Below are 115,343 nucleotides of genomic sequence, written 5' to 3'. Positions count from 1 at the left end.
ATTTTGCCGCTCCAAAAATTTCTGTGGTAAGGTAACGTCCTGCAAAAATTAAAAGTAAACTAATTATAATTGAAGACGACAAAAGCAGTAAGCCAAAAGTAGCTAAAACCGAATTTAATTTCGATTTATCGTTCTGATATTCTGCGACATATTTCACAATTGCATTCTGAATTCCAAGTAAAGAGAAATTTTCAATTACATTTAAAAAAGCTCTGAAATTACCAACATAAGCCATTCCATTAGGACCAACAAAAATTGCAATCGCTTTCGAAGTAATCAATCCAAAAACCAATTTCAATAAAATATGAATGCTATTCAAAGAAGTAATTTTGAATAAAGGTTGTTGTATTATTTTCTTAATTTCTAACAATTAATAGTTATTTAAAGTAGCAATAATATGAGAAACTTCGGTATGTGACAAAACAGAACTAATAGGTAAACTCAACACTTCACGATGAATTTTTTCTGTAATTGGTAAATTTATTGTGTTAAAATCTTGTAACGCTTTTTGTTTGTGCGGTGGAATGGGATAATGAATTATGGTTTCAATTCCATTTTTTAGCAAATACTCTTTTAATTCGTCTCTATTTTCAGTACGAATTACAAACAAGTGAAATACATGATTATCCATTTTTTCGCAAGTGGGTAAAACAATTTTACTGTTGCTGATTTCCGCTAAATAACGTTTGGCTATTTTTTGTCGCGCTATATTTTCGGCATCTAAATAAGGCAATTTGATACTCAAAAAAGCAGCTTGTAATTCGTCTAAACGAGAATTTATTCCAACATAATCATTATGATATTTTTTATCTGAACCATAATTTCTTAATGAATATAATAGTTCCGCAAGTTTATCATCGTCAGTTGTAATTGCGCCACCATCGCCTAAAGCGCCTAAATTTTTTCCAGGATAAAAACTAAAAGCACGTGTATACTTTCCTACGAATGACAAGCCATGTGCTTGAGCAGCATCTTCAATAATTAGTAAATTATACTTTTCACTGATTGCTGTAATTTCTTCCATTTTTACCAGCTGCCCATATAAATGCACTAATAAAATAGCCTTTGTTTTAGAAGTTATTTTTTCAGCAATTAAGTTTGGATTAATGTTATAAGTTTCGATATCTGGTTCTACAAAAACAGGTACTAAATCGGCTTGTAAAATGGCTAAAACAGTAGCAATATAGGTATTTGCTGGCACAATAACTTCATCGCCTTTTTGCAAATTTCCCAGTTGAATGTTCGCTTTTAAAATTAGAATTAGTGCATCTAACCCATTTCCTACTCCAATACAATATTTGGCATTTGAATAGCTAGCAAAACTTTTTTCAAATTGTCGTACTTCATTTCCTAAAATATACCAACCTGTATCTAAAAATTCTTTTGTTTTAGATAAAAATTGCGCTTCAAAAGGCTGATTGAGTTGTTGTAAATCGAGAAATTTTATCATATTAAAACTGATTTTAATTGATCGAAATTCTTAGTTTCAATTTCATAAAAATTCTGAACTATGGTTCTTGCTCCAAAAGATTCTTTCCAATAATGCAGACTTTCATTAACATTTCTTCCCTTATTTTCATTAGAAATTCCGAAATCAAAATACTTTTCATTAGGAAAAACAGTTGTTATCAAATGCTGATATAAAAAATCTAAACCGCCATACAATGTATTAAATGCTGCATTTCCGGCAATATATTGAGGATGAATTACATTTTTAGTAATAAAAACGGTTACTCCACCTACTAATTTGTCTTCAAAATATACATTGAACTGTTTGATTAAATTAGGAAATTTCGATTTCAAATAGGTTATTTCTTTTAAAGAATGCACCGGATTTGTGTTGTATTTTGACTTTAAATTTGGAAGTAACAATTCGTTCCAAAATGCCTCAAAAGTAGCTTCTTCTTTAATTTTTAATTGGTGCTTTTTTCCCGTTTCTATACCGCGCTTTCTTACTCTTGAAATTTCTATTTTGTTTGATAAATCTAAAATAGCAATTGCATCTCTTCTAATTAAATTAGCATCCAACAAAAAACAAACATATTCCATTTCATCGGAAGGCAAATTATTGTAAATCGTTGGAATAATTTTTAGTTGTAATTTTTCAATTCCTTTTTCAGATAAATGCTTTAAAAGTTGATAATTTATTTGAAGCACATCTGAAAGTTTACAATTTTCATCCAAAACCAAACCTCCATAAGTTAATCCTTGATGAGAATATAAATTATTTTCAAAAATATTGGCAGGAAGAAGCGCTCTTAACTTCTCTTTATGATCAAAAATAAGTAAGGAAAAATCTTCAAACTTATGAGAATGATATTCCATAAAATCCCTGTGAAATAAAAAAGTAGCATTTTTGGCTTTGGCTACAAATTCATTCCAGATTACATAATGTTCAGAAGCGTATTTTACTATTTTATAAGAGTTCATAAGATAAATCTTTGGGGAAATTAGTAAATTTTATTACTTTGGTAAAATTATTATCCATAAATATTAAAATTAGTTCCATTTGATGAAAAAAATACTTCTAATTATAATACTATTTCAGCAATCGTATGCTCAAAATATTGGTTTGTATAGTCAATTTAATGGACGATATGATTTTACATTTGTGGGAAATACACTAAACCCTATTGAAAACTCATTTCAAACTTTTCCGCCAATAGTTTTTACAAGTTCAGATGCTACACTTGCTTTAAACACGGGAGATACGATTGAAAGTGCTTACTTATATTGGGCAGGTTGTGGAACGGGCGATTTTAACGTAAAATTAAACGGTACCGATGTTACAGCATCTAGAACGTTTTCTAATTTATTAGCACAAGGATCAGGATTTAATTTTTTTAGTGCTTTTGCAGATGTTACCACACAAGTGCAAACTACCGGAAATGGCATTTATACACTTTCCGACTTAGATGTGAGCAGTTTTATAAATTATCATGCGCTAAACAGTACTAATTTTGCAGGTTGGGCATTAATTGTTGTTTACAAAAATCCAAGTTTACCTTTAAATCAGTTAAACGTTTACGATGGAATGCAAGTCGTTTCTTCTACTCAAAATTTTTTAAACGTACCCTTAAATGCTTTAAATGTTATAGATAATGTAGATGCCAAAATTGGTTTTTTAGCTTGGGAAGGCGATTCTGGAATTGCAAACGGAGAAACTCTAAGAATAAACGGAAATATTTTAAGTAATCCGCCTTTAAACCCTTCCAATAACGCTTTCAACAGTACAAATTCTGAAACAAACTCCAATCAGTTGTTCAATATGGATTTGGATATTTATAACATTCAAAATAATATTAATATTGGTGATACTTCGGCATTAATTCAACTTACTTCACTTCAAGATTATGTGATGGTAAATGCTATAGTTACCAAATTAAACAGTCAGTTACCAGATGCAAGAATTAATTTTATCGCTCCAAGTGTAAGCTGTAATGTTAGAGAATTAGTACTAAATTACACTGTAACCAATTTTAATGCAACGGCAGATTTACCAGCCAACACGCCGATAACCTTTTATGCTGATGATGTTGTAATAGGTTCGGCATTTACACAAAATACTATTCCGATGGATGGTTTAGAAAATGGAAGTATCACATTGACGATTCCAACTTCTATTCCTTTACAATTTAATTTAGTTGCACGAGTTGACGATACTGGAAATGGGACTGGAAATATAAATGAAATTTCCGAAAGTAATAATTCGTTTACACTTCCAATTCGACTTTTAGTTTCTCCAAACTTTAATATTCCGGCTAATATCACAAACTGTAATTTAGGATTAACTCGAGGGATTTTCGATTTTGCAACTTATGAAAACTCAATTAAAACAAATGTTACAGATGTGGTTACTTTTTACGAAACTGAAAACGATGCCCTTTCTTCAAACAACCCTATTAGTAATATCTCCAACTATGAGGCGATAACTACTCCAAAAATAATTTGGGTTAGAATTGAAAATACGGATGGTTGCTTTTCAATTAGATCTTTTCAATTAATTACCCGAAATTGCGAACCGATAATTTATAATGCCGTGTCGCCAAACAACGATGGATTAAACGATTTTTTTTACATTGAAGGCTTACGAGATATATTTTTAAATTTCAAACTAGAAATCTATAACCGCTGGGGCAGATTAATTTGGACAGGTAATAACCAAAAACCAGATTGGAACGGAAAAGCTGAAAATGCTGTTGGCAATGATCTTTCACCAGGTGGCACATACTATTATATTTTATATTTAAACGACAAAGATTATCCCAATCCGATAACGGGTTATTTATTTTTAAAACGCTAGAAACTACATGTTTCTGGTATAAAAATTATAATCTTTAAGTACCGTTCGCACAAATTCTACATCTGTATTTGAATCGTATTTTAAACCTGTTACATCAATTATTTTCTTTCTCATTTTAGAAATCGTAACATAATCTTTAGATTTCAAGCAACTTTCGAAAGTATCTTTGATGATGCGCATGTCGTTATCCGAAAGCTTAATCACTTCTGGATATACTGGTACATAATCCTCTTGAAGTTCTTGTAATATTGTATGATTTATATTTATTTTATTTTTCAAGGAAATGACTGCAGTTCCAGCTGCTATATCTCCTAAACGTTGACTTTTTTTGTTCGTTGCTATAAAAATGATACCTATAATGCCACTACCAATTAAAACATCAATAGTTCGGAACAACCATCTAATTAAATAATCTCCAAAACCGGCCTGATAACCGTCTATCTTTATCACTTTCATTTTCATTAACTTTTTGCCTATCGTTTGTCCTTCCCATAAACTTTCTTGAACAAGACTATATACAATTGCTGGAGAAAATATCAAGATCATAATGGCAACTGTAGACCAAGTGTCTTCAAAATTCAAATATTTATTCGCACCAGTAAAATCCAAAACATAAGAAATAGAAATCATATAGGCTATTTTCACCAGAGTATCAAGCAGTTGACCAATAATTCTATCTCCAACACTTGCTGCAGTAAAATTTATATTAACATTTTGCGTAGTTGTTATGGATAATTGATTCATAATTTATATTTTAGCACTTCATGAGAGAAGTAGCATTTATTAAACAAAATAAACCAAAATGGCTTGACTTTGAACAAGCAATTTTTGGTAAAACTAAAAAAAATCCTGATGATTTAGCTAATTTGTACATACATTTAGTTAACGATTTGTCGTACGCACAAACGTATTATCCAAAAAGTAAAACCGTTGTGTACTTAAATCACTTGGCGTCACAAACGTATCAAAAAATTTATAAAACTAAAAGACAAGATACAAATAGATTGGCTTTTTTCTTTAAAGAAGAAGTTCCCATGCTTGTTTATGAATACAGAAGATACGTTTTATATGCTTTTATCTTGTTTTTTTTATTAACAGGAATTGGGGTAATCTCTGCACATTATGATGATGCATTTGTAAGATTAATTCTTTCTGATGGCTATGTTAATGAAACTTTAGAAAATATTAAAAAAGGAAATCCGGTCGCTATTTACAAATCGGGAAGCAATTGGGGAAGTTTTATTGGGATCACCTTTAACAATTTAATGGTTGGAATTAAATCGTACTTCTATGGAATTTTTGCTGGAATTGGTACGTTTTCTATTTTTATGTATAATTGCATTATGATAGGATCTTTTCAATATTTCTTTTATCAACAAGGAGTTTTATGGCAAAGTGTTAGAGGAATTTGGATTCACGGTTCTATGGAAATTTTTGCCATTGTAATAGAAGCTGCATGCGGTTTTGCGCTTGGCGCAAGTATTTTATTTCCAAAAACTTTTTCTCGATTAAATTCATTCAAAATAGGATTCAAAAATACATTCAAAATCTTTTTAAGTACTTTTCCTTTTACAATAGCTGCTGGCTTTTTAGAAGGTTACATTACCCGATATTCTATTGAAATGCCAATTTGGCTTAGCGTAGGAATTATTTTACTCACGCTATCTTTAATCAGTTTTTACTATTTAATTTATCCTTTTATAGTTAATAAAAAAATCAAATCTCATGTTTCAACTTTATAAAAAAAGAACTTTTAACGAATTAATTAGTGATACTTTTACGTTTTTTAAAATTCACGGAAAAAATTACTTTGCGAATTATATTGCCATTAACGGCGCAATTATATTGATTCTAATCGTTCTTTTGTACTTCTTTTTTAAAGTATTTTATGACGGTTTATTTCAAAACGGCACACCAAACTCAGGAGTTGGTTTTGAAAATTATCTTGTAGAAAATTTAAACTTATTTATAGGATACGGAATCGTAGCATTGGTTTTAATCTTAATTTTAATGTTTATAAATAGCTTATTTCCAATTGCTTACTTAAAACTTGTAGAGAAAAAAGAAGAAACAAACGCAGCCAACCTATGGAAATTTATAAAATCTAAAATTGGAAAATCTATTGTATTCTTCTTGATATCTTTAGTAATAATTTTCCCTTTAGCAGGACTTATAGCCTTTGTCTGTTTTGCATTGGTATTTATTTTAATTGGTATTCCTCTTATTATAATTGTTATTCCGGCGCTATTTACTTGTATTTCATTTGCTTATTACAATTACATTAGCACAAATGATGGTTATTTTGACTCTATTTCTAAAGGCTATCGATTATTTATTAAAAAACCTTGGCCACTAATTGGATCGACTATAATTATTTATATGATTGTGAATACAGTGGTTTCTTTTATTTCGTTTATTCCTTATTTTATTGGAATTTTTGGTGTGTTTTTTAATATTGAAACTCAAAATTTAGACAATCAGCAAGAAAACATTTCATTTATGATGATTATGATAGGAATTACATTTATGTTATCTATCACTTTAAATTATCTACTTCAAAACATCATCTCTGTAAATCAAGGAATTATGTATTATTCGATGATAGATGAAACAGAAAAAACAAGTAATCTTTCTGAAATTGACTTAATCGGAAGCAATGAAGAATAAATTTTTATATAGCTTCTTTATATTTTTTATCACTTTTTCAAATGCGCAAGAAGAAGTGGATTCTTTGGCAATTAGTACTAAAGAAAACACAGCATTTTATAGTACTACTCCACCAAAAGAAAAAAAATTTGAAAGTAATTTCCAATCCAAATATAAAGGAGACGAGTATAATTATCAACCAAAATTAGAGAACAAACAACTAACAGAATGGCAAAAATTTAAGAAAAAAATTTCCGATTTTTTTAGTCGATTGTTTAGTTTTTCAGATGATGGGAAAGCTTTTTCGAACTTAGAAATAATAATGAAATTTTTAGGATTTGCCATCATTGGATTTGTAATTTTTATGATTGTAAAACTTCTATTAAACAAAGAAGGTAGCTGGGTTTTTAGTAGAAATACAAAAAAAATAAAAGTAGGAACATTAGACCAAGAAAACATTCATTTTATTAATTTTCAAGAAGTTATTGCAACCGCAAAATCGAATAATGATTTCCGAATTGCTACAAGATATTATTATTTATGGTTGTTAAAATCGTTTTCGGATAGAGCCATTATAGAATGGGATATTGAAAAAACAAATTCCGATTATTTACTAGAAATTAAAAATGAAACTTTAAAAAAAGAATTCGAATTTTTATCGTACATATACGACTATTGCTGGTATGGTGAATTTGAATTGACACAAGAAGATTTTACCAAAGCAGAAAGTCATTTTATTAACGCCATTCAGAACAAATAATCATGAGTAAAAATAGCAAATTTCTTATTTTCTTTTTGGTGCTAGTTTTAGTTCTAATTGTTTTTGCAGATTCTACCAAAACAAAACCAATTAATTGGCGACAAACGTATGGTGTTAATGATAAAATACCATTTGGTTTAAAAATATTTAACGAAGAAAGTCGCGAGTTATTCAAAAATCAAAATCTGGAAAAATTTTCAGAAACGCCTTACGAATTTTTTTATGATACTAACACATACGATAACGGTACAAATTATGAAAGCAATTTACCACCAGTTGTTGTAGATACCATATCGTATGAAAATACAGACACTGTTACTTATACTCAAATTGATACACTTTCTATTAATTCAAATTCATATGAATCTACGGTTGATACGAATTTTTATGAAGACCAAAATACAATTGAAAGTGTTACCGTAACAAATCAAAAAAAAGGAACCATTTTTTCAGTTTCCGATTTTTGTAAATTCGATGAAAGATCATCGGAAGAATTGTTATATTTTGTAGAAGATGGAAACACCGTATTTATAAGTGCAACAACTTTACCTGACATTATTAAAGATTCTTTACATATTGAAATTATGTTAAGAAATCATATCCAAAATAAATTGAAAAGTAAATTAGTTACTTCCCGTATCAATTTTGAATTTGATAAAGGCGCTTCCGATTACTATTTCAGCAAATTCGATAAAAAATCGACTAAAATTTTAGGTTTTTTTGAAGACGGAAAATACGTTTTACCTAATTTTGTTGAAATAAAATATGGCGATGGGAAGTTTTTATTACATCTTCAACCCATTGCTTTTACAAACTATTATTTATTAAAAGACAACTATAAATATGTTGAGTTAGTTTGTTCCCATATCGATTCTAAAACTATTTATTGGAATGTTGAAGGCGAACAAGCTAAATCTATAACCGATAGTCCGTTACGTTTTATCTTCAGCCAACCATCCTTAAAATGGGCTTGGTATTTAGGACTATTCGGCATACTTATTTTCATTTTATTTAACGCCAAAAGAAGACAGCGAGTAATTCCAATTATAGAACCCGTAAAAAATACAACTGTTGAATTTGCTAAAACCATAGGAAATTTATATTTCATTGAAAAAAATCATAGTGACATTGCAGAAAAGAAAATTGTATATTTTCTAGAAAAAATTAGAAAAGAATACTATCTGGAAACAACTGTTTTAGATGATACCTTTATCAATAGGCTTCATTTAAAAACCTCCAAAAATAAAACTGATATTATAAAAGCGATTGCTAAAATAAATTTTATCAAAAATAGCTCTTCTATTTCTGAGAAAGACTTGGTAGAACTAAACACACTAATAGAAAAACTTAATTTATAGTTATAAAATATGGAAACATTTGAAACAAACGAAAATCAGGAAGCTATTGAAAATAACGAAAATGTAAATTTTCAATCCCGATTAAATTTAGAACCACTGAAAACAAGTGTCGATAAAATTAGACAAGAATTAGGAAAAGTTATTGTTGGTCAGCACAAAATGATAGACCAATTGATTGTTTCTATTTTAGCTAACGGACATATTTTACTTGAAGGAGTTCCTGGAGTTGCAAAAACATTAACGGCTAAATTATTATCTAAATCGATGGCTTTAGATTTTAGCAGAATTCAATTTACTCCAGATTTAATGCCTTCTGATATTATTGGAACATCGGTTTTCGATTTATCAAAATCGAGCTTCGAATTTAAAAAAGGACCTGTTTTTTCTAATTTCATTTTAATTGATGAAATTAACCGTGCGCCTGCTAAAACGCAAGCCGCTTTGTTTGAAGTGATGGAAGAAAGACAAATTACAGTTGATGGAAAAACGTACACCATGGACGAACCTTTTTTGGTAATTGCCACGCAAAACCCAATTGAGCAAGAAGGAACATACCGTTTACCAGAAGCGCAATTAGACCGTTTTTTATTCAAGATAACAATTGGATATCCAGATTTATCAGAAGAAATTACAATTCTTCAAAAAGAAAATGACTTGCAAAACAGAAATAAAATGGCTGATGTTGCCACAATTGTTTCTAAAAGTGAAATCAAAGAATTTCAAGGTTTATTAAAGCAAATTATTATTGAACCTAATTTAATTGAATACATCGCTAAAGTTGTTTTAAACACACGTGAAAATCCGTTTTTATATTTAGGAGCTTCACCAAGAGCTTCAATTGCTATTTTAAATGCTTCAAAAGGTTTCGCTGCCATAAAAGGAAGAGATTTCGTAACTCCAGAAGATATTAAAGAAGCTGCCATACCTGTTTTACAACACCGTGTTGTGGTTACACCAGAAAGAGAAATGGAAGGAATTAGCGCTTCAGAAATCATCAAACAAATTGTAGATTCTGTAGAAATTCCAAGATAAAAACTAACTATAAAGTAGTCAAAATGAAAGTATACAAACAATTATTTATCAATAACTTTTTCTTCTATTGTTTAATGGGAGTTATGACTTGTTTTATATTTTCATTCTTTTTTCCTGCGCTTTATTCGGCAAGTTGGTATTTACTTTTTATTTTGTTAGCATTTACTAGTATCGATTTCATACTACTTTTTGCTTCGGGTCAAAAAATTAAAGCCAACAGAAATACACCTGAAAAACTATCTAATGGTGATGAAAATGAAATTATCATAAAAATTTCAAATTTGTACACATTTCCTATCGAAGTGCATGTTGTTGACGAAATTCCATTTCAATTTCAGGTCCGAAATTTTACCATAAAAAAGAAAATAAAACTGCAAGAAAATAAAGACATCAACTATTTTCTTCGACCAACTGAAAGAGGTGAATATTCGTTCGGAAACTTGAATATTTATGCGATTTCACCATTAAAAATTCTTTCAAGAAGGTATACTTTTGATAAAGGACAAATGGTGCCTACTTATCCGTCTTACATCCAATTAAGAAAATACGATTTGATAGCTTTTTCCAATAAATTATTCCAACACGGACTAAAAAAAATCAGAAGAATCGGACATACCATGGAGTTTGAACAAATTAAAGAATATGTTCAAGGAGACGACATGCGAACCATTAACTGGAAAGCAACTGCCAAGAAAAACGCTTTGATGATTAATCAGTTTCAAGACGAAAAATCACAAAATGTATATATGGTTATTGACAAAGGTCGAGTTATGAAAATGCCTTTCAACGGTTTAAGTTTACTAGATTATGCTATAAATGCCACATTAGTTTTATCTAATGTAATTTTAAAGAAAAACGATAAAGCTGGAATGTTTACCTTTTCTAAAAAAGTAGAAAACAGAATTGTAGCTGAAAGAAGAAGCAGCCAAATGAATCTGATTTTAGAAAATTTATACAACATAAAAACCAACTATTTTGAAAGTGATTTCAGCCGTTTATATGTAGATGTAAAAAAACATATTAATCAAAGAAGTTTAATCGTTCTTTATACCAATTTTGAAACCTTAGATGGCTTAAATCGTCAGTTACCTTATTTAAAAGGAATTGCTAAAAACCATTTGTTAATGGTAGTTTTCTTTAAAAATACTGAACTTAATGATTTGATCAATAAAAAAGCTGAAACTATTCAGGAAGTATATGATAAAGTAATCGCCGAAAAATTCGATTTCGAAAAGCGTTTAATCGTAAATGAATTAAGAAAATATGGAATTTATGCTTTATTAACACAACCAGAAAGTTTAACCATTGATACCATAAATCAATATTTAGAAATTAAAGCACGAGGAATTTTATAATGCCAAAAATAAATATTGACATACTCAATATTTTTCTAATTCTATTTTCAGGAATTTTTGCATTTGTTTTCCCTTTTCAAACTTTTCTTTTTGTTTATGCAGTTTTAGGTCCATTGCATTATCTTACAGAATTAAATTGGTTACAACAACGCAATTATTTTTTAAAAGATATTACAAATGTTTATTATCTGTTAGCTCCAATAGTCATAATAGGAAGTATTGTTTATATCCCAACTTTATATATTTATAAACCTTTACTCCCATTTCTCATATTTTTCACATTTTTAGTTTCTATTTTCAACACGTCAGAGAACCAAAAATTTTATAAAAATTGGAGATTTTTTTTCATATTATTTGTCGGATTTTTAACTTCCTTATACTTTAACAATTACTTTCACTCTGTTTTTTCCATATTCATTCCTACCTTAATTCACGTTTTTATTTTTACGGGAATTTTCATTTTATCCGGATTTTTAAAAACAAAAAATAAATGGTCTTTAGCAACTTTGATCATATTTATTAGTACAAGTTTGTGTTTAATGATATTTAATTTGAAAAGTCCTTTTATGATGGAAAACATTCAAAACATCTATCATTCTTTTGAAAAATTAAATGCTGCACTATTTTCAATTTTTAATAAAGATGTATTGGCAAGTCAAGACATTTATTTTTCAAGTTTTGGAATCAAAATCATGCAGTTTATTTCATTTGCTTACACCTATCATTATTTGAATTGGTTTTCAAAAACAGCTGTAATCCAATGGCATAAAACCACAAAAATTAAAATCGTAGCTATTATTCTAATATGGTTAGCCTCTATTTTATTATACCTATATAATTATAAAACTGGATTATATTGGTTGTATTTATTAAGTTTAACTCACGTTATATTAGAGTTTCCTTTAAACATAACATCTGTTAAAAATCTATTCAAATAACCATCTTATCAATAATTTTCCTATTTTTAGCGTTCAAAAAATCAATACTATGCGAATATTTAAACTCTTGATAGTTTTACTGACTATTAATTTAAGTTTTAGCCAAGATTATTTCCCTAAAAATGATGGCGTAAAACAAACGTTCAAAAACATTGTAGCAGTAACAAACGCTACGGTTTACACTTCATCAAATGTAAAAATTGAAAAAGCAACAATTTTAATCAAAGATGATAAAATTTTAGAAATAGGAACGCAAATTTCTATTCCTAAAGAAGCTACAATAATCGATGCTACTGGTAAAACAATTTACCCATCATTTATCGATTTGTATACCGAATTTGGTATTCAAAAACAACAAGCAAAGCCAAGAAATTCAAGATCACCACAATATGATTCTGAGAGAAATGGTTATTATTGGAACGATCACATTCGTGCAGATTTTAATGCTTCAGAAAACTTAAATTATGATGAAAAAGCCGCAAAAGATTTAAGAGACACAGGTTTTGGAACCGTTTTAAGTTTTAATAACGACGGAATTGTAGCTGGAACAGGCTTACTTTGGACATTAAATGATGGAGAAAGCAATGGAAATCGTATTTTAAATAAAAAAATATCACAACACATAACTTTTAAAAGAAGTTCGTTATCGAATCAATCTTACCCATCTTCATTAATGGGAAGTATGGCGTTAATTCGTCAGTTTTATCACGATGCGAAATGGTATGCTGCTGGAAATTCTAAAACTAAAGATGTTTCGTTAGAAGTTTTCAACCAAAATAAAAATTTACTTCAATTTTTTAATGCTGGAGATAAATTAAATATTTTAAGAGCAGACAAAATTGGCGATGAATTTGGAATCAATTATATCATTAAAGGTAGCGGAAATGAATTAGAAAAAATTGATGAGATAAAAAAAACAAATGCAACCTTATTAATTCCTGTAAATTTTCCAGATGCTTACGATGTTTCGGATGCTTTTTTAGCCGAGCAAGTGGTTTTAGCAGATATGAAATTTTGGAATCAAGCGCCTTACAATTTAAAAATCTTAGCTGAAAATAATATCAATTTTGCGCTTACAACAGCCGATTTAAAAAATCCAAAAGACTTCTTAACAAACTTAAGAAAAGCTGTAGAATTAGGTTTTCCAAAAGAAAAAGCACTTGCTGCATTAACAGAAATTCCTGCAAAAATTGCGAATCAAACTAATATTGGTTCACTTAAAAAAGGAAACTTAGCCAATTTTATTATCGCAAGTGGCGATATTTTCGAGACAAAAAATACGATTCAAGAAAACTGGGTTCAAGGAAATCGATTTGTAATTGAAAAAATACAACCTTCAGACATTAGAGGAAAATATGAATTAAGTCTTGATAACAAAAAATACGACTTAAATATTGAAGGTGAAATTTCAAAATTAGATGCAAAATTAACTCAAGACAAATTAGAATACGGAACAAAACTAACATATAACGAGCCGTGGATTACAATGGTTGTTAAAAGTAAAGATTCACTGGCTTCTAAATTCATCAGAATTTCTGGTTTAAAATCGGAAACGGGCTTGTCCGGTAAAGCTGTTTTAGAAAATGGAAAAGAAGTGTCTTGGATGGCTACTAAAAAAATCGAAACAACAGAAGCGAAAAAAGAAACTGTTGCCACTGATAAAAAAGAAGACAAAAAAGCACCAGTATATTATCCGGTAACATTCCCAAACATGGCTTTCGGGAATGCTACTAAACCAAAACAAGAAACGATTTTGTTTAAAAACGCAACAGTTTGGACAGGTGAAAAAGAAGGAATATTAAAAGAAACTGACGTTTTAATTGAAAACGGAAAAATTATAAAAATTGGCAAAAACTTACCTCAAAAAGGGAAAGTTATCGATGCGACTGGAAAACATTTAACTGCCGGAATTATCGATGAACATTCGCATATTGCAATTTCGAATGGTGTAAATGAAGGCGGTCAAAACTCTTCTGCAGAGGTAACCATTGAAGATGTAGTAAATTCTGACGATATTAATATTTACAGAAACCTTGCTGGTGGTGTAACTGCTGCAAATTTATTACATGGTTCTGCTAATCCAATCGGTGGTCGTGCCGCATTCATCAAATTAAAATGGGGTTATAATCCAGACGAAATGTTAGTAAAAGACGCTCCAAAATACATCAAATTTGCCTTAGGTGAAAACGTAAAACAATCGAATTGGGGTGATACAGAAAGATTACGCTTTCCTCAATCTCGTATGGGAGTAGAACAAGTTTATGAAGATTATTTTTCTCGCGCTATTGCTTACAAAAATGAATGGGACGCTTTCAAAGCTGGAAAAACTAAAAACGCACCACGTTTTGATATCGAGTTAGAAACGTTAAGTGAAATTCTAAACAAAAAACGTTTCATTACTTGTCACTCTTATGTACAATCTGAAATCAATATGTTATTAAAAGTTGCAGAAAAATACAATTTCAAAATTCAAACGTTTACACATATTTTAGAAGGTTATAAAGTAGCAGATAAAATGGCCAAACACGGTGTTGGAGGTTCAACATTTGCAGATTGGTGGGGATATAAATATGAAGTAAACGATGCGATTCCTTACAATGCAGCTTTAATGAATAATGTAGGAGTAACGGTTTCGATTAATTCTGATGATGCAGAAATGTCAAGAAGATTAAATCATGAAGCGGCAAAAACATTAAAATATGGAGGAGTTACTGAAGAACAAGCATGGAATTTTGTGACTTTAAACCCTGCCAAATTGCTACAAGTGGATGATAAAGTAGGAAGTATTAAAGTAGGAAAAGATGCAGATGTTGTGTTATGGTCAGATAACCCATTAAGCATTTATGCAAGAGCAGAAAAAACAGTTGTTGAAGGAATTATTTTCTTCGATATCGATCAGGAAAATGCTAAAAACGAGTTGGTTCAAAAAGAAAGAAATGAATTAATTAATTTGTTATTAGATGCTAAAAACAAGGGGTTAAAAACGCAAGAACCAAAGAAAAAATCTACAGGTCATTACCACTGTGATACACTAGGTGAAAAATGTAGAGAATTTCATGCAAAATATAGCAATTAATAACCCTTACACTAATTTTCTAAACAGATTTTACAAACTCCATAAATGTTAAAAATCTGTATGATAAAAAATTAAAAAGATGAAAAAATTAACATACATACTAGCCTTCACTTCATTAGTAAGTTTTGCGCAACAAACACCAGCCTCTAAGCAAACAAAATCCGTTTTAATTATGGGTGGAACAGCGCATTTAGGTAATGGTAAAATTCAAGAAAACTGTTTAATTTCTATTGTCGATGGAAAAATTGTTTCTATATCAGATGCAACTGTTACTAAAATCGGCAAACATGATGTGGTAATTCAAGCAGATGGAAAACACATTTATCCGGGATTTATAGCTCCAAATTCAACGTTAGGACTAGTAGAAATTGACGCGGTTAGAGCTTCTGATGACGAAAGTGAAATTGGAGAATTTAACCCACATATTAGAAGTGTTATTGCTTACAATGCAGAATCTAAATTAACAGAAGCTGCAAGACCAAATGGCGTTTTATTAGCACAAATTACACCACGTGGTGGAAGAATATCTGGAACTTCTTCAGTGGTACAATTAGACGCTTGGAATTGGGAAGATGCCATTGTTAGAGAAAATGATGGAATCCATATGCGTTGGCCAAATAGCTATGCGCGTTCAGGTTGGTGGGCAGAACCAGGTGGCATTGAACCAAATAAAAGATATGACGAGCAAGTAAAAGCTGTCCAATTATTTTTTGATAATGCTTTTGGTTATTTAAAATCAGACAAAAAAGAAAAAGACATTCCATATGATGCTATGAATGGTATACAAAATGGTCAAAAAACCGTTTATGTTAATGCAAATGGAGAAAAAGAAATTAATGATATTATTATATTTAAAAAGAAAAATAACATTAAAAACTTAGTAATCATTGGCGGATATAATGCACATAAAGTTGCCGATTTATTAAAAGAAAACAATGTTTCTGTTTTATTAAGAAGAATTCATGATGTTCCTAACTCTGAAGATGAAGACGTGAATTTACCTTACAAAATTGCTAAAATTTTAACAGATAAAGGAATTGTTGTAGGTTTAGAAAATTCAGGAGATATGGAACGTATGCAAACTAGAAACATTCCTTTTTATGCAGGAACATGTGCCGCTTGGGGAATGAATAAAGAAGACGCCTTAAAATTAATTACCTCAAATACTGCAAAAATTTTAGGAATTGATGCCATGTACGGAACCCTTGAAAATGGTAAAAGTGCTACATTATTTATTTCAGAAGGTGATGCCTTAAATATGAAAACAAATAAATTAGTTTATGCTTTTATAGATGGAAGACAAATTAGTTTAGAAAGTCATCAAACGGAATTATACGAAAGATATAAAGAGAAGTTTGAAGAACAAAACACGAAGTCTGAAGTAAAACAATAAAATCAACATTTTAAATAAAGTCGCAAAGCCACACGTTTTGCGACTTTGTTTTTTTACTTAAAAAAGATACCTTTGTGTTTTACTGCCCTTGTGGCTAATCTAGCGTCTTAATTCTATGAAGCAAATTACCTCCATTCAAAATCCGTTTGTAAAAAACTTAGTTTTATTGCAAGACAAAGCCAAAGCACGAAAACAATCAGGTACATTTATTATTGAAGGGCAACGCGAAATAGAATTAGCCATAAAAGGCGGTTACGAATTAGAAACAATTTTGTTTTTACCTGAAATCATCTCCGAAAACCAAATCAAAAAAGTAACTGCTCAACAAGTTGAACTAATAGAAATTTCTAAAGAAGTCTATCAAAAGTTAGCGTATCGCGATACTACTGAAGGAATTATTGCAATTGCTAAATCAAAACCTTTACGATTATCCGATTTAAAACTATCTAAAAACCCATTAATCTTAGTTGCTGAAGGATTAGAAAAGCCCGGAAATTTAGGCGCATTATTAAGAACCGCTGATGCCGCTAATATTGATGCTGTAATTATTGCCAATCCAAAATCGGACCTGTACAATCCGAATATTGTGCGTTCAAGTGTTGGTTGTTTATTCACCAGACAGATTGCTGTGGCAACTTCAGAGGAAGCCATCGCTTTTTTAAAAGAGAACTCTATCCATATTTATTGTGCAACTTTACAAGATTCCGCCACGTATCACACCCAAAATTATACCGAACCAACAGCCTTAGTTGTAGGAACTGAAGCGACAGGAATTACTGAGGTTTGGAGAAACCATTCTACTAAAAACATCAACATTCCAATGCAAGGCATCATCGACTCAATGAATGTTTCGGTAGCTGCTGCCATTTTATTATTCGAAGCGAAAAGACAAAGAGGGTTTTAATGAGTCAATTATCCATGTGTCGATATGCCAATAAAAACAACACTAATTAAAGAAATTATGTAAATTTTACAAATTTCTACAATCTGTGTTCTAAAAAAAACTTCAAATCAAAAACAATATAAAAATGAAAAAAACACTTTTAATAACCCTATTAACCTCATGCACTGCTTTTTCTCAAATCACAGAAAAACAAATTGATGAAGTAGCAGAAAACACATTAAAAGCTTTCAATGTTCCTGGAGTTGCTGTGGCCGTTGTAAAAGATGGAAAAATAATTCACAGTAAAGGTTATGGCGTTAAATCGATAGTAAAAAAAGATAAAGTTGATGGCAATACACTTTTCGGAGTGGCTTCAAATAGTAAGGCATTTACAACTGCAGCTATTGCAATGTTAGTAGACGCAGGAAAAATGAGCTGGGACGATAAAGTAATCAAACATTTACCAAATTTTAAAATGTATAATGATTACGTAACCAATGAATTCACCGTTCGCGATTTAGTAACTCACAGAAGTGGTTTAGGTTTAGGTGCTGGAGATTTAATGATTTGGCCTGATGGAAGTAATTTTAAACCCAAAGATATCATTGAAAATTTACAACATTTAAAACCTGTTTCGGCTTTCAGAACCAAATACGATTATGATAATTTATTGTACATCGTGGCTGGTGAAGTTATTGAAAAAGTAAGTGGCTTATCATGGTGCGATTTTATAGAAAACAAAATGATGAAACCTCTAGAGATGAACAATAGTGCAGGTTCGTTTTTACGTTTGAAAGACACAACAAATATTATTGATCCACACGTGCCAACCGATGGAAAACTGAAAGTAATTTCAAGATATAAAAACCAAACTTTTGATGCGGCTGCCGGAATTTATTCATCTGTAAACGACATGAGCAAATGGATGATCATGCAATTACAAAACGGAAAATATGGAGTAAATAAACAAAACACACTTTTTTCTGAAGCTCAACATAACGAAATGTGGCAATTGCAAACAATTATTCCAGCAAAAACTAGAGAACCTTATTTCACTCATTTTTCTGGTTATGGTTTAGGTTGGTTTTTAAGTGATGTGAAAGGCTATAAACAAGTAACTCATACTGGCGGTTTAGAAGGAATTGTAACACAAGTAACGCTACTTCCAGAACTAAATTTAGGAATTGTGGTTTTAACTAATCAACAATCTGGTGCGGCATTTAATGCCATTACTAACACGATTAAAGATGCTTATTTAAATATCGAATACAAAGATTATGTAAAAATTTTAAGTGAAAGAGAAAAAAACAATGTCGCTGAAGCAGATAAAGTAACTACAGAAGTTTGGACAAAAATCGCAGAGAACCAAAAGAATAAAGTTAAAATCGACACTAAAAAATATATTGGAACCTATAAAGACAACTGGTTTGGAAACATTATAATTTCTGAGAAAAAAGGAAAACTGTATTTCAATTCGGTGCGTTCTCCTCAATTGGCTGGCGAAATTTTCTATTACAAAGACAATACTTTTGCTGTAAAATGGTTCAACAGAAGTTTCAATGCCGATGCTTTGCTTACTTTTTCAACCGATACTACTAATATTAAAATGGCCGCTATCTCTGAATTAACAGATTTCAGTTACGATTTTCAGGATTTAGATTTTAATAAACAATAGCAAATTTTAAATTCAAGAAGTAGAAGAAACAACACAGATTGAAGAAATTATATAAATTTAAAAATTTCTCTAATCTGTGTTTTATTTATTTTATCTCTGTTTTTACCATAATATTTCTTTAAACTTTTTTTGATTTCTAACTTATAAACACTATTTTTATGTTCCTCAAATTCCGAATATGATAGAGATAGATTTAGAAGCCGAAAAGAAAGCCATCGCCCAAGAATATAAAGAGTTATTGCGAATTAGTTATCAAAGTCTAACCGACGATGATAAAAAACTAATCCGTAAAGCATTTGATGTTGCTGTTGAAGCCCACAAAGAACAAAGAAGAAAATCTGGAGAAGCTTATATTTTTCATCCTATTGCAGTGGCAAAAATTGTAGCCTCTCAAATTGGTTTGGGTTCTACTGGTATCGCTTCTGCTCTGTTACATGATGTTGTAGAAGATACTGATATTACCATTGCTGACATTGAAAAAATGTTCAATCCTAAAATTGCTAAAATTGTTGAAGGATTAACAAAAATTCCGAAAGTAAAAAACGAACAAGAAATTTCTCTTCAAGCGGAAAATTTCCGTAAAATGTTGTTAACATTAAACGATGATGTTCGTGTAATCTTAATAAAAATTGCCGATAGGTTGCACAACATGCAAACTATGGACGGAATGGCCGATTATAAACAAGCCAAAATTGCATCCGAAACCTTATATATTTATGCACCACTCGCCCACCGTTTAGGCTTATATAACATTAAAACCCAGTTAGAAGATTTGGGTTTGAAATATACCGAACCTGATGTTTACGCGGATATTGTTAGTAAAATCAAAGAAACTAAAGAAGAACAAGATGCTTACATCAAATCTATTTCAGATGTTTTAGGTAAATCCATGTTAGAAGAAGGCATCGATTTTATCATTAAAGGACGACCAAAATCCATTTACTCGATTCGTCGAAAAATGAAAGCTCAGGGTGTTACTTTTGATGAAGTGTATGATAAATTTGCTTTGAGAATAATTTACAAATCGAATCTTCACGATGAAAAATTCTTAGCTTGGAAAATCTATTCTGTAGTTACTGATCATTATCGTCCAAGTCCGAGTCGTTTACGAGATTGGATTTCTTCCCCAAAATCGACAGGTTACGAAGCCTTACACATTACTGTTATGGGACCAATGGGTAGATGGGTTGAAATTCAGGTTCGCAGTGAACGAATGGATGAAATTGCTGAAAAAGGCTACGCAGCTCATTACAAATATAAAAATGGTGCTAATGAAGAAAACAGTCTTGAAATTTGGTTGAATCAATTAAAAGAAGCACTTGAAAATTCAAACAATAACGCAGTTGATTTTGTGGAAGATTTCAAACTGAATTTATATGCTAAAGAAATTTATATTTTCACACCTAAAGGAGAAATCAAATCGCTTCCAAAAGGTGCTACTTCTCTAGATTTTGCTTTTAGTATTCACTCCGAAATTGGCGTAAAAACTAGAGGTACCAAAGTCAACGGAAAATTAGTTCCTCTAAATTATATTTTAAATAGTGGCGATCAGGTTGAAATTATTACTTCACAAAATCAAAAACCCACTATTCAATGGTTAGATTATGTTACAACGGCACGAGCTAAAAACAAAATCAAGAATGTTTTAAATGAAAACATTAAAAAAATTGGTGAAGACGGAAGAGAAATTCTTACCCGAAAATTACGCCATTTAAAAATCACACTTAACGAAACAACTATTAATGAATTGGTTAATTATTTCAAATTACAAACCAGTTTAGATTTGTTTTATCGTGTTGGAATTGGTGCGATTGAAAACCAGCAATTAAGAGATTATGCCGCTCAGAAAAGCAATACTTTAGTCAACTTTTTCAAAAAAACCATTAAAAGAAACCCAAGCACTACTGAAGAAAAAGTTACAAAAAACGATAGCAATAAAAAGTTTGATTTATTAGTTTTTGGAACAGAACAAAGTAAATTGGAATATAAATTATCACCATGTTGCAATCCAATTCCTGGCGATCATGTATTCGGATTTGTAACCATTAATGAAGGAATCAAAGTACATAAAACAGATTGTCCGAACGCCATTAGCCTGCAATCTAATTTTGCGTATAGAATTGTTCAAGCCAAATGGATAGATTCGACTCAAGAAGAATTCAATGCCATTTTAAGAATAACTGGAATGGATGTGATGGGATTAACCAATGAATTAACCAAAGTAATTTCAAATCAAATGCATGTTAACATTCAAAGTATCAGTCTAAATACCGATGCTGGAATTTTTAACGGTCAAATTACAGTCGTGGTACAAAACAATATGATTCTAAAAAAATTAATTGAAAACATCAAAACAGTAGATGGAATTGATAAAGTAACACGAGTTTATAACACATAAAAAATGAATAAATTACTTTTTTTTATTATATTTTTGAGCTTTAGCACAAAGGCACAAAACAAAGAATATGTTTTAGACCCTAGTGGAAATAAATGTTCCTTTCAATATCTTTTTAAAAAATATCCAGACCAAGCTATAGCTTTTAGAATGACTAAAGATAGTGGAAGAGTTTTTCAAGCTTCAGCTCCTAAATATGAAGTGTTTTACTCAAACTATGATTCTTTAAAAAAATATTTCCCAATAAATACAAATAAAAACTCTAAGGATTCCATTACATACTTAATTCAATTTTTTTATAAAAACGACTACACCTTTACTGATGAAAAAAATAATTTTATAGATAAAAGTGATTCTTTTGTACTTTTTTTGAAAGATGTAAAGCAAAAAGTTGAAAAAAAACATAAAAATACTAAAGTTTTATATGTCTTTGAAAAAGGTATTTCTATTTCAAATATTAATCACAATAAAGATTTTGTTATAGATGAAGATAAAATATTAAAAACTTACTTTTTTACGCAATCAATCCTTTGTGGGTCGTTTCTCATAGTTAAACCGAACGGACAATCTTTGATAAGAAATGGAGAATATCGTTTAGATTTTATGGCAGAGCATTTAAAACCAGAAATATGGAATACAATGTTTTTAACAACAAATGTTAATGAAAAAACTAGTGAAAAAGAATAAAGTGTAAAATTTAAATTATCTTTGTAAATCTTTTCATTTAAACATAAAATGGACATCAACCAAAATCAAGAAACGGTTAAAAACGTTTTCACCAAATACCTTGAAGAAAAAGGACATCGTAAAACGCCTGAACGCTATGCTATACTTCAAGAAATATACGAAAATCAAGAGCATTTTGATATCGAATCTTTGTACATCAAAATGAAAAACAAAAATTATCGTGTTTCTCGTGCTACCTTATACAACACCATCGAATTATTATTAGATTGTAAATTAGTGCGACGTCATCAATTTGGCCAAAATCAGGCACATTACGAAAAATCTTATTTTGACAAACAACACGACCATATAATTTTAACAGATACTGGTGAAGTAATAGAATTTTGCGATCCACGCATTCAGCAAATCAAACAAACCATGGAAGAAATGTTCGGAATTACTATTGAAACACATTCCTTATATTTTTACGGAACAAAAAATAAATAACAACTAAATTAACCCTGAATGCAACGATTTCAGGACAACACAAACAACAACACAATGAATGTAGACTTACTACTTGGATTACAATGGGGTGACGAAGGAAAAGGAAAAATCGTCGATGTATTAACTTCAAAATACGACATTATTGCGCGCTTTCAAGGTGGACCAAATGCCGGTCACACACTTGAGTTTGACGGAATTAAGCATGTTTTAAGAACCATTCCATCTGGAATTTTTCACAAAAATAATGTAAATATTATCGGAAACGGTGTGGTAATGGATCCTGTTGTGTTTCAAAAAGAACTTGAAGGACTAGAAAAATTCAATTTAGACATCAAATCAAAATTACTACTTTCTAGAAAAGCACATTTAATTTTGCCAACACACCGTTTATTAGATGCCGCTTCTGAGGCTTCAAAAGGAAAAGCAAAAATTGGTTCTACTTTAAAAGGAATTGGTCCTACGTATATGGACAAAACCGGTAGAAATGGTTTAAGAATAGGCGATTTAGAAATGGCTGATTTTCAAGAAAAATATCGAGCTTTAGCTGATAAACACGAAGAAATGATTAAGTTCTACAATGTAGAATTGCAATACAATCTTCCAGAAATGGAAGCAGAATTTTTTGCAGCAGTAGAAGAATTAAAAACCTTAACTTTCATTGATTCTGAAGAATATTTAAACAAAGCCTTAAAAGCAGGAAAAACAATTTTAGCTGAAGGGGCTCAAGGTTCCTTATTAGATGTAGATTTTGGAACTTATCCTTTCGTAACATCTTCAAACACAACTGCAGCTGGAGCTTGTACTGGTTTAGGTATCGCGCCAAATAAAGTAAAAGAAGTTTTCGGAATTTTCAAAGCGTATACAACTCGCGTAGGAAGCGGACCATTTCCAACTGAACTTTTTGATGAAGTGGGTGCCAACATGGCAAAAATTGGTAACGAATTCGGTTCGGTTACTGGTCGTGCGCGTCGTTGTGGTTGGTTAGATTTAGTTGCTTTAAAATATGCAGTTGAAGTTAATGGTGTAACCGAATTATACATGATGAAAGGTGACGTGTTATCCGGTTTCGAAACCTTAAAAGTTTGTACAGCTTACCAATACAAAGGTGAAACATTAAAACATTTCCCATACAACATTGAACCAGAAAACGTACAACCAATCTATACAGAAATGAAAGGTTGGCAAGCCGATTTAACTGGAATGACCACTTATGAAGAATTACCAACAGAATTAAAAACCTACATCGAATTCATAGAAAAAGAATTAGAAGTGCCAATTAAGGTAGTTTCAGTTGGACCAGACAGAACACAAACCATCACAAGATAAATTTATACTAAACTTTTTTTAGTAACTAAAATCCCGAGCCATCGGGATTTTTTATACCTAAAAACGACCATAATCATATATTATTTCGTCGCGCCTTCGTGTCTTTGTGGCAAAAGCTGTGTCTTTTAAAAAAAACCATAAAAAATTCTTAAACCGTATTCGTATTTCTACATTTTACTTAAATTTGACAAAAATTAGAACCTTGAAAAAATATATATATTCTTGTCTTTTGTTATTTGCAGTTGTATTGGCAAAAGCTCAGACTACAGTTCAACCCGTTCCTTCAACAAATCCGAATGCTATAAGAATATTGCATTCCGATTTTATTGATAAAAATCAATTAGAAATTCCTGGAGCCATTATATTTACAGGAAATGTTCAAGTACAACACAATGGCGTACTAATCAATTGCAACAAAGCTTATCATTATACCGATGAAGATTACATTAAGGCATTTGGAAATGTACAATTAAACCAAGGTGATACCATTGTGATGAACAGCCGCTATGCAGAATACGATGGAAAAACATTACAAGCCTTCGCAACTGGAAATGTAAATTTACGTTCGCCTGATTCTAATTTAACAACGGATACCATTCATTTTAACAGAAAAACCCAAGAAGCTTATTACACGAGCTGGGGAACAATTATTAACAAAGAGAATACTTTAAGAAGTAAATCAGGAAGATACTATTTGAATAGCAAAAAATATTCATTCAAAACAGCAGTAACTGTTGTAAATCCACAAGTAACTATCAAAACTAATAATTTAGATTTTTACGACAACTCTGGACATGCTTATGTTTACGGACCCAGCACGATAACTAGTAAAGAAAATGTAATTAATACCACAAAAGGATTTTACGACACCAAAAATGATGTGGGAAAATTATTAAATAAATCGAATATCGTATACAATAATCGGAAAGTAGAAGGCGACATTATTAATTACGACCGGAAGAAAAATTTTGCAAAAGCCACAAATAATGTCAAAATTACAGATACAATTAATAACATGATTGCGACCGGACATTATGCAGAGGTATTCAGAAATATTGGCGGAACAAAAAAAGACTCCATGTTTATTACCAAAAAAGCGTTAGTAAAAACGTTAGTGGAAAAAGACACGATGTTTTTACATGGTAAGAAAATATTAGTAACTGGTCCGCAAGAGGATAGAACCATTAGGGCTTTCAATAATGTGCGATTCTTCAAAACTGATATGAGTGGAAAATGTGACTCTATTCATTCGAATAATAAAACACAACTTACCAAACTAATTGGAAGACCCGTAATTTGGAACAATGACAATCAAATGACAGGTGATGAAATTCATTTAGTTGGAAATAATAAAACTGAAAAACTCGATTCTTTAAAAATTTTAAACAATGCCTTTTTAATTCAAAAAGACACCATTGGTGAAGACAATTTTAATCAAGTTAAAGGACAATTCTTGTACGGAAAATTTAGAGATAATAAACTTTACGAAGTCGATTTAATTAAAAATACCGAGAAAATTTATTTCATGTATAACGATGACAATGAACTAGTTGGAATAGACAAAGGTGCTTCTAGTAGTATTAATATGCAATTGGAAGATAATAAAATCATCGAATTAACGTCTTTCAATAAAACAGAAAGCGACACGTATCCTGATGAAGATTTTCCAAAAAACTCAAGGCGCTTTAGAGGATTTGTCTGGCGAATTGAAGAGAAAATAACTTCTTTAGAAAATATTTTTCCAGAAGAAGAAAAAGCCATCGATGATAAAATTAAAATCGAAACCAAAAAGAAAGAAAAAGAAGAAAAGAAACCCATGGAAGTTATGAAAGAAACTACGGATTATGGGAAGAAAGAAGGTAAAAAAGAGCCAAGTAAAAAGAACCAAGTAAAAAGAGCCAAGTAAAAAGGCAAAAGTGAAAAGTAAGAAATGAAAATAAACGTTAATCTTTTTAATTCTATTAGTACATTTTCATTATTATTTGGTATAGTTTTTTGTACTATCATTTTTTTTAATCTTCATGAAAGTATAGCTTTAAATTTTAAAAGTAATTATTTTGTAATTTCAAAAACACTAATTCTTACTGTTTCAATTATATATTTTTCAATTATAACATTAGGATATTTTATTAGAACCAAACAATTAAATCCAAATCTAAATAAAACACACAATTTAATATCTATATTTTCTTTAGTTTCTATGCTAATCTTAATATTGTTTTTACAAGAGAGTCCGGAACCTCATGATATAATAAGCTTGATTAAATCTTCTGATTCTAATTCAAAAATTGAAAAAGCAATTTGGGTTTTATTACCTATATTTCTTCTAAGTCAATTATTATTTATTATTAATTTTATAATGAGTTTTTTACGCAAACCCTTTTAAACTTTTAACCTCATAAACTTTTAAACTAACCATGTTACAAGATTTCTTTAAATATCAAGCGCAAACCTCTCCTCACCCATTAGCTATGGAAATTTCTCATGCTAAAGGATCTTATATTTACGACACTTCTGGAAATAAATATTTAGATTTCGTAGCTGGAGTTTCGGCTTGTAGTTTAGGACATCAAAATGAGCGCGTAAATAATGCCATAAAAAACCAATTAGACAAATATTCTCACGTAATGGTGTATGGCGAATATGCACAACATCCTGCCACTGAATATTGTAAATTATTAGCCCAACATCTTCCCCATCCTCTTAATAAAATCTATTTAGTAAATTCTGGAACTGAGGCTACAGAAGGCGCTTTAAAATTAGCTAGAAGAGTAACTGGAAGAAGTCAGCTTATTTCTTGTCATAATGCTTATCATGGTAATACAATGGGAAGTTTAAGCGTGATGGGTTTCGAAGAACGCAAACAAGTATTTCGACCTTTAATTCCAGATGTAGATTTTATTACGTTTAATAACGAAGAAGACATTCAAAAAATCACCACAAAAACGGCTGGAATTATCTTAGAATCTATTCAAGGTGGTGCCGGATTTATTCAACCACAAAACGATTTTCTAAAAAAAGTTCGTGCTCGTTGTACAGAAGTTGGTGCGATGTTAATTATAGATGAAATTCAACCCGGATTTGGTCGAACCGGAAAATTATTCGGATTTGAAAATTACGATTGCGTTCCAGACATTTTAGTCATCGGAAAAGGAATGGGTGGCGGAATGCCTGTTGGAGCATTTGTGGCTTCCGAAGCGCATATGGATTTATTATACGACAATCCGAAATTAGGACATATTACTACTTTTGGTGGTCATCCCGTAATTGCAGCCGCCTGTTTAGCAACTTTACAAGAAATTACCGAAACCAACATCATGGCGGAAACCTTAGAAAAGGAAAAGCTGTTTAGAAAATTATTAGTGCATCCCTTAATCAAAGAAGTAAGAGGAAAAGGCTTAATGTTAGCTGCTATGACAGAAAGTCCGAATATTACCAACGAGGTTATTTTAAGATGCCACAAACGCGGATTGATTTTATTTTGGCTTTTATTCGAAGGAACTGCAATCCGAATTACCCCGCCATTAACTATTTCAAATGAAGAAATTGAAGAAGGCTGCAAGTTATTATTGGAAGTTATGAATGAAGTTCAGGCTTTACATCTTTAATACTTCATTTTTGCTTGAAACACAGATTATTGAAATTGTATTAATTTTTCTAATTTATCTTCCTATTTTGTTGATTTTGAGCTCGAATTTTGTTAATTAAATTGTTCAAAACATAGACTTGGCAAGAAAATTGCGAGCATTTAATTACGTAATTTTATTACAGAAACTTTAAATAGTTATTGCTATGAATATGAGTCATAATGAAGAAGAAGAAGAAAACAATTTATCGCTTTCTAAATTTGAGTCGATGCTGAAAACCAACAAGGTCTTTTTCTTTGATTCAGAAGAATTCGAAGACATTGTTTTACACTATATGGATACGGGAAGAATCAATCTAGCTAAAAAAGCATTACGATTGGGCTTGGAACAACATCCGAAATCTACAGGTTTAAAGCTAGTTCATGTTGAAATATTAATTTATGATGACAAAGTTGAACAAGCTGAAAAAATTCTGAATGAAATTGCTTTATTAGAACCTACCAATGAAGAAGTTTTTATTCAACGTGCGAACATTTGCTCTAAAAGAGATCAACACGAAAAAGCAATTGAGTATTTAAGAGAAGCTTTACGATACACAGATGACGAAGCAGATATTTATTCTATGATTGGAATGGAATATTTGTTTATGGACAACTTAGAATTGGCAAAAGACAACTTCATTTTATGTTTAGAAAATGATGATGAAGATTATTCTGCTTTATACAACGTGGTTTATTGTTTCGATTTTTTAGATCAGAATGAAGAAGCTATTGTGTATTTAGAAAATTTCATCGATAAAAATCCATATAGTGAAGTAGCTTGGCATCAGTTAGGGCGTCAATTTTATGCATTAAAAAATTATGAAAAAGCAGTTTGGGCTTTCGATTATGCATGTTTAATTGACGAAGGATTTTTAGGCGCTTTTTTAGAAAAAGCCAAATCGTTAGAAAAACTTAAACGCTACCATGAAGCCATTGATTGTTACAACATTACAATTGAATTAGACGACCCAACTTCGTTTGCTTATTTACGAATTGGTAAATGCTATGAAAAACTTGGAAATAATGAACAAGCCTTAAATTTTTATTTAAAAACCGTTCACGAAGACCCTTTATTAGATAAAGCTTGGTTAGCCATTACCGATTTTTATATCAAACAAAAAAACTACCAAAAATCGTTATATTACATCAATAAAGCAATTGGAATTGATGGCGAAAACTCGCTATATTGGAGAAGATATGCCAATATCAACCAATATTTAAATTTCTTTGAGGAAGCAGAAGAAGGCTACAGAAAAGCATTTGAAAATGGCGATATAGAATTAGACAATTTCCTTTGCTGGAGCGATGTTTTATATGTTTTAGGAGAAGTTTCTGCAGCCTTAGAAATCTTAATTCAAGCTCAAGAATTGTATCCGAACGAATCTGAAATTCAATACCGAATGGTAGGTTTATATTATAACATAGAGGAAGAATTTAATGCCCTTGAAGCTCTAAATTTAGCTTTAACAACGGATTATAACAAAAACTATATTTTAAAAGATTTATTTCCTCATGTTTGGGAATCAGAAAACGTACAAAAAACAATTAAAAATCATACAATTTAAGCCTTATTAATGGAATTTATCGACTTCTTATTACACTTTTTAAAAGATCCTTTAACCGTAATCACACAACTAATTGACCAATACGACACCTTAATATATTTCATTTTATTCTTAGTAGTTTTTGTAGAAACTGGCTTTGTAATTATGCCGCTTCTACCAGGCGATTCAATGCTTTTTGCCATTGGAGTGATTGCAGCAACAACAGGAAAATTAAGCTTAGCCATCATCATACCTTTATTAATTTTAGCCGCACTTTTAGGAGACAACTTAAATTATTTTGTGGGACAAAAATTTGGAGAACTTATTAAAGAAAAGAAGAAAATTTTGTTTTTAAAAAGAGAATACATTGAAAAAACAGAAGATTTCTTCGAAAAAAATGGAGGAAAAGCAGTAATTATGGCACGCTTCGTTCCTATCGTTAGAACCATTGCTCCTTTTGTTGCAGGTGCTGGAAGCATGAAATATAAAACATATATTATCAATTGTATTTTAGGTGCAATACTTTGGGTAGCGGGTATCACATTCATAGGCTATTTCTTGGGCCAATTTGAAATTGTAAAAAATAATTTTGAAAAAGTTGTTTTAGGTATTGTTATCCTATCAATTTTACCTATTTTTATTAAAATTTTAAAATCAAAATTGAAAAAATGAAAAATATACTATTTCTTTTCGTACTAATTGTTTCAAATTTATCTTTTGGTCAATGTCAGAAATGTGCCTCAATTACTGAAGCATCTAAAGAACCTGAAAAAGTAAATTATTTAATTCTTAATGAATATGCAAATCCAAATGTTGTTTTAACTAGTTTTCCTAAGGAAATTGAAACGTATAAAAATCTTGAAATTTTATATGTAATCAATCAAAAAATTAAAGAAATTCCTGAATTTATAGGTAATTTTTCTAAATTGTATGAAATAAATTTTTCTGGCAACCAATTAGAAAAACTTCCTAATACGCTTTTTGAATTAAAGAACTTAAAAAAAATTACTTTAAGAAATAATAACTTTTCCAGCGAATATTTAATTGAGTTAAAGAAAAAATTTTCGAATAAACTTCCAAATACAACCGTTATTTTAGAATAATTTTCTTGATTAAAGTTGGTGTTATGAAAAAGAAATCTCTTAAAAAGCAGCGAAAGTTTGGACTTATTGGGAAAAACATTAGTTACTCCTTTTCTAAAAAATACTTTACAGAAAAGTTTGAAAACAATCACTTTCACAATTGTGAATACACCAACTACGACATTCAAAATCTTAAAGAAATTTCCGAGATTATTAAAAACACAAAAGGCTTGGTAGGCTTAAATGTAACAATACCTTATAAAGAAGTTGTGATACCTTTTTTAGATAAAATTTCTAAAAACGCAAAAAAAATTGGAGCGGTTAACTGCATTTCCATTTCAAAAAATAAAAAAATAAAAGGATACAATACCGATTATTACGGTTTTAAAAAAGCCTTAACGCCTTTACTTAAAAAACATCATAAAAAAGCCTTAATTTTAGGAACAGGTGGCGCTAGTAAAGCTGTAGCATTCGCCTTAAAAAAATTAAAAATTGAATATGATTTTGTATCAAGAAACCCTTCAGAATACGAAATAGGTTACAACGAAATTAACGCAGCTGTTTTTAACGAATATCAAATAATAATAAATACCACACCACTCGGAACTTTTCCAAATGTAACTGATTTACCAAAGTTAGACTACTCTTTATTTACAAACAAGCACATTGCTTTCGATTTAGTGTACAATCCTGAAGAAACCGCCTTTTTAAAAAAAGCCAGAAAAGCAGGAGCAACAACTAAAAACGGGCAAGAGATGCTTATTTATCAAGCAGAAAAGGCTTGGTTAATCTGGAATAAGTAACAATTCATGATATAATGGAAATATTTCTTTGAATTTTCCACGTGTTTTGGTATCTTCGAACCCTAAACTTAAGCATTATAACATGTTAGAAGAATTGAATGATAGCCTGCAACAAGCAGATGGACAAGAGCAAAACGCTTCAATAGAAAACAGCACAATGGAATCTGCAACAAATGAAATTGAAATTCAGGAAACCGAAGTAACTGAAAAACAATCTTTTACTGAAGAAACAGCCACGAAAGCTGTTGTTTCTGCACAAGAAGAAATAGACAATCATTTAGCGGAAGCTAATGAAGAAGGTGCGATTCCTGCCGATTTAGAAATTGCGTCAAAAGAGTATGAAACGCTTACAATGGAAGAATTAGTAGACGAATTGTCAACACTTGTTGGACATGAAAAAGCACTACTTTTCAAAAACCAAATTGAAGATGTAAAAAAAGCGTTTTTAAACCAATATCATCACATGATTGAGGAAAAACGCAAAGCTTTTTATGCTGAAAATGAAGCAGATGCAGAATTTGAATATCATTCTCCTCTTAAAGTAAAATTCGATCAATTTCTTACTACATATCGAAACAAAAAAAATAGTAATTTTAAGAATATTGAAAATCAGTTAAAACAAAATTTAACCGAAAGAACGAACTTAATTGAGGAATTAAAAGCTTTAATTGCAAGTACTGATTCTAATATATCAGACATGTTTAAAAAATTCAACGAAATCAGAGAACGTTGGAAAAATACTGGAGCAATACCTAAAGACAAATATAATTTAGTGTGGAATAATTTCCATTTTCATGTTGATAGATTTTACGAAATTGTACATTTAGATAGAGAAATTAGAGATGCCGATTTTAAGAATAATTTAGAACAAAAACTAGAAATCATTGCTAAAGCCAAACTATTAGTTGATCAACCAGATATTAACAAATCGTTCCGAGAATTACAATTATTACATCGTGTTTGGAAAGAAGAAATCGGACCAGTTGATAAAGAAAATAGAGAAAAAATTTGGTTAGAATTTAGCGAAATTACAAAGTTACTTCATGACAAACGTGAGGCAATAACTTCACAATTTAAAGAAAAAGAACAAGAGAATTTAACCCATAAAAATGAAATTATTGCACAAATAAATGCATTAAGCAACGAAAAAGTAGCAAATCATGCAGAATGGCAAAATCAAATTGTTAAATTAGAAGCTTTACGAGACGTTTTCTTTAAAACAGGTCGAGTTCCAGCTGAAGCAACAGAAGAAACTTGGAGTAATTTCAAAAATGCAGTTCGCAATTTCAATGCGACCAAAAATGCTTTTTATAAAGATATTAAAAACGAACAACACCACAATTTAGAGTTGAAATTAGCCTTAATTGAAAAGGCAAAAGCAAATGTAGATACCGAAGATTTCGAATCAACAACTCCAATTATGAAGCAAATTCAAGAAGATTGGAAAAAAATTGGACACGTGCCAAGAAAACAATCTGATGAAATTTGGGAAACTTTCAGAAAAACCTGCAATGCATATTTTGATAGACTTCACGATTCTAGAAAAGAAGAAATTGCAATTGAAGTTGAAGCCTTCGAAAAGAAAAAAGAATATTTAGAAACCCTACGAACTTTTGAATTAGTAGGAGAACACAAAACAGATTTAGAAGCCATAAAAGCTCATATTGCCACTTGGAAAGAGTTTGGAAAAGTGCCTCAAAATCGTCGTCATATTGAAGGAAAATTCAATAAAATTTTAGATGCTTTGTTTGAAAAATTAAGTTTATCTAAAAAAGATTCGGAAATGATGAAATTTAGTAACCGTTTAGATCAACTTTCGGAAGGAAACGACCAGAGAGCCATTATAAACGAACAAATTTTCATAAAAAGAAAAATTGATGAATTAAAAAACGAAATCAATCAATTAGAAAACAATATCGGTTTCTTTAGTAACGCAAAAGGAAACAATCCGTTTGTAAAAGAAGTTCAAAAGAATATTGAAAAACATAAAGAAGAATTACAACTTTGGAAAGACAAATTAAAAAAGTTAAACGATATTTAATGTAAGAAAGACTGTGAAAGCAGTCTTTTTTTATTTTACTAAATAATATATTTGATTCCATCTTTAAAAATTATTACACTACTTAAAACAAAAAACTCATAAACCATGAAACTAGAACTATATCAAATAGATGCTTTTACCAATAAAATCTTCGGAGGAAATCCAGCCTGTGTTGTACCTTTAACGGAATGGTTACCCGACGAATTACTTCTACAAATTGCAAAAGAAAATGCAGTAGCAGAAACTGCTTTTTTTGTAAAAAAAGGAGAAAAATTTCATTTGCGTTGGTTTACGCCAGATATTGAAATGGATTTGTGCGGACATGCTACTCTTGCTACTGCACATTGCATAAAAAGTATCTTAAATTATCCGAACTCAACAATATTTTTTGAAACGCTCAGCGGCGACTTAACAGTTGAAGTTGAAAATGATTATTATTTTTTAGATTTTCCTTCTAGAATGCCAATTGCAAGTGAATTGCCTGAAACCATATCTAAAGCCTTAAATATTCAACCTAAAGAAATTTATAAATCTAGAGATTATGTTTTAGTATACGACAACCAAGAAGCTATCGAACACATACAAATAAATAGACATTTTTTCGATCAAATTAATTTAGGACATGGTGGAGTTATTGTTACTGCAAAAGGAAATACCTGCGATTTTGTATCCAGATTTTTCACACCACAAGCTACAATTTTGGAAGATCCTGTAACCGGTTCGGCACATTGTTCTTTAATTCCCTTTTGGGCTACACGTTTACAAAAAAACGAACTTAAAGCTATGCAATTATCTAACAGGATTGGAAAATTAAATTGTACAAACAAGGAAAATAGAGTCGTAATTAGCGGTCAAGCAAGAACCTATTCTGTTGGACATTTTTGGATTGATTAAAATAATTTAACTAAAATATTATCAAATATGAAATAAATAGATTAAGAACTCTTAAAAGTTAAAATAAATACTTACATTTATACAATTATGTTACATCAAGTAAATAATCCTTAAATCAATCGTATTAAAAACTATCCATTTTATTAACAATAATTAATTTGAAAGTAAAAACACAATACCATCAAGACGAGTTAGTGGTTTTAATTAAGAATCGAGACCAAAAAGCATTTTCCTACTTATATGATAATTATTCAAAGGCCTTATTTGGTATAGTTTTTGGTATAATTAAAAACTATGAAGAAACAGAAGATTTAATTCAAAACACCTTCATTAAAATTTGGAATAATTTTGAAAATTATGATTGTGATAAAGCACGACTTTATACTTGGATGATTAACATTGCACGTAATGTGGCTATCGATCATTTAAGATCCAAAAAAAATAAAAATCAAAACCAAAATATTTCAAATAATGGAAAAGAAATTAATCGCATCTTTACAGAAGATCTATCTTCTGAAACGATTGGATTAAAAGAAGTCGTTGACAAATTAAAAAATGAAGATCTACAATTAATTGATCTTGCTTATTACAGGGGATTTACACAGCTAGAAATAAGTGAAAAACTAGCTATTCCTTTAGGAACGGTAAAAACAAAAATGAGAAAAGCCTTACTCGTTTTAAGAGACCAATTAAAAGAAAAGACAGAAGAAAAATAAAATGGATACAATAGAAAATTACATAAATTCAGGAATCTTAGAATTATACGTTTTAGGTTTAACTTCTGAAGAAGAAAATACTGAAATTAGTGAATTAGTTGCAATTCATGTTGAACTTAAAAGAGAAATCGAAGCGATTGAACAGGCATTAAATGTTTATGCTGAAAAAATAGCTCCTGAAATTTCTGAAGCTACCAAAGAATGGATTATGACTACCATAAATTATACAGAAAGACTACAAAATGGTGAAGAAGTTGCTAATCCTCCAAGGCTGAATAAAAATAGTAAAATTGAAGATTTTGATACTTGGTTAAAAAGAGACAATATGCAAGCTCCTGATGATTTCGATGCACTTCATGCTAAAATTATTGCAGCCACACCAGAAGCAAAAACACTAATTGTATGGTTAAGATACGGTGCACCACCAGAAGAACACACCAACGAAATGGAACACTTTTTAATAGTTGAAGGAACCTGTGACATAACAATTGGAGAACAAGTACATCATCTTATTCCAGGTGATTATTTATCCATCCCTTTATATGTAGATCATGATGTTAAAGTTACTTCTTCCTCACCATGCAAGGTCATTCTACAACGTGTAGCCGCTTAAAATGTAAATAGAAACGCTCAAAGTCAACCGATTTTGAGCGTTTTTTTTAAGAATTGATTGCTAAAAAGTACCATTTCAATTTTAAAATTTAAAATTGCATCTTCACTTTCGTTTCCCCTTTTCTTTATCTCCCAATTTCTCCATCACCTTATCTCACTATCTACCTACTTCCTGCTCCAATTACAATTCATCCTTAAAAAATTACAGTTCGGTAGTTTTAAATTTCGTATTTGAATATTCTGGTGCAACTTTGCTTCATCAAAAAACAAGAACTAGTAAAAAGGCATTTTCAACATAAATGTCAATTTCAAAAAAAAATTAAGAATTAACTAAACAATTAAAATTTAGAAATCATGGTAAAATTTATTACAACATTAGCATTAGTATTGGTAAGTTTTGTAGCAAGTGCACAAACACAATTTGAAAAAGGAATGGGAAGCGCTTTAAAATTATGGGGCGAAGGAAAAAACACAGAAGCAATTGCTCAATTTGAAAGAATTGCCTCTGTAGAAAAAACAAACTGGTTACCTAAATATTACATTGCTGCAATTAACACTTTTCAATCATTTCAAGAAAAAGACAAAGTAAAAATCAAAACGTTATTAGAAGCAGCTCAAAAAGCACAAGATGAAATTAATACATTAGCACCAGAAAACGCAGAAGTTATTGTTATGCAAGCTATGATTCATACGGGTTGGATTATGTATGATCCTATGATAAATGGACAAAAGTTATACCCAGATGTGTTATTTTTATATGGAAAAGCAGAAAAAATAGCACCTCAAAATCCAAGAGTAGTTTTTAATAAAGCAAGTTTTGAAAAAGGTGGTGCCGAATATTTTGGTGAAGATACTAAGCCTATGTGTGAAAAAATAAAAGCTTCTATTGAATTATTTGCTACTTTTAAACCAGAAACACCATTTCACCCAACATGGGGTTTAGAAAGAGCGAAAGAAGCAGCAGCAAAATGTAATTAATACAAAATTTGAAAAGATGATAAAGAATAAGTATATAAGAGAATTTCCAAGAGCAATTGTGATAGGATTTAGCGTTTTTAGTGTAATCGTTTTAATTAATTTTTTAAACGGAGATGACGTTTCATTTGATCATAAATTGAAATTAACTCTCTTATATACTTTACTTTACAGTGTTTCATTACACCTAGCAAATACCACTTTATTTATATTTTTAGACGGTTTTTTTAAGGAAGAACGTTTTTCAAAAAAGAGAATTTTTATCGGATTTATTTCTTCATTTTTTCTTTCAACACTGGTAATATTTTTATTGCGTGTTTTTGAAAATGTACTAATAGAAGGAAAAACATTATCTGAATTTTTAGCTAAAGAGACGCCATCAAATTATATTGTTTCGTCGATTTTTACGTTCATTATTTTACTAATTGTTCATTTTATATATCTATACAAATGGTATCAAGAAAACAAATTAAAAGAACAAAAAATCATCGCAGGTTCTGCTTCTGCTCAGTTTGAAAGTTTAAAAAATCAAATTGATCCGCATTTCTTATTTAATAGTTTAAATGTATTGAGTTCGTTAATAGAGGAAAATCCAGATGCAGCACAAAAGTTCACCACTTCATTGTCAAAAGTATACCGTTATGTATTAGAGCAAAAAGATAAAGAACTGGTTTCTGTTGAAGAAGAATTAAAGTTTGCCAAAACGTACATGAATCTTTTGAAAATGCGTTTTGAAAACAGTATCACTTTCGAATTACCTGAATTTGAAAATGACGAAGCAAAAGTGGTTCCGCTTTCGTTACAGTTATTGTTAGAAAATTGTATTAAGCATAATATAGTAAGTGAAAAAAAACCACTACATATTAAAATATACATTGATAAAAACGAACTTATCATTGAAAATAATAAACAAATTAAAGAAGTTTTGCAAGACAGAAAAGGCGTTGGATTGCAAAATATTGTGAGTCGATATGCCATTTTAACTAAAAGAAAAGTAATCATACAAGAATCGGAAACCATTTTTAAAGTGAAATTACCAATTCTTACCAAACAAATAATATCTATGGAAACAAAAGTTATAGCTTCAGAAAACATGTCTTATATAAGAGCAAAAGAACGTGTAGAAAAATTAAAAGGATTTTATGGAAATTTAATTTCTTACTGTACAGTGATTCCTATTTTAATTCTTATCAATATGAACACCTCAAACTTTCAATGGTTTTGGTTTCCTATGTTAGGTTGGGGATTCGGATTAACCATGCATGCCATTGAAACATTCGGATACGGAAAAGCTTGGGAAGAAAAGAAAATTAGAGAAATTTTGAATAAAGAAAAACAGGATAATAAAAATTGGAACTAATGATGGAAAATAATAATAATAATAATAATAATAATAATCAAGAATACGAAAGATATCAAGCAGCTAAAAAAAGAGTTGCTGAAATTAAAGGTTGGTATGCCAATTTAATTTCTTTTGTTTTAGTAATTTCATTTTTGGCATTTATAAATTTAAAATATTCACCTAATCATTTATGGTTTTATTGGCCCATGTTAGGTTGGGGAATTGGGGTTGTTTTTCATGCCATTGGTGTATTTAAAATTGTTCCTTTTTTCGGAAAAGATTGGGAAGAAAAAAAGATTCAAGAATTTATGAATCAAGAAAAAAAACAAAATGAAGATCGAATTTCAAATCTCTAAAACAGATAAAATGAATAATAGTAATCAGTGGTCAAAAAAAATACTTTCAAACTAACTAATGGCTAAAAAAATTAAATAATATGACAACTCAAGAAGAAATAAAATATCTAGAAGCACAAAAACAAGTTCAAAAAATTAAAAGTTTCTATACACACTTAATTATTTTCATTATTGTAAACGCTTTTATTATCATTAAAAAAACCCAAAACATAGACGAAGGTGAAAGCATTTGGCATGCCTTTAAACTTGCTTTTTTCTGGGGAATTGGTTTAGTTTTTCATGGACTAAAAACATTTGATGTAATGCCTATTTTTGGAAAAAATTGGGAAGAAAGAAAAATCAAAGAAATGATGGATAAAGAAAAAAATCAAGAACGTAAATTTCAATAAGATCAATTCAAACACGGATCGGAGAAACTATAGAAATTGATAAATGCGGTTTAATCTGTATTGCATTAAAAAACATAAAAAAAATTAAAACTAAAAATTATGACAACTCAAGAAGAAATCAAATACCAAGAAGCACTTAGTAGAGTAAAAAAAATCAAAGGGTTTTATTCTCATGCAGCTGTTTATGTAGTAATTAATATTGCAATCATTTATTTTAACATTAGTAATTTAAAAGAAGGTGAAAGTTATTTTCAATATAAAAATTTCTTGACAGCATTCTTTTGGGGAATTGGATTACTTTCTCACGGATTATCAGTATTTATGCCGAATTGGATTATGGGTGAAAATTGGGAAGAACGAAAAATAAAAGAATTTATGGAAAAAGAAAAACAAAATAAAGAAATGTGGCAATAATTTAATTTGTTAATTTGCCGAAAATTTTAAATAAAAAAGCATGAATATTATCATAATAGAAGACGAAAAACCAGCTGCAAGATTATTACAACGTAAAGTAGAAAAATTAGGTTTAGAAGTAATGTTGATGTTACATTCTGTTGAAGAAGCTATTTCATGGTTTCAAAATAATTCACATCCCGATTTAATTTTTTTAGACATACAATTATCTGATGGCTTATCGTTTGAAATTTTTGAAGCTATTGATATTAAAAGTGCTGTGATTTTTACAACAGCTTATGATGAATATGCATTACGCGCCTTTAAATTAAACAGTATTGACTATTTACTAAAACCAATAGACGAAGAAGATTTAGAAATTGCTGTGAATAAATTTAAAGCCAGAACTTCTACGCAAAGCATTTCTTTAGATTTTGAAGCGATAAAACGAATGTTAGTCAATCCGGCAGAAAAAGAATACAAAAAACGCTTTTCAGTAAAAATTGGCACTCAGTTAAAAGTAATTACGATTGATGAAATTGAATGCATATATAGTGAAAACAAAGGCACTTACATTCATACGTTAGAAAATAGAAACTATTTAATTGATACATCTTTAGAAGTCATAGAAAAAGAATTAAATCCGCATCAGTTTTTCAGAATAAGTCGAAAATTTATCATCCCGTTACAATCTGTTAAAGAAATTCAAATGTATTCGAATTCGCGATTAAAAATTATTCTACCAACTTATAAAGATGATGAAGTAATTGTAGCCAGAGAAAAAGTAAGCGATTTTAAAACTTGGATCAATTAATTATTTACCAAAACATATTTCCTAATTCCAATAATTAAGACAATTGGAAGCGTAAATAAAATAAAGAATGGAACAATATATTGCAAAAATCCTAATGGCAACATAACAGCAATTATTAACAACTGAAAACCTAATCCGTAAACAGAAACTAGTGTCATAAACCAATTAGGCAATGATTTTACTTTGTAAGCATCTTGATCTAAAAAATGTATAATTCTATCAAAAACACCATATACGATGGTGTAAATTTTAAAAAGAATATTCACTGATTTTTGACTTTCACCAGGTAGTGCTTTCGGAGTTTTATATTCGAAAACTTTACTGGTTGTATCGCCACCAACTGATTTATTTCTTAAAATTACATAATAGTAATTGTATAAAGTTCCTTGTAGCTGAATGCCAAAAAATGCCAGAAGTGCATACCAAATTGTACTTTCAGAAACGTAACAAATGGTCATGAAAATGAAAAAATTCAAAATAATATCGAAAACACTATCTAAATATCTTCCTACATAAGAAGGTGTATTTTTTAAACGAGCTAATTCGCCATCAGCTGCATCAATCCCAGATTTTAAAACGATAAAAAATCCTGCCCAAAAATAATTTCCATTCAAAATACAACCGATAGCAATTAAACCAGATATTCCAAATAATAAAGTAACGTGTATCGGTGTAAAACGAGTATTTTTTAAACTATTGGCTAAAAACTTTCCAAAAGATCTTCCATAATCTGATAAATCTAAAAATTTATCCTGCGCTGCGAGTTTTGACATTAAAAAAAGTAATCACTAAAATGCGACAATATAGTCAGACGACAAATATAGTTTATTTTTAAAGCTTTTTTATTATAATTTTATGTTAATCTGATAGAAACTTGCAAACTAAGTTACTAAATTCGTAACAAGAATTAATCATTATGAGAAAAGGGGTATTTTTATTTTTTTTATTTAGTTTTTTATTTTGTCTTACTGCAAAAGGTCAAGACTTAATTTCATTTAAAACGTATGATGAATTAGAAACTTATATCAAAGAAAATACATCTAAACCGTTGGTCATTAATTTTTGGGCAACGTGGTGTGCGCCTTGTGTTAAAGAGCTACCATATTTTGAAAAATTAAATACCGAAAATGATAAGGTAAAAGTCATTATGGTAAGTTTAGACTTTGAAAAACAATTGGATAGTAAACTCAAACCGTTCTTAGCGAAAAAGAAATTCACTTTTACTTCCCTTTATTTAGCTGACAAAAACTATAACAATTGGCTACCAAAAGTGGATAAAAATTGGTCTGGATCAATTCCTGCCACTTTGATTATTAATCAAGATAAAAAATTTTTTGTAGAGCAAGACTTTTCTGACTATGAAGAATTAAACGCATTTGTAAATCAAATAGTAACTAAATAAAAACAACATGAAAAAAATTGGAATGATTACCTTTATTATGGTAATGTTAATGAGTTTCACAACCCTTTCGGGTTACCAACCAGGTGACAAAGCAACAGATTTCAAACTAAAATCGGTAGATGGAAAAATGTACAGCATGTCTGATTACAAAGAAGCTAAAGGTTTCATTGTAGTTTTTACGTGTAATCATTGTCCGTTTGCAGTAAAGTATGAAGATCGAGTTATAGAATTAGCTAAGAAATATCAATCGAAAGGTTATGTTTTACTAGCGATTAATCCCAATGATCCAACAGTAGTTCCTGATGATAGTTTTGAAAAAATGAAAGAAAGAGCTAAAGAAAAAGGATTTACCTTTCCTTATTTAATGGATGAAGGTCAGAAAATATTTCCTCAATATGGCGCTACAAAAACACCACATGTATTTTTATTAGACAAAAATTTAATTGTTAAATACATTGGAGCGATTGATGATAATGTAGATGATGCTGCTGCAGTTAAAGTAAAATATTTAGAAAACGCAATTGCCGATTTAGAAAAAGGAAAAGATCCAACAGTAGCCACAACTAAAGCAATTGGTTGCTCAATTAAAGTAAAAAAATAATTACTTATATTTGAATCCAGTATTACTTATAATACTGGATTTTTTTTAATTAGTATGATGAAGTACATTTTTAAAACACTGTTAATCTTTTTTAGTTTCGTAGGTATAGGTTTTTCACAAAGCACTCCCGTAGATGAAACAACTATCACGAAAATAATTTTAGTTAGACATGCTGAAAAAGCAGATGATGGTACGAAAAACCCACCTTTATCTGAAATAGGAATTTTAAGAGCTGAGAAATTAAACACGCTTTTGGCAGATATAAAAATCGATTCTTTATATGCTACTCCGTATAAACGAACGGAACAAACTTTAGAAATAGTTTCTAAAAAAAGAAACCTAAAAATTTCTAATTATAATCCTTCAGACAAATTATTTTCGGAAAATTTATTAAAAAACAAAGGTAAAACGATGTTAGTCGCCGGACATTCAAATACGATTCCAGCATTGGTAAACACTTTGATAAAAAGCAATAAATTCGAGCAATTAGCAGAAACCGAATTCGGAAAAATTTGGATTCTTACCTTTAAAAACAATGAATTTATAGATTGTAGTTTGATCACTTACTAGGTTTAGTTTTACTCTCCAAAAACAAGTAAAACTGAACGCTAAATAAGAAAGTTGCCAAAACCAAGTGTAAGGTCTGACTACCGAAAGGAAAATCGACATACACCATTATTACACCAGAAATGATTTCGAAAAGTAAAATTCTTACGATCCAATTTACTTTTTCAAAACCTAATTGTAAATTTTTATTTCTTAGTAATAAATACAAATTAGCTAAAAACACAACTATCGAAAAACTTCTGTGGAAATAAAACGTAAGCTCTGGTTTTAATAACCAAAGTTCTTTTGGAGCACCTGATTTTTCAACCGTATCAATAAACTCACGAACATAGGTTCCTAAAACCACCTGAACAACAGTAAGTAATAAAACTACAACAATAGTTAGATTGAATTTCTTGTCGTATTTTCTAATAGTATTTTTAACAGAAACTACATAAATCACATACAATTGTAAAGCTACAATTAAAAAAGCAGCTAACATATGTGTAGTAATTTTTACAGGATTTAAAACCGAATCAACCACCGTTTTTCCTAACCAAGCTTGAAATCCCATTAAAACACAAACTAAAAACGAATAGATTACAATTTTTTTATTCTCTTTCCAATATCCGAAAGCTAATATAAATGTCACTACACAAGCAAGTCCTGCTAAAGCACCAAATAACCTGTTAATATATTCTATCCAAGTGTGAGCCGCATTAAAAATGGCATAATCGTGTTTGGTATAAGGTTCCCAATCACTTTCAGAAAAAGTAGTTGTAGAAATAAAATCAGATTTCGCTACTAATAAACCTTCATTCTTAATTATAACCTGACCTTCATCGTAAGATTTATTAGGAGTAAATTCTAACTCTTTTTGTTCTGTTGGTGGAATGTAATATCCAAAACATTTAGGCCAATCCGGACAACCCATTCCCGAGCCAGTCATACGAACTAAAGCACCCGCTAATATTACTAAATACACTAAAACTAAAGCTGTTTTCGCAGCTGTAAGGAAATATTTTTTCATTTAAATTTACCGCAGATTCGCAGATTATTTTTTTGTTAATACTATTCTTTTATGTTCCAATGAAACTTTATTAAAATTTACTAATAATGCTAGTTCATTTCCAGATACTTTTAAATAATTCATACATTGACTAATATGAGCATTGTCAAAAACACTAACTGTTTTTATCTCTAAAATTATTTTTCCAAACACAACAAAATCAGCATAAAATTTATGTTTTAAAGTAGTTTCTTTATAATTTACAAGATATTCCTTTTCTCTTTCGTACGAAATTCCAATTGTTGAAATTCATATTCAATTGCATCTTTATAAACAATTTCAGCAAAACCTTTTCCTAAGTTTTTATGAACTTCAAACAGAACTCCAATTATTTTAAATGTTTCGTTTTTGAATAAATATTCTTCCATGATTAGGCGTGTATTTTGTGTATATGGCTAAAATTAAAAAAATCTGTGAATCTGCGGTAAACTTATATTTTCTTTAAACCCAATTTTGCTGCTCTTTTCATTACAAAATCTAAAGCGGGTTGGTATTCATTTGGAATTTCGCCTTCTAAAATAGCTTCTTTCACAGCTTCTTTTAACACTCCAATTTCTCTACAAGGCTTTAAATTGAAAATTTCCATAATTTCTTCTCCAGAAATAGGCGGTTGAAATATTCGAACTCGGTCCTTCTCTTCTACTTCTACAATTTTTTTACGAACAATTTTAAAGTTATTGTGGTATTTCTGAAATTTCTTACTGTTTTTCGTAGTGATATCAGCTTCGCACAATGTCATTAAATTTTCAACATCTTCACCCGCATCAAAAACCAAACGTCGTACCGCTGAATCTGTGACGATATCTTCAGCTAATACAATTGGTCTTGAACTCATCATGACCATTTTCTGTACGAATTTCATTTTCTGATTTAAAGGCATGTGTAATCTTTCGAAGATTTTTTTCACCATTTTTCCACCTAAAAATTCATGTCCATGAAACGTCCAACCTTGTTTTTTGTTGAATTTTTTCGTTGGTGCTTTTCCGATATCATGCAATAAAGCACTCCAACGTAACCAAACGTCGTCTGTATTCGGACAAATATTATCCACTACTTCTAATGTATGATAAAAATTATTTTTGTGTGTGTGCCCTTCAACTTCTTCTACATTATTCAAAGCCGTTAATTCTGGCAAAATAATATCTAACAATCCTGTTTGAAACAAATGTAAAAAACCAATAGAGGGTTTATCGGATGACAAAATTTTATTCAACTCGTCTACAATTCTTTCTCCAGAAATAATGGCAATTCTATCTTTATTTTTGGTGATTGAAGCTAAAGATTCACTTTCAATTTCGAAATGCAATTGGGTGGCAAAACGAATCGCTCGCATCATTCGTAATGGGTCATCAGAATAAGTGACATCTGGATTCAAAGGTGTTTTTAAAACTTTATTTTCCAAATCTGAAACTCCATTAAACGGATCTACTAAATCTCCAAAATTATTAGCATTTAATGAAAAAGCCATCGCATTAATAGTGAAATCACGGCGTTCTTGGTCGTCTTTTAACGTTCCGTTTTCCACTAACGGATTTCTACTGTCATGTGTATAAGATTCTTTTCTTGCACCTACAAACTCAATATCCATGTCTTTATAGCGCAACATAGCAGTTCCATAATTTTTAAAAACTTGGACTTTAGGCTTATTAGGAAGCAACTCGGAAACATGTAAAGCCAATTCGATACCACTACCAACGGCAACAATATCGATATCTTTTTTATGATTTCTTTCCAATAAGATATCACGAACAAAACCGCCAATCACATAACATTCAAGTTGAAGTTCTTTGGCAGCTTGAGAGATAATATTGAAAATTTTATTTTCTAACTTTTCTTTATAGTTTTTGACCACAGTTTGTGTGTTTTTTTTACCACGAATTCTCGAATGCATTTTCTTAATAAATTATTTTGCTTTGCAAATTTCGAATTTTACAAATGTTATAAAACAATTCTTTTGAACTCGAGAGAATTATTATTAAAATTAACTATTATTGCTAATTTACTATTTGATACTTTTAAATAATTCATTGCTTGTGCAATGTGAGAATCAGAAATCGAATTACAACATTTTATTTCTAAAATAATTGCATCAAAAACTACAAAATCAGCATAAAATTTATGCTTCAAATATGTCCTTGTACTTCACGCTATATACTTTTTCTCGTTCGAAAAAAATCGATGATTTTTCTAATTCGTATTCAATTGCATCTTTATAAACAATTTCAGAAAAACCTTTTCCTAAATTGGAATGAATATCAAACAAGATACCCATCAATATATAACTTTCGTTTTATAAATGATCTTTGACATTTAATTTTAATTAGTGAATTCGTGGCGTATATTTTATTCTTAATATATATTCTAACAGTAATCAATTATCAATTGACTAATTGTCTCATCGTCTAATTACCTTAACCTGACTATCCAATGTTAATTTAATAATTGCCGATGGTTTTTTGCAAACTTTATCGTGATGCAAATTTACAACATAGTCGACTCCTTTTATAATTTCTGGAGAAATTTCTTTAAAATTCATGGGCGTAGGTTGACCCGAAATATTTGCAGAGGTAGAAACTAGCGGACGCTTCATTCTTTCCATTAATTTAAAGCAAAAAGGTTCTTTTACCAGTCTAATTCCTAAGGTATTATCTTCTGCAATAATATTTTTCGCCACATTTTTAGGTTGATCTAAAATCAATGTAGTTGGTCGTTCTGAGTGATCTAAAATTTCCCAAGCCACTTCTGGAATTTTTGCAAAAACATTGTACAACATTTTTTCTCCATTCATTAAGCAAATCATGCTTTTACTTTCTTCGCGTTGTTTTAAAGCATAAATTTTTGCTACAGCTTCTTCGTTGGAAGCATCACAACCAATGCCCCAAACTGTATCTGTTGGATAAAGAATAATTCCACCATTTTTAATGACTTCGTATGCGTTATGAATTTCTATATTCATATTCATGTTTTTTTTTGTAAAGATATTACTTAAATCAAAAATAACCTTTAAAAAAAGATGTTGATGTGTGAAAAAAGAAAAAACACTCGAATTTCATAGTATATCTTTACAAAAATACTATATTAGCAAATGTAAATGACCTGATTTTTTTTTAAAAAAAATTATTTATCTAAGTAGAAAAAATAAAAACTAAATTATTAAGCACTAACTATTTAATGAAAAATGTATTAGTATTTCCATGCGGAACAGAAATTGGATTAGAAATTAATAGAGCTCTAGCTCACAGTACACATTTTAATCTTATTGGTGCAAATAGTTATCCAGATCATGGAAAATATGTTTATGAAAAGTATATAGAATCTATTCCACATATTGACGAACCTGATTTTATAGCTATTCTAAATGAAATAATAGAAAAACTTAGTATTGATTTTATCATTCCAGCTCACGATTCGGTTGTACTAAAACTATCAGAATATAGTTCTGATATTCATGCAAAAGTTATTACCTCAAACTTTAACACATGTTCATTAACACGTTCTAAATTAAAAACATATGAATTTTTTAAAAATAAAATCCCAACACCAATAATTTATAACATTACAAATTGTAATACATTTCCTGTTTTCTTAAAACCTGATGTTGGACAAGGTAGTAAAGGCACTTATAAGGTGAATTCGCAAGAAGAAATAGATTTTTATTTTGCGAAAGATCCTACTTTATTAGCTTTAGAATATTTACCCGGTAAAGAATATACAATTGATTGTTTTACTAACAAAAAAGGAGAATTATTATATAGTCAAGCCAGAGAAAGGGCTAGAATTAATAACGGAATCAGTGTGAATTCTAAATTGGTATTTAATGAAAAATTTCAAAAACTTGCTGAAAAAATAAATTCAGAAATAAAATTTAATGGTGTTTGGTTTTTTCAAGTTAAAGAAAACAACATTGGAGAATTCGTTTTAATGGAAATTGCTCCAAGAATTGCAGGAACGATGGCTTTGTCTAGGATTTTAGGTGTCAATTTTATACAATTAAGTATTTTCAACGAAATGGATATAGATGTTTCTATCTGTATAAACAACTTTAATGTAGAAATAGACAGAGCTCTATTTTCCCGTTTTAAAATAGATTACAAATACGAAAACGTTTACATCGACTTTGATGATACCATAACCTTTAAAACTAAAGTAAATACTGACGTAATGAAATTTATCTATCAATGTAAAAATGAAAACATCAAATTATACTTAATTACAAAACACAAGTATAACATTTATACTACTTTAGAAAACCTTTGTATTCCAACAACATTATTTGAGGAAATAATCGTTCTTCAACCAACCGACCTAAAAAGTCAAGCTATTAAACACAAACAAAAAACAATTTTCATAGACGATTCTTTTGCTGAACGAAAAGATGTTTCGGAAAAACTTAACATTCCATGCTTTAACATAGACAGCATTGAGGCTTTATTAGATTGGAAAAACTAATTCTTATTGAGAATTGATACAATTAATTCTATTTCATTACTAGTCAAACCAACATACAAAGGCAAACATAAAATTCTAGAGGCAATAGATTCTGAAATTGGCATGGTTTCACCCTTTACGAAATCAATCGTATTTAATGAAGGATAAAAATACCTTCTAGGGAATATTTCTGCTTCATTCAATTTCTGTTGTACCTTCAGTAAAGCTTCCTCAGAATTAAAAATTACAGGAAAATAACTGTAATTCCATTCGGTATTTTCTCTAATTTTCATAGCCGAAAGTGAAGTAAAATCTAGGTTTTCCATATAAAAATCCACTACTTTTTTTCGTTCACTAAAAATATGATCTAAATGATCAAAAACAGCTAAACCCATTGCCGATTGCAATTCCGAAATTTTAGCATTAATTCCTAAACCATAAAAATCTAAAGGCCCATTATGACCGAAATTATGACTGTAGTATAATTTATGATATACATCTTTATCATTACAAAACATTGCACCGCCTTCACCTGTATGGAAAATTTTAGTGGCATGAAAACTACACGTACTGACATCTCCATAATTAAATATCGAATTGTTTTTATATGTCACACCAAAACAATGCGCCGCATCATAAATTACGGATAAATTATATTTTTTTGCAATTTTTTCAATGGCTTCAACTTCACATGGATTTCCAAAAACATGAGTAGCTAAAATTGCCGTAGTATTTGGCGTAATAGCTGCCTCAATTTTAGTTTCATCAATAGATAAATATTCTGGATGAATGTCTACAAAAACAGGTTTGCAATTTTCCCAAATAATGGCAGAAGTTGTGGCTACATAGGAAAATGGTGTTGTAATTATTTCTCCTTGATTGCCTAATAATTTTAGAGCAATTTGTAGTGGAATTGTGCCATTATTTGTAATAATGATAGCATTTATTTGATATTTTTCCTTAATTTTCTGTTCCAATTCGAGCGTTAACTCTCCTCTATTGGTGAGCCAAACTTTTTCCCAAGCTCTATTGAGATAAGATTGATAACGTTCAATTGTCGGTAAAAATGTTTTTGTTACATTAATCATATAAAAATTTTAAAATACAAAAGTACATTAAATTAAAAGGTAATTTATAATATTATTTAGCATAAATTATTGATGAATATATTTCATCTAATTTATTAAAAAAAGCAACTTTCCCATTTTTTACAATTGTCTCTTTAGAAATTGCTTTTTTATCATATTTATATTCATTTTGTATAAAATAAAGTATGAAATTACTCATATCTTTATAGTCTTTTATTTGAATTATTTTACCATTATAATCGTCAATCAATTCATCTACACCTCCACATCTTGTTGTACATACTGGAACACCACAAGCCAAAGCTTCAATAACAGAAACAGGCAAACCTTCGGAAATACTGCTAAAAAGAAATAAATTAGTTTCTCTTAATTTTGATGCAATTTCGTTTCTTGATAAACTTTCAAATAAATTTACTTTGATATTTTCAAACTTATAAGAATTAATTAAATCTGTTACTTGATTTGTATTATTAAATCCCCAACCATTAAATCCTATCCAATTAAAAAAAACTTTATTTTTTAATTCTTTGTCAATTAACTTTAAAGATTTTAAAATAGTTATTTGGTCTTTAATTGGGTCAAAAGCTCCAATAGTTGTAATTGTAAATAATTCATTGTTTGTTTTTTCATCAACTAAATAAAATACTTCTTCATTGATACTGTTGCCAACTACTTCAAAGTTTGAATAAAATTCATTTGCTGCAAATTGTCTAATTTTATCATAACTTACAACTAAATTTTTAGAAGATTTAGATAAAACTTGATTAACTAATTTAATTTCATACCTTGTTTTATTTCTTAAATTAAACTGATTATGTTCAGTAAAAATAAATGGTATTTTTTCTATCTTTTGATAATATAATCCTATTAGCCCAGCATTAAAAATACTTTGTGCATGAATTAAATCAATATTAAAATTCGTTTTTTTTAAAAAAACATTAAATTTTTTAATAGAATTTTTTAATATGAGAGTATTAATTTTTTCAGGTAAAAACTTAAAATAATTATACTTAATTTGATAAGTAACAATTCCATTTGGTGCTTTTATTTCTGAAATTTTATTTCTTTTAAAAAAAGAAAAGATGCTTTTTAATTTAATTGTTTTTTTGTTAAAATTACATAAAATGATTGAATATTTTGGTTGCATAATTTCAGCTTGTTCCCAAAAAAAAGAACCAATATTTTTTTCAACATCTAACCAAGAACAAATCATTAAAATATTTTTTTTTTCTTTCATTTCATTTTTTATTTTAACAAAAATAGCCAAATATTATAGATTTATTAGATAGAAATCTAAATTTAATTATATTTGTTATTATTAATAAAATTTAAATTTTGAGTTTATTTAATCAACCTTTACTTAGCATTATTTGTCATACTTTCAACCAAGAAAAATATTTAGAAGAAACAATTAAAGGTTTTTTATTACAAAAAACGAATTTTCCTTTTGAAATTATCATTCATGATGACGCTTCCACTGATAGAACAAGTGACATCATAAAAAAATATCAAGATTTATATCCAAATCAAATAAAAGCAATTCTTCAAACAGAAAACAAATATTCTCAAAATGTTAATATTTGGAGTGAATTTACTTTTCCTGCCGCCAAAGGAAAATATATTGCCATTTGCGAAGGTGACGATTATTGGACAGATGAAAACAAATTGCAAAAACAAGTTGACTTTTTAGAACAAAACTCAGAATTTGTGGTTTGTTGGACAGATTATTTAAACTATAACGGAACTAATTTTACTGAAAACGACTTTAAAATTACGGATACAATTTTTAAAATAGATTACAACAATTTATTTCATCCGTATTGCACGTTAACCTTAACGACTGTTTTCAAAAAGGAAGCGATGGATATCAAACTACTTTCAAGCTTGACTCATTTTAAAGATAATTCTTTATATATGATTTTGTTACGTAAAGGTTTTGGCGCTTTTATGAATGAAAAAACGGCCGTTTACCGTATTCATGTCGGCGGTGTTTACTCTATGAAATCATTATTTTTTCAACGTTATTCCTCCTATTTGAATGTAAAAGAAATGTATGATGCGATTCCAGAAAGTAAAACTAAAAACATTGCACAAAATATTGAATCACTTTTACGTCATGCCGCTTTTGATGCTTTACGAATTAAATATGCTACAAATGACAAACTGACATCAGAAGAAGAAACAGCTCTGAAATTATTTTTTCCAACAGCAAAAACATCGGTAAAATTTAAATATTACAAAAGAATTCTTGAGTATTCTTTAAAAAAGGCATTTAAAAAATAATACGATTTTATCTAAAGTTTTAATTTTAGAGAAATAACCTGAATCGTTTTTAACGTATTTGAAATAACTTAAATTATTCTTGTTAGCATTTCTGATGGTTCTTAAAATGGTTCTTTCGATATGTTTTTGAAATATTTTTTGATTGTAGAATTGTAATACATTATTTTTTTCTAACAATTCGTTAGAAGCAGCAATCGTTTGTTTAATGTCTTCAAAAGATTGCTTTCTTCTTAAGCAAACTGCATTAACATAATAAATCGCATTATTAGAATTTTGATCTATTTCTAATCGCGTTAATTGTCTTTTTTTGATAGCAATTTCTGCGATTCGGAGGTTTTCTTCTTTGGTTTGACTAATATTTCCAGGATGCCATCTGTAGCGGACTAAAGATTCTGGAATATTATAAAATTTTGAATTGGCTATAAATTCACTCCACAAACCATAATCTTCTGCTGGAACATATTTGTGTTCAAAACGCAAATCTTGAATCGCACTTTTCTTAAACATAACAGTTGAATTACCTAAACCACAACTGTGTAAAAATTGTACTTTTAGATCGTCATGCATTACAGCATGTTTAATAATTTTTTCTTTTTTATCTCCAAAAATAGTAAACCAAGTACCACATAAAGCCAATTCGTCATCCGCTTCTAAAATTTGAATTTGCTTTTCAAAACGTGTTGGCAATGCAATATCATCAGCGTCTAACAAGGCAATTAAAGGTGTATTTGCCTTTTCAATTCCTTCATTTCTAAGATTAGCTGGGCCTTCGTTTTTTGATTTTGTGATAACTTTTACTCTATTATCTTTCTTACAAAAATTTTCTAAAATTTTAGAGGTACTATCAGTTGAATTATCATTTAAAACTAACAAGTCGAAATCCTCAAAAGTCTGATTTAAAACACTTTCAATAGCTTCAACCAAATATTTTTCGCCATTATAAACAGGCATTATTACTGTTAATTTTTTCATAATGAAATTAAATTATTAATAGGACAAATATATAATTTATTATGTTTGAATTTAATTATATATTTGTAAAAACTTATAAAATGAACAAAATACAAGTAGGCTTTTTAGTATCATACGATTACGAATTATTAAAATTTGCAATTCCTCCTATTTATAAGGAATCAAATGAAATATTTTTGGCGCTTGATAAAAATAGAAAAACTTGGAATGGTTCAGATATTCATATTGATGATAGTTTTTTCGAATGGATAAAAGCATTTGATACAGATAAAAAAATTGTAATTTATGAAGATGATTTTTATCAGTCTGACTTAACAACAATGGAATGTGAAATTAGAGAAAGAAAACTTTTAGCAGAAAAAATGGGAATTGGAAATTGGCTCATTCAATTGGATTCTGATGAATACTTCTTTGATTTCAAAAAATTTACTACTTATCTTAAAGAAAACAATCATTTTTTAACAAGTAAAGAACACGTTCAAATATGCTGCTTCAAAATAAATTTATACAAAAATGTAAATGGCGGTGTTTTGTATGTAGACAAGTTTGATAAGTTTATGGTTGCTACAAATCAACCAAAATATAAAATTGGGCGTCATGGAAAATGTCGTTCTATCTATGTAAATTCTATTGCTTTACACGATTGTTTATCGAGAAAAAGAGAAGATTTAATACAGAAATTAGACAATTGGGGACATAATGCTGAAATTGATAAAGAAAGCTTTATGAAAAAATGGGATAGCGTTAACGAAACCAATTACAAAGACATTCAAGGTTTTTTCTATTTAAATCCGATGGATTGGAAAACCGTTAATTTCATGGAAGGAAATTCAATGAATGAGGTCTTACAAAACTTCAAAAATGATAAAAACATGAAAATTAGTCAGTGGTTTTTAATGAAAAAAAACTTCGGACAATGGTTTAAATTTTTATTTAAATAAATCAATGTTTATACAATTCTAAATAGTGTTTAGCCGCTTTTTCCCATGTAAAAAATCGTGCTCTAGTTCTAATTTTTTCTAAATACCCATTCGGATTGTTTTTAAAATCTGCCAAAGATTCCAATACAAAATCTTTCATGTAAATTGGATCAAAATTGTCCCAATAAAATGCAGCATTGCCACCTATTTCGGGTAAAGAAGTTAACTTTGATAAAAAAACAGGTTTATCAAACATCATCGCTTCAATTGGCGGTAATCCAAAACCTTCACGAATAGATGGAAACAAAAAGGCAGTACAATTTTGCATGTAATATTGTTTGGCAAAATCGTCAACTTTTCCAGTTAAAATCACTTTGTCTTGTAAATTATTTTCTGAGACATAGTGTTTGATTTCATGACCATACGCTTTATCGTTATTTCCTGAAAGTATTAAAACATAATCATCTATATGTTCCATCATTTTCACTAAAGAAATGAAGTTTTTTCTTGGAATAAAATCGCCAATAGTGTAAAAAAAAGGTTTATTGATTTTAAAATCTGGTTGAAAAGTGTTATTTTCGAAAATCTCTTCACAAGGATTTCCGTTATAAATAATTACTTCAGGAACATTCGGAACATCAAAATATTGATGCGTTTGCGCTTTAGCAAATTCAGAAATATAAGTAATTACATCAGCACGATTTAATTTTTTAATAAAATTCTTATTCACTTTATGATTCCTATCCGATGAAATTTCTTCTACAAAATTAACATCATGAATGGTTAAAATATACTTTTTAGGTTTAAAGAATGGTTCTACTTTTGTGTTTTGGTTTAAACTGTGCCAAACGTCATATCTTCCTTTTTTTCTAAACAAAAAATGACGTTCTAAACTGGTATATTTTACATAAGAAAAAACATTTCCAAAAACAGATTTCAAATCATTTGGTCGTTTTGCATTTAACGTAATTTTTAAACCGTTTAAGTTCTTAGAAGCTAAGGCTTTAATTAATTGAAAATTAAAAGTTCCTAAGCCACCAGCTTTATTATTGATGTTATGTGATTCTAAAAATACCTTCATTGCAAAAAAATTTCAGTAAAAATAGCATCTATTTCTTAATAATTAATTGGTAATCCTTATTTTTGAACAAAAAAGATGCTAAAACTATTTCCAACTTATCAAAATCTTGAAAAAGAAATCAAGCAAAGTCTAGAAAACTTTAGTACTACAGGCGATTTGTTGGTTGCTGGAAAGAGAAATATAATTAAATTATTTCCTGTAAACGATTCGCTAACACTAAATATCAAGTCCTTTAAAAAACCTTTTTTACTCAATCAGATTGTTTACGGTTATTTTAGAAAATCGAAAGCCAAGCGATCTTTTGAATATGCAACCATTTTATTAGAGAAAGAAATTGGTACTCCAAAACCAATTGCTTATAAAGAAACTACTTCTTTTTTAGGATTATTAGACAGTTATTATGTTTGTGAACACATTTATTGCGATTTAACATACAGAGAATTAGTTGAAACCGAGTATCCTGATGGCGAAAACATTTTACGTCAATTTGTACATTTCACATACAAAATGCATGAAAACGGCATTGAATTTAAAGACCATACACCTGGAAATACTTTGATAAAAAACAATTTTGATGGTACTTATAATTTTTATTTGGTAGATTTAAATCGAATGAACTTTCACAAATCAATGGATTTTGCTACTCGAATGAAAAACCTTTCAAAAATAACACCAAAGCAAAAAATGGTAGCCATAATGAGTAATGAATACGCAAAAATTTCTGGTTTTGATGAAAAATCAGTTTTTGAAACAATGTGGCAATTTACACAAGAATTCCAACTCGGAATTATTAAGAAGAAAAACTTAAAAAAGAAGTTAAAATTTTGGAAAAAGTAGTATTTTAACCTACTTAAAATCTTACATGAAACTATCAGTAATTATTACAACTTACAATTCGGAAACATGGCTTAAAAAAGTACTGTTTGGTTATTTGAATCAGACAGAAACCGATTTTGAAATTGTTATTGCAGATGATGGTTCCACTCCAAAAACAAAACAATTAATTGCTGAATTTTCGCCAAAATTTAAACACCAAATTGTTCACGTTTGGCATGAAGATCAGGGTTTTCAGAAATGTAAAATTTTAAACAAAGCCATTCTAAAAACATCTGCAAATTACTTACTTTTTACTGATGGTGATTGTATTCCGAGAGAAGACTTTGTTGCTACACACCTAAAGCATCAAGAAGAAGGTTTCTTTTTATCTGGTGGTTATTTTAAATTACCCATGACAACTTCCAAATTAATTGAAAAAGAAGATATTTTATCTAAAAATTGTTTCAATTTATTTTGGTTGGCTAAAAACGGTGTTACAACCAATTTTAAACTCACAAAATTAATCCGATTTAAACCATTTATTCTTTTTATGAATTGGATTACGCCAACCAAAAAAACGTTTAACGGACATAACACTTCTTGTTATAAATCAGATTTAATTGCGGTAAATGGATTTAATGAAGACATGCAATATGGTGGTTTAGATAGAGAAATTGGAGAAAGAATGTTTAATTTAGGAATTCGCGCCAAACAAATTAGATATGCGGCAATATGTTTGCATTTAGAACATTCTAGAGCGTATTACAGTAAAGAAAAATTTTACGAAAACTTGAAAATTCGAGAATATAACATAAAAAACAAAGTCATTACCACTAAAAATGGACTCAACCAATATGTTTAGCTAAAAACGTTTTCAATAGATTTAAAAAAAGTTCTGGAATAAATTGTTGGTATAAAAAGGTATTTTGCGCTTTGATTTCTTTTGGCGTTTTATTTGCAAATAATTCTGGTTTAAATTCGTTCAAATGAAATGAAATATGAGTAATTCCATCTTCAATTAATGCCCAACCTTTTTTATCGATCCAAGGTGAAAACACAACAAATGAAGGCTTGTGAAGAGCTTTTGCCATATTTATAGCGCCGCCATCATTACCCACAATAATATCACACTTATCCATAATCGCAATAAACTCACGTATTGAACCACCAATTACTTCAAAATAAATACTTTCTTGAGTAGTCGATTTACATAAATTATATAAAGCTTTAGCGTGATCAATTTGTTTCGGAATATAATTAAAAAGTATATTTACAGCACAATTTTCAGCAATAAAATCTAGGATTTGAGCCATGTATTCAAATGGGTATGTTTTATCTAAATCGCTTCCGATTATACTAACCATTACTGTTTTTTTGGAAGCCTCTATATGGTGCTTCTCAAAGATAGATTGTGCTAATCTTTTTTCTGTATCACTAACATGAATGGTAGGAAATGTAACCTTTCTGTTGTTAATTTTTAAAGGTTCTAGTAAAGCTAAACGCTGTTCTATAATAGTTCCTAAATTACTAGAATAGTCATCTCTTCTCTTTACCACATCCGTATAAATAAAATTCCTTCCTTTTTTTTCGAAAGAAATTGTTTTTGTAGCACCTGAAAAATAAACCAATAACCAACTTTCTAGTTTGGAATACGGATCGATTATAAGATCATATTTTGCTTTTCTAATCTTTAATATAAACTTAAATAATTCCCATTTACTCTTACGTTGTTTTTCTGAAAATAAAATTAAATTATCGATATACGTTGCACCATCTACAACCGTTTTCGTACTGTCGTAAATTAAATAATCAATTTGAGCATTAGGATAAGCATATCTCAAATTTTCACATAAGATAGAACTCACCAACACATCACCAATCATTTTTTGTTGAATTACTAATATTTTCATGATTTTAAAACTGTGAATTTTGTAGCTCTCGGACTAATAAAAGTATTATTTTTTACTACGCTAAATAAATAAGAGAAATAATTTTTAAGAATTAGCTTATTGACTTGTAGTTTTGGTATGAAAAATAAGGGTAAAGCAATAATACTAAAGAGTAATTTTTCTAGTAATACCCCGAAAATCAATCTAGTATGTAACAAAAATACACTAAATTTTGAAAAATTATTTTGAATATAAGAATGCTTAGAAATGATTACTTCGGTTTTGGTTAGCGCTTTTGTTGTGATGTTAATTCTAGAAGCGCCACCATGTTTATGAAAAATAGTTGCTTTTTTATATACTGCTATTTTACCATTGGCATCGGAAATTCGTTTACACAAATCGACATCTTCCATGTACATCCAAAAATCTTCATTCCAACCTGAAACTTTATCAAACCATTTTTTACTGAGTAAAACAACGGCTCCAGTGATCCATTCTGGATACAAAAAAGTATCATTCTCTTGAAAAATAGTAGCAATTTTATTTTTGAAAATCCATTTATAAATTGCCCTTGGTAAACCAAAAAAAGTATAGAATCGGGGTAATAAATTATGTTGCTTATATAATTTACCATTTTCATCAATTTGCAAACACGATAAAACGGCAATTTCGTTTTGATGGTTTACATAAGCTTTAAAAAAAGATTCTAAATTATGTTTGTCCACTTTTGTATCTGGGTTCAAAAACAAATAATAATCTGAAGAAGCATTTGCTGCACCCAAATTACATCCATTTGCAAAGCCATTATTTCCAGAATTTAGAATAAATTTAAAGTTAGAAAAGTTCTCTTTAAAAACTTCAAATTGTCCGTCATTCGAACAATTGTCAACCACAATAACTTCTAAGGAAATTTCTTCAGAATAAAATTTGAGTGAATTCAAACATTCTTCTAAAGCATTCCAGCCTTTATAGTTGACAATTATTACGGATAATTTATTCAAGATTATACTGCTACGTTATATTCACGTAAAGCATCATTTAAAGATGTTTTTAAATCTGTTGATGCTTTTCTTTGCCCGATAATTAAAGCACAAGGCACTTGAAAATCACCAGCAGGGAATTTTTTAGTATAAGTTCCAGGAATTACTACAGAACGCGCTGGCACTACACCTTTATATTCAATTGGTTCATTTCCAGTAACATCAATAATTTTAGTAGAAGCAGTTAAACAAACATTTGCACCTAAAACTGCTTCTTTTTCAACACGTACACCTTCTACAACAATGCAACGTGAGCCGATAAAAGCACCATCTTCAATAATTACCGGAGCTGCTTGTAATGGTTCTAAAACACCACCAATACCTACTCCACCACTTAAATGTACATGTTTACCAATTTGTGCACAACTTCCAACAGTTGCCCAAGTATCAACCATTGTTCCCTCGTCTACATAAGCACCAATATTAACATAAGATGGCATTAAAATTACACCTGAAGAAATATACGCACCGTGTCGCGCCACAGCATTTGGTACTACTCTAATACCTCTTTCTGCATAGTTTCTTTTTAACGGAATTTTATCATGATATTCGAAAATTCCAGCTTCTAAAGTTTCCATTTTCTGAATAGGAAAATACATTACTACTGCTTTTTTTACCCATTCGTTAACTTGCCAACCGTTTTCTGTAGGTTCTGCAACTCTTAAAGTTCCGTGGTCTAATAAATCTACGACTTCTTTAATGGCATTTTGAGTAGTTTCTTCTTGAAGTAGTGCACGATTATCCCATGCGTTCTCTATAATAGATTGTAAATTTGTCATGTTTCTTTTTTTTAACAAAGATAAAATTTCCAATTCGTATTGCAAATAAAAAATCCCGCTAAAAGCAGGATTTTTTTAAAATTTTAATTACAACTTGCACTTGGATTCAAATGTTTTTTCTTTCCATTTCCGAAAGTACAATTTAATTCGGGTGCATTGTAGTCGTACCAGCCAGTCAGTGGTGAAGGCTTTTTGATCTCATTCTTTGTAAGAATACCATCATTATCGTCATCGAAATCTATAAAATCTGGCTTCCCATCGGCATCAGAGTCTAAAGCAGTTCCAGATGTTGGTCCACCATACTCATATTTAGATAAGATTTTATCACCGTCATGATCTTTAAATCTTAAATTCAGCAATTTAAAACTAAAAACAATTGGTGTATAAGAACTAATTGTACCTGAAACTCTATTGAAATAAGCCAACCCAGAAGGAACAAACATTACTCCTGAACCAAAATCAGAGTAAGATGTTAAACCTGTATTAATATCTGTTACTGCATTACCAATTTTAAAAAGAGGATACAATTCTTGCCAACCTTGAATTAAAGTACCCAAATCAAACCATACCGGAGAAGAAGCTTCATCAAATACAGTTAAATCTGTTTTATATCCTTTGTAAGTAGTGAAAATAGAATCTAATCTGGTTGGATTATCATTCTCAATATCGCTATCAGTGTTCGTATTACCTAAGCCCTCACTTAATTTAATAAAATACAATTTATGATCTACACCTTCTTTAGAAATTGTTTTAAATTCTAAATTCGGATGATCAGAAATTGGAGTACCTGGATTTCCTGCAGTTATTTTAGTAAAAGTAACATTATTATTGCCATCAACAGTCATAAAATGAGTATCCATAAAACCTTCAATTTCAGCAATATCTTCGGCATATACTTCAGCATAAGAACGCAAAGGAATTTCATTGTTAGTATCATCTGAAGGGCAACCAACCAATACAATTATGAATGGTAATAAAAGTAATAATCTTAATGATAATTTCATTTTGTAATATTTTAATTTAAAAAAGTGCTCGCAAGATACGATTTTCATTTATTTTTGTACAAATATTAACACTGATTTTTGAATTTTATGCGAATCGATAAATATTTATGGTGCATTAGATACTATAAGACAAGAGGCTTAGCAGCAGAAGCTATAAAAAAAGGTCATGTTTCCGTAAACAACATAAAAGCAAAAGCATCTAGAGATGTATTTCCTTTAGATAAAATTACATTAAGAAGAGACCAGATTAACTATATTATAAAAGTTTTAGACATTCCGCCAAGCAGAGTTGCGGCTAAATTAGTTGACTTATATAGAAAAGATGAAACACCACCAGAATCTTTTGAGCATTTAGAAATGATAAAGCTTTCTAAAGAGCATTACAGAGCAAAAGGCGAAGGAAGACCAACTAAAAAAGACAGAAGAGATATTTTCGATTATACTGAATACGAAATGGATGAAGACATTGAATAAAGCATATTGGGAAAATCGTTACAAAAATAATGATGCTGTTTGGGATATTGGACACATTTCTACCCCTTTAAAAGAGTATATAGATCAATTGGAAAATAAAAATATTAAAATTCTAATTCCTGGAGCTGGAAATGCTTATGAATTAGATTATCTAATTGAAAAAGGGTTTCAAAATGTTTATGTAATTGATTATGCACAACAACCAATTGATACCATTATAAAGAGAAATCCAAATTTAAAAGACCATTTAATTTGTGATGATTTTTTTAATCATACCGAAGTTTATGATTTAATTATAGAACAAACCTTCTTTTGTGCCTTAGATCCAACACTTAGGGAAAATTATGTTTTAAAAATGAGCGACTTACTGACTAAAAAAGGAAAAATTGCAGGTTTACTTTTTAATTTCCCATTATCAGAAGTTGGACCACCATTTGGTGGAAGTCATGAAGAATATATAAAATTATTTTCAGAAAAATTTACCGTTAAAACCTTAGAGCCTGCATATAATTCGATAAAACCACGTGCAAATAAAGAATTGTTTTTTAAATTTGAAAAAAAATAAATCATGCAACACATTATATTAACTCACACTGAAATAGAACACAAAACAAAACGCATTGCTTATCAAATTTATGAAACGTTTGCCAACGATTCTGAAATTGTAATTGCAGGAATTTCTAATAGTGGTTTTATTTTTGCTCAAAAAATAGCCAAACAATTAGAAATTATAAGCACAATTAAAATTACTATTTGTGAAGTAAATATTAATAAACAAAACCCATCAGAACCTATTACAACCTCATTAAATCCTGATGAATATGCTAACCAAAACTTAGTTTTAGTAGATGATGTATTAAATTCTGGAAGCACTTTAATTTATGCAATTAAGCATTTTTTAAATGTTCCATTACAAAAATTTAAGACAGCCGTTTTAATAGACAGAAACCATAAAAAGTATCCTGTAAAAGCAGATTTTAAAGGTTTATCTTTATCCACTTCGTTACAAGAGCATGTTCAAGTTGTTTTTGAAGAAAATGATTCCTATGTGTATTTAAGTTAATTTAGACACAATCTCTGAAACTATTTCAACATCACTTTTAGCGTCAACAACTACAACTGAATGAACTTGATGATAAAAATAACTTCTTTCAAATACATGTTTAGCAATAAAATCTGAAAGCTCATCATTATTAAAATTAGAAATTAAAGGCCTAGTGGCTTTTTGAATTTTTAATCTATCTTGTAGGGTTTTCACAGAGGCTTTTAAATAAATAGAATGTATAGTTGGTGATGCATATAATTCAAAATTATCATAATAACAAGGTGTGCCTCCACCTAATGCTAAAACATAATGATCTGTTACTTTTAAAAATTCAGCTAATGTATTTCTTTCTTTTTTCCTGAAAAACAATTCTCCTTTTTGTTGAAAAATTTCTTTTATATTTAAATTCAAATCCTTTTCAATCAAACTATCTAAATCATAAAATGGAATATTCAACGTTTGAGAAATTAATTTTCCAATATAAGATTTGCCTGAACCCATGTAACCAACTAAAATAATTTTCATATTTTCTTATTCAATATGGGTATAAATGTATAATATTTTAATGAAATAGTAAATAAAAAAAAAACTTAGAACTTAACAATCCCCTATGAATTAAGAGGTTATAAATAAAATTAAAAAAATATAAAATTATTACAAAAAAGCCATTGCTAAATAAATAAATCATCTTATATTTGCACCCGCAATGAGGAAATAGTTTTAGACTCTGTAGCTCAGCTGGTAGAGCATTACACTTTTAATGTAGGGGTCCTGGGTTCGAATCCCAGCGGGGTCACTAAAATATTTCAAAATATAAAAATTACAACTTCATTGCAACGACTCTGTAGCTCAGCTGGTAGAGCATTACACTTTTAATGTAGGGGTCCTGGGTTCGAATCCCAGCGGGGTCACAAAAGAAGCTAGGCATTTGTTTAGCTTCTTTTTTTATTTAAGGCTATGTGGAGAAATTGGTAGACTCGCCATCTTGAGGGGGTGGTGCCGCAAGGCGTATGGGTTCGAATCCCATTGTAGTCACAAAAAAATCTTGCTTTTGCAGGATTTTTTTTTAATTAATAGTGTTTGTTTCATTTTTTTATGTATTTTTGTTTAAACATTTTACAAAAACAATGAACAATATCAAATCTACATTCAGCATAAAAGACCTAGAAAACCTTTCTGGGATTAAAGCACATACGATACGTATTTGGGAAAAAAGGTATGAGTTGTTGGAACCTATGCGCACAGATACTAATATCAGGTTGTACGATATTAAAAACTTACAAAAGTTATTAAACGTTGTTTTGTTAACCAATTTCGGATATAAAATTTCTAAAATATCAAAACTAAATCAAGCTGACATTGAAAAATTTGTACTGAAAATCCAAACTGAAAAAACGGTTAACGACCATGTTATAAGCAGTCTTAAAATGGCCATGCTTAATTTCGACCAATCCCTTTTCGTTAAAACTTATAATGACTTATTAAGTGAAAAAGAATTTAGTGCAGTTTTCTTTGATACTTTCATACCGCTATTGGAAGAGATTGGCGTTTTATGGACCACCAATACCATTACACCTGCACATGAACACTTCATTTCACATTTAATAAAACAAAAAATATTAATTGAAATTGAAAAATATCAAATTCAACAAAAAGCTATATCAGATGAAACTTATATCTTATATTTACCTTTTAACGAAATACACGATTTAGGCCTTTTATTTTTACATCATGAAATCATCACAAGAGGGCACCAATCTATTTATCTGGGAAGAAGTTTACCAATCGAAAATTTAATTGAGTTAAACAATCATTTCAATAAAATAACTTATATTACTTATTTAACTGTTGAGCCAAGTGAAGACGAAATAGACAATTACATTAATGAGTTTGACACGACAATACTTAAAGGTAACGACAATGAATTGCTGATTTTAGGAAGAAAAGCCCAAGCTATTAATAATGAAAATTTACCAAATAGAATTAAATCTATAGCTAATATTAAAGATTTTTTAGTCACACTATAAATCACATATAGCTTAAATAATTATAAAATATATGCCAAAAACAATACAAATAATCGGTTCTGGATTTTCATCACTAGCAGCTGCTTGCTATTTAGCTAAAGAAGGAAACAAAGTAACAGTTTATGAAAAAAATCCTACACTTGGTGGGCGTGCAAGACAGTTTTCAGAAAAAGGATTTACATTTGATATGGGACCTTCTTGGTATTGGATGCCTGATGTTTTTGAAAGTTTTTTTGCCGATTTTCAGAAAAAACCTTCTGATTATTATAGTTTAGAAAAATTATCTCCAGGATATCGCGTGTTTTTTGAAAATAATGAACATTTTGATGTGTCTGATGACTTAAACACCATCATAGCTGATTTTGAAAAAATTGAAACTGGAAGCGGAAAACAATTAGAAAAATTTATTTCTACCGCTAAAAATAATTATGAAATAGCCATCAAAAATTTGGTTTACAGACCAGGTGAAACAATATTTGAACTTATAACTCCACAAACAGCACTTAAGATCGACCAGTTTTTTTCCAATATAAAAAAAGATGTTCGTAAAAAAATAAAAAATAAAAACTTACAGCAAATTTTAGAATTCCCTGTTCTGTTTTTAGGTGCAAAACCTTCTGACACGCCTTCTTTTTATAATTTCATGAATTATGCAGATTTCGGGCTAGGCACTTGGCAACCTAAAAACGGATTTTTCGATGTGATACAAGCTATGGTTAATTTAGGAACAGAGCTTGGTGTAACCTATCATACCAATTCTTCTATTGATGAAATTGTGGTAGAAGCCAATAAAGCTACAGGAATAAAAATTAACAATACATTTTTAAAATCAGATGTAGTGCTTTCTGGTGCAGATTATCATCATACAGAAACTTTATTACCAAAAAGCAACAGACAATATTCTGAAGAATACTGGAATAAGAAAACATTTGCACCTTCTTCCCTATTATTTTATGTAGGTTTTGACAAAAAACTAGAAAACGTTTGTCATCATAATTTATTTTTTGACACCGATTTTGAAAAACATGCTTTAGATATCTATGATAATCCTAAATGGCCAGATGAACCTTTGTTTTATGCCAATTTCACATCAATTACTAATGAACAAACAGCACCAAAAGGATGTGAAAACGGCTTCTTTTTAGTACCAATTGCACCAAACTTAGAAGATACAGAAGAACTTAGAGAACTATATTTCAATAAAATTTTAAAAAGATTTGAAGAAGTAACAAAACAAGATGTTAGAAAAAATATTATCTTTAAAAAATCATTTTGTGTAAACGACTTCAAATCGGAATACAATTCGTACAAAGGGAATGCTTATGGAATGGCAAACACTTTATTACAAACAGCTGTTCTTCGTCCTAAATTGAAGAGTAAAAAAGTAAAAAACTTATACTTTACAGGACAATTAACTGTACCGGGACCAGGTGTTCCACCCGCATTAATATCAGGAAAATTAGTTTCACAATTAATACAAAAATACCAGTAACATGAAGGCATTATTCGATACCGTTTCTTTCGCATGCAGTGTAAAGGTAACAAAAGCATACAGCACCTCTTTTTCATCTGCCGTTAAAATGTTAGCGCCATCCATCCGACAAGATATTTATAACATTTATGGTTTTGTGCGGTTTGCAGATGAAATTGTAGATAGCTTTCACGCGTACAATAAAGAAATTCTTTTTGAAAAGTTTGAAAAAGAATTAGATGACGCATTAAAGTATAAAATAAGTTTAAATCCGATTTTAAACTCATTCCAACATACTGTTCATAAACACAAAATCAAACAAGAACTTATCGATTCTTTCATGAAAAGCATGAAGTTAGATTTGGTAAAACAGGAATATAAAACTACTGAAGAGTACAACGAATACATATATGGAAGTGCCGATGTAGTAGGTTTAATGTGTTTAATGGTTTTTGTAAATGGTGATGAAAAAAAATATAACGAATTAAAAGATTCAGCCATGAGATTGGGATCAGCTTTTCAGAAAGTGAATTTTTTACGCGATTTAAAAGCTGATTTTGAAGACTTAAACAGAACTTATTTTCCAAATACAGATTTAACAAAGCTTACAGAATCTTCAAAAAACGAAATAATTGAAGATATTGAAGCTGATTTTAAAGCAGCTTATGAAGGAATAATAAGGTTACCAATTGAAGCTAAGTTTGGTGTTTATACTGCTTACAGATACTACAGAAGATTGTTAACAAAGTTAAAAGCAACACCTTCAACTGAAATTAAAAACACCCGAATTAGAGTTCCAGATTACCAAAAAGCAGAACTTTTAGCTCGTTGTTACGTGAAATATAGATTAAATTTACTTTAAAATTAAATAATTATGTGGTTATATATATTAGTGTTTTTTATAACATTTTTTATGATGGAATTTATGGCGTGGTTTACTCACAAATACGTAATGCATGGTTTTTTGTGGAGTTTACATCAAGATCATCATAAAAAAGACCACGATTCGTGGTTTGAAAGAAATGATGCTTTCTTTATTTTTTATGCTGTTGTGAGTATGACTTTCTTCTTCTTATGGCAAAATGGCATACTAGACATAGGTTTAGCTATAGGATTAGGAATTTTCGCTTACGGGTTAACTTATTTTTTAGTTCATGACATATTTATTCATCAACGTTTCAAAATGTTTAGAAATGCCAATCATAAATATGCTCGTGCTTTAAGAAGAGCACACAAAATGCATCACAAACATTTAGGAAAAGATAAAGGTGAATGTTTCGGAATGTTATTATTTCCTTTCAAACATTATAAAAATGCATAAAAAAAAAAATCGACCAAACGGTCGATTTTTTTTTTTTATCAAACTAGAACCTTCTAACTGGTCTAACTCGAACTAAATTATAATTTTTATCATAATCCCACAAATAACCATCATAAGCATCTAAAATTCTTGCCTCATTATTATTAAATTCTGTAGAACTCCAAAAATATTTTGCAGAAGTAGAAGCATTAGCAATTGTATAAACATTATTAGCACTTTTGTAAAAAGCGAACAATTCTTCATCTGATGGCAAAAACCAATCTGAAAGGCCGTTTATTGAATAATTATCACAAAGGCGGGCCGCACAATTGGCACTTGAACATTGAGAAATTATTCGGGCTGTATTAGAAGGACCAAATCCCATAGAAGCTTGAGTTTGATTTACTGCTGTTCCCATGCAACCCCATAAAATTTTATCAGAACCGTTATAAGTTAAATTATTAGGTGCCGCTTCAAGATAACGCCATCCATCTGAATATTCTCCTTTGTCGTAAAAAATATAACCTCCAGAAGTACCAATGGCTCCAGCTGTTTTAAATTGAAACTCATCAGAATAATAAATAGAAGCACCTTCTCTTACATATGCTTTAGCATAATAAATCGTATTAGATAATAAATTCGTAGGTGTTAATTCATAAGTAGCATAATCAGTAGTGTTCATTTCAATAATTTGTCCGTTTGTAACTGTCACACCTGATGAAGTTCTGTAACAAAAACCTTTTTTATCAGGAAGAATAGGCTCCAACTGATTTACCATTACCGTCCCACTTAAAGTTAAGCTAGTGGTATGAATTTTCTTAGCACTTCCTGTAAGATTCATTTTAGGAGGCGTAACAAATGTAATATTCTCACTATAAACAACATCACCATTATTTGCTTGAACATAAGCCCTAACATAATATGTAGTTAAGGGTGTAAAATCTGTTCCATAAGGTTTTGTTAAAAAAAAGTTACCTGCTGTATTGGTAAACTCTGTCAAATATTGATTGTTATTATTATTTATGATAGGATTGATATTCAATCCCCAACAAAAGCCTCTTGAAGAATATCCTGAACCTACAGAAGTTACATTTCCATAAAATTTAAATTCTGCAGGACTAAAAGTTGGATTAGAAATAGTAATCGTAGGCAATGTAAAATCAGGTTCACTGTTTGTATTGGCTTCATCTTTACTACAAGAAATCAAAACAAATACAAGTAAAAGCAGTATTTTTTTCATAATTAGTTTAGTTTAGTTACAAATAAAAAGAATTAAAATGAGTTAAAAAACTATTTTTCAATTTCACGCATACTTTCCATTTTCTTGATGGCCAAGAAACCTTTGATGTCTTCAAAATGTTCTTTAACACGTTTGTTACCAAATTCGAAAACTTTTGTAGCTAAACCATCCAAGAAATCACGGTCGTGAGAAACTAAAATTAGAGTTCCATCAAAATCACGTAAGGCATCTTTAATGATGTCTTTTGTTTTCATATCTAAGTGATTGGTTGGCTCATCCAGAATTAAAACATTTACAGGTTCTAACAATAATTTAATCATGGCCAAACGTGTTTTTTCTCCACCAGAAAGTACTTTTACTTTTTTCTGAATGTCATCACCTTTAAACATGAAAGCTCCTAATAAATCTTTTATTTTTGTACGAACATCACCTACTGCAATCTGATCAATAGTTTCAAAAATAGTCAATTCACCATCTAACAAAGCCGCTTGATTTTGAGCGAAATAACCAATTTGCGAATTGTGTCCGATTTCCAATTTCCCGCCATCATAATCGATTTCTTTCATGATTGCTTTAATCATGGTCGATTTTCCTTCACCATTTTTACCTACAAAAGCTACTTTTTGTCCGCGTTCAATTACCATATTGGCTTCATGAAACACCACATGATCACCATATTTTTTTGACAAACCTTCCACAACCACAGGATATTGACCAGAACGTGGCGAAGGTGGAAATTTTAATTTCAAAGCTGAAGTATCTACTTCATCCACTTCAATTGGAACTATTTTTTCTAACATCCTTACACGAGATTGTACGGCATCGGTTTTAGAAAATGTGCCTCGAAATCTATCAATAAAAGCCTGATTATCAGCTATAAATTTCTGTTGTTCGTCGTAAGCTTTTTGTTGGTGAATTCTTCTGTCTTTTCTCAATTCTAAATATTCTGAATACACGGCTTTATAATCGTAAATTCTTCCCATCGTAACTTCGATAGTACGATTGGTAATATTATCTACGAAAGTTTTATCGTGAGAAATTACCATAACAGCCTTAGCTTGAGTCATCAAGAAATCTTCTAACCATTGAATACTTTCCATATCCAAGTGATTGGTAGGCTCATCTAATAAAATTAAATCTGGTTTTTTCAAAAGAATTTTAGCCAATTCAATACGCATTCTCCAACCTCCAGAAAATTCAGAAGTTTTTCTTGTAAAATCTTCACGATCAAAACCTAAACCTTTTAAAACTTTTTCTACTTCAGCTTCATAATTGACTTCTTCAATAGCGTAAAATTTTTCAGAAAGTTCTGACACTCGTTCAATCAACTTCATATAAGCATCACTTTCGTAATCCGTTCTTACGGTTAATTGCTCGTTGATTTCATCAATTTCTTTCTTCATATTTAAAACTTCTGCAAATGCTTTAGAAGTTTCTTCCATCACTGTACAATCATCAGAAGTTAATAAATGCTGAGGCAAATAAGCAATAACAGCATCACTTGGTGCAGAAATTCCACCACGAGTAGGTTTGCTTTCACCAGCAACAATTTTTAACAATGTAGATTTTCCTGCTCCATTTTTACCCATAAGGGCAATTTTATCATTTTCATTAATAGCGAAAGTAACATCGCTAAAAAGTGTAGTTCCGCCGAATTCTACGGCAATATCGTTAACTGTAATCATTTTTTGTTTATAAGTTTATGTGTGTAGCAAGTGGAATGGCTTTAGCCTACTAATTCGAAAAAAGACTTTTCCTAATATCTTTTTACTTTTAACTTGACTCTTTTTACTTGGCTCTTTTTACTTGGCTCTTTTTACTTGGCTCTTTTTACTTGGCTCTTTTAACTTGACTCTTTTTACTTGGCTCTTTTAACTTGACTCTTTTTACTTGGCTCTTTTAACTTGGCTCTTTTAACTTGGCTCTTTTAACTTGACTCTTTTTACTTGACTCTTTTAACTTGACTCTTTTTACTTGGCTCTTTTTACTTGACTCTTTTTACTTGGCTCTTTTTACTTGGCTCTTAATTAATTCTATAAGTTCATTTTAAAATCTTCAATAGCATCACGAACTTTCATAAAATCATCTTCTTCGATAAATAATTCAATAATTGAAGTGTTTCCAGAATTTTGTTTGTTTTCACGTTGCGTAACGATAACATTTCCACTTTCGACAGCTGTTTTTAAGTTTTTGGCAATATTTTCCTTTCCAGAAAAAATTTTAATAAGTCCCATGTTTGTGTATTTGGATTTTCGAGGTGCAAAGATAGGATAATTAGTCAATTAGCCAATTCACAATCTGTCAATGAAAATTAAATTTTTATTTTAGTATTTCTTTAAGTTTGACAAGAAAGGTTTCATTATCATTGACACCTAAATGACCCTGATTTTCTAGAGTAAACAATTTGTCATTGTTTTTTAAATAAGACTTTAATTGAGTTGCATTTTCGTATGGAATAACATAATCTTCAGTTCCGTGAAAAATATAAATTGGAGCTTTTACCTTTTTTATAAACTCGAAAGTTGGGATTTTATATTTAACTATAAAGTTGGGAACTATTGGAAATTTATCTGTAGCTAAGTCTTCCAAACAATAATAGGGAGCTTGTAAAATCAAGGCTTTTGGATGATTTTCAGAAGCTAAATAGGCTGCCATTCCTGAACCAATTGAATATCCGGTGACAATTATATTTTCTTCTTTATATTGTTTTTTCAATTGATTGTATGCTGCAGAAATATCCGTAAACAGTTGCTTTTCACTAGAGATTTCGCCTTCACTTTTTCCAAATCCTCGATAATCTAAAATAAAAATATCATACCCTAAATTGGTATAATTGGATGCTATATTTCCCCAAGTTTCAACGGTTCCAGCATTACCATGCAAATAAAAAACTAATCCTTTAGATTTTTGTGCTTTGAACAAAAGTCCGTGTAAATATATAGTATCGGAAGTTTTTATACGAACTTCTTCCGGTTTATTTGAAAAAGTAAACTGATGGTTTTTATCTAATTTGCTAGCATGAAAAAACAAAAATTCTTGATTGAAATATAATAAACCTATTACGATAAGGTATAAACTTCCAAAAATGAAAATCAATTTCTTAAAAAGTACTTTTATTTTTTGCATTTGAAATTATCTAATCTTCCATTTCAAAAAATAATGGCTCAATCATGGTTCTATCTGCTACAGCTTCTACTCTATCCGATATTTTACTGCAAAAAATCAAACGTTGCGATTTAGAGATACTATCAGAAATTCTGTTGGTTTTGGCATCTAAACGCAGTTTAAATAACACATCTGCATCATCTATTATGAACATCAATAATCGGTTAACATCGAATCCAGCAGTTGAAAACATCATATCTAAACGATTTGGAGTTCCGATTAAAACATCAATTCCTAGTGAAATTTGATTTTTATCCCAATCCATATCGCCTTTATCATGAGTTCCATATACTCGCAATTGTGTATAACGGTTGTATTTTTTGAACATTTCCATCATTTCTAAAACCTTCTCTTTGGTTTCTACTACAATTAAAGCTCTTGGCGATTCCATAAATGGTTTTTCCAAACGTTGAATTACATTTAATACAATTGTAGTTGATTTTCCAGATTTTTTTTCGGATTGGATTACTGCATCAGCACCACTTTTAATGGTTGAAAAAGTTTCTTGTTGCATTTCATTAGCTTCGGTTAAACCGTTTTCAATTAATGCTTCCTGTAAAAGTGGGTTTATTTTTTTTAATTGCATTTTATAAGTTGTTTCGCAGAGTTTCTCAAAGTGATGGCAAAGATACACAAAGAATTTTTATTAAAATTTAGATAAACAAAAAAGACTCACAATTTTAGTTGCGAGTCTTTGCTTATTGTTTTTTTTGCAATTCTTTTTGGAAATTCAAACTATTTAGAAGCGAATAAATTCACATCAGATTCTGAAATTTCATTATTTCCCAAAATAATTAAACGTTCTACTACGTTTCTTAATTCGCGAATATTTCCTGTCCAATCGTATTCTTGTAATAACTTTATGGCTTCTTTAGAAAATGTCTTTTTAGCATTTCCTTGTTCTTCAGAAATTTTGTTTGTAAAGTGTTCGATTAACATCGGAATATCATCACGTCTGTCATTTAAAGCAGGAACTTTAATTAGAATCACGGCCAATCTGTGATATAAATCTTCACGAAAACGACCTTCTGCGATTTCTAATTTTAAGTCTTTATTTGTTGCTGCAATTACACGAACATCTACTTTAATATCTTTATCAGCACCAACGCGTTGAATTAAATTTTCTTGTAAAGCTCTTAAAACTTTGGCTTGTGCGGACAAACTCATGTCGCCAATTTCATCTAAGAAAATGGTTCCGCCGTTAGCTGCTTCGAATTTACCCGCTCGGTCTTTCACGGCAGAAGTAAACGCACCTTTTACGTGTCCGAATAATTCACTTTCAATTAATTCTGAAGGAATAGCTGCACAGTTGACTTCAATAATTGGTTGTTGAGAACGATTGCTATTTTCATGCAATTGATGCGCTACCAATTCTTTACCTGTTCCATTCGGACCAGTAATTAAAACTCTAGCATCGGTTTGAGCCACTTTTTCAATCATATTTTTAATATGAGAAATCGCTTCACTTTCACCAATCATTTCGTAGTTTTTAGAAACTTTTTTCTTAAGAATTTTGTTTTCAACTACTAATTGTTTTTTATCTAAAGCATTTCTAACCGTATTTAACAAACGGTTTAAATCTGGTGGTTTCGAAATATAATCGAAAGCACCTAAACGCATCGTATTCACAGCAGTTTCCAAATCGCCATGGCCAGAAATCATTACCATTGGAATTTCTGGTTTGATTTTTTTGATGGCTTCTAAAACCTCAACTCCGTCCATTTTTGGCATTTTGATATCGCACAAAATCAAATCGAAATCTTCGTTTTTAACCAACTCAATTCCTTGCAAACCGTCTTCAGCTTCTTGCACTAAATACGTGTCACTTTCTTCAGATAATATTTTATTTAAAACGCGTCTGATTGGCGCTTCGTCTTCTATAATAAGGATTTTACTCATTCGTTGTTTGGGTTAAAAGTTTACTGGTTTAAAAGTTTAAAAGGGTTTGCAAAATATCTTCTAACCATTTAAACTAAAACCTTTTAAACTATTTCTTAATATTTCAACCATTTATATAATTCTTTCCAAGTTGGTTTTTTACCGTACATTAAAATACCTACTCGGTAAATTTTACTAGCAAACCAAACCACTCCAACAAATGTACCAAATAATAAAATTAAAGAAACAATTATTTGCCAAGTTGGTACGCCAAACGGAATTCTCATTAGCATTACAATTGGCGAAGTAAATGGAATCATGGAGAAAATAGTAGCAATATTTCCATGAGGATCACTTGCTACAGTAAAAAATCCAATATAAACTCCTAACATTAAAGGCATGATTATAGGCAATAAAAATTGTTGTGAATCGGTTTCATTATCTACGGCTGCACCAATTGCGGCGTATAGTGAACTATATAAGAAATATCCTCCAATGAAATAAAAGATGAAAGATATTATTATTGTTGCAATAGGTAAATTCCAAATTTCATTTAAATACAAAGGAAGTTTTGCCATAAAGCCACTGTTTTCTGCAGCTAATTTTACCGCTTCAGGATTGGCTTTAGACATTGAAGTTGCCGCCGTTTCTACTCCAAAAAAAGTTGTAGCTACAAAGAAAATAGAAACTCCAACAATTGCCCAAATGATAAACTGTAATATTCCTGCTAAAGAATTCCCAATAATTTTCCCCATCATTAATTGAAAAGGTTTCACAGATGAAATCACAATTTCTATAATTCGATTGGTTTTTTCTTCAATAACACTTCGCATGACAAAGTTTCCGTAGATGATGATAAACATCATAATTAAATAACCGAAAATAAAACCTAATCCGATTTTAATTTCATTAATTCCTTTTAAACTAACATCACCAGAATATTTACTTAACTTCAAGGACGATTCCACTTTAGCCTTTTCAATTTTAGCAATATCTAAATTATTAGCTTTTAAATTATCTTGAGTTAAAATAGAATCAACAACTTTTTCGATTCCAAAAATAAAATCGGCACTCGCGCTTTCATCTGAAATGAATTCTACTTTCGATTTTAAATCTTGAATGGTTGCCGTTTTCGGTATAAACAGTAATCCTTCATAACTTTTATTCGCTGTATCTTTTGCCACATTAAATGGCATGGCAGACAAATCAGTATAAGCCGTTTCTTTATCCGATTTTAGACTACTTTTTAAAACATTTCCTTGATCGTAAATGGCTATTTTAGTAGCTTCATCTTTGTTGATACTTGATAAATAACCAATTAGAAACGACATTCCTAAAAATAGTAGTGGACTTAAAAATGTCATGACAATAAAAGATTTGTTGCGCACTTTGGCAATAAATTCTCTTCGTACGATTAATAATAATTTGTTCATATTTTGAATGTATATTGTAAATTGTATTATGTATATTGAATGTTACGACTAAAACACTTCGAATCAGCTCAGTATGACAAAAACTTTATTAATCTGTTACTGTTTGAATAAAAATATCATTCACACTAGGAATTTTCTCTGCGAAATGAGTTACTTGTCCGTTTTGAGATAAAACAGACAATAAATCATTTGTAGCATGATTTCCTATTTGCACTTCGAGTTTTAAATCGTCGTTTAATGATTTGAAATCGGTTTGACCAACGGTAAACTTCTGTGTTAATTGATACATTAAACCCTCTACATTTTGTGTCATTACTCCAACTTGGAACGTGTTGGTTCTGAATTGTCGCTTCACATCTTCTAATTTCCCTTCAATTAATTTGTTAGATTTATGAATTAACGCAATATAATCGCACATTTCTTCCACACTTTCCATTCGGTGTGTAGAAAAAATGATAGAAGTTCCTTTTTTATTTAATTCGATAATTTCATCCTTAATTAAATTCGCATTTACTGGATCGAAACCAGAAAAAGGTTCGTCTAAGATTAACAATTTAGGATTGTGAAGTACGGTAACAATAAATTGTACTTTTTGAGCCATACCTTTTGAAAGTTCTTGTAGTTTTTTATCCCACCAAGTTTGAATTTCAAACTTTTCGAACCAAAATTTCAATTGCTTTTTAGCGTCTTGTTTGCTCATGCCCTTCAATTGCGCCAAGTACAAACATTGTTCGCCAACTTTCATAGATTTATACAAACCACGTTCTTCTGGCATGTAACCAATCATAGAAATGTGATTGGGATTTAGTTTTTCGCCATTTAATATGATCTCACCAGCATCTGGCAAAGTTATTTGATTAATGATACGAATTAAAGAGGTTTTTCCAGCACCATTCGGACCTAATAAACCATATATACTTCCCTCAGGAACATTTAACGAAACAGAATTTAGTGCAGTATAATCGCCATATTGTTTCACTACATTTTTTACTTCTAAAATAGTATTCATTTTGCAGTATTTCTTTTCTTTGTTAGTATGAAAAAGGTTGAATTTGTTACATCTTTTTTAACAATTAATTTCGTGAAAATCTACTAAAATTCTCAAAAAAAATGCTAAAAAAAATAAATCCCATCCTTACTTAAAAAAATTAGGATGGGAAAAATTGCTATGAAAAAGATATCAGTTTTAATTAACTGACAATCAAATATATGAATTATTTTTATTTTAAGAGAACATATCTTTTACTTTTTCAAAAAAAGATTTATCCGACTTTTCAGGACTTGGAACAAAATTTTCATCTGTTAACATTTTTTCAAAAAACTGTTTTTGTTCTTTGTTTAGTGTTTTTGGAGTCCAAACATTAACATGCACTAACAAATCGCCATTACCGTAACTGTTTAGACTTGGAATTCCTTTTCCTTTTAATCTAAGAATTTTTCCAGATTGAATTCCTTCTTCTAATTTAATGCGAACTTTTCCTGAAACGGTTTCGATTTCTTTTGAAATTCCTAAAGCTGCTTCTGGAAAACTGATGTACAAATCGTAGTGTAAATTTTCCCCTTCACGCTTTAAAAACTCGTGTTCAATTTCTTCAATGGCTACAATTAAATCACCTGGAATGCTATTTTTTCCTGGCGCATCGTTTCCTTTTCCAGAAACTTTTAATTGCATACCATCTACAACTCCAGCTGGAATCTTGATAGAAACAGTATCATCATCAGTTATAAAACCTTGGCTGTCAGCATTTGCAGGTTTACTGTCAATCATTTGACCCGCTCCACCACAATTAGGACAAGTTGTCGCAGTTTGCATACGACCTAAAATCGTATTGGTTACACGCATTACCTGACCTTGACCGTTACAAGTAGAACATGTTTTATAAGTTACACCAGCAGCTTGAACTTTACGTTTAACTTTTACTTTCTTTTCTACACCATTAGCAATTTCTTCTAAAGTTAGTTTAACTTTAATACGTAAATTACTTCCTTTCATTCTGCGTTGGCCACCGCCACCGCCACCGCCGAAACCGCCGAAACCTCCACCGAAAATATCTCCAAATTGACTGAAAATATCATCCATGTTCATGCCGCCATGTCCACCGAAACCACCATTCCCATCAAAGGCTTGGTGACCGTATTGGTCGTACTTAGCTTTTTTATTTGGGTCGCTTAAAACCTCATAAGCTTCTGCACAAGCTTTAAAGTTTTCTTCAGCTTCTTTGTCATCAGGATTTTTATCCGGGTGATATTGAATAGCTTTTTTTCGATATGCTTTTTTTATTTCTTCAGGAGAAGCATTTCTACCTATACCTAATACTTCGTAAAAATCTTTTTTACTCATTTTTTTTAGTTTCAGGTTTCAAGTCAATTTAGTTTCAAGTTATGTCCAACTTGAAACGTTATACTTGAAACAAAATTAATTACCTAAGATTACTTTTGGAAAACGAATAATTTTGTCACCTAATTTGTAACCTTTTTCAATTACATCTACAATTTTTCCTTTTAACTTTGGTGTTGGAGCAGGAATTTGTGTAATTGCTTCTGCATAATCAGCGTCAAAAGCATCACCTGCTTTAATTTCCACTACTTCTAATCCTTTAGACATTAAAGTAGATTTTAATTTCTCATGAATTAATTCCACACCTTTAACTAGAGCTTCATCTTCAGATTGAGAAACTTGAGCCCAAGCTCTGTCAAAATCATCTAAAACAGGCAACATGGCTTGTAAAATTTCTTGTCCTGCTGTTTTAAATAACTCTACACGTTCTTTTGAAGTTCTTTTTTTATAATTTTCAAATTCTGCGTAAAGTCTTATGAATTTATCTTTTTGTTCTTGCAATTGCTCTTCAACTGACACTTCTGTATCATTATTTTCTTGAACATCTTGGTTTTCTACCACATTTTCATCCTGAATGATTTCCTTTTCGATGTTTTCAGTATTTTCTTGACTCATGATTGTATATTTAATTTTCAAAATGAGATTGCAAAAGTATTGCCATACTTTATTTTGTGACATATTGTCAGTAAAGTATTTTTAAGTTTGAGATAAACAGAGAAAATTTTAATATTTTTTTAAGACTTTCTTTCAAACCTATTATATAAATTTGATAGATATAATAATTTATTTCATCTTAAATTATATAACTAAAAAGTGTTACGTTAAATCAAACGTAACACTTTTTTATTTAAAGTCTTATGTATTTATTTTAGAAGATTTTGTAACGATTTATTTAGAGATCCGAAATGAAATTGAAATCCAGCATCTAAAATTTTTCTACAACTCACATTTTGACTACTAGTTAAAATAATATGCATTTCTCCTAAAAGTAAATTTAGCATGAATTTTGGCACATTAGGCAAAAACAAAGGCTTATTTATAGTTTTTGCAATCAATTTCGTTAGCTCTTCATTGGTAATTGGATAAGGAGAAACGGCATTATAAATACCTTTTAAATTCGTATCTAAAATATATTTGAAAATAGCTACTAAATCGTCTATATGAATCCAAGAAACATACTGTTGTCCGGAAGCTAAAACAGCACCCAATCCATAATTTATTGGCTTGGTCATTTCAACTAAAGCACCTGATTCTTTGGCTAAAACCACACCAATTCTAACTATTGAAACATCTATGGAGAGTGTTTTAAATTGAGAGGCACTTTTTTCCCATTTTTCGGTTACTTCTCCAAGAAAAGAATCATCAATTTGGGTATTATTTTCGTTATAAATATAATTTAAATCTGAAGGATAAATACCAACTGCCGAAGCGGAAATAAATCGTTCAACTTTATTAGGAATAGATTTTAAGGTCTCGAAAATTAAATTGGCACCTTCTACCCGACTGTCGAGAATTTCTTTTTTGTAAGCTTTAGTCCATTTTTTTGAAATAGAAGCACCTGCCAAATGAATAATAACTGTAACATCATCAAAAGCTTTTTTGTCGATTTCTCCAGTTGTTGGATTCCAATAAAAACCTTTGTAGTTTAAATTATTTTTTAATTTAGATTTGGAAGTAGACAAATAATGGATGGTGTGATTATCTTTTTTTAAAGAAGATACCAACTTATTTCCAACCAATCCTGTTGCTCCTGTAATTAAAATAGTCATAGTATTTATTTTATATTACAAAATTACAACTTGTTGGTACTTAAGATTTAAATATTAACTAAGATTAACAAATGTCTACTTTTTTGCTCTTGCTTTTAATGTCCATTCGAACTGCATTTCAGATACTTGCTCCCCTATTTCATTTACACCAACTGAGGTTAACCAAACCGTTTGACCTTCATTGCTTTCAATTGCTTTTTGAATAACTTCAGCAATTAAAATACCTTGATTGCAAGTAAAAGTAATTTTTCCAGTCGCTTTTTTGGTAAAAACAGCTTTGTTCTGCGCCACTAACATCGAAATATCTTTTCCGCTTTTTTTAATTTGATACATTACTAAAGCACCAGTTGTAAACTCGGCAGCCATAGCCTGAACTGCAAAATACATCGATTTAAAAGGATTCTGATTGAACCAACCATATTTAACCGTTGTTTCACATATATCAGAAGAAATTGACTTGACTCTTACACCACTCCAAAAAGCAGAAGGCAATTTAAAAAAGGTAAAAGTGTTTAGTTTAAGTGGTGTGAACTCCATAATTACTTATATTTTCGGTAAAAATAATAAAAAATACTATGCATTCATAATAAATTTGATTTGTTAAAAAAATGTTAAATATTAGTACTATGCGATACAAGGTAACTTCTTTTAGATATATATTTGCATAAGAAAATAACATACTTACTATAGTACTATTTTCTAATCATCAAGTTTCAATCATCAAAATTTGAATGCAACTAAGATTCTTATGGAATCTGAAAGCAATTCAGATGAAATCAAAAAACGAAATCCTGACGTTTTCAGGACTAACAAAAAAAATGAGCAAAAAATGAACATTGAAAACACAAAAGCACAAATGCGTAAAGGTGTTTTAGAGTTCTGCATCTTATCTGTTTTAAAAGAAAAAGACGCTTACACTTCTGAAATTTTAGACACTTTAAAAACCGCTAAATTGCTTGTAGTTGAGGGCACAGTTTACCCTTTACTAACAAGATTAAAAAACGATAACTTATTAAATTATCGTTGGGAAGAATCCACTTCTGGACCACCAAGAAAATACTATGGATTAACAGAAGAAGGAAAAGAATTTTTAAAAGAATTAAGCAACACATGGAATGAATTATCTGGTGCTGTAAACACAATAACTAATCAAAACTAACAGGTCATGAACAAAACAACAAGTATAAATTTAGGAGGATATTTTTTTCATATTGATGAAGATGCCTTTAGAAAATTAAGCAATTACTTTGATGCAGTTAGAAGATCATTATCTCCAGACGGTAGAGAAGAAATTATTAAAGATATTGAAAGTAGAATATCTGAAATCTTTACTGAAAAACTTGGCACCACAAAACAAGTAATTGGTTTAAAAGAAGTAGACGATGTTATTGCCATTATGGGACAACCAGAAGATTACAAAATAGAAGATGAAACTCCTAAAAACGAGTATTATTCTAGCTATTCCAACACAAATTATACCACAAAAAAATTATACCGAGATAGAGAAAACTCTTTATTAGGCGGTGTCATGTCGGGTTTAGGACATTATTTTGGAGTAGATCCTTTATGGTTAAGAATTATCATGGTAATTTTATTCTTCGGATTTGGAACTGGTTTAGTGTTGTATTTAATTTTATGGGTTTTAGTTCCAGAAGCTACAACGACTTCTCAAAAATTAGAAATGAGAGGTGAACCGATTACTATTTCAAATATTGAAAAAAAAGTAAAGGAAGGTTTTTCAGAAATATCAGATAAATTTAACAACTTAGACCACGACAAAATTGCAGCAAATGCAAAAAATGGAGCAGAACGAATTGGAAATACTTTAAGTGATATTATCACCTCTATATTCAAAGTAATTTCTAAAATTATTGGAGGTTTTATTGTATTCTTTTCTTCTATGTCGTTATTAAGTGTTGTGATAGCCGGAATTGCCATGCTGTTTTTTTCTTCATTACCAGATAACCTATTATATGATAAAGTTCATACGCCATTTAGCTTTGATACACCAATATGGTTACAAGGAATTTTATTTATCATTGTAATTGGAATACCTTTATTTTTCTTATTACTATTAGGATTAAAGTTAATCTCAAATAGAATAAAATCTCTAGGAAATACCGTAAACTATTCTTTATTAGCCATCTGGATTATTGGATTAGCAGCAGTATTATTTTTAACTGTTAAAGAAATTAGTCAAAATGCCTACACAGGAAAAGACATCCAAAAGGAACTAATCAATTTAAAACCAACTGATACCTTAAACATCAAATTTGTATCAAATAACCTTTACAGTAAAGACATAGACAACTATGAAAGTTTTGAAGTAATTCATGATGAAAACAATAAAGCCATTATTTTTTCAAATGATGTATCGATAAGAATTTTACAAACTGACGAACCTATTGCTTTCCTTCAAATTGAAAAATCAGCAGAAGGAAACAACATCAAAAATGCTAAAAAAACAGCAGAAAAAATTAAGTATTCTTTCAAAATAGAAAACAATAACTTAGTTTTAGATAACTATTGGATAACAGATTTAGCAAATAAAAAACACGATCAAGATGTAGAATTGTTCTTATATTTACCTAAAGGTGTCCTGTTTAAAGTAGATGAGAATTTTTCTCAGTACGACAGATCTTATAATGATTATTTCAACTTACATCATAGTTCAGACAAATATGTTTATAAAGTTGGTGAAAGTAAAATTCTTTGTACAAATTGTCCTCCAGAAGAAAATGAATATGACGATATTGAAAATGATACGGTTACCAATTTTGATGAAAATTCGGAAATCATTTTAAATGAAGATGGCGTACTGATCAAAAAAGGAGATAAAACTGTTGAAAAGCAAAACGTAGAAAGCATCAAAATTGACAAAGACGGTGTAACTATAAAATCGAATTAAAATGAAAAAGTTAATCTTAACACTAACAATTGCGTTTACTTTAATCTCTTGTTATGATTTTGAAAATCAGAAAAAAGGTGATGGAAATGTAACCACAAATACAAGAGAAGTAACAGGAAATTTCACAAAAATTGTTGTTGGTAAAGCTATTGATGTAGAGGTTGAACAAGGAGATGCTTATAGTATTGAAGTTGAAGCAGATTCAAACTTACTTCAACACATTAAAACAACTATAGAAAATGGTGTTTTAAAAATTAGTTCCGATATAAACATACAAAATGCAGAAAAACTGTTAGTTAGAGTCAAAATGAAACAAATTACCGAACTAGAAACAACTGGTGCTTCAAGTTTAAAATCGGTAAACGTTTTGAAAGGTAAATCCCTAAGAATAGCTGCTTCAAGCGCAAGCGATATAAATGTTGAAGCGGAATATGAACAGATGCATTTAGAAACCACAAGTACTGGAGAAATTACGATTAAAGGAAAAACACTTAAATTAGAAACCAGCGCATCTAGTGCCAGCGAAATTAATGCGTCTGAATTATTGGCTAATGAAGTTTTCTCTCAAGCCACAAGTGCTAGTGAAACTACAGTTCATGCCATTGTAAAATTAGATGCAAAAGCTTCAAGTGCAAGTACAATTTCTTCTGTAAAAACACCAAGAGAAGTTAGAAAAGAAGAAACAAGTGCTGGAGAAATAAAAATTGAATAATTTAATTTAATTTTAACATTCCATTCACATTTATTTTTTAAATTTACACAACTATTGAACTAACAACTATAAAACTAAATAATTATGATACAATTTGTAATAAAAGTTATTGATATTGCTATACAATTAGTAATTCAGTTAGTAGAAAGCATTTTTTAATAATAAAATTTGGACCGATATCTGTTTATCAATTCCAAAATCAAAATATTAATCCCGATTTTTTTCGGGATTTTTTTTTATACATTTGCTAATAAAAATTAAAAAAAACAAAAATGACAAAAAACAGTCTACTTTTCATTATTACACTATTTAGTTTCACATTTACTTCAGCGCAAGCTAAATTAGAAAAAATAAAAGGTTCGAAAATTGTAACGGTAACAACAAAAGAAGTTGAGTCATTCGAAAATGTTGAAATTGAAGAATTTTTAGATGTTTATTTTGTGAAATCTGAAAAAACATCAATAGAAATTGAAGCTGACGACAATTTACATGACATTATAAGTTTCAATGTTCTAGGAAATACATTAAAAATAACAGCTTTAAAACAACCAACAGGCGAAAAAAAACTAGCTATAAGAGTCAATTATAACGACAGTTTAAAAACCATTGTGGCGCGACATGAAAGTAAAATAAATGCCTTAGCGGATATTAATTTGGAAAACATCACGATAAAAAATTTCGATAAATCGCAATCGTTTTTAAATATAAGATCTACCCATTTTACATTAATTATGACAGACAAATCGCGAGCTGAAATTAACGTCAAAGCAGATAAATGTACTTTAGAATTAACAAAAGATGCGCAAGTTAAAGGTTTAATAGCTTCACCTGAAACTAAAATCGATTTATATCAAAAAGCAGATGCTGTGATAGAAGGCGATGCTCAAATAGCCAAAATTAGATTGGATAACAACTCCAGTTTAGTAGCTAAAAAATTCACCGTAAAAGATATGGAATTGGTTGCAGAAAGCTATACAAAATGCTATGTAAACGCTCAAAAATCGATAGAAATTTCTGCATCAGGAAAATCAGAAATCGATTTATTAGGTGAACCAAAAGTAGATTTAAAAGTGTTTACGAATAGTGCTGTTTTATCGAAAAAAGAAAAATAATCAATGAAGAAAGATATTATAATTCCAGAAGTGGAAAACGTATACATTGTAGCCATTAAAGAATGGAATGAAGATTTTGGTGAAAATTCTTGGTATGCCTACATCTTAAATAACAATTCGGAAAAATTAGAAATGGCTATGGTGGTTTCTAATGCAGAAGGAGTAATCAATAACGAAGAAAGAAAAACCGGAAGTTTCCGTCACGCTTTCGCAGAAGTATTACCAGAATCAGCTATAAAAGTAGAATTATTAGAAAATAATGTACTGCAATTGAACAATCATTTCATGCTTACTTATTTTTTAAACGGAAAATTATACGATAAAAAATTTACTTTCGAAGCTCATTCAATTAAAGACGAAAATACTATCAAATTAGAAAAAATCAATCAAGTTGGTGTAATTGGAAAATAGTTTCAAAACTTTAAAAACAAAACAACAAAACCGCAAATTCAAAAAATAATTGGATCTGCGGTTTTTTATATCCTATAAAATTGCTTTTTTCAATTTGTTTGTAGAAATTTACCTCAACAACACAATTATTATGAAAAAATTACTTTTACTATTAGTATTTCACTCAGTATTACTGTCACAAAATTTACAACAGTACGTAAATCCATTTATTGGAACTGGCGGTCACGGACATACATTTCCTGGAGCTACAGTGCCATACGGAATGGTACAACTTTCCCCTGATACCAGAATTGACGGAAGTTGGGACGGTTGTGGTGGGTATCATTACGATGATTCCATCATTTACGGATTTTCACACACCCATTTAAACGGAACAGGTGTTTCCGATTTTGGTGATATTATGTTAATGCCAACTATGGGAAAACCTTCATTTGATAATACAGTTTATTCTTCCACATTTTCACACGCCAATGAAAAAGCTTCTGCCGGATTTTATTCTGTAAAACTAGACAAACACAATATTGATGTGCGTTTAACAGCTTCAACTCGTGTTGGCTTGAGTGAATATACTTTTAATGAAGCTGGAAATGCGAATATCATTCTAGATTTAAATCACAGAGATAAATTACTTTTTGGAGAAATTAAAATCATAAATCCAACTACAATTGAAGTTTTAAGAAGAAGTGAAGCTTGGGCGCGCGACCAATATGTGTATGCTCGAATTGAGTTTAGTGTGCCTCTAAAAGTCAATCTGGTTGAAGAAGAAAACAAGGAAAACACAAAATTAGAGGGAATCTTTAGAGGAACTGAATTGGCTTTAAGTTTCTCAAAAAAAGTAAAAAAAGGCGAAAAAATCTTCGTAAAAGTATCGCTTTCGCCAACAAGTTATGAAGGTGCAAAGTTAAACAGTTCAGAAATTACACATTGGAATTTCGAAAAAGCAAAAACCGATGCACAAGCGCTTTGGAACAAAGAACTATCAAAAATTGAAATTACAGAAACGAACAAAGACAAATTAGCCGTTTTCTACACGGCTTTATATCACACCATGATGCAACCGAATATTGCAGAAGATATTGATGGAAAATATCGTGGTCGTGACAACCAAATTCATGTGGCTGACACGTTTGATTATTATACGGTTTTTTCACTTTGGGATACGTTTCGTGCCGCTCACCCACTCTACACATTAATTGATAAAAAACGAACGGCCGATTATATCAACACTTTTATCGCACAATACGAACAAGGTGGCAGATTGCCCGTTTGGGAATTAGCTTCTAATGAAACGGATTGTATGATTGGATATCATTCTGTTTCAGTAATTGCAGATGCGATGGCAAAAGGCATTACAGGTTTCGATTACGAAAAAGCATTTCAAGCGAGTAAAGCTTCAGCCATGCGTGATGTTTTAGGATTAGCAGCATACAAAAAAAACGGATTTATCGCTATTGATGACGATCATGAAAGTGTTTCGAAAACAGTAGAATATGCTTACGACGATTGGTGTATTGCACAAATGGCTCAGATTTTAAACCATAAAGAAGATTACGAATACTTTATGAAACGTTCGCAAAATTGGAAAAATATTTTCGATAGAGAAACGGGTTTTATGCGACCAAAGAAAAATGGCGGTTGGGATAAACCTTTCGATCCAAGAGAAGTGAACAACAATTTCACAGAAGGAAACAGTTGGCACTATTCCTTTTTTGTACCACAAGATATTGACGGCATGATTGCAGCGTATGGCGGACCAACAAAATTTGAAGCCAAATTAGACGAAATGTTTAATAGTGAAAGTAAAACAACTGGTCGAGAACAAGTAGATGTTACAGGATTAATCGGACAATATGCCCATGGAAACGAACCTAGTCATCACATGGCATATCTGTACAATTACATTGGAAAACCAGAAAAAACCAAAGAAAAAGTACACTATATTTTAAATGAATTTTACAAAAACACGCCAGACGGTTTAATTGGAAACGAAGATTGCGGACAAATGAGTGCTTGGTATGTGTTAAGTTCGATGGGAATTTATGCTGTAACTCCTGGTATGGAAAAATGGGAAAGCAATGAACCTTTGTTTGATGCAATCAAAATTAAAGATGAAAACAAAACGGTTCTAGTAGATTTCAGAAAAGAACAAACCAAAGGAAAGACTAATAGTATTTTTATACTTAGCGAAAAATTAAAAGAGCAACTACAACAAAGTAGAAGTGCCGCTCATTCACAATCTAGTTTTAATCAGTTAAGTTTAGATAAAAAATTATTCCAAGAAATTATTCCTGTTCCAACCATTCAAGCGGAAAGTATTGTTTTCAAAGACAAAATGAAGGTGGAAATTCATTCACAAAATCCATCAGATAAAATATTTTTTATCATCAGCAATGCAAACGATTATATGGGTAAAAAAGTATACATTCCTTATACTGAACCTTTTTACATTTTAGAAACCTCAACTATTTCGGCTTATTCAGTTAACTCAGAAAATAACAGTACGATTGTTTCTGCAACCTATTACAAAAAACCAAATAATTATACTATAAATATCAAATCGAAATACAATCCACAATATCATGCTGGCGGACCAGAAGCTTTAATTGACGGTATTTTTGGAACCGAAAACTGGAAAAAAGGCGAATGGCATGGGTACCAAAGTCAAGATTTTGAAGCGGTAATAGATTTGCAAGAAAATAAAGAAATTTCATCACTTAGCGCTAATTTTCTACAAGACAGTCGTTCTTGGATTATTTTACCAACTCAAGTTCAATATTATACTTCAACAGATAATATTAATTTTACATTAGTGGAATCTGTATCAAGTAAAATCGGACCAAATGGTGATGTTATAGAGATAATAAACTTTAAAACATCAGGCAAAATAAACAAGAAAGCCAGATATGTAAAAGTAGTCGCTAAAAATTACGGAAAATTACCAGAATGGCATCAAGGTTTTGGTGGTGATGCGTTTATATTTATTGATGAAATTACGGTGAAATAAAACCATTTAACACAAACAGAACATAAAATTCTGTTTGTGTTAATTCACTACACCAATTCTCTAAAACCTTTCGGCGTTAAATTGGTGTATTTTTTAAAAACCTTTGTGAAATAGGAATAATTATCAAAACCTAATTCGTTCGCCACTTCACTAATGGTCATTTTGTTAGTGGAAACCATTCGTTTACTTTCTAAAATAATTTTATGATAAATAAATTCAGTTAATGTACAATCTAAAACAGTTTTACAAATTCGGTTCAAATGTTTCAAACTCATGTTCATTTTATCTGCATAAAAAGAAGGGGATTTTTCAGTTTTAAAATATTGATTCAAAACAAGCTCTAATTCCTTAATTTTCATATTATAAGAATGTAAATTATGACCTTGTACAGATTCATAAATTCTAGATAATTCGACATGAATACAATCCAAAAGATTTAATAACTTATCTAATTTTCTGAATTCGTTTTTCTTATTTTCTTCTAATAACAAACTAAAATAAAAAGAAATTTCTTTGGCTTGAGAAACATTCAAAAGCATTTCTGGCGAATTTTTTAAATCACGATAAAACGAATAGTCTTCAATTTTCTTCATACCAAAATAAACATTGTATGCTTCTTGAGAATAAAATGCAATATAACCTTCAATATCATCAGAAAGTTGCCAACTATGAACTTGTCCAGGTTTTAATACAAATAACGAATTAGGTTGAATAGTATACGTATTAAAATCGACTGTATGAAATCCGGAACCTTTCGTAAAAAGCACTAACAAGTAAAAAGAATGACTGTGCGATTTTTCAATGAAATCATGTGTTTGTAAATGCGATTTAAAATCATTAAAATACAAATCGTTAGCATTAGTATGACAATTGAACTTCTTAATTTGATAAACGGGCAATTTTTCCATATTTATAAAATGTCTTTATTTTACCATTATTAGCGAATATATGAAACTTTTTCCACATAAATAAGTCCTAATTTTACATAAAAATTAGATCATGTTACAAACTATCAAACACCTACTGAATAATGATTGTCCCAACTGCTATAAAGGAAAAGTTTTTAGAGATAAAAGTTTTTTCTTTAGTATGGGCTTTCCAAAAATGAATGAATATTGTAGTCATTGTCACAATAAATTTGAAAAAGAACCCGGTTACTTTTTTGGTTCCATGTTTGTGAGTTATGCCTTAGGTGTGGGCGAAGCGATAATTACATATTTTATTGCGCATCAATTTTTTGAAAAAACAATCGATTTAAGAATGATTCCGATTATTGCTGTTGTGATTTTACTGTTGTCGTCTTTCAACCTAAGATTATCCAGAATCATTTGGATTTACCTATTCAAAAATTATTCTAATTGATTTAATATTTTGAATATCAATCGAAAAAAAATATATTTTTATTGTTTTTCAATAAATTTTTATTGATATTTGTATCGTAAACTTTTAATCTTTAAAATTATGGAAATTAAAATTAGTTCGAAGCAAATGCTTTTGGTATTAAGAATTTTATGTTGGATTATCTTTATCGGTCTTTGCATAGAAGCGGGTGGCATTTTATTTAATTTGTTTTATACGTTACTTTACAACCCAATTGGTGCAGGATTTTTCTGGAATCAAATTGATTTTTCCTCATTGTACCAATTTGACAAAGGGCATTTTGTTGTAGTAACTGTAATTATGAGTTTAGTTGCTTTACTAAAAGCTCTAATGTTTTATTTAATTATCCGAATTACAGAAAACAAACAACTTTCTATAACTTCTCCATTTAATCATTCTGTCAGAAAATTTATTTTATTAGAAGCATTCATTTCTTTTGGTATTGGTTTCTTTTCCAATTATGGTATGAATTACACCGAATGGCTAGCGAATCAGAACATAAAAATGCCTTCTATTCATGTATTAAAAGTTGTTGGTGGAGACGTTTGGTTATTTATGGGTGTGATTTTATTTGTGCTTGCCTTTATTTTCAAAAGAGGCATTGAATTACAAGAAGAACTTGATTTAACAGTTTAATATGGCAATAGTTGTAAATTTAGATGTGATGATGGCAAAGAGAAAAATGTCATTAAACGAACTTTCTGAAAAAGTAGATTTGACTTTAGCGAATTTATCCATTTTAAAAACTGGAAAAGCAAAAGCGATACGTTTTAGTACGTTAGAAGCGATCTGTAAAGTATTAGATTGTCAGCCTGGAGATATTTTAGAATATACTGATTAGTTTTTGAAAAATATTAACCACGAATTCACTACTTAAAGTTTTTTAATTTTTGAAAAAATTGATCATCTTCGATGAAATTTGAATTAAATCGAAATAAAAAATCCCGAAACATAATTGCTTCGGGATTTCATGTTATTTAAAACTGAATTTACTTTTTATTTACAAAATTTAATATTGGTTTTAATTGTTCCATATCAATATTTGATTTTTGTAAGATACTGAAAAACTGCATGGCATCTTCTGGTTTCATATTGTCACCTAAAACGCGAATTACTGTAAAACCTAATTCTTTCTGATTTCCAAATAATACTAATTCGTCAATTTGCTTGTTATCGCCCACTAACATAATTGAAGCGTTATGGCCTACTCCATTCAATTTAATTAAAGGTTGAAAAGTAGAATCTTTTAAAATTTCCTTCACTTCTTTAACTTCTTTAGAATATTGCGCCTTATTTTTATCGTCTTTTTTAAAAGCTAAAACATTAACTTTATCAAAAGAAGCTAGTGCTTTTTTTTCCGCTTCTGACAACTTTGATTCATTAACATTCAAAATTGAAGAGGAAATATCCATTGACATGAATTCTTTTTTTTCGCCACTTTTTACAAAATATTTTTGCAAAGAAGGTTCATCTTTACAACTCAACAGTACCAAAACTAAAGCAAAACCAATTAACTTTTTCATATCTATTATTTTGAAATTTTACTTAGAATATCTGCTCCAGGAATGTTTAATTTTTTTACAATTAATGCTATTTCACTTAGAGGAAAATCGCCTTTTATAGATAAAACAGAAGTTTTAACACCATTAAAATTACCATTTACCACCACTAAAACTTCTCTAACATTAGTTTGATTGGCATCTGTTTTTCCGTAAACTTTTATTACATTTCCATCTTGAGTAGTTGAAGTAATAGTTTCCAAAGGGTTGCTCTTTAAGTACGAAGCAGCAGCTGCATTCAAATCGCCGCTTAATTTGGCTTGTGATGTGTAAACCGCTTGTAAATTGTCTAATTTTTTAAGCAAGTTCATGTATTGTTGCATTTCTTTATCTTTTGCATCAACCTTAACCTTACTCATCATTTCGAACATTTTTTTCGAAACCGCAATACTTTCAATTCCTTCTTTATCTTCTAATTTATCAAAAGCATTTTGAGAAAATACTAAAGATGAAACTAATAAAGCCACGTAAACAATAATCTTTTTCATTTTTATTTAATTTATAGTTTTAGATAATCAAAATCTATTCCAAAGATAAGTCATTTGTTTTGCGAATTCGTTACATAAAAAAAGGATTTAAAGTTATTCGCCTTAAATCCTTTCGTATTAGTGTTTACAATTCTAATTAAAATAAAATCCGTTTGGTGCTACTCCAACTGTTTTTGTAGACAAAACTGCACCACTTTCATTGAAAATAAAAATTTCACCTGCTGAACTATAATCATTAGGGTCGGCAACAAATATTTTAGACGCTTTTACTGCAAAACCATAAAAACTAGATACATTATTAGAAGTCGTATTAAATAAAGAAGTAGTTGGTAAAGTAAAGTTAGATTCAGCTATTTTGTATACATTATTTGAATTTGTGTAATAAATATTTCCGCCATCTAAATCTAAATTTTGTGGATGATTTCCTAAAGTAAAATCTAACGTTGTTATTTGTGAAGTATTAGAAAGATTTATTTTATGTAATTTACCAATCGTTTCAGTACCAGCCCAACTTGGTGAGCCTTCACACAAAACATATAAAAATCCGTTACTAATTTCTAATGAACCTGGTACATCACCAACAGTTATAGTACTTTCTACTGAATTGGAATTCGAATTAATTACAGAAATTTTGTTCCCTTGTCCGTAACCTCCTTTGTGTGCTACATATAATTTTCCATTATTTTCTACAAGGCGTTCAGGACCTTCCACTACTGGTATAGAAGCAGAAATAGCATTAGTACTTAAATTTAAAACCGCTACATAATCATCTGATGATGAAGTGGCATCTCCCCAATTGGTAACATAACCTTTTCCATTTGCAAAAGCTACAAAACGAGGATTCGTTAAACCCGTAGAAATAGTAGCAATATGTTGTAAAGTGTAACGATTTAAAACTTCAATTTTATTAGAAACATTTACTACAACATAAGCTTTATCTTCATTAAAACTTATACTTTGAGCTGTATTTCCTAAAGTTAAAGTAGGATTTACAGCTGTAAATGCATTCGTTTGAAAAGTAGCTAAATCACCAGAAATAAAAGAAATAGAACTGTTATCTTGACCAAAATTCCCTTCATTAACAATTAAAATTCCGTTCTGATAAGCACCCAGTGGCGCTTCAACTGCAGGTGCATCATCTGAAGTACAAGAGGTAAATACTGCAACAGTAAGCAGACTAAAAAAAATAAGTTTTAAGTTTTTCATGATTTGTATTATAAGTTAAAGATTAAACTAATGGTATAATTTCTTCCAGGCATAGGTCGTGAAGGAAGATTTTCGTAATATCGATTTTCAAGGTTATAAGCAGCTAGTGTTATGATGAAATCTTTTTGTTTTCCTAACAAATAATTAAGCGAAACATTTGAAAGGAAATGTTCTTTTAAGAAAAAAGAGTTGTCGGTAGAAGTAAAAACAGCACCGTTAAATACCATTTGATACGTAAAACTTAAACGCTGATAATTCAAATTCCAATTAGAGGTAAATTTATGATTGGGAACATAAATCAACTCTTTTTGAGTTTTTTCATTTAACGATTTTGTATAAGCGTAATTGGATGTCGATTCTAAATAAAAATCTTTAATTTTTTGTTTAAATTGAAGAGAGAACTCAGCACCGTATGAAACAACACTTTCAATATTTTCGGGTGTCCAATTCCCACTTTCATTAGGCGACCATTTCAATAAATTTTGAAAATCGTTATAATAACCGGTTACTTGAAACAAAAAGGTTTTGTACTGAAACACATTTGTAATTTCATATTGATAAACTGTTTCTGGTTTCAAATTCATATTTCCACCAGCATACCAATACAAATCGTTAAAAGTTGGTACTCGGTAATTTTTAGAGTAATTCATTTTTACCTGATACCAATTAGTAAGTGTAGCATTTGAACCAATAGCATACAAAATTGGACTTTCAAAAACCGAATTAAATTCTTTTCTTAAACTACCTTCGAACACTAAATTTTTATTAAAATTATAGGTAATTAATCCACTTAACGAAGTGTTTTTTCTAGAATTTTTTCCAATATTTTCACCTTTTCCATTTAAATATTGAAATTCAATTATAGGCTTAAGCTGTAACTTAGCAATCGATTTTAATAAACCTTCGTATCTAAATAATGAAGTAGTAACTTTTGCTGTTGAGAAAATATTTGTTTTTTTATTTTCGAAATATTTAAAGCTTTCAGATAGCTGATAGACTTTGAAATTCGATTCGAAAACAGATGCATTCTCTTTAAATTCAATTAAATTTCGGATGTTATAATCTTCGTATTTTGACATTCCGATAGAAGAAATAGTTCCAGAAAAATTTCGATTCCCGTTGTAAATCGAATTGAAATATTTTAGCATCCATTTCGAGTTGAGCTTGTACCCTATGGCCGAATTAAAACTCAAATTTTTATATTCTCCATTTGTATTTCTCTTGTTTAAACCTACAAATTCATAATCATTTTTTGATTTGTTAAAAGAAATGGAAAACTGACTGGAAAATTTCTGGTTAGATAAACTAAATTTATAATTAGTATTTAGAGTTTGAAAGCTGCCATAACTTAACTTCAAAAATTGATCGAAATGTTTTGTAAAACGCATTTCATTATTCAAATGTATGGAACCGCCAATAGCACCACTTCCATACACTACACTTCCACCACCATATTTTAATTGAATGGAATTGAAATCGTAAGTAGTAATCGTATTAAAATCGGTTTGCCCAGTTAAGTTGGAGTTGATGTTAATTCCGTTCCAAATTACAGCCGTTTGCGATGCCGTTGTACCACGAACTGATGGTGAAGAAACCATTCCGTTTCCGTTTTCTTTAAAATAAAAGAAAGAATTAAAGTTTAATAATTTAGTTAACGATTCTTTATTGAACATAACTACACTATCGTTTAAAACTACATTTTTTTGTGTAGCATTAAACAACTTAGTTTGCAAATCTGAAATTTGCACTTCCTCAATCTCAATAGGCTGCACTTGTGCACATACCAATGACTGGAAGCAGAAATAAAAAAATAAAAAACGCGTCAAAAATTAAAATTTAAAAACTTTTTTTCCCGAAAGTTTATGAATACTAAGAACTAGGCAGGTCTCCTGGCTTGCGTATTATTGTTTTCCTTCCCGATAGGCTGAAATAAATTCAGACGTTTCAGTGGATTTGCAGTTAACAATAACCTTATTAGCATACAGTTGCGGGAACAGCTCAGGCATTCAACCTGATTCCCTTTTAATGATTATTCTATGTTATAGAACATCAACCATAATTCTGATGCAAATGTAAAATATTAAAATTTAAAATCAAACTTTATAAATATCTTTTACTTTTGTAAAAAAATTACCATGTCAACTTTATACAAACCATTTACTATTTTCCTTGTTGCGTTATTAATATTCGGATGTAAAAATGCAGAAGAATCATCGGAATCGAAAATAAAAAACGAAATCAAACACGCTAAAGGCCTGTATATCATCACAAAAGAAAATTATTCAATTGTAGAAGTAAGTACACCTTGGCCCAACGCCAATAAAAAGTATTCGTACATTTTAAAGAAAAAAAACGCAGTTATTCCAGCGGAATTTAACAACCTGCCACAAATTCAAGTACCCGTTAAAAACATTGTATTAACTTCAACCACACATATTCCGTCATTAGAAATGTTAGGTGAAGAAAAAAAACTAATTGGTTTTCCTAATCTGAAATATATTTCATCTGAAAAAGTAAGAACATTAATTGATGCCGGAAAAGTAAAAGAATTAGGAAGCAATCAAACCTTAAACACAGAAGTTTTAATTGATTTGCAACCCGATATTATTATGGGTTATGGCTTAGATAATAATAATCCGACTTTAGATAATTTAGAAAAAAACGGATTAAAAATTATTTTAAATGGCGATTGGAACGAACAATCTCCTTTAGGAAAAGCTGAATGGATAAAACTTTTCGGAGTACTTTTTTGTAAAGAAAAACAAGCCAATGCTATTTTTAATACTATTGAAAAAGACTATAATGAAACCTTGAAACTAGTTAAAAATACTAAATTAAAACCTACCGTTTTCAGTGGTTCCATTTACGAAGACAAATGGTATTTGCCACAAGGAGAAAGTTGGGGTGCACAGTTTATTACGAATGCAAAAGGAAATTATTTGTGGTCGGATACGAAAGGAACAGGCAGTTTATCCTTATCTTTTGAAAAAGTATACATCAAAGCAAAAGAGGCGGATTTCTGGTTTATGGATCAGTATAATTCTTTAGCAGAAATTAGCGAGGCCAATCAACATTACACGGAATTTAAAGCTTTTAAAACCAAAAATATTTATTCTTTTGGAACAAAAAAAGGAAAAACGGGTGGCGTAATTTATTACGAATTAGCACCTAACCGTCCGGATTTAGTGTTAAAAGATTTAGTGAAAATATTTCATCCTGAATTAGTTCCTAATTACGAACTTTTTTTCTTTGAAAAACTGAAATAATAGTAATGAAAAAGAACCCAAATAATTTACTTTTTATTGCTTTACTTTTTGGTTTAGTAATCACGTTTCTATTAAATATAAGTTTCGGACAAGTGGCTATTCCTATTAAAGAAGTCGCTAAATCTGTATTTGGAATTGGTGAAGTAAAAGACACTTGGAATTATATTATTTTAAATTTTCGATTACCAAAAGCTATAACAGCAATGTTAGTCGGAATTGGACTCTCCATTTCAGGTTTACTAATGCAAACGTTATTTAGAAATCCGTTAGCCGGACCTTATGTTTTAGGATTAAGTTCGGGCTCAAGTTTAGGTGTGGCTTTTGTAATTATGGGCGCTGCTATCTTACCACCTTTTTTAGCCAACCTATTTCTATCTAGTTTAGGCATTTTATTAGCTTCAATATCTGGAAGTTTATTGGTTTTGTCTTTAGTTTTCTTAGTTTCGAAAAAATTAAAAGATACCATGTCGATTTTGATAGTCGGATTAATGTTCAGCAGTTTTACAGGAGCAATTGTTAGCGTATTAACCTATTTTAGTACAGCAGAACAACTCCAAAAATTCACATTTTGGTCTATGGGAAATTTGAGTAATTTAAGTTGGATTCAAATTGTCATTTTAAGCAGTACAGTTTTGGTTGGTGCAACATTAAGTTTACTGTCAATTAAAAGTTTAGATGCTTTTTTATTAGGAGAAAACTACGCAAAAAGTTTAGGAATTAACATCAAAAAACAACGCAATTTAATTTTTATGGCTACTGGAATTTTAGCTGGAAGTATTACTGCATTTGTAGGTCCTATTGCCTTCGTAGGATTAGCCGTTCCGCATATTTCAAAATTGGTTTTTCAAACTAGTAATCATAAAGTACTGTTTTTTGCTACGATGCTTTTAGGCGCTTTAATTATGTTATTTTGTGATACCGTTTCGCAATTACCGGGTTTTGATTTTACGTTACCAATTAATGCAATCACATCGATATTAGGCGCACCAGTGGTGATTTGGCTGTTGGTAAGAAAACGCGGAATTAGTTAGAATTTTAATTAAACACATAGGCACATAGTTGTATTATAAATAAAGGCATTTTATTTAAAATAAAGCACATAGAGAGATATTCAAAAACATGATAACACAACAATCACTTAATCAATTAACTTTTGAAATAATTGGAGCAGCAATTGAAGTACATAAAATTTTAGGAAAAGGACTTTTAGAAAGTGTTTATCATAAGTGTATGATAGAAGAATTAAAAATTAGAAAAATAAATTTTAAAAGCGAATTTAAAGTACCTTTTAATTATAAAGGAAATAATGTTGATGTTGATTTTAGATGTGATTTATTTATTGAAGATTTGTTAATAGTTGAACTAAAAGCCGTAAGTGATATTTTACCAATTCATGATGCCCAATTATTAACATATATGAAGCTATTATCTGCACCAAAAGGCATACTAATAAATTTTAATAGTAATAATATTTTTCGAGAAGGACAAAAAACTTTAGTCAATGATTTATTTAAAAATTTACCTAAATAATCTATGATATTTATATTAAGCGAAGCGCCTTTATTCATATTTTAACTATGTGCCTATGTGGTTAAAAAATAACAAAATTTCAACTATGAACCCAACCATACTACAAACCAAAAATCTTTCTATTGGTTACACTTCCAAAAAAGAAGTAGCAACCATAGCGGTTGATATCTCTATCTCTTTAAACAAAGGAAAACTGATTACTTTAATTGGTGGAAATGGTATTGGAAAATCCACTTTACTACGAACACTAACTGCTATTCAAAAACCCATTTCAGGTAGTGTTTTTTTGAATGAAAAAGATATTTTTACAATTGAAAATTCGGAATTAGCGCAGCAACAAAGTTTGGTTTTAACTGATAAATTACCAAGTAGCAATTTAACCGTCTGGGAATTAATTGCCTTGGGCAGACAACCTTACACGAATTGGATTGGCACTTTAACTGATGAAGATATTAGTAAAATTACAGCAGCAATTCAACTTACAAATATTGAACATTTAATAGAAAAAAAACATCATGAAATTTCAGATGGCCAGCTACAAAAGGTATTAATTGCAAGAGCTTTAGCACAAGATACTGACTTAATTATTTTAGACGAACCCACTACGCATTTAGACTTATTTCACAAAGTTTCTGTCTTTAAATTATTGCAAAAACTAACACATGAAACCGGGAAATGCATTTTATTTTCGACACACGATATCGATTTAGCGATTCAACTTTCAGATGAAATGATTGTGATGACAAAGGAACAAACCCTACAAGACCAACCTTGTAATTTAATCGAAAAAGGTGTGTTTGATAAGTTGTTTGAAGATGAAAATATCATTTTCGATAAAGAAAAAGGAAAATTTATGGTGAGATAAAAAACTTGTCATTAAAAAAATTCAAGGTAAGTCAGGCTGAATTCAAAAATTTTAATTTCTCAATACTAAATCCTACTCCAAAATCTTATCAAAACTTTCCTTGAAAATTTCTTTCACTTCACCCGCTCTTAATTCACCCAATTCAATATTTCCTACTCGAACTCTTATTAATCGTAAAGTAGGAAAACCAACAGCAGAAGTCATTTTTCGAACTTGTCTGAATTTTCCTTCGGTTAACGTTATGGAAACCCAGCTTGTTGGTCCGTGACGTTCGTCTCGAATTCTTCTTCCTTCACCAATGTGAGTTGGATTCTCAATTAACTTGGCTTGACATTTTTTTGTGAGGTATTTTTTACCATGAAAACCAATTTCTACTCCATTTTTGAGTTGTTCAACTGCTGTCTCAGTTATTATGCCATCCACTTGCGCGTAATATTCTTTTTCAACTTTTTTACTTCGAACCAATTCACTCATCATGCCATCTGTTGTGAGTAATAACAAACCTTCCGAATCTTCGTCTAAACGACCAATCGCCATTGTTCCTTCTGGAAAATCGTATAATTCACCAAGTTTTCGCTTATTTCGTTTTAATTCGTAAATAAACTGACTGATAAATCCGTGTGGTTTGTGTAAAATAAAATGTTGGTGTGGTTTCATTTGACAAAAATAGTTTTAATTTTTTAATTTAAAACGCCACGAATTCAAGAATATTTCTGCCTTTTGGAATTAGTATTATTCGTCCTGAAGGTTCGGATCATCGAAGAGGAACAAATTTCACCAATCAAGCAAATTAAATTCGAGCATTCGTGGCAAAAAAATAATGAAATGAAATTTTATGATTCATTATGTTTCAAAATTCAAATTGAAAACCTGCGGTAAAATTTAAAAAAAATAGTATTTTTACTTTTTATAAATTTATATTCCAAAAATGAACACATCCATTCTTTTAGTATTCGCCATTTTAGTTTCGTTAGCCATTGGTTTTTATATTGGAAAACTGCTAACCAAAACCCAATCTAATGCTGAAAAAAGTAATTTAGATGGCCAATTACTTTCCCAAAACAATCAACTTTCTGAATTAAAAATTACACTTCAGAATTTACAATTCGAAAAACAGAAAATTCAAACAGAAAAAGAAGAATTTGCGATTTTATTAGCGAAAAAAGAAAATGATTTCGATAATTTATTAGAAAGAAATAAAGAACAAAAACAAGAAGTAAATGAACTTCAAGAGAAATTTAGCAAAGAATTTGAAAACTTGGCGAATAAAATCTTGGAAGAAAAAACTCAGAAATTCACAGAACAAAACAAAGAAAACCTAAAAAACATACTTTCACCTTTACAAGATAAAATTCTACATTTTGAGAAAAAAGTAGAAGATACTCATAAAGAAAGCATCGATTATCATGCTGCTTTACGTCAGCAAATATTGGGCTTACGCGAAATGAATGCACAAATGAGTAAAGAAACCATCAACTTAACTAAAGCGTTAAAAGGCGACAATAAAATGCAAGGGAATTGGGGCGAATTGGTTTTAGAACGCGTGTTAGAAAAATCAGGATTAGAAAAAGGCCGTGAATACGAGGTGCAACAAGCTTTTATTAATGATGCAGGAACGCGAATATTACCCGATGTAATTATCAATTTGCCTGATGGAAAAAAGATGGTGGTTGATAGTAAAGTTTCATTAACGGCTTATGAAAAATATGTAAATGAAGAAGATGAAACATTACAAAATAGCTATTTAAAAGAACATGTTAATTCGGTGAAACGCCATGTAGAACAATTGAGTGACAAGCGTTATCAAGACATTTACCAAATGGAAAGTCCTGATTTTGTATTATTATTTATTCCAATAGAACCTGCTTTTGCATTAGCTTTACAAGAAGATCAATCCTTATATAACAAAGCATTTGAGAAAAACATTGTGATTGTTACACCTTCAACTTTATTAGCGACTTTACGCACGATTGATAGTATGTGGACCAATCAAAAACAACAAGAAAATGCAATCGAAATTGCACGTCAAGCGGGTGCATTATATGATAAATTTGAAGGTTTTGTAACCGATTTGATAAAAATTGGAAAGAAAATGGATGAAGCCAAAGTGGAATATTCATCAGCTATGAATAAACTAACTGAAGGAAAAGGAAACTTAGTAAACAGTGCTGAAAAATTAAAGAAAATGGGCGCAAAAGCAAAAAAAGCTTTACCTGAAGCCATTTTAAAAAGAGCTGAAAATAACGAAGAATTACTAACTGAATCTGACAATTAAATCAGATTAAAAACCAAAACAAAATGACTATAGTAAGAAAATTTTTGGTGTACGGAATATTAACTATTGTATTAGCTTGTTCTGCATACATTGCAGCATTATATTATGCTTCTTTTAGTGACGGAATTAGAACAGGTGAATTAATAAAATTTAGTCACAAAGGTTATATTTTTAAAACTTGGGAAGGCGAATTAAGTCAGGGACTATCAGGTTCTCAAAAATTTGCATTTTCTGTAATGGACAATCAGCCTGAAGTAATTGAACAATTGAAAGCAAATCAGGGTAAATTTGTAAAAGTTGAATATATTGAACGTTATGGTACTTTTTCTTGGTGGGGCGATACTAATTATTACATTACAAAAGTTACTCCAGAAAAATCACCTTATTTTAATGTTAAGTAATGAGTAAATCCAATACTGTTTCCGCATCAAAAATTACCTTATCGGAATTAATGTTGCCTTCGCATTCCAATTTTAGTGGAAAAATTCATGGTGGTTATTTATTAAGCTTAATGGATCAAATTGCCTTTGCTTGTGCTTCCAAATATTGTGGCAGTTATTGTGTTACTGCTTCTGTTGACACAGTGAATTTCCTTAATCCGGTTGAAATCGGTGAACTTGTAACCTTAAAAGCTTGTGTTAATTATGTTGGAAAGAGTTCTATGGTGGTAGGAATTAGAGTAACTTCTCAAAATATTCAAACTGGAAAAATAAAGCATACAAATTCTAGTTATTTCACTATGGTAGCCAAAAATTCGGAAGGCGAAAATGTACAAGTTCCAAAATTAATTCTCTCAAATTTAGAAGAAGTACGCCGTTTTTATGAAAGTATCAATAGAATTACTGCCAAAAAAGATTACTTACATGAGGAAATCACATTAGATTATTCTTCTTCTGATGCTCTTGAAAAATTAAAAAATTACAATGTAATACTTAACTTAAAATAATGAAGAGCAATACTTTAAAGTCTTTTTTGATTACCTTCCTATTTATTTTCACAGGAAAAATGTATTCTCAATTAAATACTGATGTTGATACTACTAAAATTGCATTTATAGCATATTGGTCAAAGGGCGATAACTATAAATTCAAAATGAAAAAATCCATTGAAAGAATTAAAGATGATAAAATAGTAAAAAATGATTCTATTGTTTATGATGCTTTTTTTAAGGTTTTAGATTCAACCGCTACTTCATATACTATAAGTTGGAAATATAAATGTGATATTTTGTATGCCTTAAACTTACCAGAAAAACTTAAAACAAATAAAAATGCAATCCGTGAGATTGAAGTAATTTATACGACTGACGAAACTGGTAGCGAAGTTAAAATTGAAAATTGGAAAGTGCTATCTGATATTTTTACCAAAGCAATTAATGATGCAAAAAGTAATTTAAATTCAGAAGAAGATAAAATATATACAAGCATTTTAACTCCAATAGTTACGGCTTTATCACAACAAGAAGGAATTGAAGAATTTTGTGCTAAAGAATTAAAATTATTTCATTACCCATTTGGCGTAGAATTTGATCCAAAAGAAGAGTTAAATTATGATGAAGTTATCCCAAGTCCCTTTTCAAAACAAGGATTAAAGGCAAAAACAAGAGTATATTTTGAAGAACATAGCTACAAAGATTCAAGTTGTACTTTTTACACAGAATTAATTATAGATCCAGATGATTCAAAGAAAATGCTACTTTCTGTATTGAAAAATGTTGATAATCAAGACAAAGACATCAAACAATATGTCAAAAAATCTAAATACGAAATTAATGATTTTAATGGTTTTAGTTATGTATATAATCCTGGAGTTCCGATGTATATTATCAATACCAGAAAAGTTGAGATAGATGTAAAAGACATTAAAGAATCGAGAACTGATATTATTGAAATAGAATTCATTGAAGAAATTAAACAATAAATAGGGCTTTTGTTAATTCTTTTTTGCTATTTTAGCAAAAAATTAACACTATGCTTAAAAAAATAACATCAATTCTGAGAATAAGTTTAATAATTCTTTTCTATTCTTGTAACAATGATGATAGCAAAGAAGCCTACGTACCATTACCAACTTCTCCTGTAATTGTCGATTTAACTCAAGTTCCCTATCCTAAACTGTCAGATTACAATTTTTTTGAAGGTGATATCAAAAACCAAAAACCTTCTTTAAATGTAATTCCTTACGAACCAGCCAGTTCTTTATTTACAGATTATGCTCATAAAAAACGATTTGTTTGGATGCCAATTGGGGTTAAAGCAACATTTAATGGTGATGCCAATGTTTTAGAATTACCTGTTGGCGCAGCTTTAATAAAAACCTTTTACTACGATAATGTGCAACCTAATGCCACTACAAAAATAATTGAAACTAGAATCATGATACGAAAACAAACAGGTTGGATATTTGCCGACTATGTTTGGAATGAAGCACAAACGGAAGCATATTTAGATTTAAACGGAAGTACAGTAACTATTTCTTGGAAAGATGATAACAATGTAATTAAATCTACAAATTACAGAATTCCTTCAGAAGTTCAATGCATTATTTGTCATAAAAAAACAGAAACTGTAAATGGTAATCCGCAAACTATTCACATTCCAATCGGAATAAAACCTCAAAATTTAAATTTTAATTACTCTTACGGAACCACAACTCAAAATCAATTAACCAAATGGATTGAACAAGGTTATTTAGAAAACAACTTTTCTTTTCCAACAGAAAATAACACCACAATTAATTACAGTGATACCAGTCAATCTCTAGAAAAAAGAGTGCGTTCTTATGTAGATATTAACTGTGCCCATTGTCATCAAAATGGCAAACATTGCGATTACAGACCCATGCGATTCGCATTTAACGAAACAGGAAGTGCTAATGGTTTAACCAATTTGGGCGTTTGTGTTGATACGCAAGACATGCAAAACTTTCCTCCAGCTTTAAGTAAAATAATTACTCCAGGAAATATTAACCGTTCGATGTTATATTATCGTTTGAATACGACCAACGAAACTTTTAGAATGCCACTTCACGGTAGAACAATAATACACGAGGAAGGAATCAACCTAATTGGGCAATGGATTAACTCACTGCAACCTTGTCAATAAAAAAAAAACTACTAAAACTATTATTATGAAAAAAACTATCTTTTTATTCTTAGTGCTCTTGGCAAATTATTTTGCATTTGCACAAGATACTTGTTTAACAGCGCCAACAATATCTACTGGGCTACATGTTGTTTCTGCTGTAAATGGCACACAAGTTCCTGCGCCTATTTGTGCGGCGAATGGTTCTGGAGCCACTGCTGGTGAATGGTATATTTATGTTCCTACTCAAAATTACACCACTACTATTAGTTCGAATATAGCAGCGAATAATCCGAAAATTGATACACGTTTTCATGTGTACTCGGGCACTTGCGGTTCGTTAATTTGTGTAGGTGGTGATGATGATTCTGGTGCCAATTTTTCTTCAGTTGGTAGCTTTACAGCTGTTGCTGCCACTACCTATTACATAGCTTGGGATAACAGATGGTCTTCTTCAGGTTTTACATTTCAGTTGACAGAAGCAACTTATGTTCCACCAATTCCAACACCCATAAATTATGCTACAACATCTATAGCTACAATTAATAGCTCGTACAACAGTTGTATCGTAGACATGAATGGGGATAATAAAGATGATATTGTTGGTGTGAGTCCAAATAATTTAAGAGTGCACATTCAAGGAACAGGTGGTGCTTTTAGTTTTACAGATTATGCCATTTCAGGAACTAGCGATATGCCATCGTGGAGTATTGCAGCTGGTGATTATAACAGAGATGGATTTAATGATTTAGTACTTGGAAGCGGAAGTGGTTTAACTTTTTGGCGCTCGAATGCAACAGGAACCATGTATTCCAATATTAATCCAAGTGAGTATATTTTCTGTCAAAGAACAAATTTTATAGATATAAATAACGATGGAAATTTAGATGCATTTTCTTGTCATGATGTTGCTCCAAATGTTTATTATTTAAACAATGGAACAACTTTTACACATTTTCAATCTGGCGTAACAGCTGGTTCTTATTCTTTAGGAACCCTTTCTAGCGGTGGAAATTATGCTTCTATTTGGACCGATTATGACAATGATGGGGATTCCGACCTATTTATTTCTAAATGTTCTGGACCTCCATGTGAATTACATAGAAATGATGGAAATGGTGTGTTTACAGATATTTCTGCTGTAGCTCAAATCAATTATACTCCTGTTCAGTCATGGTCATCAGCTGTAGCTGATTTTGACAACGATGGAGATATGGATATACTTATTGGAGCAAATGGAGGAAGTGGTCATAGTAGATTATACAAAAACAACTTAGATACTTCAAATAGTGTTGAGGAGCCATTTACGAATATTACTGCTGGCTCTGGTTGGGATACTTTTACTACAATAAATAGAGATTACATAGCTTATGATTTTGACAATAATGGTTTTATTGATGTAATGGGTGGTGGAAACAAAATCATGTTCAATCAAGGTAACAATGTATTTTCGGTAGCCAATTATCCATCAAATATATTTCTTGGACCTGTAGGAGATTTAAACAATGATGGTTTCTTAGACATCACTAATGGAAGTACGATTCATACTGCTGTTCCTAATGGAAACAATTGGGTTAAAGTAACTTTACAAGGTATACAAAGTAACAGAAATGGAATTGGGGCAAGAGTAGAAATTTACGGAATTTGGGGAAAACAAATAAGAGAAATAAGAAGTGGCGAAGGATTTGAATTCATGAGTACTTTAAATGCACATTTCGGGATTGGAACAGCAACAGCTATCACACAAATTAAAATTATTTGGCCAGCTGGAACTGTTGATATAATTAACAACCCAAATCCGAACCAAACTATTCACGTAATTGAAGGCAGTCAAGCGTTAAGCTCGGCTTCGTTTACTGGTGAAAAAATAATTATATATCCTAATCCAACCTCAGATTATTTATCAATTTCTAATTTAGGAAATCATATTGTTTCTTCGATTGAAATAATTGATACAACTGGAAAAATTGTAAAAAAAAGTACCGATAACTTCTCAAAGATTGATGTTTCAAATTTAAGTCAAGGTTTTTATGTTCTTAGAATTGAAACTAAAAAAGGTGAGAAATTTGCAGAAAATTTTATTAAAAAATAAAAAACTAAAAGGCTATCAAAAAATGATAGCCTTTTTTTATAGGGTTACTCTAACAAATTTATTTAAGTAATCTAAATGTAAAATTGTTTTTGTATTGGATTCATTTTTATCATACATGGGCAAAAATTTAGCTCCATATACAATTTCATTAAAAGTATAAGAAGTTCTTTTAATTACTGTTGAACTGTACATATCATCAAAAGCTTTCATAAAAACCATCACTTCACCAATAGTTTCTTTGTAATCAGATTCGAGTAAATTAAAAAGTGGACTTTCCTCATCTATCGGGTGTACTAAAGTCCAACTTAAATTTAAAGTATTAATTCTACTCATTTCTAAAGGTAAATTGTAAAATTTGTTAATAAAAACACCTTCTTCTTCAATCATAATACCTAATGTGATATAGGCTTCTGCATCAGATAAATTTGTATTTTTATGTGGCACCATTCTTAACATTAAACCTTTGCCATTTTTATAAGGTGCTATAATAGCATTCTCAGAAAATTGTATGTATGCATTAGGTTTGCTAAACCTACCATAAAACAAACCCGTAGCAATTGCGAAACTTAATAAGCCCGATAAGGCTTCAACAGCAGCGACAAAACTAGCTAAAAAACCAGAGGGACTTATATGTCCGTAACCAACTGTAGTAAATGTCTGAATACTAAAAAAGAAAGCTTCACCGAATTTATCCATTCTTGTAATAGATTCGACACCGCGTAAATTTTCAACTCCAATTAGTAAATAAATGGAAGCAAAAAATAAGTTAACTATAAAATAAAAAAGCACTATGATTAGAAAAAACTTCCATCTTGGAATTTTTAGCATAATATGATACCAACTAATACTATCTAAAAAGCCAATTCCTACTTTTTGAATATTAGCATTACCATTTTTATTCACAAATCGGCCCCCATAATTTTGAGAATTGGTTCCGAAGCCAGTATTGGTTTCTGCTTTTGCTTTTTTATTTACTTTTTTTAGTATTTCCATATATTAAAAAAGTCCCAAAAAAATGGGACTTCACAAAAGTACAATTATTTATAAATATTTTATTGAATAATTAATTTCGTCGTGTAGAATTTATCATCAGCACTTACTTTTACAAAATAATTTCCAGCTACTAAATCACTCACATTTAATTTGTTATCTAAACTTGTAATCGATCTAGAAACAACAGTTTTTCCTAAAATATCAATGATTTGAACTTGTACAGCATCATAATCACTTGGTAAATCAATAGCTAAAATAGAATCAGCTGGGTTGGGATACAATTTGAAACCTGCTAAGAAAAAGGAATCATTTGAAAGAGCTAAACTGCTAGTAGTACTTCCTCTACTACTATGATTTGAAAAATTTATTGAACTTCCTATGGCCCAAATTAAATTTAGTGTACTTGGACCGTTAGTAAAGACAAAATCACCTCCTGCAGTATCACCCGTATTTAAAGCTCGAGTAGCTATTAAAGTTCTAACATTAGAAGTTACTGTATTTGAAGTAACCGTCCAATTATTTGGTGCAGCATCTAAAGCAGGTTGCGCAGCACCTCCACTAAATCTTCTATCCGTTAAAGTGGCATTGCCAGTAGTTGTTCCAGAAACAAAAGCACAGTCACCACCCGCAGTGAACATAGATGTCATTCCAAGTCCTAAAGCGAAACCTGTAGTTGAAGGTCCAACCATCGTCATGGTAACCGTAGTTGGATTTGTGTCAAATTTCACAGTGTAACCAGTTGTTAATGTGATAACACCAGTACTGTAGTTCTGAGCAGTTGCGAAACTGGCACATAATACGATAAAAAGTAGTAATTTATTTTTCATTTTGGAAAAGGTTTATGATTAAATTATTATTAGATTTTAGGGCATAATCTATAGCTTGTTTTTGTAAATTATCTCTAATAGATAAATCAGGTCCAGCTTTTAAAATTTCTTTTATGATTTCTATATTTTGTGTCGAAATGGCTAGCATTAAAGCAGTTGCTCCAGCAGAATCTTGTAAATTTAAATTTGCTTTTTGAGATAGGATTAATTGTGTCATTTCTAAATTTCCTCTCATTGCAGCTGCCATTAGAGCAGTTCCACTGTTAGATAAAAAATTTATATCTTTTGTTTTTTTTAATAAAATTTTTGCGACTTCAATATTATTTCGATAAGTTGCTAAAATAAGTGGTGAATAACCATTTTCACTAATTTCATCAACACAATTTGGATTGTTTTTTAATAATTCGTTTAATTCTAAAACAGTACCAGACCTCGCCACATCAAAAATAGTTTTAGGCTTAGACTGACTAAACAAACCGTTTACAAAAATTAAAGCAATTAGCGTCCACTTCATATTAAAAGACTCTTACCAAGTTAAAACCGAATGCGATTTGACCTTTATCCCATCTTCCAGCAGTATTTCCTAAGAAACCACTTTCATGCATGGCTTGAGAATTGGTAAAATGCATTTGAAAAACGTGACCACCTGTTTCTAAATCAAAACCAATCGACAAAGGATTTGTAAAGTTTGAAGATGCGTCTCTATTTAAATGTGCCGCATAATCTACATTAACAGACCATCTTTTAGAAAGTTTATAACGACCTCCCATACCAACAGCATATTGGCTATTATCTTGATTATTGTTAGCTACATAGTTTTCATGAAAATAAGTAGGCGCTACCTCTAAAGACAATTTATCATTAAATTTTCTTGATATTAAGATTTGATTTACATAAGATAAACGATCTGAAAATTCAACTTTAGGTAATACTACTTTTTCAAGAGCAGAATTTACAGCGATACTATTAAAGCCAACAATATCAAATGGTGATCCAGAATTTTTTTGAGAAACTAGTTTATACTTAATAGCACCCTCATAAGCTTTTTGAAAACCAGAACGTGAAACATGAACGGTAAAATTATCTGAAATACCGTATAAAAATTGTAATCTAGTGTTTGCTTCATCTAAGCCAAAAAAATCTTTAAAACCTTGATCAAAATATCCAAAACGGTGTGAAACTATAAAGTAGAAGTCACCTTTAGCGGCAAGCTTTGTGGATTCTAAATTTACAATTTTTAACGACTTAAATGCAGAAGTAACCACTTCATTTGTAGGTGTATTATCTAAATCTTTTAATAAATCTTCCTCTTGTCCAAATGACACAAAAGGCAAAAAAGCGCATAAAACTAATATTTTCTTTATCATAATTAATTATTTTATTTGAGTTTGGTCTAAGTTAATTTCTTCTAATAAGGAATCGTAACCTAATAATCTACCTTCTAAGGTTATTTCATCATTGACTTTATTGGCAATTTTTCCAATTATTTTTGCGGACAACTTATTATCTAAAACAAGTATTGTGTCTGCTGCATTTATTGACGTTATTTTTCCTACAATTCTAACTTTTTTATCTAAATACAAAGAATTCGCTTTTTTTTCATCTTCTTGATATTCTTTAAAAATAGCCGCTACTGTTTTGGAAACTGAAACTTCTTCAGATGCGATATTCCTATGGTCTTGGTACAAATACGTATAAATTCCAAAGACCACTATTCCTATTACTAGTACTACAAATATTAATTTTTTCATAATTTTTTTTTTAACCTGCAAAGTTAAGTATTTTTTTTGTAATATTGTCAAATAAATAATTTTTTAACTTTTTTAAAATGAAATACTTAAAATTTTTACCAATTTTTTTACTATTTAGTTGTAGTAATAATTCCGAAGATGACCTAACAGAACCAACATCTTTAGCTGCAATAACTACGTACAACAACGACGTTAGAGCAATCATTAATGCCAATTGTATTAATTGCCATGGCGCAACACCAATTCCAGGAACTTCACTATCATTAGATACATACGTAAAAGTGAGGGATGCGGTTTTAAATAACAATCTTTTAGGAAGAATTTCTTTACCAGAAGGAAATAGTTTATTAATGCCACAATCTGGACAAAGATTACCTCAAAACACTATTGATAAGATAAACGACTGGAATTCAGATGGACTTCTAGAATAAATAAATTAATTATGAAAAAAATAAGCCTTATTATCGCAGTTATTTTACTTGCAAGTTTTACCACTCAAGGAGATAAAAAAATAACAAAAACTGGAACTATAACATTAGAAGCTTCAGTGCCTACTTTTGAAGAAATTAAAGCCAAAAACAGTGGTGTAACTTGTGTTTTACAAACTAAAACTGGAGATTTACAGGCATTAGCATTGTTGAAAGGTTTCAAGTTTAAAATTGCTCTGATGGAAGAACATTTCAACGAAAATTATGTAGAAAGTGACAAATATCCAAAAGCAGTATTTAAAGGTAAGTTAGAAAACTTTGACGAAAGTAAACTTAGCGCAACTTTCAAAGAGTATACACTTAAAGGTAAATTAGAACTTCATGGAAAAACCAAAGACATTACAACACTTGCAAAAATCAAGAAAACAGGTGCTGATATTGAAGTTAAGACGAATTTTGCCATAAATGTAACTGATTACGGAATAGAAATACCAAGTGTAGTATCAAAAAAAGTATCAAAAAAGGTAAACCTAGATTGTAACTTTATTCTAAAATAAAACATTTGAAAAAAGCTAAAAAAAAACTAAACTATGAAAAACTTAAAAAAATTACCTTTTTGCTACTTGCTTTTACATCAACAGCATTTTATGCACAAGTAAAAACTGGAGTGATTACTTATGATATGACTATGTCCGACAATGAAGAAATGGCAGCAATGGGATCTAACACTATTAAAGTCTCATTTACAGATAAATCGAATGCCACTCAGATAGATATGATAGGCGGTATGATTTCCATAAAGACAATTACAATTGATAAAAATGAGCCAAAAAACACGCGTGTTTTAATGGATGCAATGGGTCAAAAATTAGAAATTGTTGGAGAGGCTAATCTAATGTCTAATTCGGAATTAAGTTCATTGAAAAATGCAGAATCTGTTACTTACAACAAAAAAGACACAAAAAAGATTTTAGGTTTTGACTGCTATAAAGCATTTGTAAAAATGAATAATGGAACAACTTCTGACTTTTATATTACGGAGGCAATTACACCTCAAAATAAACCAGAAGACAAAGTAAAACTAACTGGATACCCACTTGAAATAACCGTAAATACAGAAAGAGGAAAAGTCAATATGTTAGCCGTTTTATTTGAAAAAGAACCTTCTGTAAATTGTTTTGTCATTCCAGAAGGATATGAAAAAGTTACTCCTGAAGAACTTGAACAAAAATTAGGAGGTTTTTAATTGAAAATACAGAGACAAAAAAAAGAGGCCAAATTCTATCGAGTTTGGCCTCTTTTTTTAAGTTTTTAATTTCTTTTTTCTTGCTGCTGGAAACAATACATTATTTAAAATTAAGCGATAACCTGGCGAATTAGGATGAAGTTCTAAGACCGTAGGATCTTCACCTACTCTATGTTGATAATCTTCTGGATCGTGACCGCCATAGTAGGTAAACATTCCTTTTCCTTTCTGACCGTGAATGTAACGTGCTTCACCGTTTATTTTACACTCGGCCATCACCAATACATTAGATTTTATTTTATTTGCAGCAAAAGCAGTAGTTTGCCCCATAAATCCTTTCACAATTTGTGTATGATTTTGGCACAACATAGTTGGAATTGGATCCCATTTTGCTGAAAAATCCATTAGAGTAAAATAATCAACATCCATAGAAAAACTACCTTTTCCATGTTCTTCAGTAGTATCAATATCTGAGAATTCATATTTCATAGGTTGCTTTTCCAATATATAATCTTTAAAAGCAAATGTATTTGAATAATCAATTTTAGCTTGATAATTAGGTTCACTTGCGTCACCATCAAACATAGGCTCGCAGATATCTGTATTTTCAGCAGAAAGTGCTATATCAAAACTATCTGTAGCGGAACACATGGCAAACATAAAGCCACCACCAATAACATAATCTCTAATTTTAATAGCCACTGCTCTTTTTTCTTCGGAAACTTTAGCATACCCTAATTTTTTTGCTAAGGCTTCTGCTTCTAACTTTTGTTGTATGTACCAAGGTGTATTACGGTAATTCCCAAAAAACTTTCCGTATTGTCCGGTAAAATCTTCATGATGCAAATGCAACCATTCATATAAAACCAATTGATCTGACAAAACTTCTTCATCGTAAATTTCTGTATATGGAATTTCGGCATACGTTAGGACCATTGTAACAGCATCATCCCAAGGTTGTTTTCCTTTTGGTGTATAAACGGCAATCTTTGGCGCTTTTTCTAAAACAACCGTTTCCATATTTTGAGAAGGACTACTTATTTCTTCTAAAATTGAGGCAGTTGCACCATCTGTTAATACTTCAAAAGACACACCACGAATTTGACATTCTTTTCGAATATCTTCACTATCTGGAAGTAAAAAAGAACCACCTCTGTAATTTAATAGCCAATTTACCTTATAACTTTTAGCTAAAGCCCAATAGGTAATTCCGTATGCTTTTAAATGATTTTGTTGTCCTTCATCATCCATTGGTACTAAAATAGACGAAGCTACTACAGAAGAGGTCGTAAAAAAAACAAATGCTGCAAGTACAAATAACTTAATTTTCGAATTCATGAAAAAATGCTAATAGGTTGATTTACTAATAATAAAACCAAAGATAAGGAAAAGATAAAAATTAAATAGAATAAAACAGGTAATTCTACGCATACAAAACCAGGTATTTCTACCTGGTTTAAAAAACAGGTATTTCTACTCTAAAATATAAAGTTCAAACAGTATAATTTAGTAAAAAAATTAATGATATGAATACTTTCCCCATGTTTGAGAAAAAAGAAAACAATACCTTAAGACTAATTGGTTTGGTTTTATTAGGAATTACAATTTGTATTTATGCTGTTTTGGTAGCTAAATTTTTAATTATATGTTAATAGCTTTTTTTGAATTCAGTTCGGATAATTTTCTCCCATCCTAGTCCTTAGGAAAATCTGATTATTCAATTATATTCAACAGTTCTTTATCTTCTAAATTGTTCGAACTGAATTCAAAAAAAAAAAAAATTACAAATCAATTTCATTTAAAGTAATGATATTATTCTGAATAGCATACACAACTAATCCCGCAATATTTTTTGTTTGGGTTTTTAGCAATAAATTATTTCGATGTCCTTCAGCGGTTCTTGGACTAATACTTAAAATTTCTGCGATTTCAACAGCATTAAATTGTTTGCAAATTAACTTTAAAATTTCAATTTCTCGAGAAGTCAATTGCATACTGTCTAAGTCACTTTTGGCAGACTGTTTTCCAGAAATAATATCTTTGTAAATAACTTTCATCACCTCTTCATTATAATAAAATCCTTTGTTTGCCACCTCATTGATAGTTAAAACAACATCTTCGGGAGAAGCATTTTTTACAATATAAGAAACAGCACCAACTTGAATCATGTTGGAGATAAAAGACGGCGTATTATAACTGGTTAAGGCAATTATTTTAAGTTCAGGAAATTCAGCGTGTAATATTTTAGTAGTTTCCACACCATTTAGATTTGGCATTTTTAAATCGGTAATCACAATATCAGGTAAAGTTTCAGAAGCTTTTAAATAATCTACTAATTCTTGTCCGTCATTTGCTTCGAAAACTATGTTAAAATTAGGTTCACGCTGCAACAAGAATGAAATACCTTTTCTAAAAAGTACTTCATCATCTGCTAAAACAATATTTATTTTTGCGCTCATTTTTTAAAAATTAAATTCAATTTGAACACCTTTATCAATTTCGGATTGAACATTTATGTAACCGCCTAAGAAATTGATTCTACTTTCAATGTTTTGCATTCCGATTCCTCTTTTTTGATTTCCAAAATTGGTCTTAAATCCTACACCATTGTCTGAATAAAAACAAGTATTTTGTTTGTTTTTACTTACAAAAGTAATAGAAATATTTGTGGATTTTCCGTGACGGATTGAATTATTTAGCAATTCTTGTAAGATTCTAAAAATATGCAATTGTTTGTTTGTTTCTAATGAACTAAAATCCAAATCATTAACATACTCAATTTGTACATTTTTAGCCGATGAAAATTCTAACACTAATTCTTCAATAGCCGCATGTAAACCAAACTTTTCGAAAACTGGCGGCAGTAAATCATGAGCAATTCTTCTTGAATTCTCTAGTGCTTTTTTTGTTAAAGTAACAATATTATCAATAATTTCAGCATATTCCGCTTCAGATAAATTTGGGGTTTTAAGCAAATGTGTATTTAAAGAAACTACATTCAATTTAGAGCTAATATCGTCATGTAAATCTTGTGCAATTCGCATTCTTTCATCTTCTTGTGTTTGAATGACCGATTGTAATATTTCTTTTTGATAATGTAATTCTTGATTCTTTTTTTCAACGGCGATTTTTACAATCTTCTTACGAGAAAAGTAAAAGAACAGCACCAAGGTTAAAAAAACACTAAAAAAAGCAAATAAAATAAATAGGAATGCTTTTATAATTTGATCTACAGCAAGATGTGTAACTTCCATATTTATTGAAATTTAAGTTTTTTTAATTGGTATAATAAAATTACAGAATAAACAATATAAACTACATCATAAGAATGCCCAGCTAAATCACTCACAACATCATTAAATTCATTCATATAATCATAATCTATTTGAATACTAGATAATGGCCAAGTTAAATAACAGAAAAACAGAATTGTTTTTAGAGTTAATATTGCAAAATTAGCCCAATATAACTCTTGTTGTGAATTGTATTCATTATATAAATACATTACACTGTAAACTATAATTGGAAAAATGGTTATATAAATATCTTGATAATGAAATACAAAAAAGGAATCCGGAAAGAGTAAATACTTAATTAACAAGTAGCTAACCACAATAATAAGAATAGATTCTACAACATTTCTCCATTTTTTGCTTTCAAATGAGTACGAATAAAATAAACTCAAAAAACCAAACTGCACTAAAAATATAATATTAATAAAAAAATGATTGTATATTCTGAACCATGGATAAAGTTTATCACTAATAAAGTTCAAAAAAACTTCAATTAAAAGAAATAGCGACAATATCTTATAGGGTTTACTTTTATTTTTAAATCCTATAAGATATAATATCGCAATTATAAAAGATAAAATATGTATGTAAAATTTAAATTTCACTTTTATGGAGTATTCAACGGACTTGATGGATCACAATGATTCGGACAAGGTTGTGTGCCGCAATAAATTGAAGAAGTCATGTCTTTTCCATTTACATCAACACCAACAAACATTAATCTTTGTACACCAGTTGCATCTACACCCATGTAGGCTCTAACATTTACTACACCAGCTGTATTTACTAATTGCTGTAACACATTTAAGGGAATTAAATGAGCTTTTGCTAATGGTTTTGGTGGATTGGTTTGCCATGACTTTGCATATGCTTTTGCATCAATTAAGGGGATATTGTAATTTGGCATAATTTTAGTTTTTTTTAGTTAATTATTTAAAAATAACAAAAATTACAATACAAAATACCAAAATTTAACAAAATTTCAAATTAAAACGGAACATCGCTATTTTCATCAAAACTACTATTCATACTGCTACCAAAAGCATCATTTGGCGAAGGAAAATTTGGAGTAGCAAATGGGTTAGCCTGTGCATCTAAATTCATTTTAGATGTAAAAGAATCATCATAAGACATACCAAATTCATCTAAATTATCAAACTTACCGAATTGTCCTAAGAATTTTAAACGAATGTTATCTAAACTACCATTTCTATGCTTTGCTACAATAAATTCAGCTTGATTTGTGGTTGGAGCCGCTTCTTCATCATCCCAGTTATCAATTTTATAATATTCTGGTCGATAAATAAACGATACAATATCGGCATCTTGCTCAATTGCTCCAGATTCACGTAAATCTGATAACAAAGGTCTTTTACTTGAACCACGAGTTTCTACCGCACGAGATAACTGAGAAAGTGCAATTACTGGCACACTTAGTTCTTTCGCTAAAGCTTTCAAACTTCGAGAAATCATCGAAATTTCTTGCTCTCTGTTTCCGCCACCTTTTCCAGAGGTTCCAGCAGACATTAATTGCAAATAATCGATTACAATAAGTTTAATTCCGTGCTGCGAAACCAAACGTCTGGCTTTCGCACGCAAATCGAAAATAGATAACGAAGGCGTATCATCGATATATAATGGCGCTTTTTCTAAATCTTTAACTTTTACGTTTAATTGTTCCCATTCATGAGGTTCTAAATCTCCTTTACGAAGTTTTTCAGAAGTTAATCCGGTTTCACTGGAAATCAAACGCGTGATCAATTGTACAGATGACATCTCAAGGGAAAACAAAGCCACAGGTTCGTTATTTGTGACTGCGATATTTCTGGCCATTGATAATACAAAAGCCGTTTTTCCCATACCTGGTCGAGCAGCAATAATAATTAAATCTGAAGGTTGCCAACCTGATGTTAAATCGTCTAACTTTCTAAAACCTGTTGGAATTCCGGATAAACCTTCTTTATTGGAAATCTCTTCTATACGTTGCTTGGCTTGATTTACTAAACTCTGAGCCGTTTCATAACCTTTTTTAAGATTTCCTTGTGTGATTTCGTACAGATTCGTTTCTGCTGTATCTAGTAGATCGAAAACATCCATTCCTTCATCGTAACAATCTTCTATTAATTTACTAGAAATTGTAATTAAACTTCTTTGAATAAATTTTTGTAGAATAATTCGAGCGTGGAAAACAATATGGGCTGAAGAGGCAATTTTCTGAGTAAGTTGAATCAAGTAAAAATCACTACCAGCCATTTCTAATTTTCCATTTCTTTTCAATTGAGCAGAAACAGTCAATAAATCGATAGGTTGTGGTGGTGTGCTATGAAACAATTGATTAATAGCTTCATAAATATACTTGTGTGCTTCTTTGTAAAAAACATCTGGATTTAATAAATCAATTACTTCACCTGGTGCTTTTATATCAATTAACATAGCTCCTAATACTGCTTCTTCAATATCTACAGCTTGCGGAGGTAATTTACCTTTTTCTAAATTAATAATAGTAGTTTTATCTACTCGAACAGGGTTTATATTTAACGATTTTTCCATAATGCGAATGTAATGTAATTAGTAGAAAAAATAAATTTTACTTGTTAATGAAAAACTGTTAACAACTCGCTACCAATTGTTGATATGTCAAAAAAAATCCGTCTCGTCTATAGAAGTAAACGAAACGGAATTTTTGTAATAATTTATGTATTATTCTGAAAATTCGCCCATATTAGCGTACTTATCCATTCTTTTTGACACTAAATCTTTTGTTGATAAGTCTTTTAACTCGTTGTACGATTTGGTAATATACTTTTCAACAGTTTTGAACATAGTTTCTTTATCACGATGTACACCACCTAGAGGTTCTGGTATGATATCGTCAATTAACTTTTGTTTTTTCATATCGATAGCCGTAAGCTTTAAAGCTTCTGCAGCTTGTTCTTTAAATTCCCAGCTTCTCC

Annotated in this window: 117 protein-coding genes, 3 tRNA genes, 2 pseudogenes and 1 riboswitch (2 of these 123 only partly in view); of the genes and pseudogenes, 73 read left to right on the top strand and 49 right to left on the bottom strand. The window is 30.1% G+C overall.

The annotated features are described in order from the left end of the window. The 3 genes in view from G4D72_RS04550 to G4D72_RS04540 are tightly spaced (each overlapping or abutting the next) and all read right to left on the bottom strand, a layout consistent with a single transcriptional unit that may run on beyond the window. Positions 1 to 370, bottom strand: the 5' portion of a protein-coding gene (locus G4D72_RS04550; RefSeq protein WP_166076428.1) for an O-antigen translocase. The gene continues 896 nt to the left of window position 1, outside the view; the window shows 370 of its 1,266 coding nt (coding positions 1-370); the start codon lies at positions 368 to 370; its stop codon lies off the left edge, out of view. After that, positions 371 to 1,450, bottom strand: coding sequence for a DegT/DnrJ/EryC1/StrS family aminotransferase (locus tag G4D72_RS04545; RefSeq protein WP_166076427.1), 1,080 nt, complete (start codon positions 1,448 to 1,450; stop codon positions 371 to 373). Further along, positions 1,447 to 2,430: a GNAT family N-acetyltransferase gene (locus tag G4D72_RS04540; RefSeq protein WP_166076426.1), complete on the bottom strand. Its 984-nt coding sequence runs from the start codon at positions 2,428 to 2,430 to the stop codon at positions 1,447 to 1,449. Before G4D72_RS04540 ends, G4D72_RS04545 begins: the two co-directional genes overlap by 4 nt. Positions 2,431 to 2,512: 82 nt before the next feature. Between G4D72_RS04540 and G4D72_RS04535 the strand changes: the two genes are divergently transcribed. Next, entirely contained in the window at positions 2,513 to 4,303 is a 1,791-nt protein-coding gene (locus tag G4D72_RS04535; RefSeq protein WP_166076425.1) for a gliding motility-associated C-terminal domain-containing protein, read from the top strand. Positions 4,304 to 4,306: 3 nt separating this feature from the next. On the opposite strand, the gene G4D72_RS04530 is transcribed toward G4D72_RS04535, so the two are convergent. Then, complete coding sequence (locus tag G4D72_RS04530) at positions 4,307 to 5,047, bottom strand: RDD family protein (RefSeq protein WP_166076424.1); 741 nt, start codon at positions 5,045 to 5,047, stop codon at positions 4,307 to 4,309. A gap of 20 nt (positions 5,048 to 5,067) precedes the next feature. Here G4D72_RS04530 and G4D72_RS04525 point away from each other — a divergent pair, with 20 nt between their 5' ends. The 31 genes from G4D72_RS04525 to G4D72_RS04375 all read left to right on the top strand — a co-directional run bounded on the left by G4D72_RS04525 (position 5,068) and on the right by G4D72_RS04375 (position 39,902). Next, positions 5,068 to 6,045: a stage II sporulation protein M gene (locus tag G4D72_RS04525; protein WP_166076423.1), complete on the top strand. Its 978-nt coding sequence runs from the start codon at positions 5,068 to 5,070 to the stop codon at positions 6,043 to 6,045. Continuing rightward, positions 6,029 to 6,970, top strand: a complete 942-nt coding sequence (locus G4D72_RS04520; RefSeq protein ID WP_166076422.1) for a hypothetical protein — start codon at positions 6,029 to 6,031, stop codon at positions 6,968 to 6,970. Before G4D72_RS04525 ends, G4D72_RS04520 begins: the two co-directional genes overlap by 17 nt. Continuing rightward, positions 6,960 to 7,709, top strand: coding sequence for a hypothetical protein (locus tag G4D72_RS04515; protein ID WP_166076421.1), 750 nt, complete (start codon positions 6,960 to 6,962; stop codon positions 7,707 to 7,709). Before G4D72_RS04520 ends, G4D72_RS04515 begins: the two co-directional genes overlap by 11 nt. A gap of 2 nt (positions 7,710 to 7,711) precedes the next feature. Beyond that, positions 7,712 to 9,067, top strand: a complete 1,356-nt coding sequence (locus G4D72_RS04510; RefSeq protein ID WP_166076420.1) for a DUF4350 domain-containing protein — start codon at positions 7,712 to 7,714, stop codon at positions 9,065 to 9,067. A gap of 9 nt (positions 9,068 to 9,076) precedes the next feature. Continuing rightward, positions 9,077 to 10,099, top strand: coding sequence for an AAA family ATPase (locus tag G4D72_RS04505; RefSeq protein WP_166076418.1), 1,023 nt, complete (start codon positions 9,077 to 9,079; stop codon positions 10,097 to 10,099). Between the two features lie 23 nt (positions 10,100 to 10,122). Beyond that, positions 10,123 to 11,454: a DUF58 domain-containing protein gene (locus tag G4D72_RS04500; RefSeq protein ID WP_166076417.1), complete on the top strand. Its 1,332-nt coding sequence runs from the start codon at positions 10,123 to 10,125 to the stop codon at positions 11,452 to 11,454. A gap of 566 nt (positions 11,455 to 12,020) precedes the next feature. Next, positions 12,021 to 12,392, top strand: coding sequence for a hypothetical protein (locus tag G4D72_RS04495; RefSeq protein ID WP_166076416.1), 372 nt, complete (start codon positions 12,021 to 12,023; stop codon positions 12,390 to 12,392). A gap of 49 nt (positions 12,393 to 12,441) precedes the next feature. Then, positions 12,442 to 15,468 carry an amidohydrolase family protein gene (locus G4D72_RS04490; protein WP_207784857.1) on the top strand — a complete coding sequence of 1,009 codons (3,027 nt, stop codon included), beginning with the start codon at positions 12,442 to 12,444 and terminating at the stop codon, positions 15,466 to 15,468. A gap of 79 nt (positions 15,469 to 15,547) precedes the next feature. Then, positions 15,548 to 16,861: an amidohydrolase family protein gene (locus tag G4D72_RS04485; protein ID WP_166076415.1), complete on the top strand. Its 1,314-nt coding sequence runs from the start codon at positions 15,548 to 15,550 to the stop codon at positions 16,859 to 16,861. A 115-nt stretch (positions 16,862 to 16,976) separates the two neighbouring features. Beyond that, complete coding sequence (locus tag G4D72_RS04480; RefSeq protein ID WP_166076414.1) at positions 16,977 to 17,765, top strand: TrmH family RNA methyltransferase; 789 nt, start codon at positions 16,977 to 16,979, stop codon at positions 17,763 to 17,765. 124 nt (positions 17,766 to 17,889) lie between these two features. Further along, on the top strand, positions 17,890 to 19,419 hold the full coding sequence (locus G4D72_RS04475; RefSeq protein ID WP_166076413.1) for a serine hydrolase: 1,530 nt from the start codon (positions 17,890 to 17,892) through the stop codon (positions 19,417 to 19,419). Positions 19,420 to 19,597: 178 nt separating this feature from the next. Next, positions 19,598 to 21,817, top strand: coding sequence for a RelA/SpoT family protein (locus G4D72_RS04470; RefSeq protein WP_166076412.1), 2,220 nt, complete (start codon positions 19,598 to 19,600; stop codon positions 21,815 to 21,817). Between the two features lie 3 nt (positions 21,818 to 21,820). Further along, a complete protein-coding gene (locus G4D72_RS04465; protein ID WP_166076411.1) occupies positions 21,821 to 22,501 on the top strand; it encodes a hypothetical protein in 681 nt (226 codons plus the stop codon). 48 nt (positions 22,502 to 22,549) lie between these two features. Beyond that, on the top strand, positions 22,550 to 22,987 hold the full coding sequence (locus G4D72_RS04460; protein WP_166076410.1) for a Fur family transcriptional regulator: 438 nt from the start codon (positions 22,550 to 22,552) through the stop codon (positions 22,985 to 22,987). A 54-nt stretch (positions 22,988 to 23,041) separates the two neighbouring features. Further along, on the top strand, positions 23,042 to 24,313 hold the full coding sequence (locus tag G4D72_RS04455) for an adenylosuccinate synthase (RefSeq protein ID WP_166076751.1): 1,272 nt from the start codon (positions 23,042 to 23,044) through the stop codon (positions 24,311 to 24,313). 202 nt (positions 24,314 to 24,515) lie between these two features. Then, positions 24,516 to 26,219 carry an OstA-like protein gene (locus G4D72_RS04450; protein ID WP_166076409.1) on the top strand — a complete coding sequence of 568 codons (1,704 nt, stop codon included), beginning with the start codon at positions 24,516 to 24,518 and terminating at the stop codon, positions 26,217 to 26,219. 511 nt (positions 26,220 to 26,730) lie between these two features. After that, positions 26,731 to 27,921, top strand: coding sequence for an aspartate aminotransferase family protein (locus G4D72_RS04445; protein WP_166076408.1), 1,191 nt, complete (start codon positions 26,731 to 26,733; stop codon positions 27,919 to 27,921). Positions 27,922 to 28,111: 190 nt separating this feature from the next. Next, positions 28,112 to 29,506, top strand: a complete 1,395-nt coding sequence (locus G4D72_RS04440) for a tetratricopeptide repeat protein (RefSeq protein WP_166076750.1) — start codon at positions 28,112 to 28,114, stop codon at positions 29,504 to 29,506. A gap of 9 nt (positions 29,507 to 29,515) precedes the next feature. Further along, positions 29,516 to 30,157 carry a VTT domain-containing protein gene (locus tag G4D72_RS04435; RefSeq protein ID WP_166076406.1) on the top strand — a complete coding sequence of 214 codons (642 nt, stop codon included), beginning with the start codon at positions 29,516 to 29,518 and terminating at the stop codon, positions 30,155 to 30,157. Beyond that, positions 30,154 to 30,588 (top strand): hypothetical protein, encoded by a 435-nt coding sequence (locus G4D72_RS04430; RefSeq protein ID WP_166076405.1) that lies wholly within the window; start codon positions 30,154 to 30,156, stop codon positions 30,586 to 30,588. Before G4D72_RS04435 ends, G4D72_RS04430 begins: the two co-directional genes overlap by 4 nt. Before the next feature lie 23 nt (positions 30,589 to 30,611). Then, positions 30,612 to 31,370 carry a shikimate dehydrogenase family protein gene (locus G4D72_RS04425; RefSeq protein ID WP_166076404.1) on the top strand — a complete coding sequence of 253 codons (759 nt, stop codon included), beginning with the start codon at positions 30,612 to 30,614 and terminating at the stop codon, positions 31,368 to 31,370. An 82-nt stretch (positions 31,371 to 31,452) separates the two neighbouring features. Beyond that, positions 31,453 to 33,411, top strand: a complete 1,959-nt coding sequence (locus tag G4D72_RS04420; protein ID WP_166076403.1) for a DUF349 domain-containing protein — start codon at positions 31,453 to 31,455, stop codon at positions 33,409 to 33,411. 105 nt (positions 33,412 to 33,516) lie between these two features. Then, complete coding sequence (locus G4D72_RS04415) at positions 33,517 to 34,305, top strand: PhzF family phenazine biosynthesis protein (protein WP_166076402.1); 789 nt, start codon at positions 33,517 to 33,519, stop codon at positions 34,303 to 34,305. A 158-nt stretch (positions 34,306 to 34,463) separates the two neighbouring features. Continuing rightward, positions 34,464 to 35,021: an RNA polymerase sigma factor gene (locus tag G4D72_RS04410; protein WP_207784856.1), complete on the top strand. Its 558-nt coding sequence runs from the start codon at positions 34,464 to 34,466 to the stop codon at positions 35,019 to 35,021. A 1-nt stretch (position 35,022) separates the two neighbouring features. Further along, entirely contained in the window at positions 35,023 to 35,634 is a 612-nt protein-coding gene (locus G4D72_RS04405) for a cupin domain-containing protein (RefSeq protein ID WP_166076401.1), read from the top strand. 353 nt (positions 35,635 to 35,987) lie between these two features. Continuing rightward, entirely contained in the window at positions 35,988 to 36,611 is a 624-nt protein-coding gene (locus G4D72_RS04400) for a hypothetical protein (RefSeq protein WP_166076400.1), read from the top strand. A gap of 16 nt (positions 36,612 to 36,627) precedes the next feature. Beyond that, positions 36,628 to 37,968 carry a histidine kinase gene (locus tag G4D72_RS04395; RefSeq protein ID WP_166076399.1) on the top strand — a complete coding sequence of 447 codons (1,341 nt, stop codon included), beginning with the start codon at positions 36,628 to 36,630 and terminating at the stop codon, positions 37,966 to 37,968. Continuing rightward, positions 37,968 to 38,306 carry a 2TM domain-containing protein gene (locus tag G4D72_RS04390; protein WP_235922447.1) on the top strand — a complete coding sequence of 113 codons (339 nt, stop codon included), beginning with the start codon at positions 37,968 to 37,970 and terminating at the stop codon, positions 38,304 to 38,306. Before G4D72_RS04395 ends, G4D72_RS04390 begins: the two co-directional genes overlap by 1 nt. An 80-nt stretch (positions 38,307 to 38,386) precedes the next feature. Beyond that, positions 38,387 to 38,695, top strand: a complete 309-nt coding sequence (locus tag G4D72_RS04385; protein ID WP_166076398.1) for a 2TM domain-containing protein — start codon at positions 38,387 to 38,389, stop codon at positions 38,693 to 38,695. Between the two features lie 99 nt (positions 38,696 to 38,794). Next, positions 38,795 to 39,109, top strand: coding sequence for a 2TM domain-containing protein (locus G4D72_RS04380; protein WP_166076397.1), 315 nt, complete (start codon positions 38,795 to 38,797; stop codon positions 39,107 to 39,109). 40 nt (positions 39,110 to 39,149) lie between these two features. Further along, positions 39,150 to 39,902, top strand: coding sequence for a LytR/AlgR family response regulator transcription factor (locus G4D72_RS04375; RefSeq protein ID WP_166076396.1), 753 nt, complete (start codon positions 39,150 to 39,152; stop codon positions 39,900 to 39,902). Here G4D72_RS04375 and G4D72_RS04370 read toward each other — a convergent pair. After that, a complete protein-coding gene (locus G4D72_RS04370; protein ID WP_166076395.1) occupies positions 39,899 to 40,675 on the bottom strand; it encodes a CDP-alcohol phosphatidyltransferase family protein in 777 nt (258 codons plus the stop codon). The genes G4D72_RS04375 and G4D72_RS04370 overlap by 4 nt on opposite strands. A gap of 143 nt (positions 40,676 to 40,818) precedes the next feature. Between G4D72_RS04370 and G4D72_RS04365 the strand changes: the two genes are divergently transcribed. From G4D72_RS04365 to G4D72_RS04355, 3 genes are read left to right on the top strand one after another with little or no spacing between them, the layout of a single operon-like run. Continuing rightward, entirely contained in the window at positions 40,819 to 41,304 is a 486-nt protein-coding gene (locus G4D72_RS04365; protein ID WP_166076394.1) for a TlpA family protein disulfide reductase, read from the top strand. Between the two features lie 7 nt (positions 41,305 to 41,311). Further along, positions 41,312 to 41,905 (top strand): thioredoxin family protein, encoded by a 594-nt coding sequence (locus G4D72_RS04360; RefSeq protein WP_166076393.1) that lies wholly within the window; start codon positions 41,312 to 41,314, stop codon positions 41,903 to 41,905. Positions 41,906 to 41,959: 54 nt separating this feature from the next. Next, on the top strand, positions 41,960 to 42,475 hold the full coding sequence (locus G4D72_RS04355; protein ID WP_166076392.1) for a SixA phosphatase family protein: 516 nt from the start codon (positions 41,960 to 41,962) through the stop codon (positions 42,473 to 42,475). Here G4D72_RS04355 and G4D72_RS04350 read toward each other — a convergent pair. From G4D72_RS04350 to G4D72_RS04330, 5 genes and pseudogenes are all read right to left on the bottom strand, one after another. Further along, a complete protein-coding gene (locus G4D72_RS04350) occupies positions 42,465 to 43,481 on the bottom strand; it encodes a COX15/CtaA family protein (RefSeq protein WP_166076391.1) in 1,017 nt (338 codons plus the stop codon). The genes G4D72_RS04355 and G4D72_RS04350 overlap by 11 nt on opposite strands. Positions 43,482 to 43,505: 24 nt before the next feature. Further along, positions 43,506 to 43,888: pseudogene (locus G4D72_RS04345) on the bottom strand (GxxExxY protein). 62 nt (positions 43,889 to 43,950) lie between these two features. Then, a complete protein-coding gene (locus G4D72_RS04340) occupies positions 43,951 to 45,411 on the bottom strand; it encodes a CCA tRNA nucleotidyltransferase (protein ID WP_166076390.1) in 1,461 nt (486 codons plus the stop codon). A gap of 47 nt (positions 45,412 to 45,458) precedes the next feature. Beyond that, positions 45,459 to 45,792 (bottom strand): annotated as a pseudogene (locus tag G4D72_RS04335) (GxxExxY protein). A 123-nt stretch (positions 45,793 to 45,915) separates the two neighbouring features. Continuing rightward, positions 45,916 to 46,482, bottom strand: a complete 567-nt coding sequence (locus tag G4D72_RS04330) for an L-threonylcarbamoyladenylate synthase (RefSeq protein ID WP_166076389.1) — start codon at positions 46,480 to 46,482, stop codon at positions 45,916 to 45,918. Positions 46,483 to 46,691: 209 nt separating this feature from the next. On the opposite strand from G4D72_RS04330, the gene G4D72_RS04325 reads away from it, so the two are divergent. Then, a complete protein-coding gene (locus G4D72_RS04325) occupies positions 46,692 to 47,969 on the top strand; it encodes an ATP-grasp domain-containing protein (protein WP_166076388.1) in 1,278 nt (425 codons plus the stop codon). Here the strand turns inward: G4D72_RS04325 and G4D72_RS04320 are convergent. Both G4D72_RS04320 and G4D72_RS04315 read right to left on the bottom strand, forming a co-directional pair. Further along, the gene (locus G4D72_RS04320) at positions 47,966 to 49,036 is read right to left on the bottom strand and encodes a DegT/DnrJ/EryC1/StrS family aminotransferase (RefSeq protein ID WP_166076387.1); all 1,071 of its coding nucleotides are present in this window, start codon (positions 49,034 to 49,036) and stop codon (positions 47,966 to 47,968) included. The genes G4D72_RS04325 and G4D72_RS04320 overlap by 4 nt on opposite strands. A 52-nt stretch (positions 49,037 to 49,088) precedes the next feature. Continuing rightward, positions 49,089 to 50,273 carry a glycosyltransferase family 4 protein gene (locus G4D72_RS04315; RefSeq protein ID WP_166076386.1) on the bottom strand — a complete coding sequence of 395 codons (1,185 nt, stop codon included), beginning with the start codon at positions 50,271 to 50,273 and terminating at the stop codon, positions 49,089 to 49,091. A 98-nt stretch (positions 50,274 to 50,371) separates the two neighbouring features. On the opposite strand from G4D72_RS04315, the gene G4D72_RS04310 reads away from it, so the two are divergent. Next, on the top strand, positions 50,372 to 51,319 hold the full coding sequence (locus G4D72_RS04310) for a glycosyltransferase family 2 protein (RefSeq protein ID WP_166076385.1): 948 nt from the start codon (positions 50,372 to 50,374) through the stop codon (positions 51,317 to 51,319). Here G4D72_RS04310 and G4D72_RS04305 read toward each other — a convergent pair. Continuing rightward, on the bottom strand, positions 51,296 to 52,291 hold the full coding sequence (locus G4D72_RS04305) for a glycosyltransferase family 2 protein (protein ID WP_166076384.1): 996 nt from the start codon (positions 52,289 to 52,291) through the stop codon (positions 51,296 to 51,298). The genes G4D72_RS04310 and G4D72_RS04305 overlap by 24 nt on opposite strands. 80 nt (positions 52,292 to 52,371) lie before the next feature. Here G4D72_RS04305 and G4D72_RS04300 point away from each other — a divergent pair, with 80 nt between their 5' ends. Next, positions 52,372 to 53,232: a hypothetical protein gene (locus tag G4D72_RS04300; RefSeq protein ID WP_166076383.1), complete on the top strand. Its 861-nt coding sequence runs from the start codon at positions 52,372 to 52,374 to the stop codon at positions 53,230 to 53,232. A gap of 1 nt (position 53,233) precedes the next feature. On the opposite strand, the gene G4D72_RS04295 is transcribed toward G4D72_RS04300, so the two are convergent. Beyond that, a complete protein-coding gene (locus tag G4D72_RS04295) occupies positions 53,234 to 54,292 on the bottom strand; it encodes a glycosyltransferase family 4 protein (protein ID WP_166076382.1) in 1,059 nt (352 codons plus the stop codon). A 75-nt stretch (positions 54,293 to 54,367) separates the two neighbouring features. Here G4D72_RS04295 and G4D72_RS04290 point away from each other — a divergent pair, with 75 nt between their 5' ends. Together G4D72_RS04290 and G4D72_RS04285 are read left to right on the top strand one after the other, a co-directional pair. Further along, a complete protein-coding gene (locus G4D72_RS04290) occupies positions 54,368 to 55,129 on the top strand; it encodes a Kdo domain containing protein (RefSeq protein ID WP_166076381.1) in 762 nt (253 codons plus the stop codon). Between the two features lie 25 nt (positions 55,130 to 55,154). Next, positions 55,155 to 55,970, top strand: coding sequence for a glycosyltransferase family 2 protein (locus tag G4D72_RS04285; RefSeq protein WP_166076380.1), 816 nt, complete (start codon positions 55,155 to 55,157; stop codon positions 55,968 to 55,970). On the opposite strand, the gene G4D72_RS04280 is transcribed toward G4D72_RS04285, so the two are convergent. From G4D72_RS04280 to G4D72_RS04265, 4 genes are all read right to left on the bottom strand, one after another. Continuing rightward, positions 55,954 to 57,018, bottom strand: a complete 1,065-nt coding sequence (locus tag G4D72_RS04280; RefSeq protein ID WP_235922446.1) for a glycosyltransferase family 9 protein — start codon at positions 57,016 to 57,018, stop codon at positions 55,954 to 55,956. The two genes, G4D72_RS04285 and G4D72_RS04280, sit on opposite strands and share 17 nt — an antisense overlap. Then, the gene (locus tag G4D72_RS04275) at positions 57,015 to 57,998 is read right to left on the bottom strand and encodes a glycosyltransferase family 2 protein (protein WP_166076379.1); all 984 of its coding nucleotides are present in this window, start codon (positions 57,996 to 57,998) and stop codon (positions 57,015 to 57,017) included. Before G4D72_RS04275 ends, G4D72_RS04280 begins: the two co-directional genes overlap by 4 nt. A 2-nt stretch (positions 57,999 to 58,000) precedes the next feature. Next, entirely contained in the window at positions 58,001 to 58,816 is an 816-nt protein-coding gene (locus tag G4D72_RS04270) for a 2,3,4,5-tetrahydropyridine-2,6-dicarboxylate N-succinyltransferase (protein ID WP_166076378.1), read from the bottom strand. Positions 58,817 to 58,899: 83 nt separating this feature from the next. Further along, positions 58,900 to 59,820 carry an FKBP-type peptidyl-prolyl cis-trans isomerase gene (locus G4D72_RS04265; protein WP_166076377.1) on the bottom strand — a complete coding sequence of 307 codons (921 nt, stop codon included), beginning with the start codon at positions 59,818 to 59,820 and terminating at the stop codon, positions 58,900 to 58,902. 87 nt (positions 59,821 to 59,907) lie between these two features. On the opposite strand from G4D72_RS04265, the gene G4D72_RS04260 reads away from it, so the two are divergent. The 3 genes from G4D72_RS04260 to G4D72_RS04250 are packed head-to-tail and all read left to right on the top strand — an operon-like array spanning position 59,908 to position 61,357. After that, positions 59,908 to 60,294, top strand: a complete 387-nt coding sequence (locus G4D72_RS04260; RefSeq protein ID WP_166076376.1) for an RNA-binding S4 domain-containing protein — start codon at positions 59,908 to 59,910, stop codon at positions 60,292 to 60,294. Next, positions 60,278 to 60,859, top strand: coding sequence for a class I SAM-dependent methyltransferase (locus G4D72_RS04255; protein ID WP_166076375.1), 582 nt, complete (start codon positions 60,278 to 60,280; stop codon positions 60,857 to 60,859). Before G4D72_RS04260 ends, G4D72_RS04255 begins: the two co-directional genes overlap by 17 nt. Next, complete coding sequence (locus G4D72_RS04250) at positions 60,860 to 61,357, top strand: phosphoribosyltransferase family protein (protein WP_166076746.1); 498 nt, start codon at positions 60,860 to 60,862, stop codon at positions 61,355 to 61,357. Here G4D72_RS04250 and G4D72_RS04245 read toward each other — a convergent pair. Continuing rightward, positions 61,349 to 61,864 (bottom strand): shikimate kinase, encoded by a 516-nt coding sequence (locus G4D72_RS04245; RefSeq protein WP_166076374.1) that lies wholly within the window; start codon positions 61,862 to 61,864, stop codon positions 61,349 to 61,351. The two genes, G4D72_RS04250 and G4D72_RS04245, sit on opposite strands and share 9 nt — an antisense overlap. A 198-nt stretch (positions 61,865 to 62,062) precedes the next feature. Here G4D72_RS04245 and G4D72_RS04240 point away from each other — a divergent pair. The 7 genes from G4D72_RS04240 to G4D72_RS04210 all read left to right on the top strand — a co-directional run bounded on the left by G4D72_RS04240 (position 62,063) and on the right by G4D72_RS04210 (position 66,158). Beyond that, positions 62,063 to 62,135: transfer RNA gene (locus G4D72_RS04240), tRNA-Lys, on the top strand. Between the two features lie 42 nt (positions 62,136 to 62,177). Beyond that, positions 62,178 to 62,250: transfer RNA gene (locus G4D72_RS04235), tRNA-Lys, on the top strand. Positions 62,251 to 62,292: 42 nt separating this feature from the next. Next, positions 62,293 to 62,374: transfer RNA gene (locus tag G4D72_RS04230), tRNA-Leu, on the top strand. Between the two features lie 92 nt (positions 62,375 to 62,466). Continuing rightward, the gene (locus tag G4D72_RS04225; protein WP_166076373.1) at positions 62,467 to 63,366 is read left to right on the top strand and encodes a MerR family transcriptional regulator; all 900 of its coding nucleotides are present in this window, start codon (positions 62,467 to 62,469) and stop codon (positions 63,364 to 63,366) included. A 31-nt stretch (positions 63,367 to 63,397) separates the two neighbouring features. Further along, complete coding sequence (locus G4D72_RS04220) at positions 63,398 to 64,858, top strand: phytoene desaturase family protein (RefSeq protein WP_166076372.1); 1,461 nt, start codon at positions 63,398 to 63,400, stop codon at positions 64,856 to 64,858. 1 nt (position 64,859) lies between these two features. Then, positions 64,860 to 65,699 carry a phytoene/squalene synthase family protein gene (locus G4D72_RS04215; RefSeq protein ID WP_166076371.1) on the top strand — a complete coding sequence of 280 codons (840 nt, stop codon included), beginning with the start codon at positions 64,860 to 64,862 and terminating at the stop codon, positions 65,697 to 65,699. A gap of 12 nt (positions 65,700 to 65,711) precedes the next feature. Continuing rightward, the gene (locus G4D72_RS04210) at positions 65,712 to 66,158 is read left to right on the top strand and encodes a sterol desaturase family protein (RefSeq protein ID WP_166076370.1); all 447 of its coding nucleotides are present in this window, start codon (positions 65,712 to 65,714) and stop codon (positions 66,156 to 66,158) included. A gap of 43 nt (positions 66,159 to 66,201) precedes the next feature. Here G4D72_RS04210 and G4D72_RS04205 read toward each other — a convergent pair whose 3' ends face one another. The 12 genes from G4D72_RS04205 to G4D72_RS04150 form a co-directional block, all read right to left on the bottom strand. Continuing rightward, entirely contained in the window at positions 66,202 to 67,377 is a 1,176-nt protein-coding gene (locus G4D72_RS04205; protein ID WP_166076369.1) for a DUF1566 domain-containing protein, read from the bottom strand. Between the two features lie 50 nt (positions 67,378 to 67,427). After that, a complete protein-coding gene (locus G4D72_RS04200) occupies positions 67,428 to 69,062 on the bottom strand; it encodes an ABC-F family ATP-binding cassette domain-containing protein (RefSeq protein ID WP_166076368.1) in 1,635 nt (544 codons plus the stop codon). A 348-nt stretch (positions 69,063 to 69,410) separates the two neighbouring features. Beyond that, complete coding sequence (locus G4D72_RS04195; RefSeq protein WP_166076367.1) at positions 69,411 to 69,611, bottom strand: hypothetical protein; 201 nt, start codon at positions 69,609 to 69,611, stop codon at positions 69,411 to 69,413. A gap of 85 nt (positions 69,612 to 69,696) precedes the next feature. Continuing rightward, a complete protein-coding gene (locus G4D72_RS04190) occupies positions 69,697 to 70,503 on the bottom strand; it encodes an alpha/beta hydrolase (RefSeq protein ID WP_166076366.1) in 807 nt (268 codons plus the stop codon). 10 nt (positions 70,504 to 70,513) lie between these two features. Next, positions 70,514 to 71,128, bottom strand: a complete 615-nt coding sequence (locus G4D72_RS04185; protein ID WP_166076365.1) for a DEAD/DEAH box helicase — start codon at positions 71,126 to 71,128, stop codon at positions 70,514 to 70,516. A 149-nt stretch (positions 71,129 to 71,277) separates the two neighbouring features. Then, complete coding sequence (locus G4D72_RS04180) at positions 71,278 to 72,441, bottom strand: sigma-54-dependent transcriptional regulator (RefSeq protein ID WP_166076364.1); 1,164 nt, start codon at positions 72,439 to 72,441, stop codon at positions 71,278 to 71,280. 95 nt (positions 72,442 to 72,536) lie between these two features. Next, on the bottom strand, positions 72,537 to 73,853 hold the full coding sequence (locus G4D72_RS04175) for an ABC transporter permease (protein ID WP_166076363.1): 1,317 nt from the start codon (positions 73,851 to 73,853) through the stop codon (positions 72,537 to 72,539). Positions 73,854 to 73,941: 88 nt separating this feature from the next. Then, positions 73,942 to 74,862, bottom strand: coding sequence for an ABC transporter ATP-binding protein (locus tag G4D72_RS04170; protein WP_166076362.1), 921 nt, complete (start codon positions 74,860 to 74,862; stop codon positions 73,942 to 73,944). 216 nt (positions 74,863 to 75,078) lie between these two features. After that, the gene (gene dnaJ, locus G4D72_RS04165; RefSeq protein WP_166076361.1) at positions 75,079 to 76,194 is read right to left on the bottom strand and encodes a molecular chaperone DnaJ; all 1,116 of its coding nucleotides are present in this window, start codon (positions 76,192 to 76,194) and stop codon (positions 75,079 to 75,081) included. 75 nt (positions 76,195 to 76,269) lie between these two features. After that, the gene (locus G4D72_RS04160; RefSeq protein WP_166076360.1) at positions 76,270 to 76,806 is read right to left on the bottom strand and encodes a nucleotide exchange factor GrpE; all 537 of its coding nucleotides are present in this window, start codon (positions 76,804 to 76,806) and stop codon (positions 76,270 to 76,272) included. A gap of 248 nt (positions 76,807 to 77,054) precedes the next feature. Beyond that, the gene (locus G4D72_RS04155) at positions 77,055 to 77,960 is read right to left on the bottom strand and encodes a TIGR01777 family oxidoreductase (protein WP_166076359.1); all 906 of its coding nucleotides are present in this window, start codon (positions 77,958 to 77,960) and stop codon (positions 77,055 to 77,057) included. Positions 77,961 to 78,035: 75 nt separating this feature from the next. Beyond that, positions 78,036 to 78,497: a DUF4442 domain-containing protein gene (locus G4D72_RS04150; RefSeq protein ID WP_166076358.1), complete on the bottom strand. Its 462-nt coding sequence runs from the start codon at positions 78,495 to 78,497 to the stop codon at positions 78,036 to 78,038. Positions 78,498 to 78,789: 292 nt separating this feature from the next. Between G4D72_RS04150 and G4D72_RS04145 the strand changes: the two genes are divergently transcribed. From G4D72_RS04145 to G4D72_RS04120, 6 genes are all read left to right on the top strand, one after another. Continuing rightward, positions 78,790 to 79,119, top strand: a complete 330-nt coding sequence (locus G4D72_RS04145; RefSeq protein ID WP_166076745.1) for a PadR family transcriptional regulator — start codon at positions 78,790 to 78,792, stop codon at positions 79,117 to 79,119. 6 nt (positions 79,120 to 79,125) lie between these two features. Further along, positions 79,126 to 80,868 (top strand): PspC domain-containing protein, encoded by a 1,743-nt coding sequence (locus G4D72_RS04140; RefSeq protein ID WP_166076356.1) that lies wholly within the window; start codon positions 79,126 to 79,128, stop codon positions 80,866 to 80,868. A 1-nt stretch (position 80,869) separates the two neighbouring features. After that, entirely contained in the window at positions 80,870 to 81,580 is a 711-nt protein-coding gene (locus tag G4D72_RS04135) for a head GIN domain-containing protein (protein ID WP_166076355.1), read from the top strand. Positions 81,581 to 81,852: 272 nt separating this feature from the next. Then, entirely contained in the window at positions 81,853 to 82,692 is an 840-nt protein-coding gene (locus tag G4D72_RS04130; RefSeq protein ID WP_166076354.1) for a GIN domain-containing protein, read from the top strand. A 3-nt stretch (positions 82,693 to 82,695) separates the two neighbouring features. Beyond that, on the top strand, positions 82,696 to 83,103 hold the full coding sequence (locus G4D72_RS04125) for a hypothetical protein (protein ID WP_166076353.1): 408 nt from the start codon (positions 82,696 to 82,698) through the stop codon (positions 83,101 to 83,103). A 130-nt stretch (positions 83,104 to 83,233) separates the two neighbouring features. Continuing rightward, positions 83,234 to 86,107 carry a GH92 family glycosyl hydrolase gene (locus tag G4D72_RS04120; RefSeq protein ID WP_166076352.1) on the top strand — a complete coding sequence of 958 codons (2,874 nt, stop codon included), beginning with the start codon at positions 83,234 to 83,236 and terminating at the stop codon, positions 86,105 to 86,107. 47 nt (positions 86,108 to 86,154) lie between these two features. On the opposite strand, the gene G4D72_RS04115 is transcribed toward G4D72_RS04120, so the two are convergent. After that, positions 86,155 to 87,015: an AraC family transcriptional regulator gene (locus tag G4D72_RS04115; RefSeq protein WP_166076351.1), complete on the bottom strand. Its 861-nt coding sequence runs from the start codon at positions 87,013 to 87,015 to the stop codon at positions 86,155 to 86,157. A gap of 91 nt (positions 87,016 to 87,106) precedes the next feature. On the opposite strand from G4D72_RS04115, the gene G4D72_RS04110 reads away from it, so the two are divergent. The 3 genes from G4D72_RS04110 (at position 87,107) to G4D72_RS04100 (ending at position 88,328) form a co-directional block, all read left to right on the top strand. Beyond that, positions 87,107 to 87,469 carry a DUF983 domain-containing protein gene (locus tag G4D72_RS04110; RefSeq protein WP_166076350.1) on the top strand — a complete coding sequence of 121 codons (363 nt, stop codon included), beginning with the start codon at positions 87,107 to 87,109 and terminating at the stop codon, positions 87,467 to 87,469. Positions 87,470 to 87,568: 99 nt separating this feature from the next. Next, on the top strand, positions 87,569 to 88,123 hold the full coding sequence (locus tag G4D72_RS04105; RefSeq protein WP_166076349.1) for a DUF2975 domain-containing protein: 555 nt from the start codon (positions 87,569 to 87,571) through the stop codon (positions 88,121 to 88,123). A 1-nt stretch (position 88,124) separates the two neighbouring features. Continuing rightward, a complete protein-coding gene (locus tag G4D72_RS04100; protein WP_166076348.1) occupies positions 88,125 to 88,328 on the top strand; it encodes a helix-turn-helix domain-containing protein in 204 nt (67 codons plus the stop codon). 148 nt (positions 88,329 to 88,476) lie between these two features. Here G4D72_RS04100 and G4D72_RS04095 read toward each other — a convergent pair whose 3' ends face one another. The 4 genes from G4D72_RS04095 to G4D72_RS04080 all read right to left on the bottom strand — a co-directional run bounded on the left by G4D72_RS04095 (position 88,477) and on the right by G4D72_RS04080 (position 92,512). Next, positions 88,477 to 89,010: a DUF4252 domain-containing protein gene (locus tag G4D72_RS04095; protein ID WP_166076347.1), complete on the bottom strand. Its 534-nt coding sequence runs from the start codon at positions 89,008 to 89,010 to the stop codon at positions 88,477 to 88,479. A gap of 5 nt (positions 89,011 to 89,015) precedes the next feature. After that, positions 89,016 to 89,534, bottom strand: coding sequence for a DUF4252 domain-containing protein (locus G4D72_RS04090; RefSeq protein ID WP_166076346.1), 519 nt, complete (start codon positions 89,532 to 89,534; stop codon positions 89,016 to 89,018). Between the two features lie 132 nt (positions 89,535 to 89,666). Further along, positions 89,667 to 90,740 carry a YncE family protein gene (locus tag G4D72_RS04085; RefSeq protein WP_166076345.1) on the bottom strand — a complete coding sequence of 358 codons (1,074 nt, stop codon included), beginning with the start codon at positions 90,738 to 90,740 and terminating at the stop codon, positions 89,667 to 89,669. A gap of 8 nt (positions 90,741 to 90,748) precedes the next feature. Then, positions 90,749 to 92,512: a TonB-dependent receptor plug domain-containing protein gene (locus G4D72_RS04080; RefSeq protein WP_166076344.1), complete on the bottom strand. Its 1,764-nt coding sequence runs from the start codon at positions 92,510 to 92,512 to the stop codon at positions 90,749 to 90,751. A gap of 90 nt (positions 92,513 to 92,602) precedes the next feature. Then, positions 92,603 to 92,814: riboswitch (cobalamin riboswitch) on the bottom strand. Between the two features lie 61 nt (positions 92,815 to 92,875). Between G4D72_RS04080 and G4D72_RS04075 the strand changes: the two genes are divergently transcribed. From G4D72_RS04075 to G4D72_RS04060, 4 genes are all read left to right on the top strand, one after another. After that, positions 92,876 to 94,006 carry an ABC transporter substrate-binding protein gene (locus tag G4D72_RS04075; RefSeq protein WP_166076343.1) on the top strand — a complete coding sequence of 377 codons (1,131 nt, stop codon included), beginning with the start codon at positions 92,876 to 92,878 and terminating at the stop codon, positions 94,004 to 94,006. Between the two features lie 5 nt (positions 94,007 to 94,011). After that, complete coding sequence (locus G4D72_RS04070; protein ID WP_166076342.1) at positions 94,012 to 95,037, top strand: iron ABC transporter permease; 1,026 nt, start codon at positions 94,012 to 94,014, stop codon at positions 95,035 to 95,037. Positions 95,038 to 95,125: 88 nt separating this feature from the next. Continuing rightward, positions 95,126 to 95,536, top strand: coding sequence for a GxxExxY protein (locus tag G4D72_RS04065; RefSeq protein WP_166076341.1), 411 nt, complete (start codon positions 95,126 to 95,128; stop codon positions 95,534 to 95,536). An 85-nt stretch (positions 95,537 to 95,621) separates the two neighbouring features. Then, positions 95,622 to 96,401 (top strand): ABC transporter ATP-binding protein, encoded by a 780-nt coding sequence (locus tag G4D72_RS04060; protein WP_166076340.1) that lies wholly within the window; start codon positions 95,622 to 95,624, stop codon positions 96,399 to 96,401. Positions 96,402 to 96,473: 72 nt separating this feature from the next. Here the strand turns inward: G4D72_RS04060 and G4D72_RS04055 are convergent, their stop codons facing one another. Next, positions 96,474 to 97,058 carry a pseudouridine synthase gene (locus G4D72_RS04055; protein WP_166076339.1) on the bottom strand — a complete coding sequence of 195 codons (585 nt, stop codon included), beginning with the start codon at positions 97,056 to 97,058 and terminating at the stop codon, positions 96,474 to 96,476. Positions 97,059 to 97,329: 271 nt separating this feature from the next. On the opposite strand from G4D72_RS04055, the gene rmuC reads away from it, so the two are divergent. The 6 genes from rmuC to G4D72_RS04025 all read left to right on the top strand — a co-directional run bounded on the left by rmuC (position 97,330) and on the right by G4D72_RS04025 (position 103,851). Next, positions 97,330 to 98,676, top strand: a complete 1,347-nt coding sequence (gene rmuC / locus G4D72_RS04050) for a DNA recombination protein RmuC (protein ID WP_166076338.1) — start codon at positions 97,330 to 97,332, stop codon at positions 98,674 to 98,676. Positions 98,677 to 98,699: 23 nt separating this feature from the next. After that, positions 98,700 to 99,077 (top strand): 6-phosphogluconate dehydrogenase, encoded by a 378-nt coding sequence (locus tag G4D72_RS04045; RefSeq protein ID WP_166076337.1) that lies wholly within the window; start codon positions 98,700 to 98,702, stop codon positions 99,075 to 99,077. Continuing rightward, complete coding sequence (locus G4D72_RS04040; RefSeq protein WP_166076336.1) at positions 99,077 to 99,622, top strand: acyl-CoA thioesterase; 546 nt, start codon at positions 99,077 to 99,079, stop codon at positions 99,620 to 99,622. The genes G4D72_RS04045 and G4D72_RS04040 overlap by 1 nt, the downstream gene beginning before the upstream one ends. A 146-nt stretch (positions 99,623 to 99,768) precedes the next feature. Continuing rightward, positions 99,769 to 100,596 (top strand): hypothetical protein, encoded by an 828-nt coding sequence (locus tag G4D72_RS04035; RefSeq protein WP_166076335.1) that lies wholly within the window; start codon positions 99,769 to 99,771, stop codon positions 100,594 to 100,596. A 50-nt stretch (positions 100,597 to 100,646) separates the two neighbouring features. Continuing rightward, positions 100,647 to 101,780 carry a hypothetical protein gene (locus G4D72_RS04030; protein WP_166076334.1) on the top strand — a complete coding sequence of 378 codons (1,134 nt, stop codon included), beginning with the start codon at positions 100,647 to 100,649 and terminating at the stop codon, positions 101,778 to 101,780. A gap of 25 nt (positions 101,781 to 101,805) precedes the next feature. Beyond that, positions 101,806 to 103,851, top strand: coding sequence for an FG-GAP-like repeat-containing protein (locus G4D72_RS04025; RefSeq protein ID WP_166076333.1), 2,046 nt, complete (start codon positions 101,806 to 101,808; stop codon positions 103,849 to 103,851). Positions 103,852 to 103,887: 36 nt separating this feature from the next. Here the strand turns inward: G4D72_RS04025 and G4D72_RS04020 are convergent, their stop codons facing one another. From G4D72_RS04020 to G4D72_RS04000, 5 genes are read right to left on the bottom strand one after another with little or no spacing between them, the layout of a single operon-like run. Continuing rightward, positions 103,888 to 104,844, bottom strand: coding sequence for an ion channel (locus G4D72_RS04020; RefSeq protein ID WP_166076332.1), 957 nt, complete (start codon positions 104,842 to 104,844; stop codon positions 103,888 to 103,890). 59 nt (positions 104,845 to 104,903) lie between these two features. Further along, complete coding sequence (locus G4D72_RS04015; RefSeq protein ID WP_166076331.1) at positions 104,904 to 105,671, bottom strand: T9SS type A sorting domain-containing protein; 768 nt, start codon at positions 105,669 to 105,671, stop codon at positions 104,904 to 104,906. Beyond that, positions 105,661 to 106,185: an ankyrin repeat domain-containing protein gene (locus G4D72_RS04010; protein ID WP_166076330.1), complete on the bottom strand. Its 525-nt coding sequence runs from the start codon at positions 106,183 to 106,185 to the stop codon at positions 105,661 to 105,663. Before G4D72_RS04010 ends, G4D72_RS04015 begins: the two co-directional genes overlap by 11 nt. A gap of 1 nt (position 106,186) precedes the next feature. Next, complete coding sequence (locus G4D72_RS04005; RefSeq protein WP_166076329.1) at positions 106,187 to 107,038, bottom strand: DUF5777 family beta-barrel protein; 852 nt, start codon at positions 107,036 to 107,038, stop codon at positions 106,187 to 106,189. 6 nt (positions 107,039 to 107,044) lie between these two features. Further along, entirely contained in the window at positions 107,045 to 107,422 is a 378-nt protein-coding gene (locus tag G4D72_RS04000) for an OB-fold protein (protein ID WP_166076328.1), read from the bottom strand. 77 nt (positions 107,423 to 107,499) lie between these two features. On the opposite strand from G4D72_RS04000, the gene G4D72_RS03995 reads away from it, so the two are divergent. Genes G4D72_RS03995 through G4D72_RS03985 form a run of 3 tightly spaced genes read left to right on the top strand, consistent with a single transcriptional unit; the run spans position 107,500 to position 109,096 of the window. Then, the gene (locus G4D72_RS03995) at positions 107,500 to 107,853 is read left to right on the top strand and encodes a hypothetical protein (protein WP_166076327.1); all 354 of its coding nucleotides are present in this window, start codon (positions 107,500 to 107,502) and stop codon (positions 107,851 to 107,853) included. 11 nt (positions 107,854 to 107,864) lie between these two features. Further along, positions 107,865 to 108,407, top strand: coding sequence for a YceI family protein (locus tag G4D72_RS03990; RefSeq protein ID WP_166076326.1), 543 nt, complete (start codon positions 107,865 to 107,867; stop codon positions 108,405 to 108,407). Positions 108,408 to 108,412: 5 nt separating this feature from the next. Beyond that, a complete protein-coding gene (locus tag G4D72_RS03985; RefSeq protein ID WP_166076324.1) occupies positions 108,413 to 109,096 on the top strand; it encodes a hypothetical protein in 684 nt (227 codons plus the stop codon). 57 nt (positions 109,097 to 109,153) lie between these two features. Here the strand turns inward: G4D72_RS03985 and G4D72_RS03980 are convergent, their stop codons facing one another. Continuing rightward, the gene (locus G4D72_RS03980) at positions 109,154 to 110,347 is read right to left on the bottom strand and encodes an asparagine synthetase B (RefSeq protein WP_235922455.1); all 1,194 of its coding nucleotides are present in this window, start codon (positions 110,345 to 110,347) and stop codon (positions 109,154 to 109,156) included. A gap of 275 nt (positions 110,348 to 110,622) precedes the next feature. On the opposite strand from G4D72_RS03980, the gene G4D72_RS13470 reads away from it, so the two are divergent. Further along, a complete protein-coding gene (locus G4D72_RS13470; protein WP_262887215.1) occupies positions 110,623 to 110,748 on the top strand; it encodes a hypothetical protein in 126 nt (41 codons plus the stop codon). Positions 110,749 to 110,877: 129 nt separating this feature from the next. Here G4D72_RS13470 and G4D72_RS03975 read toward each other — a convergent pair whose 3' ends face one another. The 6 genes from G4D72_RS03975 to G4D72_RS03950 all read right to left on the bottom strand — a co-directional run. Beyond that, positions 110,878 to 111,555, bottom strand: coding sequence for a response regulator transcription factor (locus tag G4D72_RS03975; protein ID WP_166076323.1), 678 nt, complete (start codon positions 111,553 to 111,555; stop codon positions 110,878 to 110,880). A 3-nt stretch (positions 111,556 to 111,558) separates the two neighbouring features. Beyond that, positions 111,559 to 112,350, bottom strand: coding sequence for a sensor histidine kinase (locus G4D72_RS03970; protein WP_166076322.1), 792 nt, complete (start codon positions 112,348 to 112,350; stop codon positions 111,559 to 111,561). Between the two features lie 2 nt (positions 112,351 to 112,352). Continuing rightward, positions 112,353 to 112,601 carry a hypothetical protein gene (locus G4D72_RS03965; protein WP_166076321.1) on the bottom strand — a complete coding sequence of 83 codons (249 nt, stop codon included), beginning with the start codon at positions 112,599 to 112,601 and terminating at the stop codon, positions 112,353 to 112,355. A 395-nt stretch (positions 112,602 to 112,996) separates the two neighbouring features. Next, positions 112,997 to 113,296 carry a hypothetical protein gene (locus G4D72_RS03960; RefSeq protein ID WP_166076320.1) on the bottom strand — a complete coding sequence of 100 codons (300 nt, stop codon included), beginning with the start codon at positions 113,294 to 113,296 and terminating at the stop codon, positions 112,997 to 112,999. 80 nt (positions 113,297 to 113,376) lie between these two features. After that, positions 113,377 to 114,939, bottom strand: a complete 1,563-nt coding sequence (gene dnaB, locus G4D72_RS03955) for a replicative DNA helicase (RefSeq protein WP_166076319.1) — start codon at positions 114,937 to 114,939, stop codon at positions 113,377 to 113,379. Between the two features lie 150 nt (positions 114,940 to 115,089). Next, positions 115,090 to 115,343, bottom strand: the end of a protein-coding gene (locus G4D72_RS03950; protein ID WP_166076318.1) for an acetyl-CoA carboxylase carboxyltransferase subunit alpha. 700 nt of this gene lie beyond the right edge of the window; the window shows 254 of its 954 coding nt (coding positions 701-954); its start codon lies off the right edge, out of view; its stop codon occupies positions 115,090 to 115,092.

This window comes from Flavobacterium difficile (assembly GCF_011392115.1).
Classification (GTDB): Bacteria; Bacteroidota; Bacteroidia; order Flavobacteriales; family Flavobacteriaceae; genus Flavobacterium; species Flavobacterium difficile.
The sequence above is the reverse complement of the archived record's forward strand: the minus strand, read 5'-3'. Positions and strand labels throughout refer to the sequence as shown.

What these genes read in the sequence shown, in the direction of transcription:
- G4D72_RS04545 (WP_166076427.1), bottom strand. Translation starts at nt 1,450, where the DNA reads ATGATAAAATTTCTCGATTTACAACAACTCAATCAGCCTTTTGAAGCG.
- G4D72_RS04540 (WP_166076426.1), bottom strand. Translation starts at nt 2,430, where the DNA reads ATGAACTCTTATAAAATAGTAAAATACGCTTCTGAACATTATGTAATC.
- G4D72_RS04535 (WP_166076425.1), top strand. Translation starts at nt 2,513, where the DNA reads ATGAAAAAAATACTTCTAATTATAATACTATTTCAGCAATCGTATGCT.
- G4D72_RS04530 (WP_166076424.1), bottom strand. Translation starts at nt 5,047, where the DNA reads ATGAATCAATTATCCATAACAACTACGCAAAATGTTAATATAAATTTT.
- G4D72_RS04525 (WP_166076423.1), top strand. Translation starts at nt 5,068, where the DNA reads ATGAGAGAAGTAGCATTTATTAAACAAAATAAACCAAAATGGCTTGAC.
- G4D72_RS04520 (WP_166076422.1), top strand. Translation starts at nt 6,029, where the DNA reads ATGTTTCAACTTTATAAAAAAAGAACTTTTAACGAATTAATTAGTGAT.
- G4D72_RS04515 (WP_166076421.1), top strand. Translation starts at nt 6,960, where the DNA reads ATGAAGAATAAATTTTTATATAGCTTCTTTATATTTTTTATCACTTTT.
- G4D72_RS04510 (WP_166076420.1), top strand. Translation starts at nt 7,712, where the DNA reads ATGAGTAAAAATAGCAAATTTCTTATTTTCTTTTTGGTGCTAGTTTTA.
- G4D72_RS04505 (WP_166076418.1), top strand. Translation starts at nt 9,077, where the DNA reads ATGGAAACATTTGAAACAAACGAAAATCAGGAAGCTATTGAAAATAAC.
- G4D72_RS04500 (WP_166076417.1), top strand. Translation starts at nt 10,123, where the DNA reads ATGAAAGTATACAAACAATTATTTATCAATAACTTTTTCTTCTATTGT.
- G4D72_RS04495 (WP_166076416.1), top strand. Translation starts at nt 12,021, where the DNA reads ATGATGGAAAACATTCAAAACATCTATCATTCTTTTGAAAAATTAAAT.
- G4D72_RS04490 (WP_207784857.1), top strand. Translation starts at nt 12,442, where the DNA reads ATGCGAATATTTAAACTCTTGATAGTTTTACTGACTATTAATTTAAGT.
- G4D72_RS04485 (WP_166076415.1), top strand. Translation starts at nt 15,548, where the DNA reads ATGAAAAAATTAACATACATACTAGCCTTCACTTCATTAGTAAGTTTT.
- G4D72_RS04480 (WP_166076414.1), top strand. Translation starts at nt 16,977, where the DNA reads ATGAAGCAAATTACCTCCATTCAAAATCCGTTTGTAAAAAACTTAGTT.
- G4D72_RS04475 (WP_166076413.1), top strand. Translation starts at nt 17,890, where the DNA reads ATGAAAAAAACACTTTTAATAACCCTATTAACCTCATGCACTGCTTTT.
- G4D72_RS04470 (WP_166076412.1), top strand. Translation starts at nt 19,598, where the DNA reads ATGATAGAGATAGATTTAGAAGCCGAAAAGAAAGCCATCGCCCAAGAA.
- G4D72_RS04465 (WP_166076411.1), top strand. Translation starts at nt 21,821, where the DNA reads ATGAATAAATTACTTTTTTTTATTATATTTTTGAGCTTTAGCACAAAG.
- G4D72_RS04460 (WP_166076410.1), top strand. Translation starts at nt 22,550, where the DNA reads ATGGACATCAACCAAAATCAAGAAACGGTTAAAAACGTTTTCACCAAA.
- G4D72_RS04455 (WP_166076751.1), top strand. Translation starts at nt 23,042, where the DNA reads ATGAATGTAGACTTACTACTTGGATTACAATGGGGTGACGAAGGAAAA.
- G4D72_RS04445 (WP_166076408.1), top strand. Translation starts at nt 26,731, where the DNA reads ATGTTACAAGATTTCTTTAAATATCAAGCGCAAACCTCTCCTCACCCA.
- G4D72_RS04440 (WP_166076750.1), top strand. Translation starts at nt 28,112, where the DNA reads ATGAGTCATAATGAAGAAGAAGAAGAAAACAATTTATCGCTTTCTAAA.
- G4D72_RS04435 (WP_166076406.1), top strand. Translation starts at nt 29,516, where the DNA reads ATGGAATTTATCGACTTCTTATTACACTTTTTAAAAGATCCTTTAACC.
- G4D72_RS04430 (WP_166076405.1), top strand. Translation starts at nt 30,154, where the DNA reads ATGAAAAATATACTATTTCTTTTCGTACTAATTGTTTCAAATTTATCT.
- G4D72_RS04425 (WP_166076404.1), top strand. Translation starts at nt 30,612, where the DNA reads ATGAAAAAGAAATCTCTTAAAAAGCAGCGAAAGTTTGGACTTATTGGG.
- G4D72_RS04420 (WP_166076403.1), top strand. Translation starts at nt 31,453, where the DNA reads ATGTTAGAAGAATTGAATGATAGCCTGCAACAAGCAGATGGACAAGAG.
- G4D72_RS04415 (WP_166076402.1), top strand. Translation starts at nt 33,517, where the DNA reads ATGAAACTAGAACTATATCAAATAGATGCTTTTACCAATAAAATCTTC.
- G4D72_RS04405 (WP_166076401.1), top strand. Translation starts at nt 35,023, where the DNA reads ATGGATACAATAGAAAATTACATAAATTCAGGAATCTTAGAATTATAC.
- G4D72_RS04400 (WP_166076400.1), top strand. Translation starts at nt 35,988, where the DNA reads ATGGTAAAATTTATTACAACATTAGCATTAGTATTGGTAAGTTTTGTA.
- G4D72_RS04395 (WP_166076399.1), top strand. Translation starts at nt 36,628, where the DNA reads ATGATAAAGAATAAGTATATAAGAGAATTTCCAAGAGCAATTGTGATA.
- G4D72_RS04390 (WP_235922447.1), top strand. Translation starts at nt 37,968, where the DNA reads ATGATGGAAAATAATAATAATAATAATAATAATAATAATCAAGAATAC.
- G4D72_RS04385 (WP_166076398.1), top strand. Translation starts at nt 38,387, where the DNA reads ATGACAACTCAAGAAGAAATAAAATATCTAGAAGCACAAAAACAAGTT.
- G4D72_RS04380 (WP_166076397.1), top strand. Translation starts at nt 38,795, where the DNA reads ATGACAACTCAAGAAGAAATCAAATACCAAGAAGCACTTAGTAGAGTA.
- G4D72_RS04375 (WP_166076396.1), top strand. Translation starts at nt 39,150, where the DNA reads ATGAATATTATCATAATAGAAGACGAAAAACCAGCTGCAAGATTATTA.
- G4D72_RS04370 (WP_166076395.1), bottom strand. Translation starts at nt 40,675, where the DNA reads ATGTCAAAACTCGCAGCGCAGGATAAATTTTTAGATTTATCAGATTAT.
- G4D72_RS04365 (WP_166076394.1), top strand. Translation starts at nt 40,819, where the DNA reads ATGAGAAAAGGGGTATTTTTATTTTTTTTATTTAGTTTTTTATTTTGT.
- G4D72_RS04360 (WP_166076393.1), top strand. Translation starts at nt 41,312, where the DNA reads ATGAAAAAAATTGGAATGATTACCTTTATTATGGTAATGTTAATGAGT.
- G4D72_RS04355 (WP_166076392.1), top strand. Translation starts at nt 41,960, where the DNA reads ATGATGAAGTACATTTTTAAAACACTGTTAATCTTTTTTAGTTTCGTA.
- G4D72_RS04350 (WP_166076391.1), bottom strand. Translation starts at nt 43,481, where the DNA reads ATGAAAAAATATTTCCTTACAGCTGCGAAAACAGCTTTAGTTTTAGTG.
- G4D72_RS04340 (WP_166076390.1), bottom strand. Translation starts at nt 45,411, where the DNA reads ATGCATTCGAGAATTCGTGGTAAAAAAAACACACAAACTGTGGTCAAA.
- G4D72_RS04330 (WP_166076389.1), bottom strand. Translation starts at nt 46,482, where the DNA reads ATGAATATGAATATAGAAATTCATAACGCATACGAAGTCATTAAAAAT.
- G4D72_RS04325 (WP_166076388.1), top strand. Translation starts at nt 46,692, where the DNA reads ATGAAAAATGTATTAGTATTTCCATGCGGAACAGAAATTGGATTAGAA.
- G4D72_RS04320 (WP_166076387.1), bottom strand. Translation starts at nt 49,036, where the DNA reads ATGATTAATGTAACAAAAACATTTTTACCGACAATTGAACGTTATCAA.
- G4D72_RS04315 (WP_166076386.1), bottom strand. Translation starts at nt 50,273, where the DNA reads ATGAAAGAAAAAAAAAATATTTTAATGATTTGTTCTTGGTTAGATGTT.
- G4D72_RS04305 (WP_166076384.1), bottom strand. Translation starts at nt 52,291, where the DNA reads ATGAAAAAATTAACAGTAATAATGCCTGTTTATAATGGCGAAAAATAT.
- G4D72_RS04300 (WP_166076383.1), top strand. Translation starts at nt 52,372, where the DNA reads ATGAACAAAATACAAGTAGGCTTTTTAGTATCATACGATTACGAATTA.
- G4D72_RS04295 (WP_166076382.1), bottom strand. Translation starts at nt 54,292, where the DNA reads ATGAAGGTATTTTTAGAATCACATAACATCAATAATAAAGCTGGTGGC.
- G4D72_RS04290 (WP_166076381.1), top strand. Translation starts at nt 54,368, where the DNA reads ATGCTAAAACTATTTCCAACTTATCAAAATCTTGAAAAAGAAATCAAG.
- G4D72_RS04285 (WP_166076380.1), top strand. Translation starts at nt 55,155, where the DNA reads ATGAAACTATCAGTAATTATTACAACTTACAATTCGGAAACATGGCTT.
- G4D72_RS04280 (WP_235922446.1), bottom strand. Translation starts at nt 57,018, where the DNA reads ATGAAAATATTAGTAATTCAACAAAAAATGATTGGTGATGTGTTGGTG.
- G4D72_RS04270 (WP_166076378.1), bottom strand. Translation starts at nt 58,816, where the DNA reads ATGACAAATTTACAATCTATTATAGAGAACGCATGGGATAATCGTGCA.
- G4D72_RS04265 (WP_166076377.1), bottom strand. Translation starts at nt 59,820, where the DNA reads ATGAAATTATCATTAAGATTATTACTTTTATTACCATTCATAATTGTA.
- G4D72_RS04260 (WP_166076376.1), top strand. Translation starts at nt 59,908, where the DNA reads ATGCGAATCGATAAATATTTATGGTGCATTAGATACTATAAGACAAGA.
- G4D72_RS04255 (WP_166076375.1), top strand. Translation starts at nt 60,278, where the DNA reads ATGAAGACATTGAATAAAGCATATTGGGAAAATCGTTACAAAAATAAT.
- G4D72_RS04245 (WP_166076374.1), bottom strand. Translation starts at nt 61,864, where the DNA reads ATGAAAATTATTTTAGTTGGTTACATGGGTTCAGGCAAATCTTATATT.
- G4D72_RS04225 (WP_166076373.1), top strand. Translation starts at nt 62,467, where the DNA reads ATGAACAATATCAAATCTACATTCAGCATAAAAGACCTAGAAAACCTT.
- G4D72_RS04220 (WP_166076372.1), top strand. Translation starts at nt 63,398, where the DNA reads ATGCCAAAAACAATACAAATAATCGGTTCTGGATTTTCATCACTAGCA.
- G4D72_RS04215 (WP_166076371.1), top strand. Translation starts at nt 64,860, where the DNA reads ATGAAGGCATTATTCGATACCGTTTCTTTCGCATGCAGTGTAAAGGTA.
- G4D72_RS04210 (WP_166076370.1), top strand. Translation starts at nt 65,712, where the DNA reads ATGTGGTTATATATATTAGTGTTTTTTATAACATTTTTTATGATGGAA.
- G4D72_RS04205 (WP_166076369.1), bottom strand. Translation starts at nt 67,377, where the DNA reads ATGAAAAAAATACTGCTTTTACTTGTATTTGTTTTGATTTCTTGTAGT.
- G4D72_RS04200 (WP_166076368.1), bottom strand. Translation starts at nt 69,062, where the DNA reads ATGATTACAGTTAACGATATTGCCGTAGAATTCGGCGGAACTACACTT.
- G4D72_RS04195 (WP_166076367.1), bottom strand. Translation starts at nt 69,611, where the DNA reads ATGGGACTTATTAAAATTTTTTCTGGAAAGGAAAATATTGCCAAAAAC.
- G4D72_RS04190 (WP_166076366.1), bottom strand. Translation starts at nt 70,503, where the DNA reads ATGCAAAAAATAAAAGTACTTTTTAAGAAATTGATTTTCATTTTTGGA.
- G4D72_RS04185 (WP_166076365.1), bottom strand. Translation starts at nt 71,128, where the DNA reads ATGCAATTAAAAAAAATAAACCCACTTTTACAGGAAGCATTAATTGAA.
- G4D72_RS04180 (WP_166076364.1), bottom strand. Translation starts at nt 72,441, where the DNA reads ATGAGTAAAATCCTTATTATAGAAGACGAAGCGCCAATCAGACGCGTT.
- G4D72_RS04175 (WP_166076363.1), bottom strand. Translation starts at nt 73,853, where the DNA reads ATGAACAAATTATTATTAATCGTACGAAGAGAATTTATTGCCAAAGTG.
- G4D72_RS04170 (WP_166076362.1), bottom strand. Translation starts at nt 74,862, where the DNA reads ATGAATACTATTTTAGAAGTAAAAAATGTAGTGAAACAATATGGCGAT.
- dnaJ (WP_166076361.1), bottom strand. Translation starts at nt 76,194, where the DNA reads ATGAGTAAAAAAGATTTTTACGAAGTATTAGGTATAGGTAGAAATGCT.
- G4D72_RS04160 (WP_166076360.1), bottom strand. Translation starts at nt 76,806, where the DNA reads ATGAGTCAAGAAAATACTGAAAACATCGAAAAGGAAATCATTCAGGAT.
- G4D72_RS04155 (WP_166076359.1), bottom strand. Translation starts at nt 77,960, where the DNA reads ATGACTATTTTAATTACAGGAGCAACAGGATTGGTTGGAAATAAGTTG.
- G4D72_RS04150 (WP_166076358.1), bottom strand. Translation starts at nt 78,497, where the DNA reads ATGGAGTTCACACCACTTAAACTAAACACTTTTACCTTTTTTAAATTG.
- G4D72_RS04145 (WP_166076745.1), top strand. Translation starts at nt 78,790, where the DNA reads ATGAACATTGAAAACACAAAAGCACAAATGCGTAAAGGTGTTTTAGAG.
- G4D72_RS04140 (WP_166076356.1), top strand. Translation starts at nt 79,126, where the DNA reads ATGAACAAAACAACAAGTATAAATTTAGGAGGATATTTTTTTCATATT.
- G4D72_RS04135 (WP_166076355.1), top strand. Translation starts at nt 80,870, where the DNA reads ATGAAAAAGTTAATCTTAACACTAACAATTGCGTTTACTTTAATCTCT.
- G4D72_RS04130 (WP_166076354.1), top strand. Translation starts at nt 81,853, where the DNA reads ATGACAAAAAACAGTCTACTTTTCATTATTACACTATTTAGTTTCACA.
- G4D72_RS04125 (WP_166076353.1), top strand. Translation starts at nt 82,696, where the DNA reads ATGAAGAAAGATATTATAATTCCAGAAGTGGAAAACGTATACATTGTA.
- G4D72_RS04120 (WP_166076352.1), top strand. Translation starts at nt 83,234, where the DNA reads ATGAAAAAATTACTTTTACTATTAGTATTTCACTCAGTATTACTGTCA.
- G4D72_RS04115 (WP_166076351.1), bottom strand. Translation starts at nt 87,015, where the DNA reads ATGGAAAAATTGCCCGTTTATCAAATTAAGAAGTTCAATTGTCATACT.
- G4D72_RS04110 (WP_166076350.1), top strand. Translation starts at nt 87,107, where the DNA reads ATGTTACAAACTATCAAACACCTACTGAATAATGATTGTCCCAACTGC.
- G4D72_RS04105 (WP_166076349.1), top strand. Translation starts at nt 87,569, where the DNA reads ATGGAAATTAAAATTAGTTCGAAGCAAATGCTTTTGGTATTAAGAATT.
- G4D72_RS04100 (WP_166076348.1), top strand. Translation starts at nt 88,125, where the DNA reads ATGGCAATAGTTGTAAATTTAGATGTGATGATGGCAAAGAGAAAAATG.
- G4D72_RS04095 (WP_166076347.1), bottom strand. Translation starts at nt 89,010, where the DNA reads ATGAAAAAGTTAATTGGTTTTGCTTTAGTTTTGGTACTGTTGAGTTGT.
- G4D72_RS04090 (WP_166076346.1), bottom strand. Translation starts at nt 89,534, where the DNA reads ATGAAAAAGATTATTGTTTACGTGGCTTTATTAGTTTCATCTTTAGTA.
- G4D72_RS04085 (WP_166076345.1), bottom strand. Translation starts at nt 90,740, where the DNA reads ATGAAAAACTTAAAACTTATTTTTTTTAGTCTGCTTACTGTTGCAGTA.
- G4D72_RS04075 (WP_166076343.1), top strand. Translation starts at nt 92,876, where the DNA reads ATGTCAACTTTATACAAACCATTTACTATTTTCCTTGTTGCGTTATTA.
- G4D72_RS04070 (WP_166076342.1), top strand. Translation starts at nt 94,012, where the DNA reads ATGAAAAAGAACCCAAATAATTTACTTTTTATTGCTTTACTTTTTGGT.
- G4D72_RS04065 (WP_166076341.1), top strand. Translation starts at nt 95,126, where the DNA reads ATGATAACACAACAATCACTTAATCAATTAACTTTTGAAATAATTGGA.
- G4D72_RS04060 (WP_166076340.1), top strand. Translation starts at nt 95,622, where the DNA reads ATGAACCCAACCATACTACAAACCAAAAATCTTTCTATTGGTTACACT.
- G4D72_RS04055 (WP_166076339.1), bottom strand. Translation starts at nt 97,058, where the DNA reads ATGAAACCACACCAACATTTTATTTTACACAAACCACACGGATTTATC.
- rmuC (WP_166076338.1), top strand. Translation starts at nt 97,330, where the DNA reads ATGAACACATCCATTCTTTTAGTATTCGCCATTTTAGTTTCGTTAGCC.
- G4D72_RS04045 (WP_166076337.1), top strand. Translation starts at nt 98,700, where the DNA reads ATGACTATAGTAAGAAAATTTTTGGTGTACGGAATATTAACTATTGTA.
- G4D72_RS04040 (WP_166076336.1), top strand. Translation starts at nt 99,077, where the DNA reads ATGAGTAAATCCAATACTGTTTCCGCATCAAAAATTACCTTATCGGAA.
- G4D72_RS04035 (WP_166076335.1), top strand. Translation starts at nt 99,769, where the DNA reads ATGAAAAAATCCATTGAAAGAATTAAAGATGATAAAATAGTAAAAAAT.
- G4D72_RS04030 (WP_166076334.1), top strand. Translation starts at nt 100,647, where the DNA reads ATGCTTAAAAAAATAACATCAATTCTGAGAATAAGTTTAATAATTCTT.
- G4D72_RS04025 (WP_166076333.1), top strand. Translation starts at nt 101,806, where the DNA reads ATGAAAAAAACTATCTTTTTATTCTTAGTGCTCTTGGCAAATTATTTT.
- G4D72_RS04020 (WP_166076332.1), bottom strand. Translation starts at nt 104,844, where the DNA reads ATGGAAATACTAAAAAAAGTAAATAAAAAAGCAAAAGCAGAAACCAAT.
- G4D72_RS04015 (WP_166076331.1), bottom strand. Translation starts at nt 105,671, where the DNA reads ATGAAAAATAAATTACTACTTTTTATCGTATTATGTGCCAGTTTCGCA.
- G4D72_RS04010 (WP_166076330.1), bottom strand. Translation starts at nt 106,185, where the DNA reads ATGAAGTGGACGCTAATTGCTTTAATTTTTGTAAACGGTTTGTTTAGT.
- G4D72_RS04005 (WP_166076329.1), bottom strand. Translation starts at nt 107,038, where the DNA reads ATGATAAAGAAAATATTAGTTTTATGCGCTTTTTTGCCTTTTGTGTCA.
- G4D72_RS04000 (WP_166076328.1), bottom strand. Translation starts at nt 107,422, where the DNA reads ATGAAAAAATTAATATTTGTAGTACTAGTAATAGGAATAGTGGTCTTT.
- G4D72_RS03995 (WP_166076327.1), top strand. Translation starts at nt 107,500, where the DNA reads ATGAAATACTTAAAATTTTTACCAATTTTTTTACTATTTAGTTGTAGT.
- G4D72_RS03990 (WP_166076326.1), top strand. Translation starts at nt 107,865, where the DNA reads ATGAAAAAAATAAGCCTTATTATCGCAGTTATTTTACTTGCAAGTTTT.
- G4D72_RS03980 (WP_235922455.1), bottom strand. Translation starts at nt 110,347, where the DNA reads ATGGATGATGAAGGACAACAAAATCATTTAAAAGCATACGGAATTACC.
- G4D72_RS13470 (WP_262887215.1), top strand. Translation starts at nt 110,623, where the DNA reads ATGAATACTTTCCCCATGTTTGAGAAAAAAGAAAACAATACCTTAAGA.
- G4D72_RS03975 (WP_166076323.1), bottom strand. Translation starts at nt 111,555, where the DNA reads ATGAGCGCAAAAATAAATATTGTTTTAGCAGATGATGAAGTACTTTTT.
- G4D72_RS03970 (WP_166076322.1), bottom strand. Translation starts at nt 112,350, where the DNA reads ATGGAAGTTACACATCTTGCTGTAGATCAAATTATAAAAGCATTCCTA.
- G4D72_RS03965 (WP_166076321.1), bottom strand. Translation starts at nt 112,601, where the DNA reads ATGTATTTATATAATGAATACAATTCACAACAAGAGTTATATTGGGCT.
- G4D72_RS03960 (WP_166076320.1), bottom strand. Translation starts at nt 113,296, where the DNA reads ATGCCAAATTACAATATCCCCTTAATTGATGCAAAAGCATATGCAAAG.
- dnaB (WP_166076319.1), bottom strand. Translation starts at nt 114,939, where the DNA reads ATGGAAAAATCGTTAAATATAAACCCTGTTCGAGTAGATAAAACTACT.